The sequence below is a fragment of the Enterocloster bolteae genome (assembly GCF_002234575.2).
GTDB lineage: Bacteria > Bacillota > Clostridia > Lachnospirales > Lachnospiraceae > Enterocloster > Enterocloster bolteae.
This window is the reverse complement of record NZ_CP022464.2, coordinates 4,957,537-5,072,879: the sequence shown is the minus strand read 5'-3', so window position 1 is coordinate 5,072,879 and position 115,343 is coordinate 4,957,537. Positions and strand designations below refer to the sequence as shown.

The window sequence follows — 115,343 nt, the reverse complement described above, 5'->3', positions numbered from 1 at the left end:
GAAAGGCCCGCGGATCGTGTATATTGCCGCAACAGACGGCCGGTATGGCGGGGCCATGGCAGTGGGGGACGGGATAGAAGGCGTCCATGCGGACCAACTTTTCCTGGATGTCAAGACACCCCTTGCAGCATGGATTCGCCAGATTAAAGAGTTTAAACCAAATATGGTGATCGGTTATCCGTCAGCAATCAAGATTCTCGGGGAACTTGTGGAAAAAGGTGAAGTCAGCGTGGATATATTCCGCATCGTTTCCTGCGGAGAACCTCTTGGCGCCAGCTTACGGAATTATCTGGAGACAATATTTGAAGCGGACGTGGTTAATATTTATGGAGCCAGCGAATCCCTGGCCCTTGGCGTGGAAACAAGTCATGCGGAGGGAATGTATTTGTTTGACGACTTAAATTATATCGAGGTAGAGAACGGCGCCATGTACTTAACCTCCCTCTATAATTATGTACAGCCTCTGATTCGATACCGTATATCCGACCAGCTTAATTTACGGGAACCGGAGGATGGGAGCCCCTATCCGTTTACGCTGGCAGGCAATATTATGGGGCGGAATGAGGACATGATGTGGTTTGAGGATGGACGTGGAAACAGGGATTTTCTGCATCCCCTTGTCATTGAAGGATTCTGCCTGGACGGGCTTTTAGATTACCAGTTCCGCCAGCTGGACAGTCATTCCTTTGAGATGCTGGCAGAAGTGTCAGACACAGGAAAGATAAAAGAAATCCGGGAAGAAATGATGAAGCAGATGGCGCTGCTCCTGAAAGAAAAGAGCCTGGAATATGTAAGGTTTTCCATTCGCTTTGTGGGAGAAATCCGGCCGGATCAAAGGACAGGAAAAAAGCGGCTTATTGTGGCATGACGTGTTAAGTGCTCATAATGAGCCACTGCACTAAGCTCATGGAGGACCTCGCTAAGTGCCAGTGTCATGTATCGCACGTAAGCGGCCAAAAGACACCCGCTAAGTGCTCATAACGAGGAGGAAAAGAAACTTGAAAAAGACATTATTAGCTGCCAAAGATATCAGCAAAGAGTTTGGGAAGGACCGGGGAGCGGTTCCGGTGCTGGACCATGTATCCGTGGATATTTATGAGGATGACTTTACAATCATCATGGGGCCGTCCGGGGCAGGAAAATCAACTCTGCTGTATGTCCTCAGCGGAATGGACCGTGTTTCTTCCGGGACTGTGGTTTATAAGGGAAAGGTGATTAGCCGTTTCAAAGAGAGCCAGATGGCCAAAATCCGCTCACGGGAATTTGGTTTTGTGTTTCAACAGACCCATCTGGTAAGCAACTTAACGCTTTTCGAGAATGTGACGGTTGCAGGATATTTAGGGAAGGAACGGAAGCCGGAAGAGACCAGGAAGCAGGCAGAAGCCCTGCTGGAACAGATGAATGTAGGAAGCGCCAAGGACCGGATGCCGGCAGAGGTTTCGGGCGGTGAGGCACAGAGGGCAGCCATTGCCAGGGCCATGATCAATGAACCGGGTATCATTTTTGCAGATGAGCCAACCGGAGCCTTAAATAAAAGGAATACAGGGGAAGTTCTGGATCTTTTGACTGAATTAAATAAGGAAGGCCAGAGCATTCTGATGGTTACTCACGATCTGCGGGCAGCTGTCCGCGGGACACGGCTTCTTTACCTGGAGGACGGTAAGATTCTGGACGAACTGTCCATGCCTGTTTTCCATCCGGAAGATGAAAGGACGAGGGAGGCAGCGATCAATGACTGGCTTGCTTCTTTCCAATGGTAACGAGGGGGTTCTATAATGGAAGATACAATATTATTAATGGCTGATCTAAAACGGCACAAAGGCAGCCTGTCCGGCATATTTATCTTGGTACTGCTTGTCTGCACGGCGTTGGGAACGGTTCTTTCTATATGGATGAACTCAGAACGCTATCTCAGGGAAGAAATGGAGCGGGCGGGGTTTGGGACCCTGACTGCATGGGTCTCCAATGTGCCTGATATGGATGCTCTGGCGGACAATATTGCTGATTTGGAGGCGGTTGGTAATGTGGATACGCAGGTAGTCATTTATTCGGACTATACGGTGAATGACCAGGATTCTGATAGTGAAGGCCAGCTGATTCCCCATGGGACGGAGGATAGACGGTATAAATTCTTTGAAGATGAGCTGTCCGGGTACCGGGGAGATATACCGGAAATCCGGCCGGGAGAGATTTATGTCTCCCCTTCCATGATTTCCATGTTCGGTGTGCAGATTGGGGATGAAATCAGATTTCAGGTTGCCCGCGGGGGACAGGCGGCAGACTTTACGGTGAAAGGGTTTTATGAAGATCCATTTATGGGCAGTTCCATGATCGGAATGAAAGGATTTCTAATCAGTGAGGCCGATTATTCCGGAATCATCCAGACAATCCGGGATACTGGTATTGATGCGCTGGCCAGGGACGGAGCTATGCTGCATATATTTCAGGCGGACACAAACGGGGAAGGCGTCACGGTTTCCCAGCTGAATCAGCTCATCAATGAGAATACAGAGCTGCCGCAGTATTTGGAATTCCTCCACAGTGGGAATGCCATTGCCGGATTCATGCTGATTCTCCAGAATGCTTTCAGCGGCCTTTTGGCGGCGTTTGTAGTGGTACTTATTTTTGTGGTCCTGATCGTGCTGGGGCACGGCATAGGAAGCTCCGTTGAGGCAGATTATGTGAATATGGGGATTTTGAAAACCATTGGTTTTACAGGCGGGAAATTACGCCGGATTCAACTGGCGCAGTACATGCTCGTCATTTTAACAGGAATGGTTTTGGGTATCCTGGCGGCTGTTTACGTCAGCCGGATTGTGAGTGCGGCCACACTTACGACTACAGGAATCCGCATTCCTACAGACCTGCCTGCCGCCTGGTGTTTCTTAATCAATGGTCTGCTATTCCTGGTATTGACCGGTTTTATTGTATTTAAAACGGGAAAGCTCAAACGGATCACACCGATGAAAGCAATTGGAGGTGAGGCTTTTATCTACGGAACCAGAGTGAAAAAAGGCTTCCCAATCCGGGGGAACTATCTAAAATACTCCATGGCGCTCCGTCAGCTTACCGCAGGCGCCCGAAGATATAGCGGGGCCTGTATTGTGGCAATCCTTCTGGTGTTCTTTGCCTCCATGATCGGACGGATGGATACCTGGCTGGGAGCGGACGGAAAAGGGATGATGGATGCATTCAATCCGGCGGATCACGATATCGGCGTCCAGATTTTTGGGGAACATACCCCGCAGGAAGCGGAAGAAACCGTGCTTTCCTATACCGGCATTACGGACCGTTACCTCCTGGCGATGCAGGGGGTGTCTGTGAACGGAATTGATTATACGGCCAATGCAATCACCGATCCGGAGCGGTTCCACATTGTGGAAGGGCGGACTTCCAAGGCAGATGATGAAATCGTGATGACAGAGTTTGTGGCCTCTGACCTGGGAGTAGCAGTCGGTGATACGGTCACGGTACAGGCTGATCTGGGCAGTGAGGAATATGTGATATCTGGCATTTATACCTGTGCCAATGATATGGGCGATAATATCGGAATGAGCCGGGAAGGTTACCTGAAAATCGGATCGGATGACCCGGCTATCTGGTGCCACCATTATTTTCTGGAGGATGCTTCACAGAAAGAGGCCATCATAGTGGCTCTTGATGAGTCTTATGGCGGGGATGTCCATGTCCATGAGAATACATGGCCCGGTCTATATGGAATCATCTCTGCCATGCAGGCGCTTTTGGTATTCCTGTATGGGATGGTGGCGGCTTTTATTCTGATTGTCACAATTATGACTGGCAGTAAAATACTTTCGGCAGAACAGAGGGATATCGGGATTTACAAAGCAGTTGGCTTTACCAGTGGACAACTGCGAGGCACATTTGCCCTGCGGTTTATGATTGTTGCTGTTCTTGCTTCCATCATCGGAACCATTCTGGCTGCAGCCCTGACCGATTCTCTTGTGTCCATTGTCATGCGAATGGCAGGCATCAGCAATTTCTCTTCCGGTATGACAGCCGGCAATACGTTGGTTCCGTCCGCGGTGGTGATCCTTTTGTTTACCGGATTTGCCTATGCCGTATCGTGGAAAGTAAAAAAAGTGGACTTAACCGTGCTGATAACGGAATGACACATACTAAAAAAGCATAGATAACTATTTGATATAAGTATTTGTTTCGTTGATACCGCAGATATATAATAAAAAAAACAGAATACAGCATTTAGAAATTCAGAGAACGAGACACAGGAAAGGAATCAGGATGAAAAAGAATATAGTAAGAAAACAGTCAATCATATTTATGCTGGCCCTGGCTGCGGCTTCCATGCTGGCGGGGTGCCAAAAACCAGATGAGACCAGGAGAGAAAACAGCAATCCTTCCACATCTGCCGGTACTACAATGAGTGCTGGTCGGGATAATAGTACAGGCAATGCGGGAACAAAGGCAGAGGAAGCAGGGGAGGAACTCACAGGAGCATTGGCACTGGAAGTCCGTTTTGGCGATGACGGAGCCCCTTTTGTCATGCAGATGGAGGACAATGCAACCGCAGACGCAATCGCCGGATATGTGGGAACCGCCAACTGGAGACTGCCAATCTACCATTACGACGATTATGAGAATTGGGAAGTAATGCAGTATTACGACATTCCCAGCCACTATGAGATACCCTCTGAGCCAGAAATGGTTACCGCAGAAAAAGCGGGTGAGGTATATTATTCGGAGCCTAACCGTATTATCCTGTTTTACCAGGACGGGGAAGTTACCGGGGAATACACAAAGATTGGGACGATTGAAGACACCGGGGAGTTCAGGGAAGCAGTGGAGAGCAATCCGGTACTGGAGGGTTGGGGCAACAAGATTGTCCTGATTAGCAGCTTAGTGAATTTATTTTGAAAAATCTTGCTGCCAGGCCTGACCATGACGGTTCCGCTGACCATAATTTCCTTCACTCAGGCACTTTGTATAGCGGTTCTGACAGCGCTGGTCCAGCTCTATATTGTTTTCCACGATTTTGACAAAATTGCAGCGTTTGGGAGAGAAGAAAATGAATTTCCAGGAAAAGCAGGGAGTGCCGGCACACGCGGAGCGCAGGAATCATAATTTCAATCCAATTCCAATCATGGTCAGAATCAGGGGCAAAGGAGAATCCTTGGAAAAGAAATGTTTGCAAGAGAAATAGATGCAATGAAAAGAAGGAGACAACAATGAAAAAGGGTGTACGAATCCTGCTGATTGTGTTAATGCTGCTGATTTCGGGTGCCGCTTATCTTTATTTCCGAATCAGGGCTGGCGTTGATTCGGCTGTCAATGTACAGAAACTGGAAGACGGTTTCTATTATATGGAATACAGGGACGATTATGGGTTCGACCGCTTTCTGGAACAGGGTGGAGCAGCTTCCGATCTGGATGTGGCAAAGTTTGTCGGTAAGGCTCTGTTCAAAGGATTTCTATATCCCCGTTTTTTAGGAGGCAGCTTCGGATGCAGTACTCTGTCGGCCAGAAATCCGAAGGGCGGTGTGATGTATGGCAGGAACTTTGATTGGATGGAATGCACCTCCATGGTTGTCAAGTCAAAACCGGAGAGAGGATATGCTTCGGTTTCTACTGTAAATCTGGATTTTCTGAATCTGGGTACGGAATACGATCCGGAAAAAACCGTATCTAAAATCATATCGGCCGCAGCCCTGTATGCCCCAATGGATGGGATTAACGAAGAAGGTCTCTGTGTAGCCGTGCTGATGATTGATGACTCAGCGGTTACGGAGCAGGATACCGGAAAGCCGGACCTTACAACCACAACCGCTGTCAGGCTGCTTCTGGACAAAGCCGCCAGTGTGGACGAGGCGGTTCAGTTATTGGGACAGTATGATATGCATTCCTCCGCAGGCATGATGCTTCATTTGGCTCTGTCAGATAAAAGCGGTCGTTCGGTGGCAGTGGAATATGTGAACAACGAGATGTCGGTGGTTGAAACTCCTGTGGTGACAAATTTTTACCTGACCCAGGGAGATAAATATGGGATTGGGACAGAACAGTCTCATACACGATATGAAATGTTACTGGAACGTTTGTCAGAACAGCCGGCCATGGATATGGAGAACATGAAAGACGCGATGAGCAGTGTCAGTAAAAATAATTTCGGAGAATTTGCGTCAACTGAATGGACCATAGTATATAGCCAGGACAGCGGAGAAATCCGGTATTATCACAGGGAAGACTATGATAACTATTATTCGTTTTCAGTGGAGTAAAAGGTAAGGAATATGCTGGAGAATTATTTATTAAAAGGTTTGGTAATCGGGGTTGTATTCGGGGTACCCGCCGGGGTCGTGGGTATATTATCCATACAGCGGGTGCTGACCCAAGGTGCATTTGCAGGTTTTTTGACCGGGATTGGTTCCTCTGCAGCAGACATCTTTTACGCATGTGTGGGGGTGTTTGGGCTTACCTTCATCTCGGATATTTTGCTGAAACATCAGAGCACTATATGCATGGTTGGCTGTCTGATGGTGGTTGCCATTGGAGTCCGTACAATCAAGAAAAAGGAGAGTCATTCCTTCGCCAGTGCGGCAGAGAACAATAAGGAGGAACATCCCGGACATATTTTCTCCTGCTTCCTGTCCTCCTTTGTGATTGCGATTACCAATCCCGCAACGATTTTATCTTTTATGGTAGTATTTTCCATGTTCAGGATTGGCGGTAATGAATCTGTGGGAGAGAATGTCCAACTGATATGTGGTATCTTTGCAGGTACCTGTATCTGGTGGCTTGCAATCGCGGTGATTGTTAGCCTGTATCGGAAAAAGGTTACGGACGATGTTTATTTCATATTGAATCGGATTTTCGGGGCTCTGATGATTTTATTTGGCATCGTGATAGGTGTCAGAGGATGTCTGAACGGTTAAGATTGGCTCGATAGTTTGGAAATTGTTTAAACACATCATGACTCCTCCCGTTATATAAAGCAGATACCGTACAAAAACATCTGGAAGCTGCAGACATGTACAGGATTGGAAAAGCTCCGCAATTTTTATTCCGGAGAAAAAATGGGAATATGGGGAGAAAACAGGCAATGACAATCAGACAGAAAATCAAATTATCTAATGTAATGATGGCGCTTATTCCGATTATGCTGACGGCCATTATTGTTGCAGTATGTTTACAGACTTCGCTGGGCAGTTACTGGTATACGCTGGAGACCATGTATCAGGATGAGAATGGGATTCAGTCGGCCCAGAGCCTTATTTACACCTATCAACAGGAACTGTGGGAGAATAACTGGGGACAGGGGGTTCATAGAGAGGCCGGGACGGAAATCAGGAAAAGTGACAAAATGAACCATCTGGAAAATAAACTTTCCAGAATGGGGTATCATTTTCTGATTACCAAAAATGGAAATGAGATTTATTCCAATATTTCGGAGGAGGAGATGAGGGCGGCGGAATCTGTAGCAGGTACAGCCATGGAATCGGCTAAGACCCTGACAGCAAGCTACCATGATGTGTCCGTGGTGAAGCATACATTTTACCATGGGGAGAAGGCTGTGTGCATTTTGGCGGTCCATACTGGGGAAACCGACCAGGAAGTTATCTCCTATCTGCAGAACTATATCCTGAACTATATCGTGGGCTTTATCAGCGCATTTCTGGTCCTGACTGTTTGTGTCAATGGAATCCTTTCCTGCTGGATATCTAAGAGCGTTCTGGTTCCTTTGCAGAAACTGAGCCGCGGCACAAAGGAAATCAAGGAGGGGAATTTAGATACCAGCATTGATTATACGAAAGAGGATGAATTCGGCGAGGTATGCCGGGACTTTGATGAGATGAGAGCCTATTTAAAGGAGTCAGTGGAGCAGCGGCTGAAGGATGAACAGCGGAAAAAGGACCTGATTATTGGTATTTCCCATGACCATAGGACCCCGCTCACGTCCATCAGCGGGTATCTGGACGGGCTGATGGATGGGATTGCCAATACCCCGGAAAAAAGGCAGCGGTATCTGTCCGCCATCAAAACAAGGGCAAAGGATTTATCTCGCCTGGTAGACAGTCTTTCCGAATATAACCGGCTGGACAGCAGCAGCTTCCATTACCATTTGGAACCGGCAGATTTAAAAAGGTTTATAGGGCAATACCTGATTTCTTATGAGGAGGAGGCCAGACAAAATAAGGTGGAATTTAAACTCACAAGTGAAGGGGGAGAATTCCCGGTCCTTCTTGATAAAGAGGAGATGAAACGCGTGCTGGACAACCTGTTTACCAATACCATACACTACCGCAGGCATCCCCATTCAAATGTGGTGATATCCCTAAGGCGTGTGGAACGCAGTACAGTGGTGGAGTTCATCTTTTCCGACGATGGGCCGGGGGTGCCGGAAGAAAGCCTGGACCGCCTGTTTGAGAGCTTTTACCGGGTGGATGGGGCCAGGAGTAATTCTGGGGAAGGCAGCGGAATCGGACTGGCTGTTGTAAAGGAGATCATATCAGGCCACAGAGGAATCGTCCATGCGGAAAATCATGGAGGCCTTGCGATTATTATACATCTGCCAATGACAGAGGAGAAATAGCATGAATAAAGTATTGATAGTAGAAGATGACGAGTTGATTGCAGAACTGGAACGGGATTATCTGGAGGCCGGCGGTTTTGAAGTAGAGCTTATTTTTGATGGAAATGAGGGGCTTAACCGGGCAATGGCCGGCGGCTGGGATGCCCTGATTCTGGATGTGATGCTGCCGGGTAAAAGTGGGTTTGAGGTGTGCCGGGAGGTAAGGAAATCCTTGCATTTGCCGGTTATCATGGTCACAGCCAAAAAAGAGGATGTAGACAAAATACGGGGACTTGGCCTGGGGGCGGACGATTATCTGGTAAAGCCTTTCAGTCCTGCGGAATTGGTAGCCAGGGTAAAATCCCATATCCAGATTCACGAGAGACTGCTGGAGCACCGGGAGCAGCAAAAGGAGGACGCAATTATCGTGAAGAATCTCGCCATCCGTCCTAAGGAAAGAAGGGTATACTTGAATGGCGAGGAAATGAACCTGGCCAATAAGGAATTTGAAGTGCTTCTTTTCCTGGCTGAGAATCCCAATATTGTTTTCTCAAAAGATACATTGTTTGACCGGATTTGGGGCATGGACTCGGTAGGAAATACGGCGACTGTGACAGTACATATAAACCGTTTGAGAGAGAAACTGGAGAAGAATGCCGATTCCTCACCGTTTATTGAGACGGTCTGGGGAGCCGGATACCGGTTTAAGGTGGAGTGAGGAGAAAAATCCATCTAAGTTCCGAAGAAGAAATGTAAGGGGAAGAAAGCCGCAGGGGATGTTTGCAAAAAGAGCGATTAAAAATATTACGAAAGGAAATAGGATTCATGAGACTATATAAGAAGAAGCTGTTTGCGGGATTGGTGTTGGCTGCCATGTTTGTATCGTCAGCCTATAGTGCCGGAAATCTACAGCCGGAAGAAGCAGCCAGGAGTGAACATACAGCTGAAACAACAATGGAGACGTCAGAAATAGCGACGACGGAGGAGAGCAGAGCAATAACGATGAATGTACAGATAGGCAGCAGTACATTTACAGCAACGCTGGAGGATAATACGGCAGTGGATTCTTTTGTCAGGATGATGCAGACTGCTCCTGTAGTAATCCAGATGAATGATTATTCCGGATTTGAAAAGGTAGGCTCGATTGGAACCAGTCTGCCGGCCAGTAACAGTCAAACCACGACGCAGTCAGGGGATATTGTTTTATATAACGGAAATCAGATCGTAATATTTTATGGTTCTAATTCCTGGAGCTATACGAGGCTGGGCAAAATAGATGATTTATCCGGATGGACGGAAGCGCTTGGAAGCGGTGATGTGACAGTAACATTTTCTTTGGAATAGCTGGAATGGGAAAAGAAACAGGCGGCCTCTGCATGGCGTGTTGCAGAGGCTGCCTGTCCTTGTCCGAATTGACAGTAACTATATTTTGCAGAGCACGTGTTTTTCTACGCCATATGGCAGGTCTGCATGGAAGATTAGATACTGCTATGAAAAGCGTCCTGCACATTTTTAAGAAAACGGTCCGCTGCTCCGGAAAATACCTGGTATTTTTTCCAGACAATGTCAAGATGGGCGTCCATCTTTGGTTTCAACGGCCGGAAACACAGGCGGCTGCCTTCTGAGGTGTTCACCAGCTTGTCCAGACACAGGGCGTATCCCAGTCCCTCCTCCACCATAAGGGAGGCATTGTATACCAGATTATAGGTGGCTACGATATTCAGCTTATCATAATCTTTTTTCAGCCAGCCTGAAAATTCATTGCTGACCGTAGTCTGTCGGGAGGATATAAGAGGCAGCTCCCAGATATCCTCCGGCCGGATGAAATCGTGGGCGGCCAGAAGGCAGTCCTTGGGCATTAATAGCCCCCAGGTATCGGTGGCAGGAAGGCGGATATAATCATACTTTTTCATATCTGCTGGTTCGATGAGGATTCCAAAGTCCAGAAGCCCCTTGTCCAGCCGTTCCATCACATCATCCGCGTTTCCGCTGTATAAGTGGTAGCGGATATCAGGACAGCTCTTTTGTAAATCCGTGGCGATCCTGGCAATCAGACGCATGGCATCTGTCTCTCCGCCTCCAATGTAAATGTCTCCGCCAATGGCCTCATCCGGCGCCGTAAGTTCCGCTTCTGTCTTATCTACCAGATCGAGTATTTCCGCCGCCCGTTTGCGGAGGAGCATCCCTTCCTCTGTCAATGTGATTCTGCGGTTTCCGCGGATCAACAGTTTTTTTCCGATCTCATTCTCTAAGTCCATGAGCTGCCTTGACAGCGTTGGCTGTGTCATATGGAGGGACTCCGCGGCCCCTGATATGCTTTCTTCCCTGGTGACAGCCATAAAGTATCTTAAAACACGAATATCCAATCTGATTCCTCCATTCCTGTTATTTATGCCAGACACACGAAAATTCTTCTATGTCTATTATATATAGAATGTGATATGCCTGTCAAGTATGGGATTGTATTTAATATAAGTATTTGATATGAATATGATTTTGGATTACAATAAAGACATAAAAGAAGCAAATAATTTGCGAGGAGGAAAATATGCAGAAGGAAAGCATCATGGGGACAACACCGATCCCCCGATTAATCATAAAAACGTCCATACCACTGATTATATCATTGCTGGTAAACAATCTTTATAACCTTGTGGACAGTATCTTTGTCTCCCGTGTCAGCGAGGATGCGCTGACGGGAATCTCAATTGCGGCGCCGCTGCAGATGCTCATGATTGCGCTGGGATGCGGGCTGGCCGTGGGGCTGAACGCAATGGTATCCAAAGCCATGGGAGAAAAGCAACCGGAGGAAGTAAAAAAGACAACATCGGCGGCAATCGTCATGGCATTCGGAGCGTATCTGATTAATGTAATTGTCTGCCTGTTACTTGTAAAACCATACTTTGCATGGCAGGCCGGCGGGAATGAAGTGATTGCGCGGTACGGAATTTCCTATATACGGATCTGCATGCTCTTTTCCTTTGGCCAGATGCTCCAGTGGGTGTTTGACCGGCTGTTGATTGCGACAGGAAAATCCAATCTGTTCCTTGCCACGCTGGGGACAGCTTCCCTCGTGAATGTGATTTTAGACCCAATCCTGATATTTGGATATTTTGGTTTTCCGGCCATGGGGACGGCAGGGGCGGCCGCAGCGACCGTTACGGGGCAGCTGGCAGGAGGACTTCTTGGAATTTATCTGAATATAAAAAGGAACAAAGAAATCCCGGTTCATTTTACCCTGCATATCCAGAAAAAGTATGTGGCTAATATCCTGAAAGTTGGAATCCCCACAGCGATTGTACAGGGAATCATGTCCGTCATGGGAATATTTATCAATACCATCCTGTACCAGTTTTCATCAACAGCAGTGGCAATCTATGGAATCCTGATGAAAGTTCAGAACCTGGCACAGATTGGCGTCCAGGGAATGAACAACGGCCTGATCCCGATTATTGCTTACAATTATGGGGCCGGAAAAGAAAAGAGAATCCATGAGACAATCCGGTGCGCATTTCTTTATGCAGTGATAATCATGACAGTGGTCCTGATTTCTCTTGAATTGATACCGGATAAAATCCTGATGTTGTTTGACGCCTCTGAGCAGATGATACGGCTCGGTATTCCAGCGGTCAGAATTATGTCGGTCAGCTTTTTTGTATCGTCGGTGGGGATTATATTTGCGGCAATTTTTCAGGGGTTTGGAAATGGAAACTACAGCATGTATCTTGCATTCATGCGCCAGGTAATTCTGCTCATACCGATTCTTCTGATTGGAGCAGCTATGGGAAATATAACGGTTATCTGGTCGGGGTTTGCGGTGGCGGAGGCTCTGTCCATTCCTTTTGGAATGTGGTTATATGGAAAAGTAACACAAAATATGATTGCGCCTATGGCAGAAACTTATGGGGAAAACAGGGTCGAAACTGCATAGAAACAATAAAGCAATAAGTGTCAATTATATGTAGAACACACGATGCTTTGTGGGTATAGAGGGAAATGGAGACAAGGGAGGTGATAGATTAGAATGGCAAACTATGTGGAAAACCCTGATTCCGTGATTCAAAATCTGGAGGATGCCGGATGTGATATGGAGATGGTGGCAGAGTTTATGAAATTAGGCATCGCTGGAAACCGGCAGAACCAGTTAAAGCTGTTGGAACAGCATAGAAAACGCCTGTTGGAAAAAGTACATACGAATGAAAAGCGGATTGACTGCCTGGACTATCTGGTGTTTCAGATGAATAAAGAAGAATAACAGGATTATATAAGGAAGGAGTGCTGAACCCTGCCTATACCTTTACGCTGCCCAGGTATCAGATGGTGGCAGGCTTTTATGATATTATGTCTCATATTCTGGAACAGTATTTTTCCGGTGAGGATGACAATACTTCCGATTATATTATGGAGGGGATGTTAAAATCCATGATTCACAGCTCCAGGATTGCAGTTAAGAATCCTTTGGACTATGAGGCCAGAAGCAATATCATGTGGACCGCTACATGGGCATTAAATACACTGGTGTCCAAAGGAAAGACAACAGACTGTATAGTGCATATGATTGGGCAGCCGGCAGGAGCTTACACGGATGCCACTCATGGAATGACACTGTCTGCCGTTTCCATGGCCTATTACAGATTCCTGATGCCTTACGGCCTTGCTAAATTCAAACGGTATGCTGTCAATGTATGGGATGTGGACCCAGCCGGAAAAACCGATGAGGAACTTGCGGCGGAGGGCCTGAAACAGATGGATAGCTACATGAAGGAACTGGGCCTTGTAATGAGTATCCGCGAACTGGGAGTCACAGAGGAAATGATCGGGGGCATAGCGAACGGTACATTTGTGATGGACGGCGGCTATAAGGTACTGACCCATGATGAGATTGTACAGATTTTGAAGGAAAGCATGGCATAAAAAGTATACCCAAAAGGTACCCCGTAATTCAAGCCTTGCGGGCAGGGCGCGCTTTGCGCGGTAAGATATGGAAGAAAAGAAAGGAACATTATCATGGCAAATTACATTGCAGAATTAAGTAAAGATGTAGAAAGAAAACACGTGAGATATAATAACCGTTACGGACTTGCCATTGCAGCAGATCTCTATCAGGCAAAGGCGATCGATGGCAGCGAAACGCATCCGGCGATTATCGTGGGTGCGCCCTATGGCGGCGTAAAAGAGCAGGGGCCTTGTGTTTATGCCAATGAACTGGCCAAAAGAGGATTTGTGGTCCTGACCTTTGACCAGTCCTTTATGGGGGAGTCCGCCGGGGAGCCGAGGAATCTTTCGTCGCCGGAAATCTTTACGGAGAATTTCAGCGCAGCGGTGGATTACCTTGGAGTCAAAGTCCCATATGTGGACTGTGATAAAATCGGGGTAATCGGTATCTGTGGTTCCGGAGGCTTCGCTTTATCCGCAGCACAGGCGGATACAAGAATCAAAGCGGTGGCAACCGCAAGCATGTATGTCATGACAACCGCCGTCCGCGGCACGCAGGATCAAGCTGCGCTGGCAGAAATGAAAGAACGGCTGTCTCTGAAACGGTGGGAAGATTTTGAACAGGGATATCCGGAATATATTCCCAGTTTTCCGGAAGAACCTATAGATGCAGTGCCGGAAGGAATGCCGGAGCCGGGAGCTGAATGGTTCCGCTTCTACGCAGTAAAGAGAGGCCACCATCCGAACGCCAGAGGCGGATTTACTACAACCAGTGATCTGGCATTTTTGAATGCCGACTTAACCGCGTTTGTTGGGGAGATATCACCAAGGCCCGTTCTCTTTATTGCAGGTGACCGTGCCCACTCAAAGTTCTTTTCTGAAATGGTATACGAGAAAGCACAGGAGCCGAAGGAACTTTATGTGGTGGAGGATGCGGAGCACATTGATTTATATGACAGGACAGATCGGATTCCCTTTGATAAGCTGGAGCGCTTTTTCAGAGAGAATTTGTGAAAGGAAGGAAATGTATGAGTAAAAGAATTCTGGTTTTATCGACCAGCCCCCGTATCGGCGGAAATTCGGAGACACTGGCGGATGTATTTATAAAAGGCGCAGAGGAGGCAGGTCATGAGACAAAGAAAATCTGCCTTTATGATAAGAAAATTGAATTCTGCAAGGGCTGCCTGGGCTGCCAGACCACAGGGAAATGTATCCTGCGCGACGACGCAGAAAGAATTATAGCGCAGATGAAAGCAATGGATGTATTGGTATTTGCGACCCCGATTTATTTCTATGAGATGTCGGGGCAGATGAAAACATTGTTGGACCGCACCAATCCGCTGTTCCCGGCAGAGTATGAATTCCGTGACATTTATCTGCTGGCCACTTCGGCGGACGAGGAGGAAAGCTCTATGGAGGCTGCAGTGAAAGGCCTGGAGGGCTGGATCAGCTGTTTTGAAAAGTCCCGTCTGGCCGGCGTCGTGCGCGGAACCGGTGCTGACAAAAAAGGAGCAATAGAGGAATGTGGGGAAGCGCTGTCTGCCGCATATGAAATGGGTAGAAATGTTTAGAAGGAGGCCGGGGCAATTTCCCTGGTGACAACCATACCGGTCGCTGCAATCGCCTCTAAATAGTGAGATGCAGACAGTTAAAACCGCCCGTACCCAAAATGGCTGAGTATTTCTGAAATCCAGAAAACCCAGCCATATGATATACTCAAAAAGCATAGAAATAAATTTGATATAAGCATTGGATATTTCATGCTATTGGTATTAAAATATCGTCAGATAAAGAAAAAGAGTAAAACGGCAAAGTTTATTTAAAGTTTATACTTATGTTAGCCAGCCGTTATTTTCGTCAGTTAGGATAGTTCATATTAAGAAACCGACTCACATTATTTTAAGGAGGAGCAGACAAAATGAAACAGATTAATCAGAAGTTTTTAACAGGAGAGCGCGCGTTATTCCAGGGTAAGGATTTGAAAATCTATGATACCACTTTTGCTGATGGGGAATCCCCTTTAAAGGAAAGCAGAAACATTGAGCTTTACCGCAGCATGTTCAAGTGGAAATATCCGCTGTGGTACAGTCACAATATTAAAATGGAGGACTGCGTGCTGTTTGAGATGGGGCGTGCCGGAATCTGGTATACGGAGAATATCTCCATGAAAAACTGTATTGTGGAGGCTCCAAAAAATTTCCGCCGTACCACCGGAATCGAACTGGAGCGCGTTACCATGCCGAATGCAGGTGAGACCCTGTGGAACTGCTATCAGATCCGGATGGACCAGGTATCCGCGAAAGGCGATTATTTTGCAATGAACAGCAGCAATCTTTATATCGACGGCTTTGAACTGGTTGGAAATTATTCCTTTGATGGGGTTAAAAATGCGGAAATTCATCACGCAAGGCTGCTGTCCAAGGACGCGTTCTGGAACAGTGAAAATGTAACGGTTTATGATTCCTTTATTTCCGGCGAATATTTAGGCTGGAATGCGAAGAACTTAACGCTCATCAACTGTACCATTGAAAGCAGCCAGGGTATGTGTTACATTGACAATCTGGTGATGAAAAACTGCCGCCTTTTAAATACAACGCTTGCATTTGAATATTCCACGGTGGATGTGGAGGTGAACAATACCATTGACAGCGTTTTAAATCCCAACAGCGGCATAATCCGGGCAGGAAAAATCGAAGAACTGATTATGGATGCATCAAAGATTGATGTGACAAAAACGTTCATTCAGACGGAAGAATTAAAGGAGGCTGTGTAGGATGCCTTACAATTTTGATGAGTTAACCGAGCGCCGGGGAACAGGTTCCATGAAGTGGGATGTACCGGAGGGTGAGCTTCCCATGTGGGTGGCGGATATGGATTTTGAGACAGCCCCGGAAATCAGGGAAGCGCTGATGAAACGGGCAGCCCATGGGATTTTTGGCTATACGGTAGTTCCGGACGCATGGAGAGAAGCGGTCACCGGCTGGTGGGAACGGCGGCACGGCTTTGTGATGGAAAAAGACTGGCTGGTATTTACCACCGGAGTGGTTCCGGCTATTTCAAGCGGCGTCAGAAAGCTGACGACGGTTGGAGAAAATGTGCTGGTTCAGACACCGGTCTACAACATCTTTTTTAATTCTATCCGAAACAATGGCCGGAACATCATCGAGAACAGGCTGCTCTATGATGGAGCGGGCTACCGGATTGACTGGGAGGACTTAGAGAAGAAGCTGTCAGATCCGCAGACGACTCTGATGATTCTCTGTAATCCTCACAATCCCACCGGAATGATCTGGACGCGGGAAGAACTGGGGAGAATCGGAGAGCTATGTGCGGCCAATCATGTGAAGATTATGTCGGATGAGATTCATTGTGATCTGACAGAGCCGGGGTACGGTTATATTCCCTTTGCATCAGTATCAGAAACATGCGCTCAGAACAGCGTCACCTGCATCGCTCCAACGAAAGCCTTTAATCTGGCTGGTTTGCAGACAGCAGCTGTCATGGTGCCAAACGAAGAACTACATCACAAGATGGAGCGCGCTTTGAATACGGATGAAGTAGCGGAACCCAACGCCTTTGCGATTGAAGCTGCCATTGCAGCATTTACAAAAGGCGAGGGCTGGCTGGATGCGCTTAGGGTGTATTTGGCAGAAAACAGGAAAACAGTCCGTAAATTTCTGAACGATGAAATCCCGGAGATGTCTCTGGTACCGGCCCACGCCACCTATCTGCTCTGGCTGGACTGCCGTAAAATCATTGTGGATGCGTCAGAATTATGCCGGTATCTCAGAAAGGAGACAGGACTTTACCTGTCAGCCGGTATGGTATATGGCGGAAACGGCAGAGAATTTCTGCGAATGAATACAGCCTGCCCGAAAGAACGGCTTCTGGATGGTTTGGAGCGTTTGAAACAGGGCGTTAAGACCTATGAGGAATATGCAGCCGGAAGCTGTTGATGATGATAGAAGGGTGACCATGTACTATAAAAAGTTTCGTTCATTAAATTTATCAGCATTGGGGCTGGGCGCATTGCGCCTGCCCATGGAAAAGGACAATCCAAAAAGCGTTGTCCGCAGAAATTCCTGCATGTACGGTCCTTCCATATTTAAAGTTGGAGCAATAAGATTTTACAATATTGATTAGAATAAGCATTGTCTCAATAAAAAAACAGCTCCTTTTCAGGACATAAGAAATAGATGCCAGGCTCCGGAAGACGACTTTTCCGGGGCTTTTTGCGTATGCCGGGGATGGCGCTAATCTTGCTGAGGCGATGAAGCAGGTAAGGCTGTTCAATAACCTGAAGTCCCAAAAATGCAATTCCTTCCAATGCCTGTCAAAACCACTTGTAGTCAAAGTATGAAAGATGTATAATTACAAAAGAGATGCAAAGCCATGACCACTCTGGAGTGTTATTAACGCATGGAAGAAGATTAAAAAGATGATGCTCTCCCTGTTGGGTCACTGAGGAGGAGGAAGTATGGAAATATTAAATGAAACGCTCAAACGGACAGGCTACGAATATGATACGCTGATGAATCTGCTGCATGTCAGCGTCAGCAAGCATATATTGGATGAGTATTATACCCTGGTATGGTGCAATGACTACTATTATGAACTGATTGGATATTCCAGGGAGGAGTATGAGGCATTGTACCACAATAAGCCGGCTCATTACTATATGAATGACGATTTGAATATCCACGATGAAAAGCTGTGGATGCAGCTGAGCGCCAGGGTAATGGAGACACTGGAATCAGGGGAAAAGTCCTATAATCTGGTTACGCGGATGCGGCGGAAACATAACGGAAACCATCATGATTATATGTGGGTGCGGCTGAATGCATATCTTACGGATGAATATGTGGATGGCTACCAGGTCAGCTATTCGGTCATGACGGATATTACCGATGTGATGGATATGAAGCTGGAGCAGTCAGTGACCTACGACAGCCTGCCGGGGTTTGTCTCCAAGTTCAGAGTTAACCGGAACCTGGACTTTAAGCTGCTGGAGGCAAATGACCGTTTTTTTGACTTTTTTGGGAAAGACAGCATGGACGGCATGGATAATGCTCTTTTTCGTGAAAATATAATACGCAACATGCCGGTATTTCTGGAACATAAAAATGCTGTTACCAATGGCAATTCGGTTCATTTTACGGTACAGATGAAGAACCGGTCTGGCAATGACGCCTGGCTGCAGATTAACGCCTCCTGCATCGGGTATCAGGAGGGCGATCCGGTGTACCTGGCCATTTATATTGATATTACCAACGAAACAGAACTTCGGCAGATGCAGCAGAAATTGGAGGCGCAGGCGAAGGAGCTTCGTTCTGCCCTGGAGACAGCGGAGGAGGCGAACCGTGCAAAATCAGATTTTCTTTCCAGAATGAGCCATGATATCAGGACTCCCTTGAATGCGGTGCTCGGCATGAAGGATATTGCGGAAGCCCATTTGGACGACCCTGCAAAGGTGAAGGACTGCTTAAGGAAGATTGGTTTGTCAGGGCAGCATCTGCTGAGTCTTATTAACGATGTGCTGGATATGTCTAAAATTGAAAGCGGAGAAATGGTTCTCAGGGAAGATTCCATGTCCTTGCCGGAGGTGCTGGAGAATGTAGTGGCCATTATGCAGCCACAGTTCGGCGAGAAGGAGCAGCATTTTTCCATTCGCCTGCGGTCAGTGGTGCACGAACAGTTTTTAAGTGATGCCCTGCGTATGAGGCAGATTTTTATCAATATCTTGTCTAACGCATATAAGTTTACCCCTGTCAATGGAACTGTTTCCATGGATGTCTGCGAGAAGCAGGCTGTGGACGGAACAGCCCTCTTTCGCTTTTCAATAACTGACACGGGAATCGGCATGAAACCGGAATACCTGGCCCAAATCTTTACGGCATTCAGCAGAGAACGGGACAGCCGTGTGGATAAGACGGAAGGAACCGGTCTTGGAATGGCAATCACAAAAAGGTTCGTGGATATGATGGGAGGAACTATTGAGGTTACCAGCGAATTGGGAAAAGGGACCTGCTTCAGGGTGGAACTACCACTGAAAATAGAAGAGAACCAGTTTATAAAAGGGGAATTTCCAGGGTTGAGAATCATTGTCACAGATGATGACGCAGTCATGTGCGAGTATATGGCTGAGATGCTCGGACAATTGGGTATCCATGCGGATTGGGTCGACAGCGGCATCCAGACTGTGGAAATGATAAAGACAGCAAAGCAGAACGGGGAAATGTATGACGCGGTGCTTCTTGACTGGAAAATGCCGGATCTGGACGGATTTGAAACCACCCGCCGGATTCGGGAATTGTGCGGCGGCCAGCTGCCGGTACTGATTATCTCAGCTTACGATTGGAGCGATGTTGAAAAAGATGCAAAAAAGGCGGGTGTCACAGGTTTTCTGCAGAAACCGATATTCGTCTCGACCCTGATTCATGGGCTGCAGCGGTATGTGCTTGAGGGACAGCCGGCCAGGAAAACGCAGGGGACAGATACCGGAGCCAGGTTTACGGGCAGGCGCTTCCTGCTCATAGAAGACAATGCAATCAATCAGGAGGTTGCCAGGGAACTCCTGGCCGACATGGGCGCTGAAGTGGATACTGCAAGTGACGGAGCCGAGGGGGTGGAGACGTTCAGACGCTCCCCGGACGGTTTCTATGACGTAATTTTAATGGATGTCCAGATGCCGGTGATGAACGGATATGAGGCCACTAGAGCCATCCGCACCATGGACCGTGACGGGGCCAAGGCAGTTCCCATCCTTGCCATGACAGCGGATGCGTTTTCGGAGGATATCCAGGCTGCGAAAGACGCCGGAATGAACGGACATATGGCAAAACCCCTGGACAAAGCAATCCTGTGGAGGGAAATAGGAAAATACTTAAACAGTGATTTTTCCCCAGAAACAGCCGGCAAATCCGGCGTGAATCACTAAATAGCCATAAAGGCGATGAGAAAGTAAAATCCCGGAGGACACCTGAATGGAGATTAACCTGAGTTATGAACAGCTCAATGCTGAATACAGTATGCTGATGAGTGTTTTAGGCGCAAGCGTCAGCAAGCATCTGGTAGATGATCATTTTACCTGTATCTGGGCAAATGATTACTACTATGAGCTAATCCGCTATCCGAAGCCCCTGTATGAACATCTGTTTCGCAATCACTGCGATGAATATTTTTATAATAATCCCAAAGGATGGACCAGGCTGACGGAACAGGTCCATTCTGCACTGGAGCAGGGGAAAAGCGGCTATTCCTTATATCTTCCCATGATATATCCGGATGGAGGGACTTTCTGGGTCAGGTTGCAGGCGGTGTTTACTGATGAGTTTATCAATGGATACCGTGTGTCCTATACAACGATGGTTGATGTGACTGATATGATGCAGGCCCGGCTGGAACAAAAGGAAACCAGGCAGGATTTTGATAAAATGATGCAGGAGCAGGCGATGATTATGAGTGCGCTTAATATAAGCGTCAGCAAACACCTGATTGATGAACATTATACCTGTGTCCTGGCCAATGAGTATTACTATAAGCTGATTGGCTATTCAAAGGCAAGATACGAGGCGTTGTTCCACAATCATCCGGATGAGTTCTTTGCCAATAACCCGGAGGGCTGGGAACTCCTGACAAGCAAAGTTGAAGCTGTTCTGAAAAATAATGGGGATGGATATGAGGCGATTGTGCCCATGAAATATGAGGACGGTTCAAGCTACTGGGTCAAGCTGGTGAGCTTTTTTACAGATGAATACATAGACGGATTCCGCATTTCTTACACGGTAATGACAGATGTAACAGAATTAATGAGAACAAAAAACGAGCAGGAAATGCTTATGAGTGCAATGGAGGTCAGTGTCAGCAGGCACTTGATGGATGAACATTTTACTGTTATCTGGGCTAATGAATGTTACTACCGGATGATTGGGTACACGAAAGAGGACTATGAGACCAGATTCCATAACTGCTGCGATGCGTATTTCTGGGACAATGAAACCGGTTTGAGGATTATTAATGAGAATATCCAGAGTATGACCAATGCGGATGAGAAAAGTTACGAGGCATATCTGCCGCTTAAAATGCCGGACGGTTCCATGCGCTGGGTCAAAATAGTGGGTTTTCTGACAGATGAATACATGGATGGAATACAGATTGCCTACACCACAATGATTGATGTCACAGATTTGGTGCAGACCCAGAAGGAGCGGAGTATTGCTTATGAGAATATTCCGGGATTCATAGTCAGGCACCGCATCCTGCCGCAGGGGATTGTGATGCTTGACGCCAGCGAACGGATTAAAGATATTTTTGATGTCAGCATGGAGGATATCGCCGCCATCGACCCGCTGGAGGTGATGTCCGGGGAAAGCCGGGAGCTAATAATCAGCCATTTTCCGGGTCTGAGAAGAGGGGAGCCCCTTGAGGCGACTATACGTATTAAAGATAAATATGACCGTGACCGGTGGTTCCACTTCAACAGCACCTGCATTGATACAATATCGGATGACCCCGTGTACCTGTCTATGTTTATAGATATTACGGATATTACAGAATTGAGGGAACTTCAGCGCAAACTGGAAGAGCGGACCGACATGCTTAACAGCGCCCTGGAGGCGGCAAAATATGCGAATGCGGCAAAGTCTGACTTTCTTTCACGCATGAGCCATGATATCCGTACACCCATGAATGTGATCACCGGTATGGCTGAAATTGCAGCCGCCCATATTGGGGATCAGGACCGTGTGAAGGATTGTCTTCAGAAAATCCGTTTATCCAGCCATCATCTTCTGGGGCTGATTAACGACGTGCTGGATATGTCCAAAATTGAAAATGGTAATTTTTCTATCAGCATGGCTCCAATGTGTCTGCCGGATGAGCTGCAGGAGATTATCACAATTGTGCTGCCAGGCATCCGCAAAATGAATCAGAGATTTGATGTGTACCTGGAAGGTCCGGGCTGGGAGAACTTCATGAGTGACGCGCTCCGCTTCCGCCAGATTCTTCTCAATCTTCTCTCCAATGCTTCAAAATTTACTCCCAAAGACGGGAGGATTATCTTAAAAATAGAGATACAGGAAACAGAGTCTGCAAAAAAAGCCATGATCTGCTTTACCGTGTCTGACAATGGGATTGGTATGAGTCCGGAATATCTGGAGCAGATTTTTGAACCGTTTACCCGTGAAAGGGACAGCCGTATCGACCAAATCGAGGGAAGCGGGCTGGGAATGGCAATTACGAAGCGTCTGATTGACCTGCTGGGGGGCACTATAACAGTTAAAAGCCAGTTGGGTGTGGGAACTGTGTTCGATGTTCTGATGCCCATGGATGTCCTGGCTGATTCAGAAGAGGAACAGAAAGATTTCAGGGGATTACATGTCCTGCTGATAGACGATGACCCTGTACAGCAGGCGTGTGCAGGCAGTTTGCTCCGTTCTATGGGGATGGAGGTGGAGTGCACGGATTTTGAGGAAGCGGGGAAACGCTTCCTGACACATTGGGGGACAGAAAACTTCGGTTTTATCATTCTGGGTTTAAGTCTGGCGGAAGTTGAACGTATGGAGAAGACAGAAATGATCTGCAGGGGGATTCATGGCAGGGTGCCTTTGGTGGTGTCTGCCTATGATGTAAGCGGAATGAAAGAAAGAGCCATGGCATGGGGGGTCTGTGGATTTATGAGTAAACCGCTATGCCGGTCCGGGGTGATTGACTGCATGAACCGGTGCCGGATAGGGGAGGAATTGATGCGGCCGGATACGAAACTGGTGAGGCTGGAAAAGAAGCCGGGACAGCCGGATACGGAACCACTGGATTTCGCCGGAAGCCAGGTCCTCCTCGTTGAGGATAATGAGCTTAACCGCGAGATTGCCCTGGAACTGCTGGGCGGATTCGGGATGGAACTGGAAGCTGCAGTCAACGGGAGGGAGGCCCTTAAACGTTTTGAGGAGAGCCGGCCAGGGTATTATTCTTTGATTCTCATGGATATTCAGATGCCTGTGATGAACGGATATGAGGCAGCCCGCGCTATCCGTTCGCTTTCAAGAGAGGACGCAAAGACGGTTCCTATCCTGGCAATGACCGCTGACGCCTTTGTTGAGGACATAGAGAACACAAAGGCCGCGGGTATGAACGGCCATTTGGCAAAGCCTTTGGATTTTAAACAGCTTGTGCGTGAAATAGGACAATATCTGCACGTATAGCACAGATGCAGATTCCTGGCCTGCTCTGAGGTACATACAGAAAACAGTGAAGATATTCATTTTTATATTGGCATTTTTTACTTATGAAGCACCTGCTTTACTTTTTGCAGTATTATAATTCATTCCGGATCCTTCAACGTATTAAAGATGGAACCGGAGGGGAGTTTTGATAAGACCATACAAACATCTTGATAGATCAACGCAAACGCATTACTAAACGCATCTGGTAATGCGTCGCTCCTTTGGGTTTTCAAGGCAGTGATAACAGCTTCCATTGCGAGCGCGATTTCACTGTAATCAGGATAATACGACTTGTCAATTGCCTGCATATAGTGTCCCCATATCAGCAGGTCGTCTAGCTGCCGAAAAATATTTTTAAGGGATTGGTATGGCAGGAGCTGGATGAAGGCATTCATAAGCAACTGAAAAGACAAGGGGGTGATTCTGTTATCCGATGCTGTGCGAAGCCTGCTTTCCACGGACTGGCCCAGGTAATCCGGAATAAAGGAAATGGATGATGCACAGCAGCGTGCAGTGAGAGCTACAATTTGAAGGGCTTCCAGGAAAAAGGATAGCCGTTCCTGTATCACCGGCTCCGCCAGATCCAGCTCACTTTTAAACGAAGTATATCCTTCCGGCGTAATTATACTCCCCTTTTTATCAATTGTCTGTGCGATCCCCAGTGAATTGAGCAGGCTAACCGCCCGTCTTGCAGTATTTTTTGTTATGTTGTATTCTTCCATCAGCTTTGGTATAGAGGGTAAATACGGTTCGTTGTCAAACTCCCCGGCAATAATCCTGCGTACAATGGTCATCGCCAGCCGGGAATATAGCTCGGAATGTCCTTTTATTCTGAACCAGCGGATGTCCTCATTCTTATTTGAATTGCTTTCGGTATATTTGCCCAAAGCATATAAGTAATTGTCAACCCTTTCTCCTGAATCGCGGTATAATTTTGACGCATCGGCATAAAAGTCATCAAACTGTTTCTGTTTAATTTGAATGATAGCTTTGCTGAACCAAGTTTTTGTTCTTTCAAAAGTCGTAGCAAAAGGATTATCTATGCCGGGAATTGGTACGAATGGGACGTGAAGATAGTTTTCACTGTCAAACTCCAGATCGATGATTAACTGATTTTTTAATGGACGGAGCAATGCTGTAAAAAAGGCATTGGCCAGCTGATAGTGATCTGGCAGTTCCATCTGTTCTGATATATGATTCAAAATCTTATCCAACCAATACAAATCTGACTCGTTACACCGTTTGGCGCCCTCACGATAGAGGATTGGCATCAGCACCCCCAATCCCTTATATGCGTCGGCAATTTCCTCACGGTTCTGAACCAGAAATTCGGCATGGGCTTCCTTTGAGGTACGATAAGTTACTACAGACGGCTGTCCCTGCGCTGTGCGGATATATCCTTCTTCAGCAAGGAGCTTCATCACTTTGCGAACCGTAGTTATCCCCGCGTTGTATCGCTGGCAGATTTCCCGCTGTGAAGGAAACTCCTGTCCATAAATAAAAGTACCGTTACATATCTGTGTGGTAATGGTCTGATACAGATACTGATATAGCTGTTGATCATGGCTCATGGGTTTGGCCTCCTTTCATGGAAACGTTCTCCTTATTAAGAAGCAGAGAAAAAATGCAGAGATTTTTTATTAATAGCTGCTTTTCTTAAATCAACTTCATTATATCAGCTCTTTCGTGTCTCTTCAACTTGATTTCCTAACATTCATATGCTAAACCCGGCTTGCATAGATGCCGTGGCTCTGGGAGATGGATTCCCTTTTGGGTGTTTCTTTATAGGTTATCTCTGATTTACGTTTTCAGGACAGCCCCTTTTCACTCCCCCTTTTATATTTATAACAGTAAATACAGCCGCATGCCAAGAGCAGGCGGATAATCTAAAGGATAGTATATAGCTATATATTTCTGTCCAATAAATACATTGCATGTATGCCTATTTGCAGCTTCAGCATATTTTCTGGCAGCCCGATATTGTAAGGCAGCATTTCCTGAATTCTGGTCAGATAATTCATCAAGGTATTGCGATGGATATGCAGATAAGACGCAGTTTTGCTGATGTTATAATGATTCCCGATATATGTTCTCAATATATGGACATAATTGACATCGGAATTACCGGCCTTGCTTAAGGGCTCTATGGTATCTCTGTACATTTCCTCCAGACTTTCCTGGGGCATGGTCGAGAGCCATTGATAAACCTGAATGGTGCGGAATAAAAACACATTTTCTTCCGGATAGAGTTTTCTGCCCAATTTCATTGCGTCGATAGCCTGAAAAAACGCCTTTGAGATCTGCTGTAGATCAGAGGAATACAAGCTGACACCAATATATGTGGAAATATTATTGTGATTAAAAATATGCCAGATTTTTTTTGCTGCTTCCGAAGCCTGGTATTCTGCTGTTTCCTGTGATATGACATCAGAAAAGAGCAGATACAGAACATAATGGGTGTGAGTTTTTAGGAAAAAAACGTTGCATCCATAGGTGTTCATGATCCAGGTGGTTATGGACGAGAAGATTTCTCTGGTTATATATTTACGTGTGGATGTGGTGGGTACCTCACTGTCAAATTCTATGGATAAACAAATACGGTGTTTGGAGTAATCAAAATTGTACATCTTGCAATAGCGAAGAATCGTTTCGTTTGAATTTGACTGCGCCATGATTACGGAGGCCGCAAAATCCTGGGTGTTTACTTTATTATTAGCTGTTAATTGAAATAAGGCCGATATGTCCTTTACAACCCTGTAATGCCAGTCTTCCAGTTTGTTTATCTCCGGAATAATTAAGAACGTTGTATCTCCGTCAATGTTTCCCGATGATAATAGAATACAGTTTATTTCACCTTTTGGGCTGCTGATAGAGAATTGGTGGAATTGGTATGGCTGCTGCTGATGCCTTTTCAGAAGAGTATTCTGTATATTTTTATCCAGCTCCATCAAAACTTCTTTGTGAAGGAGGTTCTGCAAAGAAAAATCATCACTTGGACCATAGGAATATTCTATCAGCTCAAACTGAGAATTTATCAGGAAAACAGGATTTCTAAGCACCAGGCTTAATTCAGACAGCATTCTCTCCGGTACCTTATACTTGCTGAATGAATTGACAATATCCTTGTATGCAATGGAAACATGGTACATATCATCTAGCTGCTCCTCAAATATACGTTTATAAATCATAGAAGCAAAATCACAAAAGTAAAGATTATATGGCATTTCGTATATGGGAAAATCCAGTTTGTTTCCGTCGTCAAGTATGATGCCGGGAATCTCGTTGTGATAGCGGTGTAGTTTTACACCAAGCGCAGCGCAGCCTTTTTCCTTAAGGGAAGCGATAAAACCTTTCAGCATGGATGGATTATGACTGGTGATATATCCGGAATCCACAACAAATTCTCCTCCATGCAGCCAGTCCAGAATCTCAGGTGTGTCGATTATGGTGAACGAGGTAACTTCTCTGTTTGTCCCGCAAAATCCGGCAACACAACGGATTTGTTCAAGGTCTGATGTAAAATCTGCAACTGTAACCATGGTGTTCCATCCTTTCTAAAACAATTAGATGTAATTATATCAGCTGTCATATTATTAAGCAATGTGCAGTTTTTTGAATTTAAATGAAAAAAATGTGCACTTTGACCAGGACTGTGCAAAAAAATAATGATAATATATAGAAGAATATATAAATTTGCAGAAAAAAGCTGGGATTAACAGAAAAAAGGCAGTTTGTTTCCGCGATTATAAGTAGTTGTTGGTGAAATTTTCGCAAATGAAAGAGTCGGAAATAGCTATGATCCTGCTGAATATACAGATATGATTCTAAATCTGTTAAATTCAAACAAAATTTAATACATCACTGGCTGATGTAAATTAACAGCTGACGGGGGGGGGGGTGTATGTTTATAAGATTTATAGTAACTCGTTAATCGTGTAGTCCAATTGACTATACCATCATTATGCAAGGAGGTTGCGAAATGAGTAATATTGAGCAAGTCCAACAGGTTTCCAATTCACCTATTCTGTGGCTCTTATGCGGCGTTACGGTTGTCATATCTGCTATACAGACAGTGCTTTACATGAGACAGTGCAGCAAGACTACCAGGGCGGCAGGTCTGGATCCGAAGATTCCCAAGGAAGCTTTCCGCGTGGGACTGATATCCGCTATAGGTCCTGCTTTGGGTGTGTTTATCGTAATGGTTGGACTTATGGCTTCCATCGGAGGCCCCATGGCATGGCTCCGTCTTTCCATCATCGGCGCTGCTGCCACAGAGCTTTCAGCAGCCAATATTGGTGCAGAAGCATGTGGAGTTACTCTGGGCACAGAGCAGTATACTCTGATCTGTCTTGCGGTTTCATGGTTTACCATGGCCTTAAACGGTGCAGGCTGGCTTCTCTTCACCGGTGTTGCCACTCCGTCTTTAGAGACGCTGCGCAATAAGGTATCCGGTGGAGATATGAAATGGCTGGTTGTGCTTAGCGGTGCGTGCTCCCTTGGTATTTTTGGTTATCTGAACGCAGGTGAAATCTTAAAAGGGATGGGAAATACACTGGCAGTTTTGACAGGTGCTGTTTCAATGGTCCTGCTTGTGAAAACCGTATGTAAAAAATATCCTAAATTGATGGAATATTCCCTGGGTATCGCCATGATCATTGGCATGATATTCGCATTGGGATATGATCAGTTACTCAAATAGACCAGGAGGGAAGATAAATGAGTGATAATGAAATCATGAAACAATGGAAAAAAAGCAGTATTGTTATTGGCTCACCTACGAACATCCTGGCTGCCCTGACCTCATTCATTCCGGTAATCTGGCTTTGCACCACTTATGATTGCTGGCCGCCAATCAGCACGGTCCTTACTGCATGGGGCATGGTTGCTGCTTCCTTTGGAGCATTTTATTTTGTGGAGCCGGTTTCCTACTATGCCGCTCTTGGTATGACCGGAACCTACCTTAGCTTCCTGTCAGGAAATATCGGCAATATGAGGGTTCCCTGCGCGGCTCTGGCCCTGGATGTTACACATTCCACACCAGGTACAATCCAGGCAGAGGTGGTTTCTACCATGGCAATCTGCGGTTCTATCATTACAAACCTGATAGGCACCACTTCTGCAGTTATTGTAGGCGGAGCGGTTTTATCTGTGCTTCCTGAGTTCATAGTGGTAGGTCTTACGAAATATGCCAGTTCCGCAATTTTTGGAGCGACTTTCGGGAATTTTGCGGTTAAATATCCAAAGGTGGCAGTATTTGCATTGGCAATACCCGTAATTCTGAAAATGACCACCGGGCTTCCGGCAGCAGCAGTCATTGTGTGCACTGTATTTGGTACCTTGTTAATCGCAAGAGTATTCTATAAAAAGGGACTTGTCAAATAATCATGGGTTGCGGCAATCTAATTTCAGGAAAGGAGTAATATATTATCATGTGGGAGAAATGTAAAGAATTACAGGAAGAGCTGGTCAGAATGCGCAGGGAGCTTCATCAGATTCCGGAGCTGGGCGGAGAACTGCCCAAGACCAGGGCGTATGTGGAAGAAAAGCTTAAGGAACTGGGGATTCCTTTTGTGGAGAATAAGACGGACAGCGGCCTCATTGCTACCATTAAGGGAGAAAAAGAGGGAAAGACCATTGTGCTCCGTGCAGATATGGATGCCCTTCCGATACAGGAAGCCAATGAGGTGGACTACATATCCAGACATGAAGGATGTATGCATGCCTGCGGACATGATACGCATATGACCATGCTGCTGGGGGCGGCTAAAATTTTAAGTGAACATAAAGATCAGATCCCAGGCACGGTAAGGCTGCTCTTCCAGACCGATGAAGAAGGTTCCAGAGGAGCCCAGAGGCTTTGTGCAGAGGGCGCTATGGATGGCGTTGATGCTGTGTTCGGAACCCATATCGGAACGATTATTTCCAAGGACATCAAGGCAGGAACCGTGATTTCCGTACCAGGCTGCTGTATGGCTTCCTTTGATAAATTTGTGATAAAAGTAAAAGGAATCGGCTGCCACGGCTCCACTCCGGAAAAAGGCGTGGACCCGGTGAACATTGCAGCCCATATCATCATCAATCTCCAGGAGATCATTGCCCGTGAGATCCCGGCAGTTAAGCCTTCCGTACTCACTATCGGCCATGTGAAAGCAGGTTTCGCCTATAATGTTATCCCGTCGGAGGTTCTGATTGAAGGTACTATCCGGGCTTTGGAGGAAGATGTACGCCAGGAGCTGGCTAAGAGGATTGGCGAGATTGCAGAGGCAACTGCGAAAGCCTTCAGAGGGGAAGCTGAGTACGAAATGATCTGGGGTGCGCCTCCTGTTATCAATGATGCCGGTATGGCTAAACTGGCAGCGGACTGTGCCAGGGACGTGGTGGGAGATGATATGGTCATTGACCATCTGGATGCGCCAAATATGGGCGGAGAGGATTTTGCATATTATCTGGAGAAAGCGCCGGGAGCATTCATGTTCTTAAGCTCATCCAATCCGGAGAAACACACGGATGTACCGCACCACAATCCGCTTTTTAATGTGGACGAGGACGTATTCTGGATTGGCTCCGCCATATTTGTGCGTATAGTCGAAAGGTTTTTCAAAATGTAATAAATACGGCTCAGAAAGGACTTTTAAGATATGTCACCAGGGTTATTGTTTCTTGCATATGGTGTCATTGTCATAATGGCAATGTATGTTTTTGTATATATACCTAATAAGAAAAAGCACAGGAAGATGCAAGAGATGCATGATTCCATTGCTGCAGGGGATATGGTCATCACCATCGGAGGGGTAGTTGGAAGGGTGGTAAAAAAAGAAGGGGATTACCTCACTCTGGTTATTGATGAGGAGAAGGAAGTGACCATGAGGATTGTGCTGTATGCAGTCAATCAGAAGATAGATAAATAAGTGATTGGAAGGCGGAACATTTGGTTAAGTGTTCCGCCTTTAATTGTCCCGTTTATTCCCCTGCTTTACCGCAATTATTTTAATCCCGTCTGTAAGTATCTTGAATATAAGCCAAAACTCTGCTGTGATATACTTTTTCCATGGACAGAATCCACAAAATAAATCACTTTATTTATATAAATATCACAAATGTGTATATAAGGCACAAAAATCGTTTGACATTAATATGGTGTGATGGTAACCTAATATTAAGGCACACGCTAAAAATACACCAAAATTAAAAAATAGGGGGAACTATTCACATGGACGCTGTTAAAGAAAAACGTTACTATGGTTGGTACATGGTCATGGTCAGTGCGATTATCTATGCGCTGGTTTATTCCACCACATCCACCGGATCCGTCTTTACAATTTCAATCACGCAGGAGCAAGGCTTCAGCCGGTCACTCTGGTCATCAAAGTCAATCTTTACCTGTATTGGTTCATTGATCAGCTGTTATATGAGCGGACGTCTGATCCAGAGATTCGGCCTAAAGCGCATCATGCTGATTTCCACAGCCGGAGTCGCATCCACATTTTTCATTCCGCTGATGTTTACGGATATCCGCCAGTATTATGTTCTGTCTGTTTACTCCAGCGCTACATGGTGCGCGGCCACCATCATGTCAGTACCAATCCTTATCAACCGGTGGTTCGGGCCTAAGAAAAAGGGCATTGCCATCAGTCTTGCCCTGGCAGGCTCCGGAGTGGGAAGCATGCTCATGTCGCCGTTGCTGAGTTATCTCTGTGAGAATTACGGCTGGAGAAAGACGTACATATTTGAAGGAGTCATGCTGCTTGTGGTTATGCTGCCCCTTATCTATTTCACGGTTGTGGAGCGTCCCCAGGAAAAGGGATATACGGAACGGCTGGGAGAAAAGGAAAGTACAGGCTCCGGTGCAAGCGCCGGGAAAACCGTGCTGACCGGCGTACCCTACAAGGAGGGAATCAAGAGCATTGTATTCTTCACGGTTGTGATGGGAATCATGCTGATTCAAATTTGCAATGCGTCCGTAACCAACCACCGCACCCCATATCTTACAGACCTTTTTAATGGTAATGCAGTAAAGGCAGCCAGCATTTCCGGAATCGCCATTGGTTCCCTTACCATAGGAAAGATCGTGCTGGGCTCACTTTGTGATAAGATTGGTGTGAAGAAAGGTCTTTTACTGGGCATGACATCCTATTTCTGCTGTTTGCTCATGCTGTTTTTATCCATATACAGTACAAACTTTATTTATCTGTACCTCATGTTCTTTTGTATCGGCGGTTCTGTGGGAACGATTGTCACGCCACTCATTGTTTCTACGGTATTCGGAGATAAGGACTACGGCCGTTACCTTGGCACAATCCAGAGCATCACGGCATTCGGAACACCTATCGGAAATATGTTTTCCGCCTATGTTTTCGATAAGACCGGCGGGTATTCCGGCGCGTGGATGGTGGTGTCCACAGCTGCGCTGATTGCCATTCCGATGATTTTTATAAGCATAGTGATTGCAAACCGCAAACGGGCAAAGCTTCCGGTTTCCATGAAGGAGGCAACCGTCTGACTGGCAAGGCGCCGGCACTGAGTGAATATAAACCTTAAAATGATATGGGAGAGACTAAAATGAACTACAATTATCTTGAGGAAGCATGCCAATTAAACGACGAGCTTGTTGCATACAGAAGATATCTGCATGCGAATCCGGAGCTGGGGCTTTCCCTTCCGGGTACAAAAGCCTATGTGATGAAGGCCCTCTCGGATTTCGGTTACCAGCCCCTTGAGTATGGGGAATCGGGTGTTGCCGTGCTGGCAGGAGGTAAAAAGCCGGGCAAGGTATTTCTCATCCGCGCGGATATGGACGCCCTTCCCATAGAGGAGGAATCCGGTGTGCCGTATGCTTCGCGGATAAAGGGACGCATGCACACATGCGGACATGACAACCATACCGCTATGCTGTTAGGCGCTGCAAAGCTTTTGAAACGCCATGAAGATGAGATTGAAGGGACGGTAAAAATACTGTTTCAGCCGGGGGAGGAGACACTTGAAGGGGCTAAGGCCATGATAGAGGCAGGAATCCTTGAAAATCCCCATGTGGATGCCGCGCTCATGTTTCATGATATTGCAGGCAGCCCTGTAAAGGAAGGGACCGTGGGTGTCTTTGGGCCGGGCGCGGTGTACGCCTCCTCCGGACGGTTTGAAATCCATATAAAGGGGGTGGGCGGTCATGGTGCAGCCCCTGACTGGACGCATAATCCCCTTGGAGCCATGTGCGCAATCTACCAGGGAATCCATGAAATCGTGGCGGAGCACCGGTCGCCCTTTGACAGCTGTACCATGACGGTGGGGAAAATGAGTGCAGGGGACAGCGCCAATATCATACCGGAAACAGCTATTATGCAGGGGACCATACGTACATTCAGCAAGCAGGTTGGAGAACGGCTGAGAAAGGACCTTGTAACCCTGGTGGAATATGTGGGGAAGGCCAAAGGTGTGACGGCAGAGGTTACCTTCGGCACTGCCTGTCCGCCCCTTGTGGTGGACAGCAACGTGCACAAGTCCTTTCTCTGTTCCATGAAGGAGATGTTTGGGGACGAGGCCTGGGATATGCGCACTGCATGGGGGGGAGCTTACAGCAAAAGCACAAGTGCCGAGGATTTTTCCTATATCGCCGAAAAGGTTCCTTCCGGCTTTGGCTGGATATTCCTTGGGGACAGCCGTCAGGGACGCAAGTGGGGATGTCATAATCCCAAGGTACAGTTTAATGATGCCTATCTTTACCGGGGCGCGGCTGCTTATACTAAGGCGGCAATGGATTGGCTGCTGGAAAATGCAGCGGCAGGAACGGTATCGGACTGTATCCGGCAGGCAGAAGAGACTCTTTATGAGATGGCCGGAAATTGATGGTGGATGTCCTTTGAAAGGTTGATTGTATGGATATAAAACAGCGTATAGAAGAAATATACCCGGAGCTGGTGGAGATCCGCAGGGATTTCCACCGCCATCCTGAACCTGGGTTTGAAGAAAAATGGACCAGTGCCCGTATCCGCGAACGGCTGGACGGATGGGGGATTTCCTACGAATATCCTGTAGCAGGCACGGGGATTGCAGCCATGATTCAGGGCAGCAGACCGGGCAGGGGAAACACGGTGGCCCTGCGGGCTGACATGGATGCCCTGCCGCTGACGGAGAATCCGGCCTGCCCGTACGGCTCCATGAATCCCGGCTTTATGCATGCCTGCGGCCATGATGCCCATGTGTCCATAGCTCTGGGTGCGGCCCGCATCCTGAGGGAATGTAAGGCAGAGTGGTCCGGGTGTGTGAAGTTCTTTTTCCAGCCCGCAGAGGAGACTACAGGAGGCGCACTTCCCATGGTGGAGGCTGGCTGTATGGAAGAACCTCATGTGGATTATGTCATAGGCCTGCATGTGATGCCAACCCATGAGTCAGGCGAAATTGAAATCCGCTACGGTGATTTAAATGCCTCTTCTGACCATATACACATAAAACTTCGTGGAAAAAGCTGTCATGGGGCTTATCCGGATACAGGGGTGGATGCCATTGTCATGGCTGCTGCTGTCATAAACAGCCTGCAGGTTCTGGTGAGCCGCTGTATTTCCCCGCTGGACAATGGGGTGCTCACAATAGGGACCATATGCGGCGGGACTGCCGGCAACATTGTTGCAGGGGAAGTGGAGATGACCGGCACCCTTAGAACCACAGACCGGATGGTGAGGCAGAATATCATTGACACCATGACCCGCATGGTAAAGTGCACCTGCCAGGCAATGGGAGGAAACGGCGAAGTCACGGTGACCCCGGGATATGCCGCCCTTATCAACACGGATCAGGTGGTGGATGTGCTGGTGGAAACAGCTTCTGACATCATTGGAGAGGAACATATCCACTGGAAGAAGTGTCCCAGCATGGGGGTGGAGGACTTTTCATTTTTCCTGGACAAGGCCAAGGGTGTCTTTTATCATCTGGGCTGCGCCAGCAGAAGGAAAAAGATCACGGCGCCCCTTCACAGCCAGGACTTTGATATGGATGAAACCTGTCTCAAGCTGGGGGTTGAAATGCAGACCAGGCTGGCCCTGCGGCTGTTGGAAAGAGAGGTGAATCCAGCCATATCAGGGTGAACGGCAAGTCCTGTTTCGTCAAAGAAGAGTCAGGGGATTCATGTACCTGGCTTTTTTGCTTGCTATTTGCCTGGCCGTATGCTATAAAAAAATGGACAGAATCATTTGAAAGGAACTGCGTGGTGATTAAACATGATGAAACTTGCGATTTTGGCAGCCCCTGGCCTGATTCCATATCTCTCAGACAAGCTTGAGTCCACAGGCCAGGCAGCGGGAGTAAAGCTTGATCTCTATGATTACGGGCATCTCTCCATGCTCCCTGAGCTTTACCCCAAGCTCAGGGACAAGTATGACGGATTTCTTTTGAGCGGACTTGTGGTGCAGACAGCCATACAGCGTTATTTCCCGGAGGATGACAAGCCGGTGGCTGCGTTCGATACTGAGCTTGAAGAGATATACCATGCGCTTCTGGACCTTTTGGACAGGGACAGAAGCCTTGACCTCACTAAGGTGGTGGTGGATATCTATCTGCAGGTGAATGAGAAGCACAACTGCAGGGCCTTGCTTGATATTAAGGATATGGATGCAGCAAGACAGAAAACCATGGATTATTGGAAAAATATCTCCCTTAAGGAGATTGAGGGACTGGGGGACAGGCTTTTTGCCCAGATTAAGAGACGCTGGGAGGCAGGGGAGATAACGTATGTGATATCCAGGAATTCCTCAGTCCAGCCAAAGCTCATGGCCTGCGGCATTCCCCATACCTTCCTGTATCCGTCAGAGAAGCAGCTGCTCCGCACGGTTCACGGGCTCCTCAGGCAGATTACTGCCCAAAAAAGCGCAGATTATATGGCGGCCGCGGTGGTGGTGGCCAGGGAATCCGTGAAAGGGCTGGTGGAAGCAGACGAGGAGGAAGAGCTTCTGCTCCAGCAGGCGGTTCTGGACTATAAGAAGGAGACCCTTGCTGATTTCCAGATACAGAAGACCACAAACGGCCTGTTCCTTTTTACGAACCTGAAAACCGTCAGCCGTATGACCGGTAATTTCAGGCATTGCGGGTTGAGTCACTACCTGCAGAGGCGGCTGCGCTTTTGTACCTATGTTGCTTATGGGGTTGCGCCGGAGCTGTCCACGGCAAAAAGCAGTGCCCTTGAGGCGCTCCGCGAGGGCGTTTACCGCAAAGCGGTTTATGCTGTGGTGGAGGATTCTCTTGTGGGTCCGCTCATGCCCGAGACAGAGCCGCTTAAACAGGTGCCCCTTGACGAGGATTTGATGGAAATTGCCGGGAAGGCAATGCTTGCTCCGGGGACGGTCCGCAAAATCAAGACCATCCTTGGGATCCGCGGGAATAACGAAATTACGGCGGCCGAGCTTGCCGAGCGTCTCAATGTAAAGATCCGCCATACAAACCATATCATAGAGAGGCTGACTACGGCAGGATATGCGGTACAGACAGGGATGAAATCCACAGGGACAAAGGGAAGGCCCACCCGTATATACCGGATTGATATATAGGTATCGGAATATGCTGCTGACCAAGCGTTTTCACTAAAAAACGTATATTGCCGAACTGAGTTTGTCAGGATATAATGCAGCGGCACCCCTTGCAAAGAAGGAAGGATCCGGTATCCACAATCTCCAGCACAGGTACCGGGACTGCCTTGTACATGTGGCGGCCTGTGAGGAGGTGCAGAAGTATCTGTGAAGTGTATCCTTTTCGGGAAACATAGCGTGTCTGTGGAAAAGAAAAATAAAAAACAGGATAGATTGTATAAAACACACAATACAGTTTGTGGAAAAAGTACAAAATATAGTTAAGGTAGAACTGTCTATTGACATTTCAAACGTTTTAAATTATACTTTCAGTAAGAAATCCAGAAGGAGAGAGACCTGTATGACCATCAAAGATATTGCTAAAAATTTAAATGTCAGCTATTCCACTGTCTCTTTGTCCTTGAATAACGACCCCAGGGTCGCGGAGAAAACAAAAAAACGTGTCATAGAAGAGGCGGAGCGCCTGGGATTTACCTTTAATGCCAATGCCCGCAGTCTGGTGACAAAAAAAACAAACCGTATCGGCATTATATTTTCAGATAACTTTAATGCGCCTGATTACCGCTGGTTTTTCAATGAGATTGAGACCTACTCTACCAGAGCAGTTGAAAACTGCGGATATGATTTTTTGATACAGCCCAACAAAAACATACATTCCCAGAGTAATATACTCAGAATGGTCAATGGGAAGATGGTGGACGGCCTTGTTATTTTTTCCAAAACCCTGACAGAGGCCGAGTATAAATTCCTGGGTGATGCCGGCATTCCATATGTATATGTATATTTTAAACCTTCCTTTTCCGCAGATATACCGGATCATTTCTTTTGGGATGACAACAGGAAGGGGGGATACTGGGCCACAAAGCACCTTCTGGAGCATGGACACAGGAAAATCCTGACCATCCGTTCCAATGACCCGGAACTGAAGATGTATGATGACCGCACGGCCGGATACATGGAAGCCATGGCGGAATACGGCGCAGAGCCGGCGGTATTGACAGCCCGCATGGATTTTGAATCCCAGAAGGAGTTTGTAAGACAGAATATTGAATATATACGCAAATTTACGGGTATCTTTTCCCAGCAGGACCTTCCGGCCTTGTCCATTGTACAGCAGTTAAAGAAGTACTATGGGATGGATGTTCCGGAGGACCTGTCAATCGTGGGATATAATGATATTGAACTGATTCATTATCTGGACATTCCGCTGGACACCATTGCAGATCCCAGGGAAGAAGTGATTACCAATGCGGTTAATTCCCTTGTCTGCCGCATTGAGGGAAGGGAAGATCTGAATCCGCGGAAAATTTACCCGCGTTTAATCACACGGGGATCCGTACGGGACGCGGCACAGGCCGGTCCTGTAAAATAGGATGTTTTATGGTTTCTATGTTTTCACACTTAGCCTTGTAAAAGGCTTTGTTTTAATCCAAAATTTCAAACGTTTGAAAAAAGAAGGAGGACGTTATGATTATGCAGGAAAAGGAACCGGGTACATATGAAAAAACAGGTATTCCGGACCCGGTGATTCCGGGTAAGACAGATATGAAAAAAGGAGAGGAGAAGGGAACGAAAATGAAGGAAAAGCCAAAAAGCAGCGGTAAGATTTACTACGGTGAGACGGAGGAGGTGAACCCGGTCAGACACGCGGATTACAATGACTATCTGGAACTGGCTGGCTCAAAGCAGCAGCTACCGGGGTTTGATGAGGAATACCGCGACATTGTGGACTATGTGCTTAAGATAACCCACAGAATATGGGAAGAAAAAGGAATTGGGGTCATTTATGACACGTACCATAACGATGTGACCATGCATTGTGCTTCCTCTAATCTGGTGGGAATCAAGGATGTGGTTGCAAATACGCTGATGACCCTGCATTCATTTCCGGACCGCCGTCTGATAGGGGAACAGGTTATCTGGTCAAAGCATGATACAAAGGGATATCTTTCCTCCCACAGGGTCCTGTCCACGGCCACTAATCTTGGGGACAGTGATTTTGGAAAGGCCACAGGGAAAAAGGTTAACTTCCGCACTGTCATTGACTGCGCCATTGAGAACAACCGTATTTACGAGGAATGGCTGGTAAGGGACAATCTGTGGCTGGTAAAGCAGCTGGGATTGGATGTCCATGAAGTTGCCAGGAATATGGCCAGAGGGGCAAAGGGGAAGACTCCTGCTCTGCAGTCCCGGTTTGGACTGGGCGAATCCATGCAGGGGCAGTTTTTCCCTGAGAAATATAAGGCCGCTGATGACAGCGTCGGAGAAATGATGCTGGAAATGCACAGCCAGGTGTTTAACTATAAGATGATTAACCAGGTTAAGGCCTATTATGCGCCGGATGCAGTGGTCCACTATATATGCGGAAAAGACCTGGTGGGATATGAGGAGATTCAGGGAATGGTCATCAGTCTCCTGGCATCCTTCCCCAATGCGCATCACAGCGTGGACCGTGTTACCTGCAACAGGCGGGCCGGGGATGATGAATGGGATGTGGCTGTCAGATGGAGGCTGCGCGGACTGCATGAAGGCCGCGGCATGTTTGGGGCGCCGTCCATGAAGCCGGTGGATATATTAGGAATTAATCATTACCGTATTGCGGGAAATCAGATTCAGGAAGAATGGGTTACATTTGACGGCCTGGATGTACTGAAACAGATTTATATGGAAACAGAGGACAGCTATGCAAAAACAGAAGATAACATGACGGAGGGAGAGAGATAAATGTCTGCAATCGCACTAAATACGTCTGAAGCAGAAAACGAGATAATATTGGGAAAGAATCTGTCGGCTGGCCGCAGGAGTCTTGCATTCTTGTCCATTGTCATTGTATACTTTTTTTATTGTTACAATTTTATGGTGGGAACCTTTGTAAAGCCCACCATGATTGCAGAGGCAGCTTCAGGAGGGTTCGGTTTTACGTTACAGCAGTCGGAAACCATATTTGCGGTTATGTCCTTCGGAACCATTCCCGGAACCATTGTATTCGGCATACTGAATGCAAAGATAGGAAAAAAGTATACATTGATTGTGGTGGCGTCACTGATTGCGCTGACCACATTCCTGCCCATGATGACACCCGGCAGCTATCAGGTATGGCTGGTGTCCAGGCTGATTACAGGCGGTACCCTGGGAGGAGTATTCGGCTGCGCCATGCCTCTGGTGACGGAACTGTTTCCGCAGAAATACCGCGGCAAGCTGGCTGCGGTTCTGACCAGTCTCTTTTCCCTGGCCATGATTTTCGGGGGTCAGCTCTACTCGTTTATGGGGGACTCCAACTGGCAGGTGCTGATGTATACAGCCATCATACCTCCGGCGGTGGGGGCAGTCATGATTTTCCTGTTTGTACCCAACGATTACCAGAATACCAGGCAGTTAAATGAAGTATCCAAACAGCAGAATGAGAAAATCAGCTATTTAAATATGTATAAGGGAAAGTATCTGTGGATTGGACTGGGGGTCATCCTGCTCTCCGGCGCTAACTTTACGGCCTACTCGGCATTTTCCAACAATGCCACTACATATCTTAGAAACTCTCTGGGGCTGAGCGCGGCAGTTGCAGGAGGCATTTACAGCCTTCAGGGCATAGGGCAATTAATCGGTTACAACATATGGGGATTCATTTCAGACAGGTTCGGGCGGAAAAAACCTCTGATTGGGATGGCGCTCAGCGCTGTGTTTGTATTCCTCTTTATGAGGCTGGGGGCCGGGAATATTACCCAGCTCAAGCTGGTATCGGTATTTTTGGGGTTTGCGGTCGGCTTTTCCGGTGCCTGGGGCGCCTATTATACGGAGTTGTTCCCGCAGAAATTCAGCGCCCTGTCCTCCGGAATCTCATTTAACGGGGGAAGAATTATATCCACCTTTGCCATTCCTGCAATTGCAGGCCTGGGATCCGCGGCTGCGGGGATGCAGGGGATCTTCATGGTATCCATGGCAGTATTTGTGGCAGGCGCGGTCATATGGATGTTCCTGCCGGAAACTTATCAGAAAAACGAAAAAGCAGCAGATAATGAATAACACACAGGAGGTTGTAAGATGGGACAATATCAGGAAGCAAAAAAGGTAGCATTGTCATATTTTGACGCACTGGAAAAGGCTGAACCGGAACAGGTGCTCCAGGTTTTCCGGGAATATATGACCGAGGACTATAATTGGAAGGGGGTATACCCGTTCCGTGAGCAAAACGGCAGGGAGGCTGTGGCGGAGTCATTCTGGATACCTTTAAAAAAGGCTCTCCGCCATATGCAGAGGAGACAGGACATCTTTATCGCTGGTACAAATGAAATCAGCGGTGAGGAATGGGTTATGAGCATGGGACATCTGATGGGTCTATTCGACCAGGATTTTCTGGGGATTCGCCATACCAGGAAAATGGCCAGCCTCCGTTATGCGGAATTCAGCTGTGTAGAGAATGGCAAGATATGCAAGAGCGGTATGTTCGTGGATTTAATCGGACTCATGATCCAGGCCGGCGAAAATCCACTTCCGCCTTCCACTGGAAATTATTTTATCTACCCCGGCCCCAGGTATCATGATGGAATTCTGTTGGAAGACGCTCCTGAAGAGGAAGGGATAAAAACACTTGCACTGGTGAATAAAATGGTAGACGACCTGGACGAGCTGAATAAGAGCGGGGCCATGGGCTGTCCCCCTGAGGTTTTGGAAAAGGCCTGGGCATCGGATATGATTTGGTATGGTCCGGGGGGAATCGGAGCTTCCTATACCATTCCGCGCTACCAGGAACAGCACCAGCTTCCGTTCCGCAATCATTTAAAGGACAAAACCTTTAACGGGCATGTATGCCGGTTTGCGGAAGGCAACTTTGCATGCTTCTTCGGCTGGCCCAACCTGACCAATACACCCATCGGAGGATTTCTGGGCTTACCCGGAGGAGGAAGAGGAGATATGCAGGTGGTGGATGTTTACTGCCGCAGGGGAGACAAGCTTTCTGAAAACTGGGTTTTAATCGACCTCCCGTACTGGCTGAAACAGCAGGGACTGGATATTTTTGAGAGGACACGTCAGATTCTGAACCACGACTGATTGTAAGCCGGCTCGGCCGTAATACGGAACCGGACCAAACAAAAATTTTAATAGAAAGGCAGGCATGACAATGACATTTACAATCATAGATGCTGCAATCATTTTCATTTATCTTATGGGAATGCTTGTGTTAGGATTTATCATGGGCAAGACCAACAAAACCCAGGAAGATTATTTTGTTGCAAAGCGTTCATTGCCATGGCTGCCAATCGGACTGTCCATTGCCGCCACCATGATTAGCTGCAACAGCTTTGTGGGAGGCCCAGGATGGGGGTATCACAGCGGACTGCTTCCGTTCATGCAGAACATGACAGTGCCATTGGCATTATTCATCAGCACCACTATATTTGTGCCCATGCTGTACGATCTGAAATTGACATCCGTATATGAGTACATTGAACTCCGGCTGGGTCCTAAAACACGGATGGCGGCAGTGCTGGGCTTCATCCTCAACTCCCTGATTCAGGTCAGCTCCATGGTGTTTGTCCCTTCCCTGGTCCTGCAGCGTTTTATGGGTGTCAGCATAAACATCATAATACCGGTCATTGTGGTGATTGCGGTGGTTTACACAATGGCCGGCGGAATCAAGGCAGTTATCTGGACGGATGCTATCCAGATATTGGTAATATGGGGCGGCCTGATAGGCGGAATGGTTTTCCTGTTCTCAAAGAGTGATATCGGATTTTTTGAAACCGTCCGCATGGCTGCACAGGCAGGGAAGCTGAGGGCGATTGACACCAGCTGGCAGTTCTCCCTGACCAATGAGAACGGATTTTGGGCGGCATTGGTAGGGGGACTGTTTATGTGGTCACGGTATTTTTCCTTTGACCAGGCCCAGGTTCAAAGGATGTTTACGGCCAAATCCATACGGGAATTAAAGCGTTCGTTTGTGGTGAGCGGTATCATGATGAATGTCCTCTATTTCCTGTTCATTTTTCTGGGAGCGCTGTTATTTATACAGTTTGGCGGGGCTGCCTTTGAAAATGCCAATGATGTGATGATCCGTTTCATCGGCGGTCTGCCGGCAGGACTGGTGGGGCTGCTGCTGGCAAGTTTGTTTGCTGCAGCCATGTCCAGTGTGGATTCCCTGCTGAATTCCATGTCCACGGTATTCACCAAGGATATATATGAGAGATATATAGAAAAAGAAAAGGAGGCCTCCTTAAAGACCTCCATGATGGTATCGGCCGTCTGGGGAATCCTGGTATATATCATCACCATGCTGGCCTTTTCCGGTACTTCAAAATCTATTTTGGCGGTTATCGGCAGCTATATATCCTATATAAGCGGCCCTACCTGCGGTATATTTCTTTTAGCCATGCTCACGAAAAAGGCCAATGACAAAGGAACGGTATGCGGTGCTGTAGTTGGTTTCATTATCACATTGCTGTTTGGAACATTGGCCGGATTTACCTGGATGTGGAATTCTGCCTTTGGCACGGTGATGACCTTTCTGGCAGGGTATGTATTCAGCTGCCTGTTTGGAGAGCCGGCGGGAGAACAGGCCCGGCGTTATACAATCCGCGGCCATATGGCCTGTTTGAAGGAGCAGGGGCGTACCGAGGAAAACGGTATCAGCCTTATGCCCTTTGCAGTTGACAGATACAGTATGATCCTGTTGGTTTTCTTTTTGATTCAGCTGGCGGTCATCTGTTTCTTTCAGCGGGCTTAGGGGCATACTCCGGCGGCCCGTGTGCGTCAGACTGTCCCGGCTCCCATGAACTGCGCTATCAGCCCTGATGTAAAGAAAGTCCCGAAGATCACTAGCAGCGACACCAGAACGCCCTTCCAGCCAATGGACAGGAATGCTTTCCAGTCCTTGCCTAACAGCACGCCGGCAAAGGCCAGAATGGGGGTGATGGAAGCCATTAAATCAATTTTACCGGTCCAGTAGATAATGGGAGCGGATACGGGAGAAGCAGGGACGGCGGCCAGCATTCCGATAATTCCGATATAGGTTACAGCCGGCAGGCTGCTGGGGATGAAGTGTTTTGCCGTCAGTCCAAGGAAGCTGATTACGCACAGAATCAGCATTCCGGGAATGGATTCCAGAAACCGGCCGCCATATCCAACGATATTACAGGCCATGGTCAGAATCACCATTACAGTCAGTGAAATTACCCATTCCACGCAGAGACTTTTAAAAGATACTTTTTCGCTCATGATGGTACCCCTTTTCTTTTCATGACCTTATAAATCAGGTTGCTCAGCGGGATGGTTATAAAGATCCCAAGGTAGACTGTGATTGCAGATGAGATAACATTGCTGATGGTTGCAAAGGCTGTCAGCGTGTCGGGATTGCTGGCAGGGGATGCTTCTATCACACCTGCCAGTCCTGCCGCCATCATGGAGGAACTTCCTGCCCCCACAGCCATGGCGGCGGCTTCAGGGCGGAAGATTCCAAGGGTGACAAAAAGCGGAGGAATAACACTCATAAAAATGCTGCCGAATACGGTTCCCACGATGTAGCAGACCATAACGCCCTTAAATTCATCGGATTCACTGCCGTACATATCGGCAATCAGAGCAACATTCGGCTCGCGGCTGAGCGCATAGCTCATGCCCACGGCTTCCCGTTTCATGCCTAATATCAGGGCAATGGGAAGGGCAAAAAGCACGGTTCCAATGTTTCCGATGTTCTGTAAAATCAGGATTGGACTGGCGGAAATCATCTCCTTTATGGAAGCGCCGCTGGAAATGCCCAGCTTTGCCATGGCGAACACAACCCCCATGGACAGCATCCTGGAAGCAGCCGGAACATAAGCTTTCCCCACTCCCCGGACCGGTTTTGCCAGATACAGGACCAGCATAAGAAGCATGGCGTATAACAGCGGCAGAAAGGTAACGGTAAACCTCCCTAAGGAGAGCTTAATGGGACCAATGAATTCTGCGGCCAGGCAGCACAGGATAACACATAGAAAAAATGAAGAGTATTGTTTTGTCATATCAGACAGTTTCTTTCGCATAGTTATTGCCCCCCTTCTCTGGGCCGTCCGGCCTATTTTTTCAGCTTTTCCAGAATCTCCGCCCGTCTGGCTTTTGTTCTGCGCAGCCAGATAACAGTCAGTACCAGTCCGAAAACAGTAACGGCAAAAAGGTAGACAAAGAACAGGCGGTATCCGGCGGCACCTGGAAAATGATCCAGAATCACACCAGCTACAAAGGGTGATGTGGCCTCCGGCAGATAGCCAATGGCACATATCAGGCCGATAGCGGTTCCCACGCATTCAGGCGGGAAATATTCCTCATCCATAATGGCAAAATGCATGGTTACGCACATATACATGCAGAAGAAAATCATCAGGCAGGCCACCAGAATGGGAAGGACTCCCATGGAGGACGGAACGGCCAGGATAATAACCAGAGCAATAGCGAGTCCAATCTGTCCAATGAGCATGACCTTGGAATTGTTGATTCTGTCGCCCAGCACGCCTGCCCCGAAGGAGGCAATGGGACGTATGTACTGTGAGGAAGAGGACAGAACAGCGCCAAGAAGCGCGCTGACACCGAACACCTCGGTTACATAAGGTGAAATATAGTAGTAACCGGTGCTGATGGTTAATGTCGCGAAGATGATGCCAATCATCAGCCAGACTGCAGGCATTTTGAGGGGCTTTGTAAGCATTTTTAAGTTTACAGTATCATTGCTGTCACCTTTTTTGCCATCGTCAATTCCCTTCAGCAGGACAATATCAATCACACCCAGGAGAATGGTCATAACAGAATAGAACAGAATGATTCCGCGTACGCCAAAGGATTCGCTTTTTATAATCGTCATCTGGCCGAAAATCAAAGCAGCGATTGCCAGATATACGGCGTTTGAGATACCGCGTCCTCCTTCAAAGATACCGAAGGCCTTTCCCTGCTCATTGACAGATGCCAGATTACGCACCGCCTTTGTCTGAGCCGGGAAAAAGAGCATCAGGCAGGTGATGGCAAACAGACCGTGAATGATTACCATAATGATGGGAGAAGGAATGGTCAGCATCACAAGTCCCAGGGCACCTGTTGATATCATGGCTGCGGGAATCAGTTTTTTGATGGATATGTAGTCGCAGATAATTCCGCCGAACAGGTATGCGGCGATTCCGCCTACGCCGAGGGCCGTACCGCACAGGCCCATCTGGGTATTGGTCATGCCGAAGGTTTCCATAAAGGGATTATAATAGTATGAACGGAACCAGGGAAGAGAGCAGATAAAGGAACCGGACAATGTCAGCGTGATTAAGAGCGGCAGATTCTTTTTTAAGGATGGAGTTTCCATATGTTCACCTCGTTTGTCCATTATGGTAAAATTTGCTCGGTTTCAAGGGACTTTACATAAGCACAGTAGTCTTCGGCGCTGGCGAACAGGGGCTTATGGGCCGCCTTCACTTTTTTGGCCAGGGCGCCCCCGTCATCCAGCAGGCGGCAGGCCATGGCAGCCAGAAATAAAGATGCGGTTTCATATATTTTCCGGTCCGCAATCCTGTAATCCGCCCCGTGATGGTCCCCATACATATAGTTGACAAATACCTGGATTCCGGGAATGACCTCGTTTAAGTCGCCAAGATCCGTAGAACCGCAGTTATGTCCGCCTTTGTTTACGCGGCCTTTGCCCAGGATATCGTCTGCTGTCTGAACCGCTGCCTGGTCAAGCTCCGGCAGGGGGCGGTAGGGCAGGTAACCAGGCTGTGTGCGAACCAGGGCCTTCCCGCCGAAGGCGTAAGCGCCTGCCCCCATGGCCTGGTCAAATTTCTTTGAAACATCCAGAACCGTTTCCGTCTTTCCGGCACGGCACAGACATTCTACGCATACTTCCTCAGGAATGGCATTTACAACCGTACCGCCTTTGGTGATGATTGGATGAACACGCACAGTATCGCTGTCCTTAAAGGTTTCTCTTAAGGAATTGAGAGCAGTCAGAGCCGTATTTGCCATGTACAGGGCGTTGATCCCGTTTTCCGGATCCGCTGCCGCGTGGGCGGATCGTCCCTGGAATGTGACATTTTTGGAGATGAAGCCGTTGTGGGAGCCAAGGATGGTGATTGTGCCGTCATTTCCCAGACCGGCGTGCATGGAGATGACAATGTCCACGCCGTCAAATGCGCCCCGGTACAGCAGTTCCGCTTTGCCGCAAAGGTAATGGAGCCGCCCCTTTTGGATTTCCCGGGTTCTCCACTCTATCTCCAGGCATTCCTCCGCAGGAACACCGGCTAACATGACCTTTCCGCCGAAATTCTCTAATACGCCGCTCTCTGTGAGAGTGATGAACGCCCCCATGGCTGTGGCCACCTGGATGGAATGGCCGCAGGCATGGGCTGCACCTGTTTCAGGATTGCAGTCCGGATGGGAATAGCAGATAAGTGAATCCATCTCTCCCATGATCATCACACAGGGGCCGGGCCTTCCGGTGTCATAGGTACAGGTAAAACCTGTTACATCCGGCCAGGTACAGGCCTCAAAGCCATGGTTTTTCAGAACCTCCAGACAGTATTTCTGGGTTTCTGTTTCTTTAAATCCTGCCTCCGGGTGATGCCAGAGCCAGTCACCATTTGCCTCTATCTCCGGCAGTTGTTTCTTAAGCTCGGCCTTCAGCCGGTCCAGCGTTTTCTTGTATAATTCTTCCATTCGGTTTTCCTCCTGATTTCCGATAAAAGTAAAATATGCTGCATTTACGGATACGCGCGTCCTATGATTTTGTATTTTATTACTAAGACGGTCAGGAGTAAAGTACCATAATGATTTTGATATGTGTACCAATATGAATATTGGTACACTATTTTGTTAGATCCGGCAGGAATTCAGGACCTCTGCCATGCGCCGGCACCCCTCTGCGATTTCTTCGTCCGTGACAGAGGAATAGGAGACCCGGATATAAGACTCTCCATGGCTGCCCTCGGCAAAAAAGGTATTTCCCGGCATGAGAAGCAGTCCTGTCCGCTCTGCCGCCGCGGCAATCTGCCGGTCATTTGTATATTCAGGCAGGCGGATCCAGATAACAAGACCGCCGTCCGGGACAGAGAAAGACAAACCGGGAATACAGGAGAGGGCGCTGCACATCAGATCGCGTTTTTTTCTGTAAAAGTCAATCAGAAACTGTCTGTGCTTTTCATAGTATCCCTTTTCAAAAAAACGGGCCCACATATACTGGCTTAAGCTGTTGAGAAACATCTGATCCTTATTCACAATACGCCGGTAGGTCTTGATCACATTATCAGGAGCCACGATATAGCCCACCCGGGCGCCGGGGAAAAAGGACAGATTAAAGGAATCTATATAAATGACCGAGTTGGTGCGATCCATGGAGTACAGGCTTGGAAGTGTAATGCCGCTGTAGTTAAAGTCGAACAGGGAGTCATCTTCCACTATGGGGATGTTGTGTGATAGGGCGCACTGAAGAAGCCGTTTCCTTTTTTCCAGGCTCATTACGGCTGCAGAGGGGTTGTGGAAGTTTGGCATGGAATAGATTAACTTGGGGCGATAGCGTTCAACCAGGTTTTCCAGTATTTCGATCTGGATACCGTCTTTTTCCACGGGAACAAAGAGCACATGGGCTCCTGTATGCAGAAGGATGTTGACAATGGCAGGCATGACCGGTTCCTCCACAATTGCAAAATCACCTTCCTTCAGATACATGAAGGCGATATTGCTCAGGGCCTCGTAAGTCTCGGTTATGATTTGGATATTCTGGGGCTGTACGTAAATCTTCCTCCCAAAGAGCAGGGATGCCAGGCATGCTCTCATACGCTCCGTTCCCTGGGGATCGCAGAACCAGAATGGCTCTAAGTCATCACCGGAAGTAATTTCATCCATAATCTCATGCAGATAAGACAATGGAAGTGTTTCTTTATTTACCAGAACGCCGGCAAAGGAAATGCTATCGGAGAGGTATGAGGAATTATACAGACGCTGGAACGTATTTTGCGTCCCTAGAAAATGGTAATTAAAATTCTTGTCCAGAGAAGAAAATGCTTTCCTTGTATCCGGTTTGCCGTCGGGTTTTACCTCGGAAGGGCTGTTTCTCACAAAATATCCCCTGGGTGCCTTGACGGAGGCATAGACCAACCCCTCATGAATGAGCATCTCATACGCCTTTTTAACAGTATTGCGGTGGACACCCAGCTTTTCCACCAGCTGGCGCTCCGAGGGCAGCTTAAAGCCGTCGGAGAGCTGGCCGGAGAGTATCTGACTGCGGATTGTGTTCCGGATCTGTTTGTACAGCGGGGTTGTACTGTTTTTCTTCAGTTGAATCTCCATATTCGCTCCTTTTATGATATTCCTTCAAAGTTTCTGTCTTGTTTTATATCATTCTAATTCAATTATATTATAAAAACAATGAATTTCTGTCATATGCGGAGTGCGCGGGTTCTGCAACGGATGGCATATACCAGGCAGATGAAACCCGCCCTGATTCAGTTGAAATATTTCCGTATAAAATAGGAGGGTGTGCAGCTCCATGCATGGCAATAGCTGTTAATGATTCTGGAGCCATAGGGGGAGGCATACCTGTCCCTGGGATTAAAGAGTTCCCAGAAACAGTCCGCGCCCAGGTCCGCCATCTGTCCCCAATAAAAGCGGATGTAGTGGAGTGCAGTGTCCTTCATGCCGTTTTGTATCAGGGCTTCTATAAAATGATGGTACATGTAGGGGGTAACCATTCCCACAGGCGGGTCCTCCTTTACAAGATGTTCCAGCAGTCTGCGGTTTGACTCCTGGTCCAGCACACCCGCCAGGACCAGCCATATCTGAGAGGCCCAGGACACCTGGCGGTTCTGTCCGCTTATGAAGAACCGCAGTTCCTTATCCCACAGATATTCCAGGGCTCCGCGGACAGCGGTTTCTATCCAGCTCTCCAACTGTTTGACGGATTCTGCCCCGGATGTCTCACTGCACATAAGCCGGGCTAAAGAAAGGGCCTGCCTCAGGGTGTAAATCAGGACGCCCTGTGCGCCGGCCTGTTTGTTCAGACTGTCATTCCAATCCAGGAAGCACCACCAGTCGCCGCTGTCTTTTACCACGCCTCTGCCATCCAGACGTTTTAGCGCAAGCTCAGCCTGGTGGTAAGCAGCAGGCCACAGCTGCATCAGGGTTTCCCGGTCTCCGGTGGCCTGATAATAGTCATGGAGACAGGAAATAAAGAACAGGCCATAGTCAAACAGGGAAGTATCATCTACCATCGGGGCCGGCCGCAGGAACAGGCAGGCGCCTACATGATGTTCGTTTTGGGTAAGTCCGGCAAACAGGTACAGGCACCGCTTTACCAGATCATAGTTCTTAAATGTTTCGTAATTGGTCAGAGCCTGGAGCCTTAAGTCTCCAATCCATAGGCGCCGGTCGCGTTTGGGGCCATCCTCAAACACAGACTGCATGCAGTCCTCCATTGTCTTAAGGGCTATGGCGTCGATTCGTTTCAGGTCTTCCGGCACATTTTCATTCAGGGGATCTACCTGGGACATGTCGCCGGAAGTGACGGTATCACAGGATACATCACTTAGCAGCACCTGGTATTTGGGGGAGGTGTCCATGACCTTCAGTTCCAGGTAGCGGAAAGCGTACCGCCTGGGCAGAGAGATTCTGGCCGGCAGCTCATCAATATGAAGGTATTCCTCCTGGATCCAGCTGCTGCTGATGGAGCCCCGGTAGGATGCGGTGTCCTCCATAATTTCACAGGGCATTTCCCCCAGCTTAATCCGTATATGGGCCGGAGCGTCAGGCGGACTGCCTGCAGGCGTCAGGCGGAAGGATATATAACCCACATGGTGGGTGCCGAAATCCAGGCACACGGAACTGCCCTTTGACAGAGGCATGGTATCCAGTGCTTCCACGGGCTGCATACGGCAGGGAATCCAGTCAAAGACCCGGTCTGCCCTGTTATGGACCGGGAGGTCCCAGCCATTGGGCTTGTCTGGGGCATCTGAAGGCTGGAATGAGACGAGCTGCGCGGGCCGGACTGTTTTGTAGTGAAGAGCTGGCTCCAGTTCCTGGGCTTTTCTTACGAAATCCTCATTTATATTCATTTTAAAGTTTTCAATATGATTTGTAATCTGCGCCATTGTTATATCTCCTTATTCGTTTCGGGAATCCAGTACAGCCTTAATTTGGGGATAAATCTTATCCAGATTGTAAAACAGCATAGTGACGATGGAGCATATAAGAAGAAGCATGGGAATATACAGGTACATGGCTTTGATTGCCAGTACTGCATTGGAACTCTGTGCCGAAGCACCGCCCTGGTAAGCACCCCATGCCAGAAGGACTCCGCTGATACCGCCGGCGGCCGCCTGGGCCACCTTTCCCAGGAAGCCGTTGATGGCGGACAGTGAACCGGCTGTGTTGACGCCGGTCTTCCATTCACCGTAGTCCACCGGGTCTGCCTGCATGGAAAAATAGATGCTTTCCTTCATGCCGTATCCCAGAGCGGTTACCACTGCTCCGGCCAGTATAGCCCCATGGTTTATACCTGCAAAGAGGATGACAACCAGCCCGGCCAGCTGTATGGCAGCACTGCCCACATACAGGTTGCGTTTTCCCATGCGTCCGGCCAGTGCGGGCACCAGGAAATTGGCTGCCATGGGCACAATGGACATGATGGTGGCAATGGTAACTGACAGCTCCTTGCTTCCTATGACAGCTGTATAGTAGTAAACAATTGCACTGGTCTGGAGAAAAAAGCCGGTCCACATGAAAATAATGTTGAGGGCAAAGATAAGCCAGGGCTTGTTTTTTCCCAGGGACATAAGGCTTTCTTTCAGGGAAACGCTCTCAGCGGCCGTATTTACCCGTTCTTTTACAGTGGCAAAGGTAAAGAAGAATAGCAGGCATCCAATGAAACCAAAGATTATCATTACGATACGAAAGCCCAGAGCTTCGCTGCCTTTGCCCAGGGAATCCACCAGCTTTAAGGCCGTGGAGCTGACCACTGTAGAGCCCAGAAAGGCGAAGAACTTGCGCGTGGTGGACAGGGCTGTCCGTTCCTGGGTATCGGTTGTCAGGCTTGGCAGGATGGAAGCCATGGGAATGTTCACCACAGTGTAGGTAAAAGACAGACCGATGTAAGTCGCATAGGCATAGATAAGCTTGCCTGACTGGGAAATGTCGGGTACACTGAAGGCTAGGACGGCAAACAATGCAAATGGTATGGCTCCGAAGAGAAAATAAGGCCTGGACTTCCCCCACCGTGTACGGGTATGGTCAATGCAATAGCCAATCAGTAAATCCGTCCCTCCGTCTATAAATCGCGTGACAACAAACATAAAAGCGATGGACTTCGCGCTCAGGGACATGACATCCGTGTAAAAATATAAGAGATACAGGGAAATCATCTGCCAAATCAGATTGCATGCAAAGTCAGAAACCCCATAGCCAATTCTTTGTTTCCATATCTGCTGCTTCACGTACCTCATGGTTGAATCTTGTTTCATTCAATAACCCCTCCTTGTATTTGATGCTGTTATTGTAAGGGATAAGGCAATAAAAAACGATTGAGTTTTATAATCAAATAAATTGATGTTTTATAACCTGTCTGTTACAATCATAACAGAGATGGGAGGGAAAAACCATGACTACCGGAGAATTAGAGAACCAGCTGATGGAATTTAACGAGGATGAGCGATTTTATCAGCAGTATTATAATGTGAAGCAGGATAAATGGATGCTGGAGGATTTCTTGGAAAGTCTGGATTTTAATGAAGTCATACAGCGCCGTTTGATCGTGCCGGAGGTATCAGGGGGCTGGATGCCTTCTGACATGAAGGATGAAGCCTATTTTGACGCGGAGGATAAGAACCATATTGTGATTAGCAAGCACAACCGTTTCACACCCCCTTTCCGGCACCGCCATATATTTTTCGAGCTGGCCTATGTGGTAAAGGGACACTGCAGCCAGGATGTGGGGAAAGACAGGATTGAGATGGAGGAAGGGGACTTTTGCCTTTTGGCGCCGGATACCATACACAGCGTGAGCGTGTTTGACGACAGCCTGCTGGTGAACATACTGGTAAGGCGGAGTACCTTTGAGGATATATTTTTTAATATGCTAAGGGACACAAACATGATAGCCACTTTTTTTAACCAGTCCCTGTATTCAGGAGTCCATAATCCCTATCTGATTATTCCGGCCAGGGGTGACCAGGTGCTTAAGGAATATGTTCTTTCCATGTTTCTGGAATACCTGGGAAAGAGCCGGTACTATGAAAAGATACTCAACAATCAGCTGATGATACTGTTTGCCAAAATACTTCAAAGCTACGAAGATCGTATTCAGCTGCCTTCCGTTATGCGCAGGGCCACAGAGGAGAGCATAAGAATCTTAAGCTATATTGAGGACAACTACCAGAGTGTCACCTTAAAGCAAACCGCTGCGCAGTTTCATTTTTCCCAGCCCTATTGTTCCAAAATCATAAAGGAATACACCGGTAAATCATTTACACAGATTGTACAGGAAATCCGATTTCAGAAAGCTGCCATCCTTTTGAAAAATACAAATATCAGCATAGCGGAGATAAGCAGCCGGGTGGGATTTGAGAATGTGGAGCATTTTAACAGGATGTTCAGGAAGCTGTATGAAATGCCGCCTGGGAAGTACAGAAAGGGGAATACGGGGAGCCGTCTTTTCACCGGGCCGGGCGGGGAGAGCCGGACAGGGCCGCAGGCACTGTAATACGCAGAGAGGATAAGATGACGGTTTTTCCAAAACATCATCTTATCCTCTCTGTTTCATGGTGGCAGCGCATATATAAAAATGTAGCTTATTTGCTCAGCATCCCTGTATAATCAGTGCTTCATAGTCAGACTGGGGCATGGGGCGGTAGAAAACATAGCCCTGTACATAGTCACAGCCAATCTGCTTCAGATATTCGACCTGGTCCATGGACTCGATTCCTTCTGCCACTGTGCGGATGTCAAATTTTTTCACCATATCAATAATACCCTCAACCAGTGCCATATCCTTGTTCTGGTCCGGTCCTTCATCAAAGAACAAGCTGTCAATTTTCAGTACATCAATAGGCAGATTTTTCAGCAGCCCCAGAGAAGAATAACCTTTTCCAAAATCATCAATTGAGCAGGAGAAGCCTGCCTTTTTAAGCCGGGCTACTGTCTGCAGCAGCCGGGCAGTGTTGTCAAATGCAATGGATTCCGTAAATTCCACCTCAAGAAGCTCTGGGGGAATGGCGTACTGGTCGCGTATACTCACATACCGGTCAACAAAATTCTGATCATAGAATTGAAGCCGGGACACATTGACAGACACGGGAAGGGGTTTTCTGCCCGAGTCAATCAGACTCCGGAGCCAACGGCAGACCTCTTCATATACATACTGGTCAAGGCGGTCTATCATATATTTTCTCTCGAATACAGGGATGAAGCGGTCCGGAGGAATGATGGCGCCGGCCTGGGACTGCCAGCGGACCAAAGCCTCTGCACAGCCGATTTTTCCTGTTGCAAGGTTGACCTTTGGCTGGTAATAGACCGTGAACTCTCTGTTTTCAAGGGCAGTCAGCATTCTGTTTTCTATGTCTTTTTCTTCTCTGAGGTGGCTGCGGATACTCTCATCATAATAAACATAATTCTGCTTGTTTCCTGTTTTAACTGTTTTTCTGGCAAAATTGGCCCGGTCCAGAAGACCGTCGATGGTCAGTGACTCTATGACATCCTCTATGCAGCAGATACCGCAGTTTGTGGGGAGCATCTGGCCGTCATGGGCCGTATGCATAAAGCGGAGAATTTCGTAATCCGCGTCAGCCTGGCGGGCCGCTATCTCGCTTTTTTCGTTGTAATGGAGAAGCAGTACAAAGTTATCTGCTGATACACGGCCGCATAATTCATATTCATGCAGCCCCTTTAGCAGGAGTTTTCCGTATTGGGACAGCAGAAGGTCGCCGTAATCATAGCCGAACACATCATTAATATACTTGAAGTCAGAGAAATCAGTATAGACAACAGCAAACTTTTCCGGCCTGGTGTCCAGAAGCTGCTGGGCTTTTTCCTTGAAAGCGCTAAACAGGTAAACCCCGGTAAGAGTGTCGCGGGATGCCAGATCATTCAGCTGTTCATTCTGGACTTCAAGCTTCAATAGATTTTTAGAGTTGGCCCACAATATAAATATCCAGGTGAGTGACATGACTCCCATCATGACCAGACAGCCGGTCAGAAGAAAACGCATCTGCCGGGCTGAGTAGGCATCGGCGGAAAACACGGTATGATTGGCCTGTTCAAAAAAGTCCTCGCTGAGGGAAAGCAGTCTGGAACTGTCAGCGGACCCGCTGCGGTAGGCAGAGATTTCGTCCTTTACCTGACTCCACATCAGCTCCAGCTTTGCCAAATCCCTCTGATAGGCCGGATCGTCAGGTGAAGGAAGACCATATGTGGCCTCTCCGCCCTGTAATTCCAGAAGAATGCTGTCCAGATAGGCAATCATATCGTCATCGGGCTGGCCGGAAAGTTCTAACTTTATGAGCCGCTGGCTGGCACCGCGGACAATTCCTACATAGTTGATGAGCCTTCCGTTTGTCTGGGTTTGGATTACTGTTTGAATGGTAATACTGCCGAACAGGAAAAGTAAAATAAACAGGGAGATCAGTCCGCCTCTAAAAAACCGCTTCATATGGGGTGCCTACAACAGCCATTGCTGCCTTTCCGGATTCATTGTGCTAACCATACAGCGGGTTTGCAATGATATCAATAGCTCAATTGTATCAAACTATGCATTTTATTTCAATATACGAGAGATAAATAATATTATTTTGTAATTTATTACAAAAATTTAAAGGAGAAGCGGGAAGCGGGGAACGGAAAAGAAAGAGTCTGTTCAGTCAGCATATAAGTGAAATAAAAGAAACTGGAAATAGGGTAGACGCGGGTGTATAATGTTCTGTATCAGGCAGACCCGTAGACGTTAACAGTAAAGCCGTGGCAGCGCGCCAGGAGAGGCTGAATCCGTCTTAAAATAGATAGTAAGAGTTGTTCCGCACAGAGAATAGAGGAGGTATCGAATGAAAAACAATAAGTTGTTTCAGACGAACCTGTTAGTCAGCAGTATACTGGTGGTAGGATTTATCCTTACAGCGTTTTTCAGCTACCGCGCCAATTACCGTGCATCATTAGAGAACATAGAACAAGTATCCTCCCTGACAGCGGAGGGAATTTATTACCAGCTGAAGGCAATGCTTACAAAGCCGGTGAACATTTCGCTGACAATGTCTCATGACAGCCTTTTGGTGGACCATCTTCTTGCAGAAAACAGCCGTATGGATGCTTTGGATTTTGCGGAGACTACAAAAACGTATCTGGAGACATACCAGAAGAAATATGGCTTTGATTCCGTGTTCCTGATATCCGCAAATTCCGGCCGCTACTATAATTTTAATGGCCTTGACCGTGTAATGGAAAAAGGGGATCCGGAAAACGAATGGTATTATGAACTTCTTGGCAATGATTTGGAGTATTCCCTTAACGTGGATAATGACCAGGTAGAGGGAGCGGATAACAGGATAACTGTCTTTGTGAATTGCAAGGTTACTGCGCCGGACGGGGCGGTGATTGGCATCGTGGGAGTGGGAATTCAGATAGATTATCTGGAAGAGCTGCTGCAGGAATATGAAGACAGCTATGGCAATCAGGCCAGCCTGATTAACCAGGATGGTTTTATAGAGATATCCACCACCTATAATGGATATGAAAAGAAGGACTGGTTTGGAGTATATGGCCAGGAACATATACGGGAACAGGTACTTGATTTCCGGGAGTCGGATAACAGTATGGAATTCTGGACTGATACAGGTCCAAAGGAAGGAAAGAGAAGCTTTATTGTGGAGCGGTATATTCCGGAGCTCTCCTGGTATCTGCTTGTGGAACAGAATACCGGACCCATTGTGGAGGCCATGAACCGCCAGCTTTATCAGACTGGTTTTATACTGACTGTGGTAATTCTCACTGTTCTGATTGTCATTACTGCTGTAATCCGGAAGTACAGCAGCCAGGTGACGGAGCTGGTTGAGGAGCGGCAGGCTCTTTTTAAAAAGGCCACGGAACAGCTTTACGACAGTATTTACGAATTGAATCTGACAAAGAACAGCTATGTGGGGAAACAGACAGAGGAATACTTTAAGAGTCTGGGAGCCGGAGGGCTTCCCTTTGACCAGGGATTGTGTGTCATTGCCCGGGAACAAATTAAAGAGGAGTTCCGGGAAGGCTATGTTTCCATGTTTACCCCGGAAAATGCCATCCGGGAGTATAACGCCGGAAATAACCATCTTCAGTATGACTTTATGATTTCGCAGAACGGTGAGGATTATCATTGGATTCGTGTAGAAACCTTCCTGTTTTATTCGGAAGAAGACAGTTCCGTCCACATGTTCTCTTACCGGAGAAACATAGATGCGGAAAAGAAACGGGAGTGGCAGGCTGCTATTGATGAAATGACAAAGCTTCTTTCCAAAAAGGCAACCGAGCGTCTGATTGATAAACAGCTGTCTGAGAGTCCGGACAAAATGTATGCGTTTTTTATTTTTGATATTGATGAATTCAAGATGGTAAATGACAGGTACGGCCATTCTTTTGGAGATTTCTGCATCTGCAGTTTTTCAGATATCCTTAAGAGTCATTTCAGGGAAGGGGATATCCTTGGCAGGATTGGCGGCGATGAATTCGCGGCGTTTATTCAGGTATCGGATACGGAATGTGTAGAAGAAAAAGTAAAGATTCTCTCCTCCGCCCTCCATACGGTAATTGGAAGGGGAGACATAAGATGCAGTGTCACGGCCAGCATCGGTATTGCCCTATACCCCAGGGACGGGGCAAACTTTGAGGATTTATACCAGCAGGCTGACCGTGCCCTTTATGAGACAAAGCAGCGGGGGAAGGACGGGTTTACCATTGTTTCTTAGGTCAGACATGAGAGCAGGATTGCTATAATGAAAGGGGATATCGGGACGCAGTAAGAACCCATCGGGTGAATATCAAACAATCAAATAAGCAGTTTTTAAATGCTCATGTTCCTTTTAGAGGGGAATTATGGGCATTTTTAAATTTGTTAAGCTTGTTGTGGCAAACATTTTCATAAGGTAATCAGAATAAGCAGCAGTTCAGTATTTTATGAAATACTGGAAAAAATACAATCCAATGATTGATTCATATAGTTTGTGGTGATATAATTATTTTGAATATATGGTTGAGGTACCAAGATTAGAAGGCAATCTATTTGATAACTATATAAACGATACCTCTGTGTCTGAACTGCTTCGTATTGATTATCGCAAACACATTATTTAGCAAAGTGTTGCGATATCTTTTTGGGCTTATAAAGCAGTATTTAGATATTTAAGGGAGATAAAAATGAAAACAAAGCCGAAAAAAAAATCAATTGCAATGTTGGCAGTTCCGGCTGGGATTTGTGTGACTGCTTTATCAATCTCTGTATTTTTTCTTGTGCAGATTACCGGCAGAATGAACCTCAGCGCAAACCAGAATCTTCTTACTTCCAGCAAGGTTATCAGCGAGGGACTGAATAATAAAATTAGTCTCGACAGGGAGCTTTTGTTTACCCTGGCCGATATGCTCGCATCGGAGCAGGAGAGTGCAGTTGGAGAGACTTTGCTGGGATATGTAAAATCCACTGATTTTTTTCACTTTACATATATAACCATGGATGGAGAAGGTGTAGATAGTGATGGGAATTTAGTCCATGTATCTGATCTGCCCTTTGACGATCTGGCCCTTTCCAGTGGAAAGGACGGGATGTCGGCTCCTTATTATGGTGCAAGCGGACGGCTTCAGATTACATACCAGTCCCCTGTCAGAAAGGATGAAAAACAGATAGGGGCAATTTATGCGGACCGGGTTATTAATGATTATAATCTTCCAACCTTATTTACCTTTAATAACGGGGAGGGGTATGCCTATGTGGTGGATAAGAACGGAAATTACATTATCGAATCCAGAGGTACAGCAGAACAGCCGGATATTTACAGCTATCTGGCAATGCAGGGGAACAGCAGGGCTGTACAGAATACGCTTTGTGAGGTGATGCAGGAAGGAATAAGCGGTACCCTTGTCGTAATAAACGAGAACCAGAAATCCCTTCTAGGCTTTCTTCCATTAGACGCGCCGGAAGGGAGCTATCTGATTACCATGATTCCACGGGCAGTCCTTCAGCGGGAGTCAACACCTATCATCATTATGCTTTATACTATGTTTACTTTTCTTCTGATTGGTGCGGTTGCGATTGCTAATCTTGTAACTGGAAGACAGTCTATGAGGGAGGAGGCAAGGCAGAGGGAGTACAGGGAAAAGCTGTTCCGAAATCTTTCCGCCAATATAGATTTTGTGTTTCTGCTCTACACACCGTCTACACAGAAGGTGGAGCTTGTGTCTGACAACCTGCCGGTGCTTCTTGGAATTACTGCAAAGCAGGTACAGGAAAGGCCTAAGCTGGTATTTAGTGCCAGCGGAATGGCGCCGGATGATCCTGCGGGAAACAGTTTCCTGGACGGAACATTGAATAAGCAGGTGACCAGGGAAGCCATGGTGGGGGATGGCCCCAATGAAGTGAAGCGCTGGTTTGCAGTCCATATGATTCCGGCGGATTACGGCCAGTATCTTGCCGTGTTTCAGGAGACAACCAAAGAACATAATATGCGTGAGCATCTGGCAGATGCCCTCAAGCAGGCGCAGAACAGCAACCAGGCCAGGACCGCATTTTTTTCTTCCATGTCGCATGATATCAGAACTCCAATGAATGGTATCATAGGAATGACCAATGTCGCGCTGAACAGCCTGGACAATATGGAAAAAGTAGAGTCCTGTCTGAATAAAATTACAGCGGCTTCCGGTCATCTGCTGCAGCTGATTAATGAGGTGCTTGATATGTCCAGGATCGAGAGCGGGAAAATCAGCCTTAAGGAAGAAAATGTGCATTTACCCAGTATGATGGCGAACCTGATTTCATTCATCAGACCGGATATGGATAAAAAAAGGCAGTCATTTGAACTGAAATCACAGATTTTGGAACATGACACGGTTATCAGCGATGGGCTCCACCTGCAGAAAATACTGCTCAATCTTCTGTCAAATGCCATGAAATATACACAGGCGGGCGGCACAATCAGTATGCAGATTACAGAGACGAATGTTGATGCAGACACCATACGGCTGCGCTTTGTGGTTGAGGACAATGGAATCGGCATGACTCCTGAATTTCTGGAGCGCGTATTCGCGCCATTTGAGCGGGCGGAGGACAGCAGGATGAGCCAGGCAACGGGTACCGGGTTAGGACTTGCTATTACAAAGAGCATAGTGGACATGATGGAGGGTGATATATATGTTGAAAGTGAGAAAGACATGGGCTCACGGTTTACAGTGGAACTTCCACTTAAACTGCCAAAACTGCAGATGCAGGAATTACCGGATCTGGCCGGCTATTCTGTTCTGATTGTGGATGACGATCAGGATGCGTGTGAAAGCATCAGCTTAATCCTGCAGGAGACGGGTATCCGCGCGGATTGGGTTATGAATGGGATGGAGGCAGTGGAAAAAGCATGGCAGGCCCATGTAATGGAAGATGATTACTGTATCGTCATCGTGGACTGGAAGATGCCGGAGATGGATGGGGTGGAAACTGCCAGACGGATTAGAGCGCGGCTGGGCAGCGGAATGCCGATTCTTCTGTTGTCCGCGTATGATTGGGAAAATGTAAAAGAGGAAGCGATTCAGGCAGGGATTAACGGTTTTCTGACAAAGCCGATTTTTAAAGCTGACATTTTGGAACAGATGAAGCAATACATCCAGGGCGGATACCAGGAATACGAAGAACAGCAGATTCAGGAAACAGAAAAACTGGAAGGCGTCAGAAAACTGGAAGGTGTCAGGATTCTGGTGGCGGATGACAATGAACTGAATCTGGAAATCATGTTTGAGATTTTGAACAGCAGCGGGGCTGAAGTGGATTGTGTCCATAATGGCAAAGAAGCCTTAGACACCTATCTCAAGAGCAGTCAGGGATATTACCAGATCATACTGATGGATGTACATATGCCGGAAATGGATGGGCTGCAGGCTACGAAAAAAATCCGTAATTCGGGCCGGCCGGATGCCTCCATAGTTCCAATCATCGCCATGACAGCGGATGTATTTAAGGAAGATATACGCAGGTGCAAGGATGCAGGTATGGATGCTCATATAGGAAAACCTGTGGAGCTGGATAAGCTATATAGTATGGTCCGGAAGTTTATAAATAAAGCCTGCAAATAAAAAGTCAATAGGAAAATGAGAAATTTTCAAGATTTATTGTTGATTAAATTTCAGGTACAACAAATAGACCACCATTATCTGCTGGTCTGAAAGGATGTGGTATTCTCTATTCTGGAAGAGACATTAGATATTCTTTTACTCTTCCGTAATAGATACGCAGAAACTTATTAGCGCCTGCAGTCATGTAGACATAGTAAGGCTTTCCTTGAGCACGTTTCTTATCAATAAACGCATATACAGGGTCGTCCTGCGGTTTTGTTTTGATGAGACAGTCCATGACCTGAAATAAGGTTTTTCGGAGGGAAGATGAGCCGCGTTTGGAGGTTGGAACGCTTTTTTGTTCATAGGTTCCGGATTCGTTGACACCTGGGTCTACACCAGCAAATGCAGTGATAGCCCCTTTGTGGGTAAAGCGTGTGACATCTCCGATTTCAGCCATAAGCTGAGGGCCAAGAGACGGGCCAACACCCTTCATACCCATAACAACGGGATATTCCGGCAGCTTGGCGGCTGTGTCATTCATCAGGGTACGGAGCTCTTCCACGGTCTTGGAAGCAGTGTTTAATTGTTCTATGGACTGTTTCACGATCAGCTTGGTTAGATCATCTTTTGGAAGTATAGGAACAAGCTCCTTTGCAGCTCCATAGATTTCTTCAGCCTTGTCTTTGCTAAAGTTATACTTCCTACGTTTGCACCACTTCTGATAATGGTCGACAAATGCATTTAATGAGAATTTACGAACATAGTCCACATGCCAGTATGTAGTAGCAAAATCAACCCACTTCTGGCTGCCGTCCTCACGGGCAGGGCTATCAAAGTAAGTATTAACACCAGGGTAAGTCTGATCGAGGATACCGATGAGGTTATTCTTCATAGCTGTTTTGTGTTTCATGTAGAAGCCAAACTGACGGTTCATGGTCTTTAGTTGATTGCGTAGTTCGTCCATAAGACTATACTGTTTCAATTCCGTCCAACTGTCAAGGGTGTAACGAGCTATTTTTACAGCGTCAGCTTTATCAGATTTTACTTTGCGGAGAGAATGAGCTCCAAAATCTTTAATGAGCTTAGGATTTACGGCAGTTACAAAAAGACCTGCCAGAGAAAGCTCACGAGCCAGTGGTTCGTAGTAACGGCCAGTATGTTCCATAACGATGCGTGATTCACCTTCGATTGATCGGATCTGCTCAATTAAGGATTGGATGTTACTGGAGGTGTGCTTGATTTCAAAGGGAGAAGAAACGATTTCTCCATAAGGTCGTAGAATGGCGATCATACTTTTGCCTTTGGAAACATCAATACCAACAGCGTTCATGTTCATAAATTTGTCACTCCTAAAGATTATTGCAATAGATAAGTACCAGTTTTACTCATTGCCTATTCAATCTACTGTGGTGTGACACGAACGTACCAAAGGCAGTTCAACCTGCATAAAACGAACGCTGCAAATGAGGAGCTGGTTATCAGTCTTAATTACGGACGCGAAGTCCAAGAAAGGAGGCCGATATACCGATTGCTCCAACATTGTAACAGCTTAAGCAACAAGATGGATAATTCCTTACTGGCTGTAAGGGATATTAACCATAAATATATTGTAGTAGACTGGGGGAGACAGAATGAAGAAGATTAGGACAAAAAGGGGATTATTGGGGACTCTTATGATAGCTGCCATTTTGGGGACTGGCTGCAATACGGAGCAGTCGGTTCCGGAGCTGTATGTAGACGATAACATCCGGGAAACACCGGTTACCGCCTTTACAGAGAATATTGAGGTTTCAAAGGCAATAGAGGAGCGCTGCAAAGCAGTGCTGAATCAAGACGGAAATACGAATATAGCGGTTTACAGCGACTCTGCGGATTATTATGCAGCGGAGGGATTATCATACCGGGAGCTTCTTTTGAAGCGCCTGGCTTCAGGAAATGCGGATGACTTATACACGATACATGCAGAAGATGTCCTGGAGTTTGATGAGAAAGGTTACATATATGATATGTCCTCTCTGGAGTTCACCGGTAACCTGTCCCATGATGCGCTGTCGCAGAGTACCTATAACGGAAAGGTATTTTCGATTCCATTATCTTATACTGGTTTCGGCTTTATATGGAATGTTGATATGCTGAAACAGTATGGTTTGAAGCTGCCGGAGAATCTGGATGAATTTCTCGATGTATGCGAAACACTGAAAGAAAATGGAATTCTTCCCTATGGAGCAAACAAGGATTTTGCCTTGACAGTTCCGGTTATGTGCGCCGGCCTTTATGATGTTTACCAGAGTGACGATTGTAATCAAAAGCTGGAAGCATTGTCAAATGGTACGGTGGCAATCAGTGAATATATGGAAAAAGGCTTTGACTTTCTTCAGATGATGATTGATAAAGGATATATGAATCCGGAGCGGGCACTTGACACGCTTCCAAAAAAAGAGGAGGAAAAGTCGTTTTTTGCCAATGGAAACTGCGCTTTTATTTGTGCAATCTACAGCGGAAAAGCGTTAGAAGGCTATCCGTTTGAAATCGCAATGACACCTATACCTGTGCTTAAAAATGGCTCTATCTGTGTTGTGGGGGCTGATCAGAGAATGGCAATCAATCCAAAGTCAAAACATTTAGACTCGGCTATTGCCATTGTAGAAGCGCTGGGGCAGGCTGAAACACTTGATTCCCTGGCCAAAAGCCAGGGAAGAATATCCTCTTCAAAAAATGCCACAGCGCCTGATATACCTCAGACAAATTCATTTATTGCCTGTATAGCAGAAGGCAGACAGATTCCTAATCAGGATTTCAGCCTGAATTTCAATGTGTGGGAAAATGTGCGGGACTTAAGCCAGCAGCTCTGCAGAGGGAAGAGTGCCGCACAAGTGGCGGCAGAATACGATTCCATACAGATGGAGGAAATTTCAAAATACGGGAATTAACGATAAAAACGAGTGTACATTGAATGATAAAGCGCTATGTCCGCCTACTGGTAAAAATCCATGAGACCCTGATATGCATAAGTGCCAATCATTTTCAGTCTTTTGTAATATCATAATAGCTGACACATGTCTGATAAGCCGGGTTTTCGTATACACCGTGGATTGCATTATTTACAGCATAGTATTGAAGCGTGTTATAAGCAAAAATCATATAACATTGGTCCAGAATTTCCTCCTGCATCTCAATATAAAGTTTTTCCGCCTCGTTTTTATTGGTCGCTGTCAGCCTGACGGCGTCGCGATTCTTTTCACCAAATATATCATCATCCAGATAACAGAAGTTGTAGCCCACTGAATCCCCGCTGCTCATCAGCAGCGGAGAGAACCAGCCAGCCGGATCCGCGTAATCCGGCCACCATTTCATTAGTAATATATCCTGGCAGTCATCCGGATTGGGACTCTTTGCAAGAGCTAACTGGGCATCCCAGTCCATGTTGAGAAGTTTCAGGGTAACACCTATTTGGGCAAGGTTTTCTTTATACAGTTGAAGAATCTCACGATATACGGCATCATTTACTATGAAGGTAACCGTAACAGTAGCATCCATTAATCCTGATTTTTCAAGGTACTCCGCTGATTTTTTCAGGTCGCAGTGATACTGCGTTAAATTATCTTGATGGCCCCAAAGGCCTTTCGGTATCATACCGCAGGATTGAGCCGCATTTCCCTGTAAAATATCATGAACCGCTTCTTCATATGGGAAAGCATATGCCAGCGCTTTTCGAAAATCTGCATTAGAACAGGGGGAGCTTTTTGTGTTCAGCATCAGGATTACATTGGTGAACGAATCAGCGGGCAGGATGGTGACTCCATCGTTCTCGCTTAATGCTGCAAGATCCTCTGCTGATAATTCAGAAGTAAGATGGGCCTCGCCGGCCTCAAGAAGTCTGCGCCGTGTACCTGAGTCGGAAATCTCCTGGATATAGACGTTCTTATACTGATTATCCTCCCAGCCGCCGCGATAGCCTTCATAGGAGGAGAGGGTAACCGCTCTTGCTGAAACCGTAGCAATGGTATAAGGTCCGCTTCCTCCGTCATTTCCTGCATTAAACCATTCGGTATCCTTATCAGCCGCATTCGGGCTCATAATATAAGCGGCATAGCCTGCTGACGCAATGAGGGGGATTGAGGCACCGTAGCGGAGATGAAAGGTCACTTCATATTCCCCGGTCACCTCGATGGAATCCACACTGTCCCAGATATAAGCAGCGCCTTTATTAAGGGCAATGGTCCGGTCAATGGATTTCTTGACGGTCTCCGCATTCATTTTTTCTCCATCATGAAATTGGACATCGTTGCGCAGTTTGAAAACCCATTCAGTGGCATCGGCATTGGATGACCACTCAACAGCAAGTTTAGGTATGACTTCTCCGGTCTTATCATCGTAATGCGTCAGGGTTTCATATACATTATACAGTATCCTGATACCATTCGACTGCTCTGCACTTGGGTCTAACGTCACGTATGGTTCTGAATAGCAGGCATGGTATAAGACGTCTGCGTCCCTGCTTTCTGTTTTCCTGATTTTTCCGCATCCGCAAAGCCAGGCCGCGGCCAGAATTGATACTGACAGAATGGTCAATGCCCTTTTCATAATCATCAGCGTTTCCTTTCATTCCCATTGGTAAGTCCTGCGTTTCTCAGCTCCTTAAACAGCTTTTTCATGTCAACCGGTTTGGCTATATGGCCATTCATTCCAGTATCCAGGCAGGCTCGGATATCTTCAGCGAACGCATCTGCGGTCATGGCAATAATAGGAATATTCCGTATATACATGTCCGGAAATGCACGTATAGCTGCAGAAGCTTCATAGCCATTCATGACGGGCATCTGAATATCCATCAGAACTGCATCAAAAGTACCTGGTTCTGCATGCTTTAAAATGTCAATACAAACCTGTCCATTAACTGCTCTGACCGCTGTGATGCCTCTATATTTCAGCAGCTCCTGGATAATTTCCCAATTCAGATCATTATCCTCTGCGACCAGGAGATGTAATCCCTGTAATTCATCAGAACTGCTTTCAGCCGTTTTTTCATTCTTTTCAGTGAAGTGCAGGTACTCGTTTATCTTTTCATAGATGGTTGATTTAAACATGGGCTTATTAATGAAACCATTTATTCCGGCTGCCTTGGCAGCATCTTCCATCTCAAACCAATCATACGCACTGATAAGAATGATTGGAGAGTCCTCGCCAACCTTAGCGCGAATCGTTCCGGCAATTTCAATTCCATTCATATCCGGCATTTTAAGGCTCACAATCATAATGGGGTAATCTTCACCAGCATTGTGCTTTGCCTCTGCCATTTCGATCGCCGTATGTCCATTGTCTGCCGTATCGACCGCCACTCCCATGGATACCAGCATATTTTCTGCTGCATCAAGGGATGTTTTATCGTTGTCCGCCAGTAATAGATGAAGAGGCGGAAGCATTAAATCATCTGTAATTTCAGTGGCTGGAAGCGGCAGGGCGACTATGAATCTGGTACCTTTTCCAGGCTCACTCTCACAATTAATGGTGCCATTCATGAGCTCAACCATCTGCTTGGTAATCGCAAGCCCCAGGCCTGAGCCATGTACTTTATCAATACGGGAATCTACTGCACGGGTGAAGGTCTGGTACATATCCCTCATAAAATCGCTGGACATACCGATACCGGTGTCCTGCACGGTATAAGTTAAAACCACGTTACCCTTGTCACCTGGCTGCAGGGCCTCTTCAAATTCCACGATAATTTTACCGCCTGGATTTGTGTATTTTACGGCATTTGTAAGGAGGTTAATGAATATCTGGTTCATCCGGAGCTCATCTGCATATAGATATTCATATTTTAAATTGCGCACATGCACGTCAAATTGCAGTTCCTTTTCCTGGATTTGCGATTTTATTATATTAATAAGGTTTGCGCAGCATTCAGGAAGGGAGAACACAACCGGGTGTAATGCCATTTTTCCTGATTCAACCTGTGAAATATCCAATACATCGTTGACCAGAGTAAGAAGATGGTTTCCGGACAAGGTTATCTTGTCCAGACAGTACTGTACCTGTGCAGGATTATGAATCTGTTTCTTAGCTATTTCTGTCATCCCGATAATGGCATTCATGGGAGTCCGGATATCATGCGACATGGAAGAAAGGAATTTTGTCTTTGCCATATTGGCATTTTGGGTTTCCTCGATACTCCTTCTAAGCCGTTTGTTTATATGCAGGACATAGCTTCCGTCAAGCAGCAGGAGGAAGATAAATCCCATAACTATATATAAAGACATCTGCCAGTCATAGTCATAGCCCATGGCAGACAGTTTCTCGGATTGGATATAGCCCACAAATGTACAGTTTGGCGTGTTTTCTATCTGTGCGCTGACGTAATAGGCCGGTTTTCCATCCTGATCCATCAACTCAACCAGATAGTGGTCCTTTTTCTGAAAGGAACTCTGGTATTCACCTATGTCAACGTAAGACAGGTCGTTGTGTTGTTTGATGAAGGTCCAGAATGTATCACCTCCCATGGAGTCGGATTGAATGATATACTGTCCGTTGATATCCAGCAGAGAAACCTCTGCTTCACGGTATGCTCCTGGGAAAATCCATTGGGCATGCAGAATCTCCACAGGAATTGTTTTGACGAGTATGGCCTTTGCACGGCCGCCATGTTCGTCCCTGATAGTCAGAAGGCTGCAGAAACTGACACTATTGACCCCGTCCATGGGATTGATATATGCCGATGATATGTAAATGGTTCCTTCCCCCCTTGTGCCGTTTACCATTTTAGGGAGGATGTAGGAAAATGCATCTGTTAGCTGAGAATAGTCAACTTTGTTCACACTCTGTTCTAAGCCTGCGGATAACCCGGACAATGTATCATAATACAATATATGTACAGAGACATAATCGTTTATATTAACTTCCTTCAGATATTCAATGGCTTCATCCATCGAATATTCATGATTTTCCAAATAGGAGGCCCAGCTGTCACACTCATTTTGCAGACTGCTCATATAACCATAGGATAGCTGGGCTGTGGATTCCATTGCTGCGGTAAAAGATTCTTTTGCTGTTGCGGCCTTGTCACGCTGTACGTCCTGTACATAGCTTATTGAAAGAATCAATATAAAAGCAACGACAGCAATGTTTCCGAGAGCAAGCGCGATGTATCTGCCTTTTCCCTGTTTGATTTTCATGCGCACTCCTCCTCTATCAATATAAGCAAGCCTATACCATATTCCAAATGTTCCGCTTGTTTTAAGGAATACTCCCATTGTACATGATTGAGAGACAGCAGAGAAGTGCATGCGCACTGCGGCATTAAGCTTTACTTTATATACTTGCCAATGACACTGAATAATGTCTCCATATCAATTGGCTTGGACAGATGTTCATTCATACCGGCGTCCAGTGAACACGCCACGTCTTCCTGAAATGCATTCGCGCTCATTGCCAGAATAGGGATAGATTTTGCGTCTCCATTTTCACAAGACCGAATCTGACGGGCAGCATCATACCCGTTCATGACAGGCATCTGAATATCCATTAAAATGATACTGTAGGTTCCCTCCGGTGAGTCGGCAAAGGTATCAAATGCCTCCTGGCCGTTCTTCACCAAATCCACTTCAAATCCAAAGGAGCGCAGAAAGGTTTCTGCGATTTCCCCATTTATAAGATTATCCTCCGCTACCATAACACGATGCCCCTGATAACAGGAGCAGGATTTTACCGGAGTATCCGTCTCTTTTTCTTCGTCCAACAGATCCATTGTGAGAGTAAATGAGAATTCCGACCCTGCATTTTCTATACTATCGACTTTCAGCGAGCCTCCCAGCATCGCCACCAGGCTCTTACAGATGGTCAGCCCCAGGCCGCTCCCTGAATTTCCGTATAAATGGTCATGAGAACCCTGGTCAAAGGCCTCGAAAATCCGTTCCTGATCTTCTCTGCTGATTCCTTTCCCATTATCCCGTACTTGGAACGTATACAGGGATTCCCGTTCTGCAATTACAGTTTCCTCTATATTCAGCAGAACCACCCCTGAACTGTCGGTGAATTTAAGGGCATTTCCAATCAGATTTGCCAGTATTTCATGGAGCTTTACCTTATCGGTATTCACATATTTATGATGCAGTTTTCCAGTCTGGGTTAGGCCGATTCCTCTTTCCTTAGCCATCGTACCAAATTCTTCAATGACATCGGACAGCAAAAGCTGCAGATTCACCGGTCCCATATTAACGTCCATTTTCCCGCTTTCAATTTTGGACAGGTCCAGCACTTCACTGACCAGCTGCTGAAGATGGAGAGAGGAGCGTTTCAGTTTGTTCAGGCTGTCCAGCAGTTTTTCTTTATCATGGCGGTAGAGCATCGCACTGTCAATCATACCCACTATTCCATTGAGGGGTGTACGGATTTCATGGCTCATTTTGGAGAGAAAATAGGATTTGGCTTTGCTGGATTTCGTGGCAATCTCCAGCTTCGTCTCTGCCTGACGCAGAAGCTCCCGTTCCGTATTGTCTAAAAATGTAAACTGAACCACCCTGACGCTTTTGTCTTCCATGATGTAATCCACAGCGCCTTCAATGGACATATATCTGTCTTTAAAATTGAGAATATGCGAAAAGCGCTTGTGTTCATTTTCCGCTGCGGCTTGCATCATTTCACCGATACTGCTTAAATTCGGAACACCTTTTTCGGCTTCCCGGCTAAATAACTGCGTTTCAAGGCCTGCCGCGTCTGTACCGAGAAGCTGCAAGGCCTCTTTGTTGACCGCAATTATTTTGTTATGTTTGACATCTGCCTGGATGACGCCGCACACGGCCATATTGTATGAGGTTTCGTAAAGCAGATCATAACGGTCTCTTTCCTCCTTAAGCTGTTCAAGCGTCCTTTTTTCCTCAGTTGTGTCAATAAAAGTACTTTGTATCAGCAGCTTTCCTTCTGGGGATGTAATAAGCTTGGAGGCACCGGTTACCCAGCGGATTTCCCCATCACTACGGACGATGCGGTGGTCAAAGCTGACGCAGTCACCCTCCTTTTTTAGGGTTTGCAGCATTCCCACAATTCTTTCCCTATCCTCTTTATATGTTATGTCCAGCATCGTAGGCCCGCCCTGGCCCTTAAATTCTTCCAGGGATGAATAGCCCAGTATGCGGAGCGATTCAGGATTGATACCAATAAAGTCCATTGCATCTTCGTCGTATGCATACTGCGCAATCCCGCAGAGCATGTTCTGATAGAGGGTGTTATAATAATCCCGTTCTCTTTGCAGACGCTGCTCATAGTCTTTCAATTTGGAGATATCCATGATGATGCCCTGGAGTTCAGTCAGGCCGTTTACCTGAAACACTGTGGCTTGGATGGAATACCACCTGGCTGACAGAGCATCCCTGCCTCCGCGGTACTCGTATTTTAAAATACCATTTCCAGCTGCCGCCGACTCAATCTGCTGTTCCATCTGTGTCCAGTCTTCAGAAAGTATCATTTTGCTGAGACGGTTGTGAAATCTATACCTTACATCCTCAGGACTGCAGCCGGTCATGGCATAAAAGCTGTCATTGGCATAATCAATGATCAGTTCTCCGTCATAATGCATCCGCACTACACCGCCCGGCACACTGTCCGTCAGGCGCTTTAACTCAAACTTCGCTGCCTCCAGGCGCCTGGTGATGTCAAACATAGTCACCAGCAGTCCGCCGACCTGCTCCGGCTTTTCATAATAAGGGCGGATTCGGACTAACCATATGGAGTTGCGGGCATCCGTCACTTCCCGTTCTATAATTGTCCCTGTTTCAGCCACTTTTTTAATATCTGAATTAAAGCTCTCATAGGAATCAATGAAATTGATATGATACACCGGGCGCCCTAAATCTGAGTTCAGGAGATTGGTGTTTTGCAGCATGATGGGGGTAATCTTACGGATTTTCATATCCCGGTCCACATAAAGTGCGCCAACCTCTGCATTTACCAACAGATTGTCAAAGTCTGAGTATGCCGTAGTCAGCTCTGTAATTTTACTCTGGTGCTCCGCGTTGATTGTGTAGAGTTCTTCATTGATTGACTGCATCTCTTCATTGGTGCTTTGCAGTTCTTCATTGGATGCCATCAGTTCCTCATTTGTTGCCTGTAACTCCTCGTTGCGGGATTCTGACTCCTCCATGGCCAGAGACAGTCTCCAGTTGCTTTCCCCCAGCTCATATTCAAGCTGGGCAATCCTGCTGTTTGTTAATTCGCTGATATCCAGGCTTTTATCGGCTGAGTCCGGCATGGCTGTCCGGCCAATTCCTATCTGGAACAAAAAATATTCGTCATTATCCAGGTTAAAATAATTGACCTTAATATTCAGGCTTTCATCCGGATAGTCCGCCACTCCTGTCACATTTTTTTCAACACATGAACAGCTGCTTTCCTTCATTTGCTCCATAATATGGTTCAGAAGAATCGTCAGGCTGGGGGCAAAACACGAACTGATGGAATTATCAAACTGTCCGTCCTGCAAGCGAAGATACCGGCCTCCGCTTTTAATAATTTGTACAATTTTTCCGTAACCGTCCACCAGGACTGACGGTCCTGCAAAATCAAAAAAAAGCCGTTCGAAGATATTTGTAGGCCGGACTTTTGGGCGCAGATTTCCAGCAGGTTCTTGCATTGCCTTCTGAGGGTGAGACAGGTTATCCCATAGATAAAAACCATTATTTTCTGTATGGAACTCTTTATTTTTGCGGAATATTTTCCATTTCCTGTCCAGGACATCAAACGCTCCTTCCAAATCGCCCAGTGATTCGCTGTTGCCCAGGAACAGGCACCCATCGTCGTTGAGAAGATGGTGAAAATTTCCAATGGTACGCTGCTGAACTTCTGGTTTTACGTAGATGAACATATTCCTGCATACAATTAAATCAAGTTTGGAAAAAGGGGCATCTCTAAATATATTGTGTTTGGCAAAAACAATCATCTTACGGATCATGTCCTTGATGATGTAGCCGTCCTCTTTCTTATCAAAATATTTTTCTATCATGAGTTCATTAATGCTGGCCAGGCTGCCTTCGGTATAGAAGCCTCTTTGAGCCGCAGCAATGGCATCCGGGTCTGTATCGGAGGCAAAAATTTTAACATCCGCATTGTAATTCAGCCGCTCCATATATTCGCAGAGTAAAATTGCAATGGAATACGCTTCCTCACCAGTGGAACAGGCAATACTCCATATACGGATTGATTTTTTTTCCCGAAGCAGCGGGGCCAGTACATGCTCGCCTAGACTTTTAAAAGCGGCTTCATCCCGAAAGAAAGAAGTCACTCCAATCAGAAGATCACTGCACAAAAGCCCCTTTTCCTCCTCTGATGCAAGCAGATGGTCCATGTAATCTTCAATACAGGTATATTTATTGATTGCAATGCGGCGTTCAATCCGTCGGTAAATTGTATTGGATTTATAGGCGGAAAAATCAATATCAGAATACTTTGATATGGCATCAATGATTTGATTGTAATATCCTGCCAGTTCCTGATTCTCAACCCCGTCATCATAGTGAAGGTATTGGTTATTGGGATTTTTTAAATAGTCCCGTATTGCCAGTCCGATTTTGGATACATTTTCTGTCAGATCTACCAGGCCCGTGGCAATGGCGCTCTGCGGCATCGAAGCGTACTGTGCCTCCAGGGGTTTCTGTACAATAATAGTACCGCCGTTTTCCTTGACAGAGCCGATACCAATGGTACCGTCCGATCCGCTGCCTGAGAGAATCACGGCAATGGTGTGTATGTTTTTATCCGAAGCAAGGGAATTAAGCATTTGATTGATGGGCGCATAGCGCTGTACACGGTCATGTACCGGACTGAGATGGAGGTGTCCGCTCTCTACCTCCAGTATCATGCCAGGAATGTTTAAATAGACCTCATTAGGCCGGAGCTCCATGTTCTCTTCTGCCAGACGTACCGGCATTTTAACTGATTTCTGTAGAATTTTATCCATCATACTCACGGAATCAGGAGACAAGTGCTGTACAACGATGAAAGAGGCACCTGTATCCAGCGGCATATTCCGGAAAAGCTCCTGTAAAGCCTCCACACCTCCGGCAGAAGCCCCTATTCCAACACAATATTTTAGCTGGCATTTTACAGCACCATGGTTCATCTTATCCATTGCATTGATATCCCCCTTTACAATCGTATCATTTATTCTTACTATCATTTTAATTGAATATTGTCAGTCCGCTGATTCACTTTGCTCCACAGGTTGTAAATGCATACTCAAACAGATATATGAGGTTTCTTACCGTAAAAAAATGCTAATAACCATGTCCATGCAGCCAGTTTTCAGGTAAACAAAAATATACCTTACGCTTCAGATGAAGGTAAGGAAAAGAATACTATACTGCCGGGTACTTTTAGCTGACATAAGAATCTTGGTACCTTAACCATATATTCAATAATTATATCACCGCAGTCTTTAAATATCAACAATACCTTCGTTTTTTTAGTCTTTGAGATGCAATATTTTACTTGCTATTGGAGGATGACAGTTCCGTTCCAGAAACAATTATCATCAATAAAAGGTTCCATCATATCTTCCGCACAGCAGTGCAGAATATTACAGGGATTATTACGAGTAATGGAGTATGAATTTACAGAGCCGGAAATTTACGGAATTGACTATATAGATGATAAAGATAGGATATAATGGCGGCAGCTGCTTCAGATGAAAAGGGAGCTGCTTCCGCCATGGACAGTTCCAGTTTAAAAATCGCGTGGGATGGCTGTTATTTCCACAACGCGCTACCATCATAGACAGCCATCGCAGAATCATAGTAGCCTAAGTTCTTACATTTTTCAGTTACATAATCGTAGATATACCGAAATGCTTTAGCGGTCCCGTTTGAGAAATCTTCCTGCCTTCCTGCGTAAAGCTGATTCAGTGCAGTGACACATTGCTCATACAGTTCATAGTCTTCAGCAGTTTTTTCTGTTTCGCGCAAGGCAGGAATACTTCTGCCTATCCCCAGATTTTGCCGTAAAAGTATATAGATAGCATTGAGTGAACCATCCCCGGTATGCTTAACTATAAGATTCAGAAGGAATGAAGGAGTAAGCATATATCGGTGGTCTTCATTCCAGCAGCGCTTAATTTCACTCATTGCCTCCTCAATTTCTTTCTGTGAGATATGTTCGGCAGCATAGGCGGAAACACCCTCAATCGTCAAGGCCAGCAAATCCAAAGTATCCAGATAACGGCGGACATGACATGCGATTAAGTGGGGAGGTATTTCGATTTTCTTTAGGGCCTGTATATCCATCATTACGAAGATCCCTTTACTACGGACTGCTTTTACAACACCCCACTCCTGCAAAATCTGTATTGCTTTAAGAGTAGTATCCACACTCACATTATAAAGTTTCTGCAATTCATTATGAGTTGGGAGCTTGTCTCCTGGCTGGTAACGTCCCATGGTGATAAGACCCAAAAGATCCATATAAACAGCTGAATATCTTACTTCTTCTCTTAGTAAGAGCTTTTCCAGCTGCTTTCTGCCAAGTACAGCCGCGGAGTCCACAGGAACATCGAAGGCAGGTTCGCTTCCATATGTGAGCCCGTACATTCCGGACAGGTCATCGAAATGGACACTATCAGTATCCCCTCTGTTTTCAATAACCCTCATCAGCTCCTGCATTTGTTCATAAAACCTGGTCCTGATTTCTAAATTGTCTTGCAGAGGTCTTAACCCCGCAAGCCCCAGACTATCCATTACACGCAGGCTTAAATCATTTTCATTTCGTCTGATAAAAAACCTCTGAAACTGTTTGGCTAACCGCCAGAACTCTGCGGAGTTATTAATATCCATATTTTCCACGATTTTCCGGGGAATTATAAAGTCTTCTTGTCTGCAGAGAGCAATTCCATTTTCAATCAATGGATACCCCAATAAAACTCCTGTTTTTAGAACCTCATCGGTAATTGAGGTATCTACTCTCTTCAATGCAAGATTTATCATTGGACGCCTGGTTTGCTGATGGAAACTTACAACGGGACGCTTTCTTTGGTGTGTCTCAATCAATCCATTTTCCTTCAGCATGGATAACACGCGGCGGATGGTTTTAGCCGATGTTCCAAATTCCCTGCATAAATTATCCCGTGATGGAAGTTTGGTGCCAGCGGGTAACACTCCGGATTCAATCCGGTCCTTTAATATTTCATATATTCTTTCATACATCAAGCCATCGTATATCAAGCCCATTTTCGTCTCTCCTAATAATACTAAAAGTTTAATATATGGTTGGGCAATCGGTGTGAATGACGCACAGTGTTCAAAAGTTTGAAACCTTTACCGCCTGATCCAGATGCGATAACCCCATAGAAACTCTATTATAAACACAAAGACAGATTACTTCCTGGTTTTTACCCCGTATTATATGACAATTATAGGACAAGATTCTGGTATTTGCAATTAAAACGGTATTTATGGTTTCGGGATTGGGGGCTTTATAATCTGTCCATTATATAGCCGGGCTGTATCTGTGAGGAAATACAGAGTCCCATATTGGCAGCAATCACACCTTCATGGGAGTGCTAAAGCCCGCGTAAAGATGCTGTGTCACGGCCGGCATCGGTATCGCCCTATCCCCCGGGGACGGGGCAAATTTTGAGGATTTATACCAGCAGGCTGACCGCGCCCTTTATGATGTAATAAGAATGCCCATATTAAGGCCAGATTCCTCTCAGTTTTTTCGTATCTATTACCCTTTTGACAGCAATGAGGTAAGCCGCCTTGCGCAGGGAAATACGGCGTATTTTTGCAGTTTCCCAAACATCAGAGAAAGCGGCACCCATCTTTTCCTCCAGGGTTTGGTTCACCTTTTTTTCGGTCCACCACATTTCCTGGATATTCTGCACCCATTCAAAATAGGAGACAACCACACCGCCCGCATTGGCCAGGATATCAGGAACAATGAGGATTCCCTTATCATGCAGGAGGGCATCGGCTTCCATGGACACCGGGCCGTTGGCAGCTTCCACGATGTATTGGGCATGGATTGTTTCCAGATTGGTACGGTTGATTTGATTCTCCAGGGCAGCGGGAATCAGAAATGTTACAGGAAGTGCCAGCAGCTTATCATTGGACAGGAAGGTCACAGAGCTGTCTTTGACCGCATATTCCTTAAGCAGAGCTCCGGATTTGCAGAATTCCAGAATCTTTACTATCGGAAGACCACTTTCACAGAATACTCCTCCTGAGACATCGCTTACAGCCAGGATACGGACGCCGGATTCATACAGAAGCCGGGCTGTGGTACTTCCAACATTACCAAATCCCTGAATGGCGGCGGTACAGGATGAGATATCCAGGTCCAGAGCGCGAATCAAATTATGTACAGTGAACATCACACCCCGCCCCGTGGCTTCTTTTCGGCCAACAGCTCCGCCCAGCTCCAAGGGCTTTCCTGTCACGACACCCGGTATACAGTGACCGTTCAGCATGCTGTAGGTATCCATAATCCAACCCATGACAATTGGATTGGTTCCTACATCCGGTGCCGGTATATCCTGCTGCGGACCAATGATGGGAGCTATCATGGAAGTATAGCGGCGGGTAAGTCTGCGAAGCTCATGAATACTCAGAGTGGACGGGTCCACCTTGATACCGCCTTTTCCTCCGCCAAAGGGAATGTCCACTACCGCGGACTTAAAGGTCATCCAGGCAGCTAATGCTTTTACCTCATTTATGTTGACATCCTGGTGGTAGCGGATTCCTCCTTTGGCAGGGCCGCGTGACGTGGAATGCTGCACACGGTAGCCTTCAAAAACCTGGATGGATCCATCATCCATCTCAATGGGTATGGCTACCTTAAGTTCTCTCTCAGGATAGGCCAGGGCGATATAATCATCCCGCTCATACCCACACGCTTTCGCACAATCCTCGATAATCTGGAGCACATCCTGATAAGGGTCATATGTGTCTGACATTCGTATCCTCCTTTCATGAATAAGAAATGTAAAATGTAAAATTTCAGATTTTATAAAAATTATATTCTGATAAGTATTGTTTGTCAAGTATGAGATGTAAAAATATTTAGTTGACAAACATCCAATATTGCATTATTATAAATTTACAAACTAAAATTTTAGATATCAGTAAGCGAGGAACATGTTTAATAAAGTAAAATACAGCAGCTTGAATGAGCTGATATATGAAGAGATTAAAGCGAAAATAATTAATAATGAGCTCAAGCCCAATGAGAAGCTGGATGTGGATTTCCTGAGTAATTCTCTGGGAGTCAGCCGTACCCCGGTGACCAATGCCCTGAAATCTCTGAATAAGGATGGGTATGTTATCATTAATCCCAGAAGCGGAAGCTATGTAAGGGAGCTGAGCAAGGAGGAACTAAGCTGCATTTTTAATTTCCGCGAGGCACTGGAGAGCCAGGTAATACGGGAGGTCATAAGTATTGCGGACATGCAGGTGCTTGACGGTTTTGGAGATGAATTCAGGAAACTTCTGAATATTGAACCAGATGGGGGATTGGATGCCAAGAAGCGGCTGGTAGAGGATTTTTTTGACATAGAAATGAGATTCCACGAATACCTGATTGATTTATGTCCAAAAATCATAGGGGATGAAATCAAGAATCTGATTGATTTGACGAAACGGATACGCATACTCCATATTACATACAATGTGAATAGTGCGCCGCTGGAAAAATTTCATTATGAAATCAAGATACACTGCCAACTGATTGAGGCATTAAGGCAGCATCTGCTGGATAAGTGCATTGAGTTAATTGCACAGGATATCCGTAATACAAAGAATGAAATTATGGATTGCTTTGATGAGATTAATTAAATAAAATTACAAAAATGTAAATATGCATGAGACAGAATTTACATTTTTGTTTTTACACAATGTGAAATTTTAGATTTAACATTTCAAGGAGGTAAAGGTAGGTATGAGTAATGTATTCTATGCGAATCTGGACAAGAAGTACAAGTGTGTAGAAAGGGCAGAGGGGTCCTGGGTTTATGACACGGACGGAAAAAAATATCTGGACTGTGCGGCCGGGATAGCAGTTACCAATATTGGCCAGGGTATAAAAGAGGTTATTGACGCCATGTATCAGCAGGCTTCCAATGTTTCCTATGTGTATGGCGGAACTTTTACCAGCGAGGCGAAGGAGCGTCTGTCCCATCAGATTATTGAACTGTCACCTGAAGGTATGGATAAGGTATTTTTCTGCTCCGGAGGTTCCGAGGCCGTGGAATCCATGGGCAAGATTGCGAGGCAGTACCAGATAGAGGCAGGCAGACCGGGAAAATATAAAATTATCAGCCGCTGGCAGAGCTACCATGGAAATACAATCGCTACCCTGACATATGGAGGAAGGCCATCCTGGAGGGAGAAATATGATAATTACCTGATGAAGATGCCCCATATCGCACAGTGTAATTGTTACCGCTGTCCATACGGGCTGTCGTATCCGGAATGCGGGCTGCCCTGTGCCGAGGAGCTGGAACGCATTATTAAATATGAGGGTCCGGATACGGTGGCGGCATTTCTGATAGAGCCTATTGTGGGAACCACATCCTGTGCTACCATGCCTCCCATAGAATATATGAAGCGAATTCGGGAAATCTGTGATAAATACAACGTTCTGTTTTGTGTGGACGAGGTTATTACCGGCTTTGGAAGGACTGGAAAGAATTTTGCTATGGACCATTTTGGCGTTGTGCCGGATCTGATCAGCGTGGCCAAAGGTCTGGGAGGCGGATATGTGCCCATTGGAGCGGTCATTGCTCATAAGAAGGTGGTGGACGCGTTTGAGAAGGGCAGTAAAAATCTGATACATAGCTTTACGTTTGCCGGGAATCCTCTGGTCTGTGCAGGAGCCAGCGCAGTTCTTTCCTATACCGTAAATAACAACCTGGTGGAGAGGGCGGCAAAAGAAGGGGAAGTATTCCTGGGAAAATTAAAGGAAGCCTTAGGTGATTCACCGTTGATTGGAGATATACGAGGGGTCGGTATGCTGATTGGTGTTGAACTGGTGATGGACCGGGAGAAGAAAGAGCCCTTTGACCCGGAGAAAAATGTGTCCGGCTTTTTAGCGGGATACTGTTTTGACCATGGGCTGTTAATCAGTTCAGGCGTGACAGGGACCGCAGATGGCATTGCAGGGGAAGCGCTGCAGATTTCCCCGCCCTTGATTCTGGATGAGGAGGAGATGGACTTTGCAGTGGATATCCTGAAAACGGCTGTGCTGGAGGCAGAGCACAGGTTTCTGTAATGGTAAGGAGGAGCGGATATGAAAAAGTTCCATTTTGACCTGATAGTTTCTTCTGTTGTATTGGTGGCAATGATTGTTGTAATCCTTATACAAATCATTTTCCGGCTTATGGGCAATCCTCTGTCATGGACCGAGGAAGTGGCCCGCTGGATGCTTGTGTGGGCTACATTTGCCGGTGCCAGCTATGCTTTTAAAAACGGCGGTCTGATCCGGGTGGATTTCTTTGTAAAAAAGCTGTTTAAGAAAAAGGGAAGAAGGATTACTGATATTGCCGCCATGATGTTTATGATTGTGTACTTCGGCCTGTTGGGGGTATCTGCGGCTTCATATATGAAAATGACAATCAGTAAAGGACAGACATACCCGATTACACAAGTACCTTATGCAATCACGCTCATCTCTCTGGTATACTGTGGCTTGTCCTGCTGTATTTTTGCAGTGAAGGAAGGCTTGAAGGCATACCACAGTACAGATACACAAGAGGAAGGGGGAAATGCATAAATGTCTTCTTTGACCGTAACCTTAATTTTGTTTTCACTTCTGCTGCTTTTACTGTTTCTGAACGTCCCTCTGGTTGTCTCCATAGGACTGCCTACCGCACTTATAATGCTTGGCAGTGGGATGAAGGTGGCCACATTAGCCCAGAGAACGTATGCTTCTGTTGACTCCTTTACTCTTATGGCTATCCCCTTCTTCATGCTGGCCGGAAAGCTGATGGAGGTGGGGGGAATGTCCAAACGAATCGTGCGTTTGGCAGATTGCCTGGTGGGCTGGATGGCAGGAGGTCTGGCCCATGTAATCGTGGTAGCCTCTGCATTTTTCGGCGCACTGTCCGGCTCTGCCGCAGCGACCACAGCAGCTATCGGTTCCACATTGATTCCAGAGATGAAGAAGCGCGGATATCCTGCGGATTTTGTAGCTGGTATCCAGGCGGTTGCAGGCGCTTTGGGTGTTATTATCCCGCCCAGTATTACCATGATTATGTACGGTGTCTGCTCATCCACGTCCATCGGTAAGCTGTTCATGGCCGGGATCGTTCCGGGAATTGTGCTGGCCCTTTTCTTGATGGTAACAATCGCATACCAGGCAAAAAAGAGAAAAATCAGCCAGATGAACACATTCACCTTTAAGGAGCTGGGGACGGCGTTTCTGGACGCAATACCAGCACTTCTGGTGCCGACTATCATTCTGGGGGGCATTTACGGAGGTATTTTCACGCCTACAGAAGCCGGTGCGGTGGCAGCCACCTACGGATTTTTAGCGGGAGCTTTCTGGTATAAGGAAATAAATTTACAAAATATTGGAAATATTATGGGCGGCGCTATCGTGAATACGGTTCTTGTCATGATCGTGGTAGGCGCGTCCGGCGCATTCAGCTGGCTGCTGACCAGCGCAGGTGTATCCAGCCTTCTGGGGAAAGCCATCAGCGCCATTGCCGGCAATAAGTATATCTTCCTGTTGGTAGCAAATCTGATATTCATTTTTATTGGCATGTTCATAGAATCTGTAGCGGGTATTCTGATAGTTACTCCTATATTACTGCCGATTGCGACCTCCCTGGGGGTGGACCCGGTCCACTTTGGGATTATAATGGTAGTAAATCTGGCGCTGGGTCTTACGACACCGCCAGTAGGGGAAAACCAATATATTGCAGCAGCCATTGCGGAGATTCCTTTTGAGGAGGAGGTAAAGGCGTCCATCCCATTTCTGATTGCGGGTTTCGCTGCCCTTGCAGTCATCACATATGTGGAACCACTCTCTCTCTGGCTTCCGGGCATCTTGGGAATGTAACTATGTTGCTGGAAATGTAACTGTGTGGCACCGTTCAATGTTTAATTAGAATAGGAGGATTAAGGTTTGAAGAAACAATTGATTTCAATGGTTCTTATGGCTGCAATGACAGTATCCATGCTGACAGGCTGCAAAACGGCTGGAGGAAAAAAGGCAGAGGCACCGTCCTCTGGGAATCAGGCAGCGGCTGAGGCAAAGACAGAAGATGAGGAAAAAGCATCTGAAGGCGGAGAGGACTATTCTTACCACTGGAAACTGGCAACCACAGAGAGCAGTGATTACTATATGACCCAGCTCTCACAGGAATTCCTGGATATTGTGGAGGAAAAGACAGGCGGAAAGGTGACAGGGGAGGTATTTGCATCCGGACAGCTGGGAGGGCTGGTGGATGCCCTGGAAGGCCTGGAAATGGGAAATATTGATATTGTTATGGATGGTGTCAGTTCCCTGAGCGCTGTGGATGATATTTTCAATGTATGGTGTCTCCCCTTCCTGTATGACAACAAGGAACATCAATACAGGTTCTGGGATAATCATTTTGACGAGGTATCCGATATGGTGGCAGAGCAGAGCGGCTTCCGTCTGGTGTCTGTTATTGATGGAATGAACCGGGAATTGGCCAGCACGGTTCCGGTTGAATCCATGGCCGACCTGAAGGGGCTTAAGATACGCGTGCCCAATATCCCCGGCTATGTGAGAATCTGGGAATGCCTTGGCGCGGCCCCAATTCCCATGTCCTTAAGCGAGGTGTACACATCCATTCAGACCGGTGTGGTACAGGGGCAGGAAAATGATATTGCGCTGACCCTCAGCCTGAAGTTTTACGAGGTTGCGCCGTACTGTGTTATGACCGACCATGTTGCTTACGAAGGCTCTTTCTATTTTAATGAGGAAGAATATCAGTCCTATCCGGATGAGCTGAAACAGATTATTCAGGAGGCCGGTGAGGAAATCAAGTTAAAGAGCCGCAGCATCATAAAAGAACAGGAAACGGAATGTATGAAGCAGATTGAGGATATGGGGGTAACTATATGCCGGCCGGATTTGGAGGAGTTTAAGAAGGCAACGGCCGTTATGTATGATGAGTATGATATGTGCGCGCCCATCATTGAACTTGTGGATAAAGCAAGAAATGAATAGAAATCAGGTGTATAGAGTCCGTAAGCTTGCGGGCTCTATATTTAACAAAAAACAATGAGCGGAGGGTGAGAGTATGAAAAATAAATTTTATATTGGCTGTGTTGCGGATGATTTTACAGGAGCAGGTGATGTGGCATCCTTTTTTGTAAAAGCAGGACTCGTGACTGTCCTGTACAATGGGATTCCTGATGACAGTCATACAGTGGCTGAGGGGACCCAGGCCGTTGTAATTGCGTTAAAATCCAGAACCCAGGACAGGGAGCAGGCGGTAGCTGATTCCCTCCGGGCATTTGGGTGGCTGCTTCAGGAGGGCGCCCGGAAGCTGTATTTTAAATACTGTTCTACCTTTGATTCCACTAAGGAAGGGAACATTGGACCGGTGGCGGATGCCGTGATGGAAAAGTTTGGTTACCCATATACAATACTGTGTCCCGCGCTTCCGGTCAATGGAAGGACAGTAGAGAAAGGAAAGCTTTATGTCAATGGTGTCCTTTTGGAGGAAAGCTCCATGCGGAATCATCCCCTGACTCCCATGCGGGAGTCGGAACTTGGACGGCTGATTGAAATGCAGAGCCGGTATAAAGGAATCAGCATGGCGGGAAAGACGAAAGAACAATGGAAAAAGGAACAGGAAACTCTATGCAGGCAGGAAGGGCATTGCTATCTGATACCGGATTATTATGAGGAATCTCATGGAAAGGAGATTGCCCGGGAGTTTTGCGATATTATATTTTATACCGGTGGTTCCGGGCTTGCAGAGCATGTGGGAAGGCTGTTGGCAGAGAAAGCCATGGCTGACCGGGATGCAGATGTGGATGTGAGCGGAGAAGCATGCGGTAAAGAGGAAGCATGTGGCAGAGAGAAAGTGTGTGATAAAGAGGAAGAATATGGAAAAGAGAAGGCATGCAGCAGGCAGGAAGCCTTACTTCTGGCAGGGAGTTGTTCTGAGGCAACGCTGAGACAGATTCGCAGTTATGAAAAAGGCGGGTATCCGTGCTATAGGATAGATGCGGGGCGTGTTCTTAGAGGAGAGGAAACAGCAGAGCATGTATGGAATATTGTTAAGATGCATCCGGGTGAAAATATGTTAGTATACAGCTCGGACAGCCCGGAGCAGGTGAGAAAGATTCAGGAAGAAGGAAAAGAAAAAATTTCCTTTATGCTGGAGCAGCTGACGGCAGAACTGGCGGCAAGGGCAGCAGGAAGCGGGTACCGAAGGCTTATCGTGGCAGGCGGTGAGACATCAGGCGCGGTTATCCAGCGCCTGGGATACCAAGGGTTCTGGATTGGCCACAGCATCGCGCCAGGTGTACCGGTGATGGTTCCACTGGAGGATACCAGAATGCGTCTGGTACTGAAATCAGGAAATTTTGGCCAGGAGGATTTTTTTAGCCGGGCAGTGAAGGAATTGGAGGGATAGATATGGATATCATCACAGAGCGTCAGTTGGAGACAGCAGTAGAGATTGCACATTCCCTGTTTGAAAGGGGAAAGGTGAGCGGATCAACTGCAAACATCAGTATCAGGATAGGGGATTTTATCTATATTTCCGGAAGCGGTACCAGCTTTGGAACTCTGGAAAAAGAACAGTTCTCTACACTTTTGCTGGATGGTACACACGTGGAGGGGATAAAACCCAGCAAGGAATATCCGCTTCACGCTATGATTTACCGGTACAAGCCGGAAATGAAAGGGGTGGTACATACACACAGTTTTTATTCTGTCCTGTGGTCCTGTCTGGAACATGAAAAGAAAACAGATGTGATACCGGCCTACACTCCGTACCTTAAAATGAAAGTGGGAACCGTAGGGATAATCCCCTATGCAAAGCCGGGAAGCCAGGAGCTTTTTGGCTATATGGAAGAACGGATAATGAATAGTGATGCTTATCTTCTGAAACAGCATGGTCCTGTAGTGGCAGGCAGGACGATTCTTGATGCCTTTTACGGCTTGGAGGAACTGGAGGAAAGCGCTAAGACAGCATGGTATCTGAGAGGGGAACATGTTCAGGAATGCTGAGAAATCATTATGGAGCAATTTATTGAGCCGGTCAATGGAATGAGAAATGAATTGAGAGGGGGCAGATGACAAAAATGTGAAATTCTCCAATGAAAAGGCAAGGAGGGGAGGGCGGGAATCTTCCGAATATTCCCGCCCTGGGAGCGCGTTTTTATTCTCAAAGAAAACTTAGACCTGCCTGTGGTGCAGCGCCCTCTATGAAACACAGGCCAGCGTGGGATTACATTCCTGTTCCAGTATCTCAACCAGCATGTCCACATCCCTTTGCTGGGTTGCCCAATCCGTTACGAAACGCACCATGGTGTGAGTGTCATCATATTTCTCCCATAAGGTAATCTCTGCTTTCCGGGCCAGTTGGGCGGCGGCTTCATTTTCCATTACAATGAATACCTGATTTGTGGGTGAATCGAGGAACAGGCGGTATCCGCATTTTGTCAGGGTATCCCTGATTTGGTCGGCGGCCGCTATAGCGGAAGCGCCGATTTTCATGTAAAGGTCATCTTCAAAAAGGGTGTCAAACTGTATGCCCAGCATTCTGCCTTTGGCGAGAAGGGCGCCGTTCTGCTTAATGACGGTGAAGAAATGGGGGATCAGGTTCTGCTGCGTTATCACAACCGCTTCTCCAAACAAGGCCCCGCATTTGGTTCCGCCGATATAGAACACATCGCAGAGCCTGGCTATATCCTTGAGGGATACCTCATTACAGGGGCAGGATAGAGCATAGGCCAGCCGCGCGCCGTCCAGGAACAGCGGAAGACCGTTTTTGCGGCACACGCTGCTGATCTCCCGGAGTTCACTGAGCGAATACAGCGTACCGTATTCCGTTGGCTGTGAGATGTAAACCATGCCGGGCATGACCATATGTCCGCTGTTTGCGTCTTTTCTGTAATCCCCAATCAGGCCTTCGATATCCGCTGCCCTGAGTTTTCCTGACACATGGGGCAGAGTCAGCACCTTATGTCCTCCCAGCTCAATTGCGCCGGCCTCATGGACGCTGATGTGTCCGGACCCGGCTGCAATTACACCTTCATAGGAGTGAAGGAGTCCGCGTATGACAGTGGCGTTGGTCTGTGTGCCTCCTACGAGAAAATGTATTTCGGCATCCGGACAGCCGCAGGCTGCGCGGATTTTTTCACGGGCTGATTGGGAAAAGGGGTCGCTTCCATATCCCTGGGTCTTAAGCATGTTTGTCTCCATAAGGCGGGCCAGAATAGCCGGATGGGCGCCTTCCATATAATCGGAAGCAAAAGAAGGCCTGCTGTGCATACAAAGTTCCATTTCGTTATCCTCTTTTTTTATCTCCGGTGTGTGAAGATAATGGCACTTTCCGGGAGAGAACTCTCTCAAAGAGTCATCCTTTCCCACACCGAACGTAATATGTTTTTATTGTGTTTGACATGTCATTGGCACTATTGTACAATGATTTCATGTATGACACAAAACCTGATTTATCATATTAACCATGACAAATAATCATGGATGGAGAAAGATATGGATGTTACGAAATGCGAAGCCTTTCTGGCGGCCATTGACCATGGAAGTCTGACTGCAGCCGGTGTTTTCCTGGGATATACACAGTCCGGAATCACACGGATGATTAACGCCCTGGAGGAGGAGGTCGGGTTCCCGCTTTTTATAAGAACAAAAAAAGGCGTGTCTCCCACGGAAAACGGTAAGGCGATGATTCCGGCTTTCCGGGAGATTGTCCGTGCCCATAACCATGCCCTGGAGATAGGGGCGGATATCCGCGGCATTTTAAGCGGCGCCCTGACCATTGGAAGCTACTACAGCGTTTCAGCCATGTGGCTGCCGCCCATATTGAAGCGGTTCCGGCAGTTGTATCCCAATGTCAGGATTAACATGAAGGAGGGTGGAAACCGTGAGATGACACGGTGGCTGAACGAGATGTCCGTTGACTGCTGCTTTTTTGCTGAGCCTGCCGCCGGGACAATCTGCGACTGGATTCCCATTCGCCAGGACGAGCTGCTGGCCTGGCTTCCGAAGAATCACCCCGGGGCAGGGGAGGCATCATTTCCGCTGTGCGCCCTGGAAAACGAACCGTTTATCATAACCATGCCTAACCAGGATACGGAAATCGACCGCCTTCTTGGGTCCAGACATCTGACGCCGGACATACGCTTTTCTACAGCAGATGCATATACCACCTACTGTATGGTGGAGGCCGGACTGGGCATGAGCCTGAACAACAGGCTCATTACCCTCAGCTGGTCCGGAGATGTGGTCACCCTGCCCTTTGACCCTCCCCAGTTTGTCTCTCTTGGAATCGGAGTTCCGTCATGGAAGGAGGCGTCACCTGCCATGAAAAAATTTATTGAATGCGTAAAAGACATGCTGGAGGAGCTGCCATAGCACTTGCCATAGTGCCTGCCCAGTACCTGCCTCTGCCCTTCCCGCTACTGTATATCCGCTTCCTTCCCGGCATACCGTATGAACGACGCATAAAGACAGAGCATGTCATAGTAATCCATCAGGTTACGGCCGCAGATTTCATGGATGCGGCGGATGCGGTAGGGGATGCTGTTGCGGTGGATATGGAGTTTGTCGCAGATTTTCTGAATATCGCCGTTCAGCCGTATATAGGTTATGGCCGTATCGGCCAGCTGGGCGTTTCTGCCCTTTGCGACAAGAAGGGAAAAGGAGTCCTCCAGTCCGGGAATGGGGGTTTTAGACAGCGCAATTGCCAGCTTCATCTTCTCAAAGCAGTGGAGATGCTCGTCTGGAAACAGTATTTTACCCAGCTTAAGGCTTTCAAGGGCAGCCTGATAGGCTGTGTGAAGGTGGGCGCTGCCGGAACAGATGCCGGTATGGCAGTTATGTCCGGCGGCAATTACACGGTTATATTTTTTTTCAAAATGCTCATTCTCCTTCAGGATAATCAGGTTCTGGTCCTGGGAGAGGGGAAGCAGGATATCACGATCGTCTAAAAGGTTCTGAATGATGGAGGTGGACGTAAAGAGGTCGTCCTGTTTGCGCTCCATCAGGATTATGGTGTGGTTTCCTGTGATATCAATACCCAGATGCTCCCCTCGCTTTATAAAATTTTCCGTATAATCGGACTGCAGGTGCAGCCATTCATAGAGAAACTGGTCCCGCTCCTGGGTCCGGTTTTGTTTTTTCTTGGAAAGGATAAGTTCTTCATACAATAGTTCAATGGTCTTGCTCAGCAGTTCAGCCAGCTGGGAGCTGGAGGAACCTGCGCCCTGGAGAACCACGGCGCCCATCCGGCTTTTCTGAAAACGCAGAGGCATGGCCGCGCCTGCCTTTTGAATCTTACTGTCCATGGACACGGTTACCTTGGAATTTATATTAAGGGCCTCTATGGCAAGCAGATTCATCTCGCCCATGCAGGAAGAATCCGTGGACACAATGACGCGCCCGCTTACATCGCAGATACTGATGGAAGCAGAAAAGCTTTCGTGCAGTTTTTCTATAATTTCATACATAATCTTATTATCAATCACAGGTTACCTCCTTGCAGGCCGTGCAGGCACGTTGTTTATTGTCCTCTTTTTCATTTATTATAATAAATCCTGTAAAATACGCAATATATACATGGAAATTTGTGCATTTAAACAAAAAACAGAATAAAACTTACATGGTTTAAACAATAGTTTTTCACATACCTAAATGATAAAATGGTATCACTTGTAACAAGCAGCCTGTGGGGAAAATGAAGCCTGTGGGGAAAATGCAGCCTGCGAGGAAAATACAGCCTGCAGGGTAAGGAATGGAAGGAGGGAGAAACGTAGACAGGACAGTTTCGCGGTTTATACGTTATGCGGAGTGCGCAAGCGAATCCCATAATGAAAAGGCATTTTGTGAATATATGGAGCAGGAGCTTGCCGGAATGGGGATTCCGTTTGAGCGCCAGGAGCTGGGCAATGAGGTGGTGACCGACGGCTGGAATATCCTGGCCAGAATTCCGGGCAGGTCCGGTAAAACCCCTTTTCTGTTCGTATTCCATCTGGATACGGCTGCGCCCAGCAATCAAGTGGAGGTCTGTGTGGAAGGCGGGTGCATCAGGAGTAAAGGCAGCAGCGTACTGGGGGCTGACGGCAAGCTGGCCATCGCGGTGGTCATGGAGGCCGTGGAGCGGCTTATGCAGGAGGGAGAAATAAACCGCCCCATAGAGCTTTTGTTTACCGTGTGCCAGGAGCTGGGGCTCCACGGAGCAAAGTATGCGGACTATTCCAGGATAGAGAGCGAGGAGGCAATTGTCATCGACCACTACGTGACAGGGGAGGTATTGACACGCACACCAGCCAGGCTTTATATGAATGTGGAACTGATTGGGCGCGCCGCCCATGTTATCCGCAATGAGGAGCCGGGGGTCAATGCCCTGCTGACAGCAGTGGAAATCATTCACCAGATACCTGTTGGCAGGCTGAACGATAACCTGAGCATCAATGTATTTGATCTGGTATCCCTCTCGCCATCCAATGCAGTGCCCAAATACGCCCGGTTTGATGTGGAAATCCGCTGCTTTGGCAATGATATCAAGCAGGAGATCCGGGATAGGATCCGCCGTAAGGCGGAGGAGACGGCTGAGCGCATGGGGTGCAAATGCAATATCAGGGAAGAGGAGGATGTTCCGGAAACAGATTTCAGTGAAAATACAGATATGCTGGAACGATTGGCTTCCATCTACAGCAGGTCCGGGCTTTCCATGATACCGGCCAGGTCATTTGGAGTCCTGGACGCCACCTGCACAAACCAGCTGGGAATCAGGACCGTGCCCATTGGCTTTAATATCTATCATTCACACAGTGCAAGAGAGTATGTTGTAATTGAGGACGTAAAGAAAATGTTGGAACTGGTGGAGAATATCATACGCTATTTTTAAATTCCTGCCAGGGAAAGGGGAAAACAATGACGAAAGATAAGCAAAAAGCAAACAAGCCTTTGAATCCGTTTGTGCCGCTTGTACTGATGGTACTTGCCTGCGCAATCGTATCCTATTTTGTGATACCGGGAGCCTATGACCGTGAAACCGTGGACGGGGTCACACGGGTCCTGGCAGACAGCTATCATGCCACGGAGCGCACGCCCGTATCGTTTTTTAACATATTCCGGTCCATTCCGGAAGGCCTGACAGCCTCGGCCAATATGATGTTCTGTGTCATGCTGATTGGCGGTATTGTGGAGATCTACAAAAGGACCAATACGGTAGGCGCTGCAATCAACAGTGTTTTAAAGGCTTCCGAGAGGATGAGCAGCCAGGTAATCATAGCAATTGTAATGATTGTGTTTTTCATTTTCGGAGGTATCCTGGGATGGAGTGAGCACATCATTCCCTTTGTACCCATTATCGTATCCCTGGCCCTCTCCCTTGGGTATGACTCACTGGTCGGAATGGCCATATCCGGATTTGCCTGTCTGATCAGCTTTGCGGTTGCGCCTTTTAATGTGTACACAGTAGGAATTTCCCATACCATTGCCGAGCTGCCCATGTTCTCCGGATGGGAGCTGAGGATTGCGGCACTGGTCTGCGTGTGGATACTTAGCTTGGTATGGGTTATGCGGTATGCAAAAAAGGTGAAGGCAGATCCGTCCAAGAGCCTTGTGAAGGATGTGGACACGTCCTCCCTGCGCATTCCGGTTGATCCAGGCCTTAAGTTTGACCTTCCCAAAAAGGTTTCAGTTATTTCCCTGACCATCTCCATCCTTGTAACGATTTACGGTATCCTGAATCTGAGCTGGTCATATACGGAAATGGCAGCCACCTTCATGATTGGCGGTATTGTGTCTGCTGCAATCAACCGGGTGAATCTGGACGATGGCATTAATATGGTACTTGACGGCGCAAGAGGAGCCTTCAGCGGCGCCCTGATCATTGGTGTGGCCAGAGCGGTCCAGTGGACCATGACAAACGGCGGTCTGGTGGACCCTCTGGTACACGGGCTTTCCAATCTGATGCGCAGCGCCTCCGCTTATGTGAGCACGGTGGGCATGTTCATTGTAAATTTCTTTGTCAATGCCCTGATTCCATCAGGCTCAGGACAGGCCACCGCGGTCATGCCAATTATGGTTCCATTGGCTGATATGCTGCATATTACAAGGCAGACAGCCGTACTGGCGTTCCAGTTTGGCGACGGTATATCCAATACCTTCTGGTTTACCAACGGAACGCTGCTTATCTACCTGTCGCTTGGCAAGGTACCGTTAAAGAGCTGGTATAAGTTTATCCTGCCTTTACATGGACTTTTCCTGATTCTGCAGTTAATCTTTTTGTTTGTGGCCGTTCAGATTGGTTATGGTCCGTTTTAACCGGCGTACCTGTGAAGCAGGTAAAATAAAAAGGTATAAATAAGGCATATAAAAGGGCATATAAAAGGGTATATAAGAGGGTATATAAAAAGGTATATAAAAAAGGGCAATCCTGTAAGAAGAAATTTAGTAAGAAAGGATTTTGACTGTGAACGTAATAGAAGAAGTTGGGAAATATCATGATTATGCCGTCAGTATGCGGCGGGAATTCCATAAGCATCCGGAGCTGAGCTGGAAGGAGGTGGAGACAGCAGGACGGATCCGGGATGAACTTGCCGGGATGGGGATTCCTTATGAGGAGGTGGCGGGAACCGGCACCATTGCCACCCTGAAAGGAAAAGAGGACCAGCCGGTGATTGGCCTGCGCTGCGATATCGACGCGCTTCCCATCCGGGAGGTTAAGAGTCTTCCCTACTGTTCCCAGAACCAGGGCGTCATGCACGCCTGCGGACATGATGCACATATCAGCATGCTTCTGACAGCGGCCAGGGTTCTGGCAGAACATCAGGATGAGCTTAAGTGCACGGTAAAACTTATCTTCCAGCCGGCGGAGGAATTGACCAACGGCGCGGTAAAGGTGCTGGAGTCCGGAAAGGTGGGAAAGCTGGATACGGTGGCGGGCATGCACATATTCCCGTACCTGGAGAGCGGCACCATCTCCGTGGATCCCGGTCCCCGCTATACATCGGCTTCCTTCATGAATATTAAGATTATCGGGAAAAGCGGACACGGCGCCATGCCCCAGTACGCGGTGGATCCCATTTATGTGGGGGCAAAGGTAGTGGATGCCCTTCAGAGTATTGCCAGCCGGGAGACCAGCCCCATGGATACGGTGGTGGTCAGCATCTGTACCTTCCATTCCGGTACCATGGCCAATGTTTTTGCCGAGACGGCTGAGCTCAGCGGTACGGTGCGCACCTTCAATCCCAAGCTCCAGAAGGAACTGCCGGGTATGATTGAGCGTATCATAAAGAGCACCTGTGAAGCTTACAGGGCTGAATATGAGTTTGACTATTATTCTGATATCCCGGCAACGATCAATGACGAGTACTGCAGCGGGATTGCGGCGGAGTCCGTCAGGAAAATCCTGGGCGACAAGGGACTGGTAAAATATGCAGGCACGCCGGGCGGTGAGGATTTTTCCTACTTTCTGGAAAAATTTCCAGGGGTTTACGCTTTTGTAGGATGCCGCAACGAGTCAAAGGATTGCTGCTATTCCCTTCATAATGAACGCTTTGATCTGGATGAGGATGCTCTGGTGAACGGAGCTGCCTTCTATGTGCAGTATGTGCTGGATGCTCAGGAGAAGTTTGGGGCCGTGTAGAGGCGTGATACATATAATTTTATAACAGGCTGTCCTGAAAATGCCGGTTTGAGATTTTGGCAATTTCGGGACGGCCTTTTTGATAAATAAAATAGTTCAATATAAAATATCCCCCCCACAGCAGGGAAATTCTTGACAGTTTAAGAAACAAATGGTAGTGTTTAATTATAAACGTTTACAATTTGGGGGATGGAAGATGGCAACGATTAAGGATGTTGCAAAACTGGCTGGGGTATCTATCTGTACGGTGTCCCGTGCCCTTGCAAATAAAGAAAATATCACACCGAAGACCATGGAAAAGGTATTGTCCGCGGTCAGGGAGCTGGATTATAAGCCAAATTATTCGGCCAGAAGCCTTAAGATAGGAAGTACAGACACATTGGGGTTAATTGTACCGGATATTACCAACCCATATTATCCAAAGGTAGCTAAGAGTATTGAGGAATATGCAGAAAAAAAGGGATATATGATTTTGCTCTGTAATTCCAATGAAGATTTAAATAAGGAGAAGCGTCTGGTTGATACCCTTAAAAAGCGGAATGTGGATGGTGTGATTATATTGCCCTGTTCAAGGCATATAGAGCATTTTCGTGGGTTTGATAATGCCGGTATTCCGTATGTATTCCTGAATAGAAGCTTTAAAGGAATTGCAAATTGTATTCCCAGTGATAATTTTTATGGAGCATATACAGTGACGAAATATGTAATCGGAAGGGGCCATAAAAATATCTGCGCTGCTTACCTGGGCTTTGAGAATCAGATTTATCAGGAGCGGTTTGAGGGTACCATGGAGGCATTGAGAGAACATGGGTTGGAACAATGCGCCAAGCAGTTTATTTTTGATATAAAGGACATACAGGATTCCTATATGAGGATACGGAAGGTGCTTGAAGGCAGGGAAAGACCTACTGCTTTAATAGCAGCCAATGATATGCTGTGTTTTGGCGCATATAGTGCGGCTAGTGATTGCGGACTTTCGATCCCCGGAGATTTTTCGGTTACCGGCTATGATGATATTTCAATGGCCTCACTTATGATGCCGCCTCTCACCAGTTTTCGTCAGCCGGAGGATGTGATGGCTAAGGGAGGTGTGGATTATCTCCTTGAATGTATAGCTGGCAACAGCCCTGCTCCTCCCGCCCGTCTAAGAGGAGAGCTTGTTGTTCGGCAGTCAGTATGCGATATAAGAGGGGATACCTGTTTGTGAAACTTAGACAAAAACAGATAACCAAATATTATAAAAATAAAAAATCTGACAAAGAACTATTGACAACACAATCTATGTGTGTTATTTTAAAAACATAAAATTATAAACGTTTATAATTTTAAATGTTTGATTCGAAGCATAGTGTTTATTCTTCGGATTTTTTTAAGAAAGAAATTATAAACGTTTATAATCTGTAAAAATATTAAAAGGAGGGGAATGTTCAGAATGTTAGAAGGAGTAAAGGTTCTTAGTTTTACCCATTATCTGCAGGGGCCGTCAGCAGCACAGGCATTGGCGGATTTGGGAGCCGATGTGGTAAAGGTAGAGTCTTGCAGGGGTGCTTATGAGAGGGGCTGGTCCGGTTGCAATACGTACAAAAATGGGGTTAGCGTTTTCTACCTCATGGCGAACCGCAATCAAAGAGGGGTTGCTTTGGATTTAAAGTCTGACGAGGGACGGGAGACCATCTACAGGCTGGTCCGTGATAAGGGGTATGATGTGATTTTGGAAAACTTCCGGCCTGGAGTTATGGATAAACTGGGTTTGGGATATGAAGAATTGAAAAAATTAAACCCTGGAGTCATCTATTGCTCCTGTACGGGTTATGGTTCCAGTGGACCCAAGGTGAGAAAGCCGGGGCAGGATCTTCTCATACAGGGAATGAGCGGATTGGCGGCATTGGCAGGACCGGGAGATCATCCTCCCATGCCTACAGGGACAGCGCTGGTGGATCAGCACGGGGCTATATTGGCAGCCCTGGGCATTACCGCTGCCGTGTATGACCGTGATAAAACCGGGAAAGGACACCGCATTGAGGCAAGCCTGCTGGGGTCAGCGCTGGATCTTCAGATTGAACCTATTGGATATTATCTGAATGGTGGGACGCTTACACCGAGAGCAGATACCGGTTTATCGACCAGGATTCATCAGTCACCCTATGGAATCTATAAGACAGCAGATAAATACATTACACTCTCCCTTACCTCCTTTGAGAATTTGGAACAGGCATTTACACCAGGCGCGCTGGAAGGTTTTTCGGCAAAGGATCAGATGGATAACCGCATTGAATTTGACAAGGTGGTATGCCGGGAATTGTTAAAGAGAACTACAAATGAGTGGGAGTTAATATTTGAGGAGTTAGGAATATGGTATGCGCCGGTTAATGAATATGAGGACGTTGTAAAGGATGAGCAGGTTGTTTATAACCAGTGTTTTATGACCATGAATCATCCGGTAGCAGGCGAGGTGAAAGTTCTCGGACATGCCAACCGCTATGATGGGCAACCAGTGCCTTTAAGACGGCTGCCGCCGGAGCTTGGTGAGAACACGATAGAGCTGCTAAAGGAGGCAGGATATTCAGATTCACAGATTCAGGAGATGATGAAGCAGGGAAAGGCTGTGTCACCCGAAAAAAAGCAGGACAAATAAAACAGGATAAAGCAGAAGGAGAATTTGATTATGAAGAAGATTGCAGTATTGTTGACAACAGTATTAACAGCCGGAATGCTGGCAGCCTGCGGGCAGGGTAAGAATGCGGAAACCACTTCAGCAGGAGTTTCAGATGTGAAAACAGAAGCAGATTCGGTCCCGGAGGCAAAGCCTGAGAAAGACGCCATTACGTTTAAACTGGGAATGGTGGACCCGGATGGAAGCAATTTCCATAAGGGAGCACTGGCCATTGCGGAAGAAGTGAATAAGGCTACCGGCGGAAGAATAACCATACAGGTATTTGCAGGCGGGCAGCTGGGTAATGAAAGAGACATGTACGAGGGTGCGCAAATGGGTACCATTGACATGTTTACGGCCTCCAACGCAGTACTCACCTCTTTCATTCCTGAAATGGCGGTGCTTGACCAGCCATTTCTATTTGAGACAGCAGATGAAGCCCATCGTGTTATTGATGGAACAGTCGGAACACTGATTGCTGAAAAAACAGAAGAGCAGAAAATACATACAGTGGGTTGGATGGATGTAGGTTTCCGCAATATCTTCTCCACCCGTCCGGTCACATCCCTGGAAGATATGAAAAATCTTAAAATACGCACCATGGAGAATGATTTACATATTGCGGCGTTTAATGCCATGGGGGCAATTGCCACACCAATGGCATCCGGAGATGTTTTTACCGGTTTACAGCAGGGCACCATTGACGCGGCAGAGAACGCCATCGCCAATCTGATTGCCAATCGCTACTATGAGATAACCAAAAACGTAACATGGACCAATCATGTTTTTGGTTATATGGGCGTGTTTATGTCGGACAAGGCATGGAATCAGATACCGGATGACTTGAGGGAAGACTTTGTGGAAGGTGTAAAAGCAGGAGCACAGAGACAGAGGGATTATCTGGTGGAGGCAAATGAGGCGGCAGTAAAGGAACTGACAGAGCTGGGCGTGGAATTTTATGAGATACCTATTGATGATATGCGAAAGTTGGTAGAACCGGCAATGGAACAGTTTGCAGACCGAATGGATCCGGCCTGGGTGGAAGCGATTGAAGCTGAAAAATAGGAGGGATAAGGATGAAAAGGCTGTTTGCCAATTTACAGAAGATAGAGGATTTTATTCTGGTGGCCACATTTACGGTTATGGTGCTGGCGTCCTTTGCCCAGGTAGTTAACCGAAATATAATCCATGCAGGTGTTTCATGGCTGGAGGAATTAGCACGCTATTGCATGGTTTATATGGCACTGCTGGCAACAGAGGCAGGATTAAGGGACAATACACAAATTTCCATCACGGCTATTACGGATAAAATACACGGAATGACAGGAAGGGTAGTGCGGATTATTTCAAAGGCCGTGGTGGCGATTTTTTCCGGAGTCTGCTTTTTTTCATCCTTTACCATTCTTAAAACACAGCTGTCTTCCGGGCAGGTATCACCTGGTTTACATCTGCCCATGGCCATACCTTACTTTGCATTGACCCTCAGCTTTGGAATCATTACCGTAATACAGGCAGCAGCGCTGGTTTGCCTGGTTATGGAAAAAGCGGCGGAAGACCAAGGAAAGGAGGATGCGTCATGACTGCAATAATTTTGTTCGGAACCATGATTGTGTTACTGATAATCGGTGTGCCTATTTCGGTTTCTTTGGGAGCGGCGACCATGGCGTCTCTGCTGTGCTTTGACGTTCCTATGGCAGTGGTGCCCCAGCGAATGTTTACTGCCCTGGATTCAGTATCCATTATGGCGATTCCCCTTTTTGTGCTGGCGGGAAATCTTATGACAGAAGGTGGAATATCCCGCCGTCTGGTGGATTTCTGCAACAGTATTATAGGTAATATACGAGGGGGAATGGGGTACGCAATGGTACTGGCCTGCGCTTTTTTTGCCGCTCTGTCAGGTTCGGCGCCGGCCACGGTGCTGGCAATCGGCGGAATGCTTTATCCTGATATGGTGCGTCTGGGCTATCCAAAAGAACGGTGTGCAGGATTACTGACAGTGTCCGGGGGGCTGGGTCCCATTATTCCTCCTTCCATTATTATGGTGGTTTACTGTACCATTACCAACAGTTCGGTAGGGGATATGTTTAAGGGGGGAATTGTAGCAGGACTTATGATTTCCATTGTACTGGTGGTAATCTGCATCTACTATTCCAATAAGGAGAAGTGGCCTAAAAATACGGAGAGGACAAGCGTCAGCCAGCTTGCAAAACATTTTATCCATGCACTGCCTGCCCTTTTTCTTCCGTTTGTTATTTTGGGAGGTATATATTCCGGGCTTATGACGCCCACTGAGTCAGCGGCCGTTGCAGTTATCTATTCTTTTATTGTAAGTGTTTTTGTTTACCGGGAACTGCATCCCCGGGATATTTACCGTATACTTCTGGCCTCAGGAAAGAGCAGTGCCATGATTTTATTCATCATTGCAACCTCCACAGCATTTTCATGGCTGTTTACATTCTCGGGGATATCAGGACAGCTGGTGGATGCAATTGTGGCCATGAATCTGGCTCCATGGATGTTCTGTCTGATTGTTGCCCTGGTATTGCTTGTGTTCGGCACATTCCTGGAGGGGATAGCTACCTGTGTGCTTCTGGTACCGGTTCTCTGGCCCATAGCACAGACCCTGGGAATTGGCGTCATTCATTTTGGAATGATTATGTGTATAGCGAATGTTATTGGATGTATGACTCCTCCTGTGGCAGTAAATCTGTTTGCGGCAGCCTCTGTCTCAAAATTAAAAATGGGTGATATAGCCAAAGGTGAGCTTCCCTTTTTTCTGGGATATACAGCGGTGTTTTTCCTGATTGTATTTGTCCCTGCATTAAGTACGCTGCTGCTGTGATGAAGCAGACTTAATCGGGAGGATTCTATGATGTTGGAGGGTATGAAGATACTCAGCTTTGTCCATGGGCTTTATGGCGGTTCAGCCAGTCAGATACTGGCTGATCTGGGAGCCGAGGTTGTGCGGGTGGAATGGGATATGACAGGCCGTATCCGGCCTGGAAGTGTTCTGGATGGGGAAAACGGTCTGTTTTTTCAGATGACAGGCCGGAATCAGAAGAGTATTTCCTTCAATCCGCAGTCACCGGAAGGCATTGATATATTACACCGCCTGCTGCAGGACTATGATATTGTACTGGATAATTCTCCTCCTGGACTGCTGGAGGGGTGGGGCATCCAATATGATGAATTGCTCAGGTCTCACAAACAGCTTATATGGTGCATCTGTACAGCGGATGGCAGCGGATGCTGCCAGAATCCGGATGATGAACTGCTGATGGAGGCGAAAAGCGGACTGGCCTCTTTGAACGGTCCAGGTTCAAAACCGCCTGTTCCGGCAGGGGCAGCCCTCATTGAACAGCATGCGGCAGTACTTATAGCTTTGGGAATTATTGCAGCAGCCCGCCACAGGAACATAACAGGACAAGGGCATAAGGTTGAGACCAGTCTGCTGTCTGCTTCCCTGGATTTGCAGATTGAAACAATTGGTTATTATTTAAATGGAGGGAGATTTATTGACCGGGCAGATACCGGCTTGTCCACCAGGATACATCAGTCCCCATATGGGGTATATCCTACGGCGGACGGATGCATAACAGTATCCTTGACACATCATGACCGGCTGTGCAGCTTATTTACTCCTGGTGTTATAGAGAACTTTACGGAACAGGATGCCATGGAGAGACGCGTGGAATTTGACCAGATGATAAATCAGGAAATGCAGAAAAAGACAACAGCGCAGTGGGTGGAGATATTTGAACGCATGGAGGATATGTGGTTTGCTCCGGTAAATGAGTATGAGCAGGTAATGAAGGATGACCAGATTCTTTATAATCGGCCGTTTATAGAGCTGGGGGAAAGTGAGGGCAGGACTCTGCGGGGATTAGGGCATGCCAATTATTACGACGGCGTACGTCCGGCAGTCCGTAATCTGCCCCCGGCTTTTGGCCAGCACACAGACGAGATATTAGAAAAAGCCGGGTATACCCAGCGGGAATTAAACCAGTTAGAGAGAAAGGGACTGATTGTTAGAAATCATGAAAGGAAGAATTGATATGGAGTATGAAAACAACCTGATTTTAGTAGAGAAACCAGCAGATAAGGTAGCGCTAATTACTTTAAATAATCCGCCGCTTAATTTGGTGACCCTGGAACTTAGCCGCGAGTTAAAGGAAACGCTGTTCCGATTGGAACAGGATGATGAAGTACGGGTGGTGGTGCTTACTGGATCTGGAGAAAAAGCCTTTTGCGTAGGTTCTGATGTAAAGGAATTTCCTCTGGTTTGGGATGATGTAATTGGAAAAAAGCTGCAGAAGGAGAATGAAGTATTCAATGCAATTGAATTTCTGGATAAGCCGGTTATCGCTGCCATGGAAGGAAATGTATGCGGCGGCGGCTACGAGATGGCAATGGCCTGCGACCTGAGAATTCTTTCCGAAAGCGGAAGAATTGCACAGCCAGAGATTAATCTGGGGGTTTTTCCGGGAAGCGGAGGAATTTTCAGACTGCCTAAATTAGTTGGTGCTTCCAAAGCCATGGAGATGATGTTTTTAGGAGAATTCATTGATGCAGAGGACTGTCTGCGTCTCGGACTGGTCAACCGACTGGCTCCGGCCGGCAAGACAGTCAGTGCTGCGCTTGACCTGGCTGAAAGAATCGCTCATAAACCGTTTGAAGCTATCAAGCTGATAAAGAAGGGGGTACGGGAAATCGGCATGGTATCCTCAGATAAATGTTTCTATAAAAACCTGGAATTTAGCCGGAGCATATTCAAAACAGAGGACTGTAAAGAAGGGGTAGATGCGTTCCTTGGCAAACGTTCCCCGCAGTTCAGATAATCATATAGGCAGAGAGGAACTGAAAATGGACAGATTGGTGACAGATGTACTGGTTATAGGAGGAGGAGGGGCGGCCTTAAGGGCAGCCTTAGCAGCCTGCGACGCAGGAGCTGATGTAATCATAGCTGCTAAAATGCCGCTTGGATTAGGCGGGGCCACTACATATCCTGTGGCAGAGATGGCCGGATATAACGCAGGGGATCCCCATGTGCCGGGAGATGTGGAATGTCATTACCAGGATATAATGGCTGCCGGACAGGGAATGGCGGATGAAAAGCTGGCTGCAATCCTGGCTGAAGGAGCACCTGAGACAATTGATGAACTTGAATCATGGGGGGTCGAATTTGACAGGGAAGGGGACGGATATTATACATTTAAAAGTTGTTTTGCAAGCATTCCCCGTACACATGTCATACGGGGCCATGGAGAACCAATTGTACAGGCATTGATCCGGCAGATACGCAGACGTCCAGATATTCAGTCCCTGACAGGAGTTACTATCATAGAGCTGGCGAAGAAGAATGGAATATGCTGCGGAGCATGGGGGGTGGATTCGCGGGGGAAGCTAATCTATATCTCTGCAGGAGCAGTCATTCTGGCATCAGGAGGCGCATCCCAGGCTTTTGAAAAAAACCTGAATCCGGGGGATGTCAGCGGAGACGGATATATGCTGGCATACGAATCAGGTGCCAGATTGGTTAATATGGAATTCATGCAGAGCGGAATCGGATTTTCACACCCTCTTATGAATATATTTAACGGATATATCTGGGCAGCCCATCCTCTACTGACTAATTCGGAGGGAGAGAGTTTCCTTGAAAAGTACATACCAGATTCTATGCAACCGGAATATGTGATGGATGAACATAGAAAACACTTCCCGTTTTCATCCAGTGATGATTCAAAATATTTAGAAATAGCAATTCAAAAGGAAATCAGAGCCGGTAGAGGAGGACGCCATGGAGGTATCATTGCTGATTTAAGACATATGAAAGATGATTATATCTGTCATGTACCGGATGACTGCGGACTCCATCACATGTGGCCGGTGGCTCGCAACCATATGAAGGACAAGGGGGTGGATCTGTTAACGCAGAAGGTGGAGATTAATGTATTTGCCCATGCTATTAACGGCGGGGTATGCATTGATGCAGAAGGCAGCACATCGCTGCCGGGACTGTATGCGGCTGGAGAAGTGGCAGGCGGTCCTCATGGAGCGGACCGCCTGGGCGGGAATATGATGGTGACCTGCCAGGTGTTTGGGAAAATAGCGGGGACAAATGCAGCAAAGTGGGCAGGTATCCACCGTCCGCAAAGAGAAAGTGCTGCCATGTACCCGGATGACAGATTGTGGGAAATACTACACAGAAAGGCGGACACACAAGGTTTAATCCATGAACTGCAGTCGGTAAACCAGCATCATCTTTTAATCAGCAGAAATGAAGCCGGTCTTATGCAGGTACTTGGCACTGTGGAGCGGATTGGACGGCAGCTTGCAGAGTCTCCCAGGCAGGATGCAATTAATATGGAAGCCTTCCGGCTGTATTGTCTGATTACAGCTTCACGTCTTATGGGGGAGGCCGCATTGAGAAGACAGGAAAGCAGGGGGGCTCACTATCGGGAGGATTACCCCATAGTGAATCCCAAGCTTGACAGGCCAATGTTCTCAGATCAGAGTATATGATGGCGCTAGGAAAAGACTGATACGGCTCACCCCAGAATCCCCCTCAACCGTCTAATCCCTTCCTCCAAATCCCCCATGGACGGCGGGGTTATGACGGAAATGCGGACTGCCTTTTCCGCCGGTTTATTGCCAACTGAAAACCGTTCAGCCCCATAGACCTGCACCCCGGCCTGTTTTGCGCAGATTTCAAAGCTTTTGCCGGTAAAATAATCCGGCAGGCGCAGGTATCTCATGGGGCTGGTAGGCGGGCAGTCCAGTGCAAAGCCTTTTAAGGATTGGCTGATTATATGATTGCGCCTGCGCAGTTCCTCCTTCCGTCCCCTTATAATTTCATCTGCAGTCCCATCTGCAATCAGTCCCGCGGATACAGCTGCAAGCAGCGGGGAGATGGAAATATTCATGGAATAAAGGGTGGTGGCCAGGCAGCGGTGATACTGGTCCGGCACATGGACAAAAGCAGTCCTCAACCCGGCGGCAATGGTTTTGGACAGGCTTGACAGATAGATGACCTGTTCCGGGGCAAAAGAAGCAATGGGAGGCAGGGGATTTTCCGTCAGCAGGTTGTTGATTCCGTCCTCAATTACCAGGATATGTTTCTCCCTGGCCAGTTCTGCAATCCTTTTCCTTGTCTCCAGGGACATGATATGCGAGGTGGGATTGTGGTAATCCGGAATTACATAGATGCCTTTTATCTTTTCATTTTGTACGGCATACCGGATCCCTTCCTCTGTCATCTCATAATCATGATTCTGAATAGGTATCAGATGGATTCCCAGAAGCTTGGCCGCGGTTTTAACACCCGGATAAGTCAGGGGGTCCGTTCCCAGCTTATCCCCGCGTTCCAGCAATGCGCCCAGTGCCGCTGTCAGTGCGTTCTGACCGCCTGCTGCCAGCAGAACATGGTCCTTATCGGTAGAAAAGCCTGATTTTTGAAGCCAGGCCACGCCGGCTTCACGCTGCCGTCCTGTTCCCTCCGGGTCATCGTAGGAAAAGAGGTTCAGGGCGTCAGGCCGCTTTAACAGCCGCTCTGTGTAGATTTTGACCAGCCGGTTCCCGGACACCTGGGGGACCAGTGCGCCCATTTCAATCATCCGCGGATTCTCACGTCCGCACAGAAGTATGGTCTCCGCAGAGACATCCGCACAGACGTAGGTACCGTTTCCTACGGAGGCAGACAGAAGGCCCTTCTGGCCGCACAATTTAAAGGCCCTGGATATGGTGCTTAGGTTTACATTCAGGTAATCCGCCAATTCTCTCTGGGGCGGCAGCTTTGTTCCTGCTTTCAGTGTTCCGTTCTTAATATCTTCTTCCATCAGGCTTACCAGCGCCAGATATTTTGGGCCTGATGTTCTGCTTAAATCCGGTTTCCAGCTCATGGGATAATTGTCAAATGAATTGATAGACATAATCTGTTTCCTCTGTATGATCTCTGTGGTTTGTTTGTATGGGTATTTGCAAAATTGTCTTGCATACAATTCTACTGTTGTTCGAGTCCTTTTGCAAGTTTATAATGATACCATTATAAAAACCACTATAAAGAAAATGGACAAAGGAGCAGCAGTATGGAACATTTATTATCTGAGCGGATTAAATCCACACCACCGTCATTCATCCGAAGTATTCTAAAAACCGCGGCTGACCCGCAAATCATCTCATTTGCAGGAGGACTGCCAAACCCGGTATCATTTCCCCAGGAGGAACTTCTGGTATCCATGGAGCGCATTGTAAGGGATTATGGGAGCAGCCTGTTCCAATATTCCATCACGGCCGGACTCCCGGAACTGCGCCAGTATATAGCGGACCGCTACAACTGCAGATTCGGCCTGAAACTTGGCATTGAAAATATCCTGATTACCACAGGGTCCCAGCAGGCCCTGGACCTTATATCCAAGGTCCTGTTAAACACAGGGGACGGAGTGATTGTGGAAAAGCCCAGTTATCTTGGGGCCATACAGGCATTTTCCCAATATCAGCCGGTATTTTATCCGGTTGAGCTGACAGAGGAAGGGATGGATATAGAACAGTTACAAGATGCTCTGAAACATGATGTCAAATTTATATATGCCATTCCGGACTTCCAGAACCCCACAGGACTCAGCTATTGTGCTGAAAACAGAGCGTGTATCCGCGAGGTTCTGAGGGAGCGGGAAATCGTTTTGGTGGAGGACGACCCTTATGGGGAACTGCGCTTTGACGAGGGCGGCCGTATTCCTTATATCGGGGCAGGCCAGCTGCCGGGCAGCATTCTGCTGGGGACATTTTCAAAGACAGTGACCCCGGGCATGCGAACCGGCTTTATGATTTGCGCTGACACGGAACTTCTGAAACATATTTCGGTGGCAAAAGAAGCCAGTGATTTACATACAAATATCTTCTCCCAATACCTGATATGGGACTATCTGATGCACAACGACTATGACGCCCATATCGACCAAATCAGGCAGCTGTATAAGGAGCAGGCACAGGCTATGACAGAGGCGATGGACCGGTATTTTCCGGAGACAGTCAGGTACACCCGTCCCCGCGGAGGCATGTTCTTATGGGTGACACTGCCGGAAGGGGTCAGCGCCTTATCGCTGTTTCCCAAAGCCCTGGAGAAAAAGGTTGCGTTTGTTCCCGGTGATCCGTTTTACATCAATATGACTGATACCAACACCATGCGCCTTAACTTTACAAACGCGGACTGCAGCATGATTGATGAGGGGATCCGCAGGCTGGGAGAGCTTCTGCGGGAAATATAAAGCAAAAACATCCGGCTTATCATTTCATAGGGAAGGGACTATAAGGAAGGATCTGTAGGAAAGGATCTATAGGGAAGGGACTGTCCCCGCCAGGGGAATCCGTACCGTGAACACGCTTCCCTGTCCTTTCACGGATTCCGCGTGAATGCTCCCGCCCAGTTCTTCCACTGTGATACGGGCAATGTAGAGCCCCAATCCGCTGCTTTCTGAGGCATCGGGCCGTCCTGAATAAAAACGTTCAAAGATATGGGGAAGATGCTCAGGCTCAATCCCCATACCTGTATCGCTTACCCGTATCGTCACGCCGTCCTGATCCAGGCAGGGGGAAATGGTGATAACGCCGTCCTCCGGCGTGAATGATATGGCATTGTAAATCAGGTTCTCAAAAAGAAGCAGCAGCTTTCTCTTCTGCGCCAGGATAAATGCCTGGTCTTCCAGTTTTTCCACCCGCAGTTCTATACCGGATATGCAGGCCTCAGGTTCATTATCGTGACTGACCTGGGACAGCAAGCCGTTTATTTCTATTAATTCCCTTGGCTCCGTAATCTTATCAAAAGCATTTAAGTCTCCCAGCACGTACATGCGTCTGCATAGTTCTTCATTTTCACTGCTGATTTTATCCAGATATTCCTTCAAATCATCATCCAGATACAAATTTCCCCTGAGAATCAAATCCGTAAATCCGTGAATGGCCACCACGGGCGCCTTCAGGTTGTGGGCCAGGTCCGAGAAAAATGCCTTGCGTTCATCCAGCACCGCATGGAGCTCCCTGGTGCGCTTCTGTACCTGGTCCTCCAGGTGCTCGGTGAGGGCCTGGTTCTGCTTCAGGACCCGGCTTATGTGCCGGACCGTGAGAATCCAGAAAACGATGACCAGGATAAAGCCGCTGTATTCCGTCTGCCATCCCGTATAAACAGGCTCGAACTGGTTATTGTCCAGAAGATTGGACACCATGGCGGCCCCCATGGTTAAACATCCGGCCAGCACCAGGCCCGCGCTGTCCCGGTTCATCCACAGGCCGTATACCGCACATTCCAGCAGATAGAGCCAGATAAGAAGCTTGTATCCGTCCAGGAAGGCGCCGTAAAGATTCACCAGGCGGGGGGAGGCAGGTATGAGGAAGAGGACGGACAGGCCGCATACGGCACAGGCCGCAGCCGCAGCCGGGCGGAGGAATCTCCTGTACCACAGTTTTCCGCTGAAACCGGCTTCCACGGAGGAAAGTACCATGACCTCATACAGCATAGCCATCCAGGAGACATCCTCCACGGCATACCAGAGCCTTCCGGACAGGCCCAGCTGGTGAATGAACGGATAAGCGCAGTGGATGGAAAAAAACAGGCATAATAAGCCGAAATGCAGCAGGCGCCTGTCCCTGTCCCGTATTCTCCAGGCAGCGGCCGCGTAAAGGCACAGGGCCAGGGGAAAGATACACAGTATGCCGTAGAACATATGGCGCAGAAATAACATCCTGTGGACAGCCTCAGGGGTGCCAAGGGCAGGGGGATAGGTCAGACCGCTGTAATAGTGGCTGCGGTTGTCTGTGTTTAACAAAATTTCGGCGGTGCCGTCCATGTAAAAGGTTGCAAAGGGGCTGCCCTGTTCCACTGGCTGTCCGTTTATCCAAAGTTGATAATCCGTAAACAGCTCCGGCACTTCCAGGGTCAGAAGCCTTGGTTCTCCGTCATATCGCAGCAGCAGGCGGTAGGTGGCCCTGCCAAAGGGCGAATGGCCGGAGGAGAGGAAGGAAAAGTTGGAATACTGTCCGATGAATATGAAGGACATGGATTGGTCCGGAACAGAACCAACGGTATCAGGTGTCAGCAGCTGGTCCGGATAGAATTCCCATCCGTCAATGAGAAACAGGGGCCTGCTGCCTGTCAGGTCACGGGCGGAGAATGCAAAGACACCCTGACTTCCATAGGGAGGCCCGTTTGTGTATTTGTTATCTTTCTGATACAGGAACTGGAACAGAATAAGGACAGCCAGAAGCAGGGCTGCCGCTGCCGTTAAATTGAGCCATTTTGAATTCCTGTACTGCGTCATGGCTTTTCACCGCCTCTCACGATTACTCTCAGCTGTTTTCCGGCAGGAAACGGTACCCCTGCTTCCACACGGTTCCGATGAAGCTGTGTCCCGGGCAGGCAGCTTCCATTTTATGCCGCATACGGGCCACATGCACCTTGACGGTCTGGGTGTTGTCCAAATCAGGCAGTTTCCAGATTTCACGGTAAATGGAGTCCGGGGAAAAGACATGGCCCGGAGAACGGGCCAGCAGCAGTAATATGTCGAACTCATAGGCGGTCAGCGGAACACAGACATTCCCTATGGACGCCTGGCGGGTGCCGGCGTCAATGGTTAAAGGCGGGAATTCCAGCCGTTCACCCTTAAGGGAACGGTTGGAACACTGGCTGATTCTGGTCCGGATCCGCATCTCCAGCTCCTTAAGGTCCCAGGGCTTGGTGAGAAAATCATCTCCGCCCAGGGAAAAGCCCTGATATAAATATTCCTTTTCTGTCAGGCTGGTGAGGAAAATCACAGGTGCTGTCATCTGGGTTTTAAAGCGGCGGCAGAGCAGGAACCCATCAAAGCCCGGCATCATAATATCCAGCACCACACAGTCTACCGGATACTTTTTCACATGGTCCAGGGCCTGGTCCGTTGTCTGGGCCACGGATACGGAAAAGCCCCTGGATTCAAAGTAATTACGGTTTATATTTAACACATTGGAATCATCGTCCACAAACAAAAGATACGGCATGGTCCCTTCCTCCCGTCAGATGCCTGTTATTCGAGCTGTACTCAATAACAGTATACCATATATTCCGGGAGCGGTCCGGGAAAAAGGTTACATTTTGGTTAAGAGTGGCCGGGATTCCACATGAACTGGAATCTTTCTGATAAAATCGGCATTAGAATCTGTCTGGTTTTGTGCAGAGAGTGACGGAATAGGGACATAATATGCCATTTATACAAAAAAATCCGTCATTTGTCCCATAATCAGGTATACAGACCATATTATGGTAAAATACATCGTTAAGATACAAAAAGAGGATGGATGATCATGCTTCGTATTGCAATATGTGACGACCTGAAATCAGAAAGGGATATGGTAAAGGGTTTCCTGCGCTCCTTTTTTGCGGCCGTACCCTACGAGTATACATTGGCAGAATACAGCCGCGGCGAAACTATGGTGGATGATTACGATGACGGTTCCGTTGATTTTGATCTTATTTTTATGGATATTTTCATGGACGGCATGCTGGGAATGGAGGCTGCCCGCTGTCTGCGGCGGTACGCGCCCCATGTGTCCATTGTGTTCCTGACAACTACTCCGGCATATGCCCTGGAAAGCTATGATGTGTATGCCTACGGATACCTTGTCAAACCCTTGGACGGGGAGAAGACGGCAGCCCTGCTCAGACGTTTTTTGCAGGAGGAATACGAGGGAAACCAGAAAACACTTCTGCTCAAAAAGGGATGCAGGGGCCGCAGGATTGCCTACCGGGAGATTGAATACATAGAGAGCCGCAGGAATGTGCTTCTGGTATTTCTGGAAAACGGAGAGGAGTACCGGGTATACGCAAAACTGGACGATGTGGAAAAGGAGCTGAAGGGACACGGATTCCTGCGGTGCCACCAAAGCTTTATTGTGAATATGAACCGGGTGAGAGTAGCGGAGGAGGATTTCCTGATGATGTCCGGGGCCCATATTCCTATACGGCAGCGAGGCAGCCGCGCAATCCGGGACGCGTATTTCGGATATCTGCTGGAACGGGCTGAGCTGACCCGTATTTAGTACAGGAGGAAGATTTGTTATGTCTGCAGATAAGAGACAGTTGGAACAGTATTATGCCTTCCTGGCAGGCCATATAGATGAGGTGCGCAGGATGCAGCATGACATCCTGCACCATCTGCGGGTGATGAGCGGATACGCCCAGGCCGGGGACTATGACCGTCTGAAGGAGTACCTGGATGCCCTTGTTGAACAGATGCCGGACATGGACGGATTGTATTACTGCGGGGACCATGCGGCCAATATTCTTTTAAAATATTACGGGGAACAGGCCAGAAACGGGGGGATCAGGTTCAATTGCGACGCCCAGATTCCTCCTGACCTGCCCTGTACTCCCGTGGATTTGTGCACGGTGCTGGGCAATGCCATGCAGAACGCCGTGGAGGCATGCCAACGCCAGGGCCGTGGAGCCGGACGGTATATCTCGCTGCTGGCCCGCCTGGTAGGGCATAACCTGATTATGGAAATCAGAAACAGCTATGACGGAAGGGTAAAATGGGATGGGGACCGGCTGGTTACCCTAAAGGAGGAAAACGGACACGGACTGGGACTGGACAGTATCCGGCATGTGGCGGAGCGCTACCACGGCTACTGTGCGGTCAGCCACACCGATGATGAATTCACGGTCAAGGTGGTACTGGCCCTGGAATGGAAGGAAGCCACACCGTGTTAAAGGCAGGGGTGGGCAGTCCGGTGTCAATTATCCCGGAAAAACCGTTTTTTGTCCTGCATCCCTCATTCCTTTTAAAGGCTGTGATATGTTTGTTCCGTGGTCAGATGATGCTGTTTCACATTTGGCTGCAAATCATGTTTATGAAAGAGGAGTGTGCGGCCATGTCGGAAAAGAAAATCCGGGGAGCGGTGATTGGCGTGACAGATGACGGCTACCCGATTGTGACAGAGGATTACAGCTGTCCGTATTTTACCGGGACCAGCCGGAGCATGCCTGCTGTGCGGGAGTGCTGGTACTGCAGGTATGCCGACTTCCGTAAATCCACAAAGCTCCATATACGCAGCAGTATCTGCCGCTGCATGGAAAACAGAGTGGATACCAGGTTCGGTTTTATGAAAAATGAAGAATGACAGGGAGGAAATGATAATGACAATCACAACCACAAAAAATAACGGCTGCCTGACTCTGGAGCTGGAGGGACGTCTGGACACCACAACAGCACCGGAGCTGGAGACTGTGATTAAAAACGGATTAGAGGGTGTGGACAGACTGGTGCTTGATATGGAAGGCCTGGCATACCTGTCTTCCGCCGGCCTGCGGGTGATTCTGGCGGCCCAGAAGCAGATGAACAGGCAGGGAACCATGACGGTACGCAATGTGTGCGGGACAATCATGGAAGTATTTGAGGTCACGGGATTTACGGATATCCTGACCATTGAATGAGAGAAAAGGGAGTGGAAAAAGGGAAATGAAAAACAGGGACCGCTTTACAGGCAGAATATTCCGGCGCATGTGGGGACCCGCCATCATTTCCTCCGCAGGATGGGCGCTCAGTGATATTGCGGACGCGGTTGTGGTGGGCCAGAGAATGGGAGCCGTGGGTCTGGCTGCCATCGCGCTGATTCTTCCGGTTTACATGATTAACTGCATGTTTGCCCATGGGCTGGGGCTGGGAGGTTCTGTCAGGTACTCCAGGCTTTTGGGGGAGGGAAAGCCCGGGGAGGCAGTGGACAGCTTTAACCAGGTGGTGACAGGGGCTCTGGCATTTAGTATCCTGACAGGAATACTGGGAAATGTTTTCATGACGCCGTTTCTGGCTATCCTGGGCACTGTGCCGGATGACGGACCGCTTTTTGAAGCCACCAGAAGCTACCTGGTGGTGCTGGTTTCAGCCACACCTCTTTTTTATATGTCTAATATTCTCAATTACTATCTGCGTAATGATGACAATGAGAAGATAGCCGGTCTTGGTTCGGTTGCAGGCAACCTTACTGATATCGGCTTCAATATCCTGTTTGTGCTGATACTGGGATACGGCACAGCGGGAGCAGCCTTGTCCACCATGATTGGCCAGGCAGTTGCCATCCTGTGCTATCTGCCAGGTATCCTGGGAGGAAGGCATATACTAAAATTCCGGCCTGTCCGTCCTGCGCCGGGGGCTGCAGCCAGGGCCTTTAAAGACGGATGTTCCAGTTCCGTCCAGTATCTGTACCAGCTTATTTTCCTGTTGCTGTGCAATAACATCCTAATCCGTGCCGGGAATGAGGCGTCTGTAGCTGTTTTTGACATGCTGCAGAATGCCTCCTATCTGATTCTCTATCTTTACGAGGGAACCACCAGGGCTATGCAGCCCATGGTGAGCACCTATTGCGGAGAGCACCGCGGGGAGGGAATGAGGAATGTGCGCAGATACGCCTTTCGGTATGGATGCAGCGCGGGATGCCTGGCAGCTCTTTTGATTTTCCTGTTTCCTCAATTCATATGCACCCTGTTCGGGCTGCGTGAGGCAGCGGCTGCCGCCATGGGGGCAGGAGCCCTCAGGCTTTACTGCGCAGGTACGGTGTTTGCCGGTATATCCATTCTTTTGGCCGGATATTTCCAGTCCTGCAATCAGGAGCGGGAGAGCCTTATCATTTCGTCGCTGCGGGGCGCCATTGTGCTGATACCCGGCGTATTGTTCTTCTCATTCCTGAGAATGGACCTGTTCTGGTGGATGTTCCCGGCTGTTGAGGTACTTTCACTGGGATTGTGGATAATACGGTTTATAGCGGGCCGGGGCAGGACGGAGGAATTTGACGGATCCAGGGTTTACACCTGCACGGTCAACCAGGGAAACCAGGATATGACCCTGGTCACAGGGGAGGCCGGGGCATTTTGTGAAAAATGGGAGGCCAGTCCCAGACAGACGTATTACGTGACCATGACCATCGAAGAATTATGTGTTGTAATTCTGCGGGACGGAGGCGGGGATGACGTATGCATCGAGATTACACTGGTGGCCGGGCAGCAGGGGGAATTTGTCCTCCATATCCGGGACACTGCAAGATATTTTGACCCCTTTGCCCTGGAGACGGGCCGTGTCAGCCAGGAAGGCGGTTTTGATATGGATGCCATGGGAGTGAGGGTTATCAAGAGTAAGGCAAAGGAGTTCTTTTACCGGCGTTACGGCGGTTTTAATTCTCTGGTGGTGAAAATATAGGTCTTCGGGCCGGTGAAACATACAAAAGACAGAATACCGGGGGAATAACCGATGAAAAAGTTTGTGGGAGTCAATCTGTCTTTCATAGTGATTTTGTCATTCACAATTCATGCTATGACGGTGTTTGGGCTGGACGGGGCGGATGTGAATGGCCAATATGGGAAAATGGTGACCGGGATCCGTGTTCCGGAGACAATTTGCTCTATAGCAAAAGGAGAATTACAAAAGAAAAGAGAGAAACCTGCGGGAAACAAAGGAAGCCCACAAAACAGGTGGGGAATACAGCTTGATGAGATAGAGCTGGACATGATTGCAAGAATCACCATGCTGGAGGCAGGCGCGGAACCGGACAGGGGACAGCAGGCTGTAGTGGAGGTAATTCTGAACCGGATGTATTCCGACCAGTTTCCTGATACGGTTTATGAGGTGCTCAGCCAGAAAGACAATGGGTGCAGTCAGTTCGTCACATGGAAGAACAGGAATATGGACGCTGCGAAACCTTCGGAGCGTGTGAAACGGAATGTAAAAGCAGTGTTGGATGGGGAAACACAGATTCTGCCTTTTAAGACCATGTATTTTTCCCTGGAAAAGGAAAATGGACATATACAGTGCGTGATTGGAAACCATGTATTCTGTAATCAGACTTAAATGATAGGGAGAGCCGCGATGCGTATTTACAACAGAAAGAAACGAGCTATTAGTTTGGTAATGGCCATTATGGTAATGAGCAGCAGCATTCAGATAACAGGCCTGGCAGAGGGCGAAAAAGAGGAAGGAAAGAAAATAATTATTTCCGAGTTCCAGGAACTGCCGGAGGAACTCTCCTCCATGAAGGTGCCTGAAGGAACCAGCCAGGAGGAATTTGAAAAGCTGTTTCCCGATACTTTGATGGTAAAGGCATACCGGGATGATGCTGAGAAACAAAAACCGGAACAGCCAACGTCAGCCGTAACACCGACCGTACCGGATGGGGTCCAGAAACCGTCAGAGGGGGAGATGCCCGAAGGTAACCTGAATCCATCGGAGGGAGAGAAGCCGGGAGAACCCCAGAATCCGTCGGAGGGGGAGACTCCGGGAGAGAATCAGAGTCAGCCGGAAGGTGAGAAGCCGGGAGAGAACCAGGGGCCGTCGGAAGGTGAGAAGCCGGGAGAGAATCAGGGGCCGTCGGAGGGAGAGACACCGGGAGAGAACCAGGGGCCGTCGGAAGGTGAGAAGCCGGGAGAGAACCAGGGGCCGTCGGAAAGTGAGATGCCGGGAGAGAATCAGGGGCCGTCGGAAGGTGAGAAGCCGGGAGAGAATCAGGGGCCGTCGGAAGGTGAGGAGCCGGGAGAGAATCAGGGGCCGTCGGAAGGTGAGAAGCCGGGAGAGAATCAGAATCCGTCGGAGGGAGAGGATCCGGGAGAGAACCAGGGGCCGTCAGAAGGTGAGACACCGGAAGGAGACCAGAGTCCGTCGGGAGGAGAAAAGCCGGAAGGGAACCAGAGTTCGTCAGAAGGAGCGGTGCCGGAAGGCAACCAGGATACATCACATGGCGCATCAGCAGACAGTGGCAGCTCTGATGATTCCGGGGCTTCCATATCTACATCTACCGGCAATGCTGATGGCTATGACAGTACGGATAATAATGATTTTGGAGATTCTGTTGTGATTATGGGCCAGATGGTACCATGGGCAGGTCTGCCGGAGAATGCAGATACAGGTGCGGATGTTACTGAGAATGACGGTAAAACGGGAAGTATTGAAGCATATACAGAGACCGCAGCGGAAAAGGTAAATGTAAAAGACGGGAATACAGAGTCCGGGAATACAGAGAACAGTAACACAGAAGAAACGGATAACCAGTGGACTGAGATAACGGTGAAGGCGTGGGAACCGGATGAGGGAGAATACGCTTACTCCCCCGAGGATGAAGCAGGAACCACCTATTGCTACATACCCGTTATAAGCAGCCGTTATGATATGGATACAGAGCTGCCAATGATTTTTATAGAAATTACAGATGCTGTGATTATATACCCTACTTCCGCCATGGAATCTGTTTATGAGAAAATCCAAGCGCTTCCGTCAGCGGAGGAAATAGTGGAGTTGGTTGAGCGGATAAGTGTGGCCACGGCATCCCAGATTCCCGATATCCAAGGAATAATGGAGCAGGAGAAAGAAGCAAAGAAGGCATATGATGCGCTCAGCCAGGATGAGAAGGATGAATTTGATTCGGAGCTGTACCGGAAGCTGATGGACCTGGACACATTTTTCAGCAATATGAAACTGGTGAATACGATAGAGGAACAAGTTATCAGCATCAGGGTTGATGGCGGTATGGAACTGACTGGAAGACGCTTTGAAGGATCAGACTTCTGACAATATTCATTCCCTGGAGATTCTGGGAGGTACTTTTTCGGAAAGTGATTGGCATTATCTGCGGAATATGGTATCACTCCAGACATTTATTATGAGTGATTCAGTAGAAAAAGAAAAGATAGCAGATATGCCGGACGTTTCGTCTGGTTCCATCTTTCCGAAGACCATTTGTTCTGTGGAATTGGGTCAGGCAGCACGTATAGGTCAAAATGCATTTAACGCATGTGGACAGTTACATGAATTAACCGTGCCGGAGAGTGTAACCTCTATTGGGAGCAATGCACTGGGGACCGGCAGCAGGCTGGTGGTTTCTCTGCCCCGGAATACAGGGGTTCCTGAGGGGATTGCAAATAGTATCACAGGATCCGGTTCTGTTATTATCAGAACGGATCAATTGGAACTGGGCAGAGCGTTGTATGATGTATGCAAGAGTGAGTATCCCCGTATCAAAGTCACATTTTCTTCAGACCTGAGCCATGAGCTGGAACCTGTGGAGACAGAGAATGGTGTTCTATCATTCCGGCTTTCTGCATCAGCAGACAATTACGATGTACATGGAATAAAAGATGGTAAGAATGTACAAACCACCTACAGTAACAACGGATATTACCTGGGGGTCTGCGCAGGTAAGGAACCTACAAAATTTTCGGACTGCACGTCCATTAAAAATTTGGAACGTGAACCGGTTTTTGTTGAGCTGAAATCAGGAGAGATATTGGCAGCAGGGATTTCCGCTGATTTTGTGAGCGACGGAAAATATCTGAAGGTGACTCATACCCTGGTAAATGTATCAGATAAGACTATGGAACGGGTATGTATTGGGGTAAATGCAGATATTCAGATTGGAAGCAATGACGCAGCATCTATTTACAGAACCGGAACGGGATTTAGGATGGAGGATCCAGGCAGTCAGCAGCAGTTTTCACTGGCATGTAAAAAGGCGCCGGGGGCGGATGATATATCTACCATGTGGTTTGGATACTATAGCGACAGACAGAGTAATCAATTTAACGATACCAGTGCAGACGATCTAATCGGAAGTGACAGCGGCCTGGCCTTCTCATGGAAAGATATGGAGCTCTCCCCGGGCGAACGTATTACGCGTTCTGTTCTTTTCTCAGTTGGGGAAATTGCGGACCCGCCTGTACTTTCAAAAGACCCGTTCAGCTTTACGCTGGAGGCAGAAGGAAAAAAGAGCATTAAGGTAGATGCCAGGGTTACGGATAAAGCAGGGCGGACTGATTCCATTTACTATACCATTAAAAAGGACGGGCAGCCCCAGCAGGAGGAGAGGAATCTGGCCAGTGTACTGGCTGACGGCAGCGAGAAGACCATCACAGGGGTGATTGGGGAAGCCGAGTTCCCGGATGACGGTACCTACATTGTTAATGTATGGATTATGAATGACGCGGGCGCTATCAGCGAGGCTGTAACAAGAGAAATAGTCGTTGAAAACGGACAGATTACAGCGGGTATCGACGGTGCTGCGCCGATAGTGGATGTAACGGTTACCCTGTCAGCGCCTTCTGACCTGGTCTATTCAGGGGAGGAAAAGGCAGCTTCTGCTGTTTCTGCTGGGGCGGACCTGACGGAAGAAGATTACACCGTAAATTATACCCGGACCACAGACAGCGGGCAGTCCGTACCGGTCGGCCATGCGCCTGTCAGCGCAGGCTCTTATACTGCCGTATTCGCGCTTACGGAGAGCGGTGCGCAAAAATATGAGCTGACGGAGGATTCTGTCACTGCCATATCTTATATCATCAAACCTAAGCCGGTTTCCATAACAGTATCAGGGCGCAAAGTATATCAGTCGGATCCCATTGGCGACAGCGGCTTTATAGTTACATGGCCGGGAGATGAAGGCCTTACAGATGCTGTAAAAGCATCCATCAGGTCAGCGCTTATTGTTTCCAGCGAGGGCAATGCAAAGGAGGCCCCGGCGGGAAGCTATGATATAAGAATCACGCAGATTCAGGTCAATGGAGATGCGGACAATTACCAGGTAATGCCGGAAGTCATACCAGGCGGATTTTTAGTGGAGTCAGTACACAATCCTGTACTCAGCCTGTCAGCGCCCAAGGATATCACCCCAAACAGCGCCATGCTGGAGGGAATCATCTTACTGGGCAATGTACCGTTAAAAGAGGTGACGGTGAGCTATAAAAAAGCCGGAACAGAAGATGGATACCAGATTGTAAACCATGAGCTGAGCCAGGATTCGGACATGGAAATAGTCTCTGTAAAAGCAGCACTGGCAGGACTGGATCCGGAGACGGATTATCAGGTGAAGATGCAGATATCATATGAGGAAAACGGTGGGGGAGGAATAAAAACCCATGAACAATTAGTACGTTTCAGGACTGCCGCCTTAAACGGTCCCCTGGGTGAAATAAGCGGTACTGTGACGGACAACAGCGGTATGGCGGATACATTGATTTATGTAACGCTGGAGCGGGGCAATACGGTCCAGGCCGGGGCAGGTCCCCTTCAGTCACCGGGACAATTCAAATTTGAGGGACTGCCTGACGGATTCTACAATCTGGTAGCTAATAACGGATACTACCGCGTTACGCAGATTGTGGAGATAAAAAGCGGGAACAGTGTGGCCGGTATACAGATGAGCATAGGAAAGACACAAAGCATAATTGAGATTGCCACTGAGGATACTCCGGAAGTTGTGGCCGGCGGATTAAATGAGTTGTTTCACAGTGAATTGTATACACAATCTGACGCAGATGTAGTCAGGGACGGCGGTACTGTGGAGTTCAAGCTCCGGGTTGAGAATAAAC

85 protein-coding genes and 1 pseudogene (2 of these 86 only partly in view) are annotated in these 115,343 nt (G+C 47.5%); 64 read left to right on the top strand and 22 right to left on the bottom strand.

All coding sequences use genetic code 11. From position 1 onward, the window contains the following. The 9 genes from CGC65_RS23330 to CGC65_RS23290 all read left to right on the top strand — a co-directional run. Window positions 1-868, top strand: partial view of a phenylacetate--CoA ligase family protein gene (locus CGC65_RS23330; protein ID WP_227178750.1) — the 3' portion only. The gene continues 422 nt to the left of window position 1, outside the view; the window shows 868 of its 1,290 coding nt (coding positions 423-1,290); the start codon falls outside the window, past its left edge; the stop codon is at window positions 866-868. Between the two features lie 130 nt (window positions 869-998). Then, entirely contained in the window at window positions 999-1,760 is a 762-nt protein-coding gene (locus tag CGC65_RS23325) for an ABC transporter ATP-binding protein (RefSeq protein WP_002568738.1), read from the top strand. A 15-nt stretch (window positions 1,761-1,775) separates the two neighbouring features. After that, on the top strand, window positions 1,776-4,133 hold the full coding sequence (locus CGC65_RS23320) for an ABC transporter permease (RefSeq protein WP_002568737.1): 2,358 nt from the start codon (window positions 1,776-1,778) through the stop codon (window positions 4,131-4,133). 130 nt (window positions 4,134-4,263) lie between these two features. Next, window positions 4,264-4,896 carry a cyclophilin-like fold protein gene (locus tag CGC65_RS23315; protein WP_002568736.1) on the top strand — a complete coding sequence of 211 codons (633 nt, stop codon included), beginning with the start codon at window positions 4,264-4,266 and terminating at the stop codon, window positions 4,894-4,896. A 311-nt stretch (window positions 4,897-5,207) separates the two neighbouring features. Beyond that, the gene (locus CGC65_RS23310) at window positions 5,208-6,254 is read left to right on the top strand and encodes a C45 family autoproteolytic acyltransferase/hydolase (RefSeq protein ID WP_002568735.1); all 1,047 of its coding nucleotides are present in this window, start codon (window positions 5,208-5,210) and stop codon (window positions 6,252-6,254) included. A 12-nt stretch (window positions 6,255-6,266) separates the two neighbouring features. Next, window positions 6,267-6,908: a LysE family translocator gene (locus tag CGC65_RS23305; protein WP_002568734.1), complete on the top strand. Its 642-nt coding sequence runs from the start codon at window positions 6,267-6,269 to the stop codon at window positions 6,906-6,908. 167 nt (window positions 6,909-7,075) lie between these two features. Further along, entirely contained in the window at window positions 7,076-8,566 is a 1,491-nt protein-coding gene (locus CGC65_RS23300) for a sensor histidine kinase (protein ID WP_002568733.1), read from the top strand. Window position 8,567: 1 nt separating this feature from the next. Next, complete coding sequence (locus tag CGC65_RS23295) at window positions 8,568-9,263, top strand: response regulator transcription factor (protein WP_002568732.1); 696 nt, start codon at window positions 8,568-8,570, stop codon at window positions 9,261-9,263. 107 nt (window positions 9,264-9,370) lie between these two features. After that, window positions 9,371-9,889 (top strand): cyclophilin-like fold protein, encoded by a 519-nt coding sequence (locus CGC65_RS23290; protein ID WP_002568731.1) that lies wholly within the window; start codon window positions 9,371-9,373, stop codon window positions 9,887-9,889. Window positions 9,890-10,023: 134 nt separating this feature from the next. Here CGC65_RS23290 and CGC65_RS23285 read toward each other — a convergent pair whose 3' ends face one another. Next, window positions 10,024-10,911 carry a LysR family transcriptional regulator gene (locus CGC65_RS23285; protein ID WP_002568730.1) on the bottom strand — a complete coding sequence of 296 codons (888 nt, stop codon included), beginning with the start codon at window positions 10,909-10,911 and terminating at the stop codon, window positions 10,024-10,026. Window positions 10,912-11,093: 182 nt separating this feature from the next. Here CGC65_RS23285 and CGC65_RS23280 point away from each other — a divergent pair, with 182 nt between their 5' ends. From CGC65_RS23280 to CGC65_RS23235, 10 genes and pseudogenes are all read left to right on the top strand, one after another. After that, entirely contained in the window at window positions 11,094-12,476 is a 1,383-nt protein-coding gene (locus CGC65_RS23280; protein WP_002568729.1) for an MATE family efflux transporter, read from the top strand. A gap of 93 nt (window positions 12,477-12,569) precedes the next feature. Further along, the gene (locus CGC65_RS23275) at window positions 12,570-12,800 is read left to right on the top strand and encodes a MerR family transcriptional regulator (RefSeq protein ID WP_002568728.1); all 231 of its coding nucleotides are present in this window, start codon (window positions 12,570-12,572) and stop codon (window positions 12,798-12,800) included. Window positions 12,801-12,811: 11 nt separating this feature from the next. Next, a pseudogene (locus CGC65_RS23270) lies at window positions 12,812-13,459 on the top strand (dehydroquinate synthase/iron-containing alcohol dehydrogenase family protein); the annotation flags it as partial. 93 nt (window positions 13,460-13,552) lie between these two features. Further along, window positions 13,553-14,494: an alpha/beta hydrolase gene (locus tag CGC65_RS23265; RefSeq protein ID WP_002568726.1), complete on the top strand. Its 942-nt coding sequence runs from the start codon at window positions 13,553-13,555 to the stop codon at window positions 14,492-14,494. Between the two features lie 14 nt (window positions 14,495-14,508). Then, entirely contained in the window at window positions 14,509-15,051 is a 543-nt protein-coding gene (locus tag CGC65_RS23260; RefSeq protein WP_002568725.1) for a flavodoxin family protein, read from the top strand. A gap of 347 nt (window positions 15,052-15,398) precedes the next feature. Then, window positions 15,399-16,253 (top strand): DUF3737 family protein, encoded by an 855-nt coding sequence (locus tag CGC65_RS23255; RefSeq protein WP_002568724.1) that lies wholly within the window; start codon window positions 15,399-15,401, stop codon window positions 16,251-16,253. 1 nt (window position 16,254) lies between these two features. Further along, window positions 16,255-17,436, top strand: a complete 1,182-nt coding sequence (locus CGC65_RS23250; RefSeq protein WP_002568723.1) for a MalY/PatB family protein — start codon at window positions 16,255-16,257, stop codon at window positions 17,434-17,436. Then, window positions 17,408-17,623 (top strand): hypothetical protein, encoded by a 216-nt coding sequence (locus CGC65_RS23245; RefSeq protein WP_146111406.1) that lies wholly within the window; start codon window positions 17,408-17,410, stop codon window positions 17,621-17,623. The genes CGC65_RS23250 and CGC65_RS23245 overlap by 29 nt, the downstream gene beginning before the upstream one ends. 334 nt (window positions 17,624-17,957) lie before the next feature. Continuing rightward, window positions 17,958-20,417, top strand: coding sequence for a response regulator (locus CGC65_RS23240; RefSeq protein ID WP_002568721.1), 2,460 nt, complete (start codon window positions 17,958-17,960; stop codon window positions 20,415-20,417). Window positions 20,418-20,463: 46 nt separating this feature from the next. Continuing rightward, entirely contained in the window at window positions 20,464-23,679 is a 3,216-nt protein-coding gene (locus CGC65_RS23235) for a PAS domain-containing hybrid sensor histidine kinase/response regulator (RefSeq protein ID WP_002568720.1), read from the top strand. A 119-nt stretch (window positions 23,680-23,798) separates the two neighbouring features. Here CGC65_RS23235 and CGC65_RS23230 read toward each other — a convergent pair whose 3' ends face one another. Beyond that, on the bottom strand, window positions 23,799-25,271 hold the full coding sequence (locus CGC65_RS23230) for a GntR family transcriptional regulator (RefSeq protein ID WP_002568719.1): 1,473 nt from the start codon (window positions 25,269-25,271) through the stop codon (window positions 23,799-23,801). 333 nt (window positions 25,272-25,604) lie between these two features. Further along, on the bottom strand, window positions 25,605-27,239 hold the full coding sequence (locus CGC65_RS23225; protein WP_002568718.1) for a PucR family transcriptional regulator: 1,635 nt from the start codon (window positions 27,237-27,239) through the stop codon (window positions 25,605-25,607). 440 nt (window positions 27,240-27,679) lie between these two features. Between CGC65_RS23225 and CGC65_RS23220 the strand changes: the two genes are divergently transcribed. The 13 genes from CGC65_RS23220 (at window position 27,680) to CGC65_RS23160 (ending at window position 42,984) form a co-directional block, all read left to right on the top strand. Further along, window positions 27,680-28,399, top strand: coding sequence for a DUF5058 family protein (locus CGC65_RS23220; RefSeq protein WP_002568717.1), 720 nt, complete (start codon window positions 27,680-27,682; stop codon window positions 28,397-28,399). A 17-nt stretch (window positions 28,400-28,416) separates the two neighbouring features. After that, complete coding sequence (locus CGC65_RS23215; RefSeq protein WP_002568716.1) at window positions 28,417-29,082, top strand: hypothetical protein; 666 nt, start codon at window positions 28,417-28,419, stop codon at window positions 29,080-29,082. 47 nt (window positions 29,083-29,129) lie between these two features. Beyond that, window positions 29,130-30,308 (top strand): M20 metallopeptidase family protein, encoded by a 1,179-nt coding sequence (locus CGC65_RS23210; RefSeq protein ID WP_002568715.1) that lies wholly within the window; start codon window positions 29,130-29,132, stop codon window positions 30,306-30,308. Window positions 30,309-30,338: 30 nt separating this feature from the next. Further along, window positions 30,339-30,608, top strand: coding sequence for a preprotein translocase subunit YajC (yajC, locus tag CGC65_RS23205; RefSeq protein ID WP_002568714.1), 270 nt, complete (start codon window positions 30,339-30,341; stop codon window positions 30,606-30,608). A 302-nt stretch (window positions 30,609-30,910) separates the two neighbouring features. After that, the gene (locus tag CGC65_RS23200; protein WP_002568713.1) at window positions 30,911-32,200 is read left to right on the top strand and encodes an MFS transporter; all 1,290 of its coding nucleotides are present in this window, start codon (window positions 30,911-30,913) and stop codon (window positions 32,198-32,200) included. A 59-nt stretch (window positions 32,201-32,259) separates the two neighbouring features. Then, window positions 32,260-33,537 (top strand): M20 metallopeptidase family protein, encoded by a 1,278-nt coding sequence (locus CGC65_RS23195; RefSeq protein ID WP_002568712.1) that lies wholly within the window; start codon window positions 32,260-32,262, stop codon window positions 33,535-33,537. Between the two features lie 29 nt (window positions 33,538-33,566). Then, window positions 33,567-34,772: a M20 metallopeptidase family protein gene (locus CGC65_RS23190; protein WP_002568711.1), complete on the top strand. Its 1,206-nt coding sequence runs from the start codon at window positions 33,567-33,569 to the stop codon at window positions 34,770-34,772. Between the two features lie 132 nt (window positions 34,773-34,904). After that, window positions 34,905-36,227, top strand: a complete 1,323-nt coding sequence (locus CGC65_RS23185) for a helix-turn-helix domain-containing protein (protein WP_002568710.1) — start codon at window positions 34,905-34,907, stop codon at window positions 36,225-36,227. Window positions 36,228-36,606: 379 nt separating this feature from the next. Continuing rightward, complete coding sequence (locus tag CGC65_RS23180) at window positions 36,607-37,638, top strand: LacI family DNA-binding transcriptional regulator (protein ID WP_002568709.1); 1,032 nt, start codon at window positions 36,607-36,609, stop codon at window positions 37,636-37,638. Between the two features lie 95 nt (window positions 37,639-37,733). Beyond that, the gene (locus tag CGC65_RS23175; RefSeq protein WP_002568708.1) at window positions 37,734-38,990 is read left to right on the top strand and encodes an ester cyclase; all 1,257 of its coding nucleotides are present in this window, start codon (window positions 37,734-37,736) and stop codon (window positions 38,988-38,990) included. Beyond that, the gene (locus CGC65_RS23170; RefSeq protein WP_002568707.1) at window positions 38,991-40,286 is read left to right on the top strand and encodes an MFS transporter; all 1,296 of its coding nucleotides are present in this window, start codon (window positions 38,991-38,993) and stop codon (window positions 40,284-40,286) included. 18 nt (window positions 40,287-40,304) lie between these two features. Next, the gene (locus tag CGC65_RS23165; protein ID WP_002568706.1) at window positions 40,305-41,312 is read left to right on the top strand and encodes a nuclear transport factor 2 family protein; all 1,008 of its coding nucleotides are present in this window, start codon (window positions 40,305-40,307) and stop codon (window positions 41,310-41,312) included. A gap of 70 nt (window positions 41,313-41,382) precedes the next feature. After that, on the top strand, window positions 41,383-42,984 hold the full coding sequence (locus tag CGC65_RS23160) for a sodium:solute symporter family transporter (protein ID WP_002568705.1): 1,602 nt from the start codon (window positions 41,383-41,385) through the stop codon (window positions 42,982-42,984). 26 nt (window positions 42,985-43,010) lie between these two features. On the opposite strand, the gene CGC65_RS23155 is transcribed toward CGC65_RS23160, so the two are convergent. The 7 genes from CGC65_RS23155 to CGC65_RS23125 all read right to left on the bottom strand — a co-directional run bounded on the left by CGC65_RS23155 (window position 43,011) and on the right by CGC65_RS23125 (window position 51,715). After that, a complete protein-coding gene (locus tag CGC65_RS23155) occupies window positions 43,011-43,475 on the bottom strand; it encodes a hypothetical protein (RefSeq protein ID WP_002568704.1) in 465 nt (154 codons plus the stop codon). Continuing rightward, the gene (locus tag CGC65_RS23150; RefSeq protein WP_002568703.1) at window positions 43,472-44,278 is read right to left on the bottom strand and encodes a DUF3100 domain-containing protein; all 807 of its coding nucleotides are present in this window, start codon (window positions 44,276-44,278) and stop codon (window positions 43,472-43,474) included. The genes CGC65_RS23155 and CGC65_RS23150 overlap by 4 nt, the downstream gene beginning before the upstream one ends. Window positions 44,279-44,310: 32 nt before the next feature. After that, window positions 44,311-45,576 carry an MFS transporter gene (locus CGC65_RS23145; protein WP_002568702.1) on the bottom strand — a complete coding sequence of 422 codons (1,266 nt, stop codon included), beginning with the start codon at window positions 45,574-45,576 and terminating at the stop codon, window positions 44,311-44,313. A gap of 20 nt (window positions 45,577-45,596) precedes the next feature. Further along, window positions 45,597-46,922 (bottom strand): amidohydrolase, encoded by a 1,326-nt coding sequence (locus tag CGC65_RS23140; protein ID WP_002568701.1) that lies wholly within the window; start codon window positions 46,920-46,922, stop codon window positions 45,597-45,599. Between the two features lie 156 nt (window positions 46,923-47,078). After that, on the bottom strand, window positions 47,079-48,551 hold the full coding sequence (locus CGC65_RS23135) for an aminotransferase-like domain-containing protein (RefSeq protein WP_002568700.1): 1,473 nt from the start codon (window positions 48,549-48,551) through the stop codon (window positions 47,079-47,081). Window positions 48,552-48,706: 155 nt separating this feature from the next. Next, on the bottom strand, window positions 48,707-50,347 hold the full coding sequence (locus CGC65_RS23130; RefSeq protein WP_002568699.1) for an alpha-L-rhamnosidase-related protein: 1,641 nt from the start codon (window positions 50,345-50,347) through the stop codon (window positions 48,707-48,709). A 12-nt stretch (window positions 50,348-50,359) separates the two neighbouring features. Beyond that, window positions 50,360-51,715: an MFS transporter gene (locus CGC65_RS23125; RefSeq protein WP_002568698.1), complete on the bottom strand. Its 1,356-nt coding sequence runs from the start codon at window positions 51,713-51,715 to the stop codon at window positions 50,360-50,362. Between the two features lie 137 nt (window positions 51,716-51,852). Between CGC65_RS23125 and CGC65_RS23120 the strand changes: the two genes are divergently transcribed. Next, on the top strand, window positions 51,853-52,953 hold the full coding sequence (locus tag CGC65_RS23120; RefSeq protein ID WP_002568697.1) for an AraC family transcriptional regulator: 1,101 nt from the start codon (window positions 51,853-51,855) through the stop codon (window positions 52,951-52,953). A gap of 96 nt (window positions 52,954-53,049) precedes the next feature. Here the strand turns inward: CGC65_RS23120 and CGC65_RS23115 are convergent, their stop codons facing one another. Further along, window positions 53,050-54,897 (bottom strand): putative bifunctional diguanylate cyclase/phosphodiesterase, encoded by a 1,848-nt coding sequence (locus tag CGC65_RS23115; protein ID WP_007036297.1) that lies wholly within the window; start codon window positions 54,895-54,897, stop codon window positions 53,050-53,052. A gap of 388 nt (window positions 54,898-55,285) precedes the next feature. Here CGC65_RS23115 and CGC65_RS23110 point away from each other — a divergent pair, with 388 nt between their 5' ends. Beyond that, the gene (locus CGC65_RS23110; protein WP_002568695.1) at window positions 55,286-57,178 is read left to right on the top strand and encodes a sensor domain-containing diguanylate cyclase; all 1,893 of its coding nucleotides are present in this window, start codon (window positions 55,286-55,288) and stop codon (window positions 57,176-57,178) included. Window positions 57,179-57,626: 448 nt separating this feature from the next. Continuing rightward, window positions 57,627-60,539 (top strand): response regulator, encoded by a 2,913-nt coding sequence (locus CGC65_RS23105; RefSeq protein WP_002568694.1) that lies wholly within the window; start codon window positions 57,627-57,629, stop codon window positions 60,537-60,539. Between the two features lie 106 nt (window positions 60,540-60,645). Here the strand turns inward: CGC65_RS23105 and CGC65_RS23100 are convergent, their stop codons facing one another. After that, window positions 60,646-61,851: an IS110 family RNA-guided transposase gene (locus CGC65_RS23100; RefSeq protein WP_193466550.1), complete on the bottom strand. Its 1,206-nt coding sequence runs from the start codon at window positions 61,849-61,851 to the stop codon at window positions 60,646-60,648. A 301-nt stretch (window positions 61,852-62,152) separates the two neighbouring features. Between CGC65_RS23100 and CGC65_RS23095 the strand changes: the two genes are divergently transcribed. After that, window positions 62,153-63,451, top strand: a complete 1,299-nt coding sequence (locus CGC65_RS23095) for an ABC transporter substrate-binding protein (RefSeq protein WP_002568693.1) — start codon at window positions 62,153-62,155, stop codon at window positions 63,449-63,451. 94 nt (window positions 63,452-63,545) lie between these two features. On the opposite strand, the gene CGC65_RS23090 is transcribed toward CGC65_RS23095, so the two are convergent. From CGC65_RS23090 to CGC65_RS23070, 5 genes are all read right to left on the bottom strand, one after another. Then, a complete protein-coding gene (locus CGC65_RS23090) occupies window positions 63,546-65,105 on the bottom strand; it encodes an ABC transporter substrate-binding protein (protein WP_235622179.1) in 1,560 nt (519 codons plus the stop codon). 5 nt (window positions 65,106-65,110) lie between these two features. Beyond that, window positions 65,111-67,693, bottom strand: coding sequence for a hybrid sensor histidine kinase/response regulator (locus tag CGC65_RS23085; RefSeq protein ID WP_039896887.1), 2,583 nt, complete (start codon window positions 67,691-67,693; stop codon window positions 65,111-65,113). Between the two features lie 131 nt (window positions 67,694-67,824). After that, complete coding sequence (locus CGC65_RS23080; RefSeq protein WP_002568690.1) at window positions 67,825-72,639, bottom strand: CheR family methyltransferase; 4,815 nt, start codon at window positions 72,637-72,639, stop codon at window positions 67,825-67,827. Between the two features lie 616 nt (window positions 72,640-73,255). Then, window positions 73,256-74,728 (bottom strand): GntR family transcriptional regulator, encoded by a 1,473-nt coding sequence (locus tag CGC65_RS23075; RefSeq protein WP_002568689.1) that lies wholly within the window; start codon window positions 74,726-74,728, stop codon window positions 73,256-73,258. 464 nt (window positions 74,729-75,192) lie between these two features. Continuing rightward, the gene (locus tag CGC65_RS23070; RefSeq protein ID WP_002568688.1) at window positions 75,193-76,455 is read right to left on the bottom strand and encodes a Glu/Leu/Phe/Val family dehydrogenase; all 1,263 of its coding nucleotides are present in this window, start codon (window positions 76,453-76,455) and stop codon (window positions 75,193-75,195) included. A 181-nt stretch (window positions 76,456-76,636) separates the two neighbouring features. Here CGC65_RS23070 and CGC65_RS23065 point away from each other — a divergent pair, with 181 nt between their 5' ends. The 7 genes from CGC65_RS23065 (at window position 76,637) to CGC65_RS23035 (ending at window position 83,717) form a co-directional block, all read left to right on the top strand. Further along, window positions 76,637-77,332: a GntR family transcriptional regulator gene (locus tag CGC65_RS23065; RefSeq protein ID WP_002568687.1), complete on the top strand. Its 696-nt coding sequence runs from the start codon at window positions 76,637-76,639 to the stop codon at window positions 77,330-77,332. Between the two features lie 103 nt (window positions 77,333-77,435). After that, entirely contained in the window at window positions 77,436-78,767 is a 1,332-nt protein-coding gene (locus tag CGC65_RS23060; protein ID WP_002568686.1) for an aminotransferase family protein, read from the top strand. Between the two features lie 18 nt (window positions 78,768-78,785). After that, window positions 78,786-79,268, top strand: a complete 483-nt coding sequence (locus CGC65_RS23055; RefSeq protein ID WP_002568685.1) for a TRAP transporter small permease — start codon at window positions 78,786-78,788, stop codon at window positions 79,266-79,268. Next, window positions 79,269-80,558 (top strand): TRAP transporter large permease, encoded by a 1,290-nt coding sequence (locus tag CGC65_RS23050; RefSeq protein ID WP_007036014.1) that lies wholly within the window; start codon window positions 79,269-79,271, stop codon window positions 80,556-80,558. It begins immediately after the preceding gene. A gap of 66 nt (window positions 80,559-80,624) precedes the next feature. Continuing rightward, window positions 80,625-81,698 carry a TRAP transporter substrate-binding protein gene (locus tag CGC65_RS23045; protein ID WP_002568683.1) on the top strand — a complete coding sequence of 358 codons (1,074 nt, stop codon included), beginning with the start codon at window positions 80,625-80,627 and terminating at the stop codon, window positions 81,696-81,698. 73 nt (window positions 81,699-81,771) lie between these two features. Then, the gene (locus tag CGC65_RS23040) at window positions 81,772-83,118 is read left to right on the top strand and encodes a four-carbon acid sugar kinase family protein (RefSeq protein ID WP_002568682.1); all 1,347 of its coding nucleotides are present in this window, start codon (window positions 81,772-81,774) and stop codon (window positions 83,116-83,118) included. A gap of 2 nt (window positions 83,119-83,120) precedes the next feature. After that, entirely contained in the window at window positions 83,121-83,717 is a 597-nt protein-coding gene (locus tag CGC65_RS23035) for a class II aldolase/adducin family protein (protein ID WP_002568681.1), read from the top strand. Between the two features lie 195 nt (window positions 83,718-83,912). Here the strand turns inward: CGC65_RS23035 and CGC65_RS23030 are convergent, their stop codons facing one another. Beyond that, window positions 83,913-84,995 (bottom strand): threonine aldolase family protein, encoded by a 1,083-nt coding sequence (locus CGC65_RS23030; RefSeq protein ID WP_002568680.1) that lies wholly within the window; start codon window positions 84,993-84,995, stop codon window positions 83,913-83,915. A gap of 213 nt (window positions 84,996-85,208) precedes the next feature. Between CGC65_RS23030 and CGC65_RS23025 the strand changes: the two genes are divergently transcribed. Further along, entirely contained in the window at window positions 85,209-86,087 is an 879-nt protein-coding gene (locus tag CGC65_RS23025; protein WP_002568679.1) for a LysR family transcriptional regulator, read from the top strand. 44 nt (window positions 86,088-86,131) lie between these two features. On the opposite strand, the gene CGC65_RS23020 is transcribed toward CGC65_RS23025, so the two are convergent. Then, on the bottom strand, window positions 86,132-87,199 hold the full coding sequence (locus CGC65_RS23020; RefSeq protein WP_002568678.1) for a sugar diacid recognition domain-containing protein: 1,068 nt from the start codon (window positions 87,197-87,199) through the stop codon (window positions 86,132-86,134). Window positions 87,200-87,465: 266 nt separating this feature from the next. On the opposite strand from CGC65_RS23020, the gene CGC65_RS23015 reads away from it, so the two are divergent. The 11 genes from CGC65_RS23015 to CGC65_RS22965 all read left to right on the top strand — a co-directional run bounded on the left by CGC65_RS23015 (window position 87,466) and on the right by CGC65_RS22965 (window position 100,504). Further along, window positions 87,466-88,581 (top strand): M20/M25/M40 family metallo-hydrolase, encoded by a 1,116-nt coding sequence (locus CGC65_RS23015; RefSeq protein WP_002568677.1) that lies wholly within the window; start codon window positions 87,466-87,468, stop codon window positions 88,579-88,581. Between the two features lie 26 nt (window positions 88,582-88,607). After that, a complete protein-coding gene (locus CGC65_RS23010) occupies window positions 88,608-90,005 on the top strand; it encodes a YfcC family protein (RefSeq protein WP_002568676.1) in 1,398 nt (465 codons plus the stop codon). 148 nt (window positions 90,006-90,153) lie between these two features. Then, window positions 90,154-91,329, top strand: coding sequence for a M20 metallopeptidase family protein (locus CGC65_RS23005; RefSeq protein WP_002568675.1), 1,176 nt, complete (start codon window positions 90,154-90,156; stop codon window positions 91,327-91,329). A gap of 196 nt (window positions 91,330-91,525) precedes the next feature. Next, entirely contained in the window at window positions 91,526-92,536 is a 1,011-nt protein-coding gene (locus CGC65_RS23000) for a LacI family DNA-binding transcriptional regulator (RefSeq protein ID WP_002568674.1), read from the top strand. A 225-nt stretch (window positions 92,537-92,761) separates the two neighbouring features. Continuing rightward, window positions 92,762-93,964 carry a CaiB/BaiF CoA transferase family protein gene (locus CGC65_RS22995; RefSeq protein ID WP_002568673.1) on the top strand — a complete coding sequence of 401 codons (1,203 nt, stop codon included), beginning with the start codon at window positions 92,762-92,764 and terminating at the stop codon, window positions 93,962-93,964. 30 nt (window positions 93,965-93,994) lie between these two features. Beyond that, a complete protein-coding gene (locus CGC65_RS22990) occupies window positions 93,995-95,047 on the top strand; it encodes a TRAP transporter substrate-binding protein (protein ID WP_002568672.1) in 1,053 nt (350 codons plus the stop codon). A gap of 11 nt (window positions 95,048-95,058) precedes the next feature. Then, entirely contained in the window at window positions 95,059-95,562 is a 504-nt protein-coding gene (locus CGC65_RS22985; RefSeq protein WP_002568671.1) for a TRAP transporter small permease, read from the top strand. After that, the gene (locus CGC65_RS22980) at window positions 95,559-96,824 is read left to right on the top strand and encodes a TRAP transporter large permease (protein ID WP_002568670.1); all 1,266 of its coding nucleotides are present in this window, start codon (window positions 95,559-95,561) and stop codon (window positions 96,822-96,824) included. Before CGC65_RS22985 ends, CGC65_RS22980 begins: the two co-directional genes overlap by 4 nt. Window positions 96,825-96,851: 27 nt before the next feature. Then, window positions 96,852-98,036, top strand: a complete 1,185-nt coding sequence (locus CGC65_RS22975) for a CaiB/BaiF CoA transferase family protein (protein WP_002568669.1) — start codon at window positions 96,852-96,854, stop codon at window positions 98,034-98,036. 1 nt (window position 98,037) lies between these two features. Continuing rightward, window positions 98,038-98,820 carry an enoyl-CoA hydratase/isomerase family protein gene (locus CGC65_RS22970; RefSeq protein ID WP_002568668.1) on the top strand — a complete coding sequence of 261 codons (783 nt, stop codon included), beginning with the start codon at window positions 98,038-98,040 and terminating at the stop codon, window positions 98,818-98,820. 25 nt (window positions 98,821-98,845) lie between these two features. Further along, a complete protein-coding gene (locus tag CGC65_RS22965; protein ID WP_007036025.1) occupies window positions 98,846-100,504 on the top strand; it encodes an FAD-binding protein in 1,659 nt (552 codons plus the stop codon). Window positions 100,505-100,530: 26 nt separating this feature from the next. Here the strand turns inward: CGC65_RS22965 and CGC65_RS22960 are convergent, their stop codons facing one another. After that, on the bottom strand, window positions 100,531-101,910 hold the full coding sequence (locus CGC65_RS22960) for an aminotransferase-like domain-containing protein (RefSeq protein ID WP_002568666.1): 1,380 nt from the start codon (window positions 101,908-101,910) through the stop codon (window positions 100,531-100,533). 156 nt (window positions 101,911-102,066) lie between these two features. On the opposite strand from CGC65_RS22960, the gene CGC65_RS22955 reads away from it, so the two are divergent. Beyond that, complete coding sequence (locus CGC65_RS22955; protein WP_002568665.1) at window positions 102,067-103,245, top strand: aminotransferase-like domain-containing protein; 1,179 nt, start codon at window positions 102,067-102,069, stop codon at window positions 103,243-103,245. Between the two features lie 66 nt (window positions 103,246-103,311). Here CGC65_RS22955 and CGC65_RS22950 read toward each other — a convergent pair whose 3' ends face one another. Beyond that, window positions 103,312-105,291 (bottom strand): sensor histidine kinase, encoded by a 1,980-nt coding sequence (locus CGC65_RS22950; RefSeq protein ID WP_002568664.1) that lies wholly within the window; start codon window positions 105,289-105,291, stop codon window positions 103,312-103,314. A gap of 28 nt (window positions 105,292-105,319) precedes the next feature. Further along, window positions 105,320-106,006 (bottom strand): response regulator transcription factor, encoded by a 687-nt coding sequence (locus CGC65_RS22945; protein WP_002568663.1) that lies wholly within the window; start codon window positions 106,004-106,006, stop codon window positions 105,320-105,322. Between the two features lie 303 nt (window positions 106,007-106,309). Here CGC65_RS22945 and CGC65_RS22940 point away from each other — a divergent pair, with 303 nt between their 5' ends. The 8 genes from CGC65_RS22940 to CGC65_RS22905 all read left to right on the top strand — a co-directional run. Continuing rightward, the gene (locus CGC65_RS22940) at window positions 106,310-107,044 is read left to right on the top strand and encodes a LytR/AlgR family response regulator transcription factor (RefSeq protein WP_002568662.1); all 735 of its coding nucleotides are present in this window, start codon (window positions 106,310-106,312) and stop codon (window positions 107,042-107,044) included. A gap of 19 nt (window positions 107,045-107,063) precedes the next feature. Continuing rightward, window positions 107,064-107,714: a sensor histidine kinase gene (locus CGC65_RS22935; protein WP_002568661.1), complete on the top strand. Its 651-nt coding sequence runs from the start codon at window positions 107,064-107,066 to the stop codon at window positions 107,712-107,714. 161 nt (window positions 107,715-107,875) lie between these two features. Further along, window positions 107,876-108,124 carry a hypothetical protein gene (locus tag CGC65_RS31895; protein ID WP_227124144.1) on the top strand — a complete coding sequence of 83 codons (249 nt, stop codon included), beginning with the start codon at window positions 107,876-107,878 and terminating at the stop codon, window positions 108,122-108,124. Between the two features lie 16 nt (window positions 108,125-108,140). Further along, on the top strand, window positions 108,141-108,437 hold the full coding sequence (locus CGC65_RS22925; RefSeq protein ID WP_002568659.1) for an STAS domain-containing protein: 297 nt from the start codon (window positions 108,141-108,143) through the stop codon (window positions 108,435-108,437). A 25-nt stretch (window positions 108,438-108,462) separates the two neighbouring features. Next, on the top strand, window positions 108,463-110,193 hold the full coding sequence (locus tag CGC65_RS22920) for an MATE family efflux transporter (protein ID WP_002568658.1): 1,731 nt from the start codon (window positions 108,463-108,465) through the stop codon (window positions 110,191-110,193). A gap of 51 nt (window positions 110,194-110,244) precedes the next feature. Then, complete coding sequence (locus CGC65_RS22915; protein WP_002568657.1) at window positions 110,245-110,841, top strand: cell wall hydrolase; 597 nt, start codon at window positions 110,245-110,247, stop codon at window positions 110,839-110,841. Between the two features lie 18 nt (window positions 110,842-110,859). Beyond that, the gene (locus tag CGC65_RS22910; protein WP_105105466.1) at window positions 110,860-112,551 is read left to right on the top strand and encodes a hypothetical protein; all 1,692 of its coding nucleotides are present in this window, start codon (window positions 110,860-110,862) and stop codon (window positions 112,549-112,551) included. Further along, window positions 112,532-115,343, top strand: the 5' portion of a protein-coding gene (locus tag CGC65_RS22905; protein WP_002568655.1) for an N-acetylmuramoyl-L-alanine amidase family protein. The gene runs 788 nt beyond the window's last position; the window shows 2,812 of its 3,600 coding nt (coding positions 1-2,812); the start codon lies at window positions 112,532-112,534; its stop codon lies beyond the right edge, outside the window. The genes CGC65_RS22910 and CGC65_RS22905 overlap by 20 nt, the downstream gene beginning before the upstream one ends.

Coding starts and splice junctions, on each gene's coding strand:
- CGC65_RS23195 (WP_002568712.1), top strand. CDS start 32,260: ATGAACTACAATTATCTTGAGGAAGCATGCCAATTAAACGACGAGCTT.
- CGC65_RS23135 (WP_002568700.1), bottom strand. CDS start 48,551: ATGGAGATTCAACTGAAGAAAAACAGTACAACCCCGCTGTACAAACAG.
- CGC65_RS23215 (WP_002568716.1), top strand. CDS start 28,417: ATGAGTGATAATGAAATCATGAAACAATGGAAAAAAAGCAGTATTGTT.
- CGC65_RS23290 (WP_002568731.1), top strand. CDS start 9,371: ATGAGACTATATAAGAAGAAGCTGTTTGCGGGATTGGTGTTGGCTGCC.
- CGC65_RS22950 (WP_002568664.1), bottom strand. CDS start 105,291: ATGACGCAGTACAGGAATTCAAAATGGCTCAATTTAACGGCAGCGGCA.
- CGC65_RS22980 (WP_002568670.1), top strand. CDS start 95,559: ATGACTGCAATAATTTTGTTCGGAACCATGATTGTGTTACTGATAATC.
- CGC65_RS23140 (WP_002568701.1), bottom strand. CDS start 46,922: ATGGAAGAATTATACAAGAAAACGCTGGACCGGCTGAAGGCCGAGCTT.
- CGC65_RS23075 (WP_002568689.1), bottom strand. CDS start 74,728: ATGGGCTTGATATACGATGGCTTGATGTATGAAAGAATATATGAAATA.
- CGC65_RS22920 (WP_002568658.1), top strand. CDS start 108,463: ATGAAAAACAGGGACCGCTTTACAGGCAGAATATTCCGGCGCATGTGG.
- CGC65_RS23155 (WP_002568704.1), bottom strand. CDS start 43,475: ATGAGCGAAAAAGTATCTTTTAAAAGTCTCTGCGTGGAATGGGTAATT.
- CGC65_RS23170 (WP_002568707.1), top strand. CDS start 38,991: ATGTCTGCAATCGCACTAAATACGTCTGAAGCAGAAAACGAGATAATA.
- CGC65_RS22970 (WP_002568668.1), top strand. CDS start 98,038: ATGGAGTATGAAAACAACCTGATTTTAGTAGAGAAACCAGCAGATAAG.
- CGC65_RS23100 (WP_193466550.1), bottom strand. CDS start 61,851: ATGAACGCTGTTGGTATTGATGTTTCCAAAGGCAAAAGTATGATCGCC.
- CGC65_RS23230 (WP_002568719.1), bottom strand. CDS start 25,271: ATGAGCCATGATCAACAGCTATATCAGTATCTGTATCAGACCATTACC.
- CGC65_RS23180 (WP_002568709.1), top strand. CDS start 36,607: ATGACCATCAAAGATATTGCTAAAAATTTAAATGTCAGCTATTCCACT.
- CGC65_RS23150 (WP_002568703.1), bottom strand. CDS start 44,278: ATGCGAAAGAAACTGTCTGATATGACAAAACAATACTCTTCATTTTTT.
- CGC65_RS23055 (WP_002568685.1), top strand. CDS start 78,786: ATGAAAAAGTTCCATTTTGACCTGATAGTTTCTTCTGTTGTATTGGTG.
- CGC65_RS23295 (WP_002568732.1), top strand. CDS start 8,568: ATGAATAAAGTATTGATAGTAGAAGATGACGAGTTGATTGCAGAACTG.
- CGC65_RS23250 (WP_002568723.1), top strand. CDS start 16,255: ATGCCTTACAATTTTGATGAGTTAACCGAGCGCCGGGGAACAGGTTCC.
- CGC65_RS23280 (WP_002568729.1), top strand. CDS start 11,094: ATGCAGAAGGAAAGCATCATGGGGACAACACCGATCCCCCGATTAATC.
- CGC65_RS22910 (WP_105105466.1), top strand. CDS start 110,860: ATGCGTATTTACAACAGAAAGAAACGAGCTATTAGTTTGGTAATGGCC.
- CGC65_RS22995 (WP_002568673.1), top strand. CDS start 92,762: ATGTTAGAAGGAGTAAAGGTTCTTAGTTTTACCCATTATCTGCAGGGG.
- CGC65_RS23080 (WP_002568690.1), bottom strand. CDS start 72,639: ATGGATAAGATGAACCATGGTGCTGTAAAATGCCAGCTAAAATATTGT.
- CGC65_RS22915 (WP_002568657.1), top strand. CDS start 110,245: ATGAAAAAGTTTGTGGGAGTCAATCTGTCTTTCATAGTGATTTTGTCA.
- CGC65_RS23275 (WP_002568728.1), top strand. CDS start 12,570: ATGGCAAACTATGTGGAAAACCCTGATTCCGTGATTCAAAATCTGGAG.
- CGC65_RS23260 (WP_002568725.1), top strand. CDS start 14,509: ATGAGTAAAAGAATTCTGGTTTTATCGACCAGCCCCCGTATCGGCGGA.
- CGC65_RS23300 (WP_002568733.1), top strand. CDS start 7,076: ATGACAATCAGACAGAAAATCAAATTATCTAATGTAATGATGGCGCTT.
- yajC (WP_002568714.1), top strand. CDS start 30,339: ATGTCACCAGGGTTATTGTTTCTTGCATATGGTGTCATTGTCATAATG.
- CGC65_RS23115 (WP_007036297.1), bottom strand. CDS start 54,897: ATGAAGCGGTTTTTTAGAGGCGGACTGATCTCCCTGTTTATTTTACTT.
- CGC65_RS23120 (WP_002568697.1), top strand. CDS start 51,853: ATGACTACCGGAGAATTAGAGAACCAGCTGATGGAATTTAACGAGGAT.
- CGC65_RS23065 (WP_002568687.1), top strand. CDS start 76,637: ATGTTTAATAAAGTAAAATACAGCAGCTTGAATGAGCTGATATATGAA.
- CGC65_RS23060 (WP_002568686.1), top strand. CDS start 77,436: ATGAGTAATGTATTCTATGCGAATCTGGACAAGAAGTACAAGTGTGTA.
- CGC65_RS23245 (WP_146111406.1), top strand. CDS start 17,408: ATGAGGAATATGCAGCCGGAAGCTGTTGATGATGATAGAAGGGTGACC.
- CGC65_RS23175 (WP_002568708.1), top strand. CDS start 37,734: ATGATTATGCAGGAAAAGGAACCGGGTACATATGAAAAAACAGGTATT.
- CGC65_RS23030 (WP_002568680.1), bottom strand. CDS start 84,995: ATGGAACTTTGTATGCACAGCAGGCCTTCTTTTGCTTCCGATTATATG.
- CGC65_RS23105 (WP_002568694.1), top strand. CDS start 57,627: ATGAAAACAAAGCCGAAAAAAAAATCAATTGCAATGTTGGCAGTTCCG.
- CGC65_RS23235 (WP_002568720.1), top strand. CDS start 20,464: ATGGAGATTAACCTGAGTTATGAACAGCTCAATGCTGAATACAGTATG.
- CGC65_RS23050 (WP_007036014.1), top strand. CDS start 79,269: ATGTCTTCTTTGACCGTAACCTTAATTTTGTTTTCACTTCTGCTGCTT.
- CGC65_RS23265 (WP_002568726.1), top strand. CDS start 13,553: ATGGCAAATTACATTGCAGAATTAAGTAAAGATGTAGAAAGAAAACAC.
- CGC65_RS23095 (WP_002568693.1), top strand. CDS start 62,153: ATGAAGAAGATTAGGACAAAAAGGGGATTATTGGGGACTCTTATGATA.
- CGC65_RS22940 (WP_002568662.1), top strand. CDS start 106,310: ATGCTTCGTATTGCAATATGTGACGACCTGAAATCAGAAAGGGATATG.
- CGC65_RS23090 (WP_235622179.1), bottom strand. CDS start 65,105: ATGAAAAGGGCATTGACCATTCTGTCAGTATCAATTCTGGCCGCGGCC.
- CGC65_RS22985 (WP_002568671.1), top strand. CDS start 95,059: ATGAAAAGGCTGTTTGCCAATTTACAGAAGATAGAGGATTTTATTCTG.
- CGC65_RS23160 (WP_002568705.1), top strand. CDS start 41,383: ATGACATTTACAATCATAGATGCTGCAATCATTTTCATTTATCTTATG.
- CGC65_RS23255 (WP_002568724.1), top strand. CDS start 15,399: ATGAAACAGATTAATCAGAAGTTTTTAACAGGAGAGCGCGCGTTATTC.
- CGC65_RS31895 (WP_227124144.1), top strand. CDS start 107,876: ATGTCGGAAAAGAAAATCCGGGGAGCGGTGATTGGCGTGACAGATGAC.
- CGC65_RS22990 (WP_002568672.1), top strand. CDS start 93,995: ATGAAGAAGATTGCAGTATTGTTGACAACAGTATTAACAGCCGGAATG.
- CGC65_RS23225 (WP_002568718.1), bottom strand. CDS start 27,239: ATGGTTACAGTTGCAGATTTTACATCAGACCTTGAACAAATCCGTTGT.
- CGC65_RS23310 (WP_002568735.1), top strand. CDS start 5,208: ATGAAAAAGGGTGTACGAATCCTGCTGATTGTGTTAATGCTGCTGATT.
- CGC65_RS23025 (WP_002568679.1), top strand. CDS start 85,209: ATGGATGTTACGAAATGCGAAGCCTTTCTGGCGGCCATTGACCATGGA.
- CGC65_RS23145 (WP_002568702.1), bottom strand. CDS start 45,576: ATGGAAACTCCATCCTTAAAAAAGAATCTGCCGCTCTTAATCACGCTG.
- CGC65_RS23165 (WP_002568706.1), top strand. CDS start 40,305: ATGGGACAATATCAGGAAGCAAAAAAGGTAGCATTGTCATATTTTGAC.
- CGC65_RS23125 (WP_002568698.1), bottom strand. CDS start 51,715: ATGAAACAAGATTCAACCATGAGGTACGTGAAGCAGCAGATATGGAAA.
- CGC65_RS23110 (WP_002568695.1), top strand. CDS start 55,286: ATGAAAAACAATAAGTTGTTTCAGACGAACCTGTTAGTCAGCAGTATA.
- CGC65_RS23000 (WP_002568674.1), top strand. CDS start 91,526: ATGGCAACGATTAAGGATGTTGCAAAACTGGCTGGGGTATCTATCTGT.
- CGC65_RS23200 (WP_002568713.1), top strand. CDS start 30,911: ATGGACGCTGTTAAAGAAAAACGTTACTATGGTTGGTACATGGTCATG.
- CGC65_RS23070 (WP_002568688.1), bottom strand. CDS start 76,455: ATGTCAGACACATATGACCCTTATCAGGATGTGCTCCAGATTATCGAG.
- CGC65_RS23190 (WP_002568711.1), top strand. CDS start 33,567: ATGGATATAAAACAGCGTATAGAAGAAATATACCCGGAGCTGGTGGAG.
- CGC65_RS23210 (WP_002568715.1), top strand. CDS start 29,130: ATGTGGGAGAAATGTAAAGAATTACAGGAAGAGCTGGTCAGAATGCGC.
- CGC65_RS22945 (WP_002568663.1), bottom strand. CDS start 106,006: ATGCCGTATCTTTTGTTTGTGGACGATGATTCCAATGTGTTAAATATA.
- CGC65_RS23040 (WP_002568682.1), top strand. CDS start 81,772: ATGAAAAATAAATTTTATATTGGCTGTGTTGCGGATGATTTTACAGGA.
- CGC65_RS23185 (WP_002568710.1), top strand. CDS start 34,905: ATGATGAAACTTGCGATTTTGGCAGCCCCTGGCCTGATTCCATATCTC.
- CGC65_RS23315 (WP_002568736.1), top strand. CDS start 4,264: ATGAAAAAGAATATAGTAAGAAAACAGTCAATCATATTTATGCTGGCC.
- CGC65_RS23220 (WP_002568717.1), top strand. CDS start 27,680: ATGAGTAATATTGAGCAAGTCCAACAGGTTTCCAATTCACCTATTCTG.
- CGC65_RS23130 (WP_002568699.1), bottom strand. CDS start 50,347: ATGGCGCAGATTACAAATCATATTGAAAACTTTAAAATGAATATAAAT.
- CGC65_RS22960 (WP_002568666.1), bottom strand. CDS start 101,910: ATGTCTATCAATTCATTTGACAATTATCCCATGAGCTGGAAACCGGAT.
- CGC65_RS23305 (WP_002568734.1), top strand. CDS start 6,267: ATGCTGGAGAATTATTTATTAAAAGGTTTGGTAATCGGGGTTGTATTC.
- CGC65_RS22975 (WP_002568669.1), top strand. CDS start 96,852: ATGATGTTGGAGGGTATGAAGATACTCAGCTTTGTCCATGGGCTTTAT.
- CGC65_RS23085 (WP_039896887.1), bottom strand. CDS start 67,693: ATGAAAATCAAACAGGGAAAAGGCAGATACATCGCGCTTGCTCTCGGA.
- CGC65_RS23035 (WP_002568681.1), top strand. CDS start 83,121: ATGGATATCATCACAGAGCGTCAGTTGGAGACAGCAGTAGAGATTGCA.
- CGC65_RS23240 (WP_002568721.1), top strand. CDS start 17,958: ATGGAAATATTAAATGAAACGCTCAAACGGACAGGCTACGAATATGAT.
- CGC65_RS22935 (WP_002568661.1), top strand. CDS start 107,064: ATGTCTGCAGATAAGAGACAGTTGGAACAGTATTATGCCTTCCTGGCA.
- CGC65_RS22955 (WP_002568665.1), top strand. CDS start 102,067: ATGGAACATTTATTATCTGAGCGGATTAAATCCACACCACCGTCATTC.
- CGC65_RS23015 (WP_002568677.1), top strand. CDS start 87,466: ATGGAAGGAGGGAGAAACGTAGACAGGACAGTTTCGCGGTTTATACGT.
- CGC65_RS22925 (WP_002568659.1), top strand. CDS start 108,141: ATGACAATCACAACCACAAAAAATAACGGCTGCCTGACTCTGGAGCTG.
- CGC65_RS22965 (WP_007036025.1), top strand. CDS start 98,846: ATGGACAGATTGGTGACAGATGTACTGGTTATAGGAGGAGGAGGGGCG.
- CGC65_RS23010 (WP_002568676.1), top strand. CDS start 88,608: ATGACGAAAGATAAGCAAAAAGCAAACAAGCCTTTGAATCCGTTTGTG.
- CGC65_RS23320 (WP_002568737.1), top strand. CDS start 1,776: ATGGAAGATACAATATTATTAATGGCTGATCTAAAACGGCACAAAGGC.